109 protein-coding genes, 2 tRNA genes and 2 riboswitches (1 of these 113 only partly in view) are annotated in these 111,822 nt (G+C 71.5%); of the genes, 60 read left to right on the plus strand and 51 right to left on the minus strand.

All coding sequences use genetic code 11. The features are described 5' to 3' along the window. Nucleotides 1–107 precede the first annotated feature (107 nt). From ACR3IO_RS10615 to ACR3IO_RS10675, 13 genes are all read left to right on the plus strand, one after another. Nucleotides 108–929, plus strand: a complete 822-nt coding sequence (locus ACR3IO_RS10615) for an FtsB family cell division protein (RefSeq protein WP_434071180.1) — start codon at nt 108–110, stop codon at nt 927–929. Continuing rightward, complete coding sequence (locus tag ACR3IO_RS10620; protein ID WP_434071181.1) at nt 926–1,456, plus strand: DUF501 domain-containing protein; 531 nt, start codon at nt 926–928, stop codon at nt 1,454–1,456. Before ACR3IO_RS10615 ends, ACR3IO_RS10620 begins: the two co-directional genes overlap by 4 nt. Continuing rightward, complete coding sequence (locus ACR3IO_RS10625) at nt 1,453–2,718, plus strand: S8 family peptidase (RefSeq protein WP_434071182.1); 1,266 nt, start codon at nt 1,453–1,455, stop codon at nt 2,716–2,718. The genes ACR3IO_RS10620 and ACR3IO_RS10625 overlap by 4 nt, the downstream gene beginning before the upstream one ends. A gap of 34 nt (nt 2,719–2,752) precedes the next feature. Continuing rightward, nucleotides 2,753–4,153, plus strand: a complete 1,401-nt coding sequence (locus tag ACR3IO_RS10630) for an NAD(P)/FAD-dependent oxidoreductase (protein ID WP_434071183.1) — start codon at nt 2,753–2,755, stop codon at nt 4,151–4,153. Nucleotides 4,154–4,322: 169 nt separating this feature from the next. Beyond that, nucleotides 4,323–5,168: a DUF1684 domain-containing protein gene (locus ACR3IO_RS10635; protein WP_434071184.1), complete on the plus strand. Its 846-nt coding sequence runs from the start codon at nt 4,323–4,325 to the stop codon at nt 5,166–5,168. Nucleotides 5,169–5,172: 4 nt separating this feature from the next. Next, nucleotides 5,173–6,291: an FAD-dependent oxidoreductase gene (locus tag ACR3IO_RS10640; protein ID WP_434071185.1), complete on the plus strand. Its 1,119-nt coding sequence runs from the start codon at nt 5,173–5,175 to the stop codon at nt 6,289–6,291. Nucleotides 6,292–6,337: 46 nt separating this feature from the next. Further along, a complete protein-coding gene (locus ACR3IO_RS10645; protein WP_434071186.1) occupies nt 6,338–6,856 on the plus strand; it encodes a GNAT family N-acetyltransferase in 519 nt (172 codons plus the stop codon). A 290-nt stretch (nt 6,857–7,146) separates the two neighbouring features. Further along, the gene (locus ACR3IO_RS10650) at nt 7,147–7,734 is read left to right on the plus strand and encodes a GNAT family N-acetyltransferase (protein WP_434071187.1); all 588 of its coding nucleotides are present in this window, start codon (nt 7,147–7,149) and stop codon (nt 7,732–7,734) included. After that, on the plus strand, nt 7,731–8,855 hold the full coding sequence (locus ACR3IO_RS10655; protein WP_434071188.1) for an amino acid ABC transporter permease: 1,125 nt from the start codon (nt 7,731–7,733) through the stop codon (nt 8,853–8,855). The genes ACR3IO_RS10650 and ACR3IO_RS10655 overlap by 4 nt, the downstream gene beginning before the upstream one ends. Further along, a complete protein-coding gene (locus ACR3IO_RS10660; protein ID WP_434071189.1) occupies nt 8,852–9,667 on the plus strand; it encodes an amino acid ABC transporter ATP-binding protein in 816 nt (271 codons plus the stop codon). Before ACR3IO_RS10655 ends, ACR3IO_RS10660 begins: the two co-directional genes overlap by 4 nt. Before the next feature lie 110 nt (nt 9,668–9,777). Next, a complete protein-coding gene (locus ACR3IO_RS10665; protein WP_434071190.1) occupies nt 9,778–10,800 on the plus strand; it encodes an ABC transporter substrate-binding protein in 1,023 nt (340 codons plus the stop codon). A 157-nt stretch (nt 10,801–10,957) separates the two neighbouring features. Further along, nucleotides 10,958–11,215, plus strand: a complete 258-nt coding sequence (locus tag ACR3IO_RS10670) for a hypothetical protein (protein WP_434071191.1) — start codon at nt 10,958–10,960, stop codon at nt 11,213–11,215. A gap of 7 nt (nt 11,216–11,222) precedes the next feature. Beyond that, a tRNA-Met gene (locus ACR3IO_RS10675) sits at nt 11,223–11,296 on the plus strand. Nucleotides 11,297–11,333: 37 nt separating this feature from the next. Here the strand turns inward: ACR3IO_RS10675 and ACR3IO_RS10680 are convergent. The 8 genes from ACR3IO_RS10680 to ACR3IO_RS10715 all read right to left on the minus strand — a co-directional run bounded on the left by ACR3IO_RS10680 (nt 11,334) and on the right by ACR3IO_RS10715 (nt 21,326). Next, the gene (locus tag ACR3IO_RS10680; protein ID WP_434071192.1) at nt 11,334–12,509 is read right to left on the minus strand and encodes a GNAT family N-acetyltransferase; all 1,176 of its coding nucleotides are present in this window, start codon (nt 12,507–12,509) and stop codon (nt 11,334–11,336) included. Then, a complete protein-coding gene (locus ACR3IO_RS10685) occupies nt 12,509–13,669 on the minus strand; it encodes an LLM class flavin-dependent oxidoreductase (RefSeq protein WP_434071193.1) in 1,161 nt (386 codons plus the stop codon). The genes ACR3IO_RS10680 and ACR3IO_RS10685 overlap by 1 nt, the downstream gene beginning before the upstream one ends. A 3-nt stretch (nt 13,670–13,672) precedes the next feature. Further along, complete coding sequence (locus ACR3IO_RS10690) at nt 13,673–14,554, minus strand: DUF1684 domain-containing protein (RefSeq protein ID WP_434071194.1); 882 nt, start codon at nt 14,552–14,554, stop codon at nt 13,673–13,675. A 97-nt stretch (nt 14,555–14,651) separates the two neighbouring features. Next, entirely contained in the window at nt 14,652–16,046 is a 1,395-nt protein-coding gene (locus ACR3IO_RS10695) for an MFS transporter (RefSeq protein ID WP_434071195.1), read from the minus strand. 10 nt (nt 16,047–16,056) lie between these two features. Next, nucleotides 16,057–17,439: an amidohydrolase gene (locus tag ACR3IO_RS10700; RefSeq protein WP_434071196.1), complete on the minus strand. Its 1,383-nt coding sequence runs from the start codon at nt 17,437–17,439 to the stop codon at nt 16,057–16,059. Continuing rightward, the gene (locus ACR3IO_RS10705) at nt 17,436–18,725 is read right to left on the minus strand and encodes an LLM class flavin-dependent oxidoreductase (protein ID WP_434071197.1); all 1,290 of its coding nucleotides are present in this window, start codon (nt 18,723–18,725) and stop codon (nt 17,436–17,438) included. Before ACR3IO_RS10705 ends, ACR3IO_RS10700 begins: the two co-directional genes overlap by 4 nt. Then, nucleotides 18,715–20,112 (minus strand): NtaA/DmoA family FMN-dependent monooxygenase, encoded by a 1,398-nt coding sequence (locus ACR3IO_RS10710; protein ID WP_434071198.1) that lies wholly within the window; start codon nt 20,110–20,112, stop codon nt 18,715–18,717. Before ACR3IO_RS10710 ends, ACR3IO_RS10705 begins: the two co-directional genes overlap by 11 nt. Beyond that, nucleotides 20,112–21,326 (minus strand): LLM class flavin-dependent oxidoreductase, encoded by a 1,215-nt coding sequence (locus ACR3IO_RS10715; protein ID WP_434071199.1) that lies wholly within the window; start codon nt 21,324–21,326, stop codon nt 20,112–20,114. Before ACR3IO_RS10715 ends, ACR3IO_RS10710 begins: the two co-directional genes overlap by 1 nt. 243 nt (nt 21,327–21,569) lie before the next feature. On the opposite strand from ACR3IO_RS10715, the gene ACR3IO_RS10720 reads away from it, so the two are divergent. The 8 genes from ACR3IO_RS10720 (at nt 21,570) to ACR3IO_RS10755 (ending at nt 29,541) form a co-directional block, all read left to right on the plus strand. Then, nucleotides 21,570–22,673 carry an LLM class flavin-dependent oxidoreductase gene (locus ACR3IO_RS10720; protein ID WP_434071200.1) on the plus strand — a complete coding sequence of 368 codons (1,104 nt, stop codon included), beginning with the start codon at nt 21,570–21,572 and terminating at the stop codon, nt 22,671–22,673. Beyond that, nucleotides 22,673–23,668 carry an ABC transporter permease gene (locus tag ACR3IO_RS10725; protein ID WP_434071201.1) on the plus strand — a complete coding sequence of 332 codons (996 nt, stop codon included), beginning with the start codon at nt 22,673–22,675 and terminating at the stop codon, nt 23,666–23,668. The genes ACR3IO_RS10720 and ACR3IO_RS10725 overlap by 1 nt, the downstream gene beginning before the upstream one ends. Continuing rightward, on the plus strand, nt 23,665–24,612 hold the full coding sequence (locus ACR3IO_RS10730) for an ABC transporter permease (protein WP_434071202.1): 948 nt from the start codon (nt 23,665–23,667) through the stop codon (nt 24,610–24,612). Before ACR3IO_RS10725 ends, ACR3IO_RS10730 begins: the two co-directional genes overlap by 4 nt. After that, the gene (locus ACR3IO_RS10735; protein WP_434071203.1) at nt 24,609–26,309 is read left to right on the plus strand and encodes a dipeptide ABC transporter ATP-binding protein; all 1,701 of its coding nucleotides are present in this window, start codon (nt 24,609–24,611) and stop codon (nt 26,307–26,309) included. Before ACR3IO_RS10730 ends, ACR3IO_RS10735 begins: the two co-directional genes overlap by 4 nt. 122 nt (nt 26,310–26,431) lie before the next feature. Next, nucleotides 26,432–28,051: an ABC transporter substrate-binding protein gene (locus tag ACR3IO_RS10740; RefSeq protein WP_434071204.1), complete on the plus strand. Its 1,620-nt coding sequence runs from the start codon at nt 26,432–26,434 to the stop codon at nt 28,049–28,051. A 247-nt stretch (nt 28,052–28,298) separates the two neighbouring features. Continuing rightward, nucleotides 28,299–28,892, plus strand: a complete 594-nt coding sequence (gene msuE / locus ACR3IO_RS10745) for an FMN reductase (RefSeq protein ID WP_434071205.1) — start codon at nt 28,299–28,301, stop codon at nt 28,890–28,892. 76 nt (nt 28,893–28,968) lie between these two features. Continuing rightward, nucleotides 28,969–29,042: transfer RNA gene (locus tag ACR3IO_RS10750), tRNA-Leu, on the plus strand. Nucleotides 29,043–29,160: 118 nt separating this feature from the next. Then, a complete protein-coding gene (locus ACR3IO_RS10755; protein WP_434071206.1) occupies nt 29,161–29,541 on the plus strand; it encodes an SHOCT domain-containing protein in 381 nt (126 codons plus the stop codon). Between the two features lie 85 nt (nt 29,542–29,626). Here the strand turns inward: ACR3IO_RS10755 and ACR3IO_RS10760 are convergent, their stop codons facing one another. Then, nucleotides 29,627–30,553: a Ppx/GppA phosphatase family protein gene (locus tag ACR3IO_RS10760; protein ID WP_434071207.1), complete on the minus strand. Its 927-nt coding sequence runs from the start codon at nt 30,551–30,553 to the stop codon at nt 29,627–29,629. 131 nt (nt 30,554–30,684) lie between these two features. Between ACR3IO_RS10760 and ACR3IO_RS10765 the strand changes: the two genes are divergently transcribed. The 4 genes from ACR3IO_RS10765 to ACR3IO_RS10780 are packed head-to-tail and all read left to right on the plus strand — an operon-like array spanning nt 30,685 to nt 35,100. Then, nucleotides 30,685–31,281: a TetR/AcrR family transcriptional regulator gene (locus ACR3IO_RS10765; protein ID WP_434071208.1), complete on the plus strand. Its 597-nt coding sequence runs from the start codon at nt 30,685–30,687 to the stop codon at nt 31,279–31,281. Beyond that, a complete protein-coding gene (locus ACR3IO_RS10770) occupies nt 31,278–32,540 on the plus strand; it encodes an MFS transporter (protein ID WP_434071209.1) in 1,263 nt (420 codons plus the stop codon). Before ACR3IO_RS10765 ends, ACR3IO_RS10770 begins: the two co-directional genes overlap by 4 nt. Beyond that, the gene (locus ACR3IO_RS10775; RefSeq protein WP_434071210.1) at nt 32,540–33,790 is read left to right on the plus strand and encodes an amino acid deaminase/aldolase; all 1,251 of its coding nucleotides are present in this window, start codon (nt 32,540–32,542) and stop codon (nt 33,788–33,790) included. Before ACR3IO_RS10770 ends, ACR3IO_RS10775 begins: the two co-directional genes overlap by 1 nt. Continuing rightward, complete coding sequence (locus ACR3IO_RS10780) at nt 33,787–35,100, plus strand: D-arabinono-1,4-lactone oxidase (RefSeq protein WP_434071211.1); 1,314 nt, start codon at nt 33,787–33,789, stop codon at nt 35,098–35,100. Before ACR3IO_RS10775 ends, ACR3IO_RS10780 begins: the two co-directional genes overlap by 4 nt. Nucleotides 35,101–35,149: 49 nt before the next feature. Here ACR3IO_RS10780 and ACR3IO_RS10785 read toward each other — a convergent pair whose 3' ends face one another. After that, a complete protein-coding gene (locus tag ACR3IO_RS10785; protein WP_434071212.1) occupies nt 35,150–35,884 on the minus strand; it encodes an ABC transporter permease in 735 nt (244 codons plus the stop codon). Then, a complete protein-coding gene (locus ACR3IO_RS10790) occupies nt 35,881–36,720 on the minus strand; it encodes an ABC transporter ATP-binding protein (protein WP_434071557.1) in 840 nt (279 codons plus the stop codon). Before ACR3IO_RS10790 ends, ACR3IO_RS10785 begins: the two co-directional genes overlap by 4 nt. Nucleotides 36,721–36,923: 203 nt before the next feature. On the opposite strand from ACR3IO_RS10790, the gene ACR3IO_RS10795 reads away from it, so the two are divergent. Both ACR3IO_RS10795 and ACR3IO_RS10800 read left to right on the plus strand, forming a co-directional pair. Next, nucleotides 36,924–37,490, plus strand: coding sequence for a LemA family protein (locus ACR3IO_RS10795; protein WP_434071213.1), 567 nt, complete (start codon nt 36,924–36,926; stop codon nt 37,488–37,490). A 9-nt stretch (nt 37,491–37,499) separates the two neighbouring features. After that, entirely contained in the window at nt 37,500–38,375 is an 876-nt protein-coding gene (locus ACR3IO_RS10800; RefSeq protein WP_434071214.1) for a M48 family metalloprotease, read from the plus strand. A 6-nt stretch (nt 38,376–38,381) separates the two neighbouring features. Here ACR3IO_RS10800 and ACR3IO_RS10805 read toward each other — a convergent pair whose 3' ends face one another. Next, complete coding sequence (locus ACR3IO_RS10805) at nt 38,382–39,593, minus strand: winged helix-turn-helix domain-containing protein (protein WP_434071215.1); 1,212 nt, start codon at nt 39,591–39,593, stop codon at nt 38,382–38,384. 76 nt (nt 39,594–39,669) lie between these two features. Between ACR3IO_RS10805 and ACR3IO_RS10810 the strand changes: the two genes are divergently transcribed. Then, complete coding sequence (locus ACR3IO_RS10810; RefSeq protein WP_434071216.1) at nt 39,670–40,899, plus strand: AI-2E family transporter; 1,230 nt, start codon at nt 39,670–39,672, stop codon at nt 40,897–40,899. A 4-nt stretch (nt 40,900–40,903) separates the two neighbouring features. Next, complete coding sequence (ilvA, locus tag ACR3IO_RS10815; protein WP_434071217.1) at nt 40,904–42,142, plus strand: threonine ammonia-lyase; 1,239 nt, start codon at nt 40,904–40,906, stop codon at nt 42,140–42,142. A 72-nt stretch (nt 42,143–42,214) separates the two neighbouring features. Here the strand turns inward: ilvA and greA are convergent, their stop codons facing one another. Then, complete coding sequence (gene greA, locus ACR3IO_RS10820; RefSeq protein WP_434071218.1) at nt 42,215–42,706, minus strand: transcription elongation factor GreA; 492 nt, start codon at nt 42,704–42,706, stop codon at nt 42,215–42,217. Between the two features lie 84 nt (nt 42,707–42,790). Then, the gene (locus tag ACR3IO_RS10825) at nt 42,791–43,201 is read right to left on the minus strand and encodes a DUF4307 domain-containing protein (RefSeq protein ID WP_434071219.1); all 411 of its coding nucleotides are present in this window, start codon (nt 43,199–43,201) and stop codon (nt 42,791–42,793) included. Nucleotides 43,202–43,331: 130 nt separating this feature from the next. Here ACR3IO_RS10825 and ACR3IO_RS10830 point away from each other — a divergent pair, with 130 nt between their 5' ends. Beyond that, complete coding sequence (locus ACR3IO_RS10830) at nt 43,332–43,688, plus strand: hypothetical protein (protein WP_434071220.1); 357 nt, start codon at nt 43,332–43,334, stop codon at nt 43,686–43,688. 33 nt (nt 43,689–43,721) lie between these two features. Here the strand turns inward: ACR3IO_RS10830 and trhA are convergent, their stop codons facing one another. Further along, nucleotides 43,722–44,528 (minus strand): PAQR family membrane homeostasis protein TrhA, encoded by an 807-nt coding sequence (trhA, locus tag ACR3IO_RS10835; protein ID WP_434071221.1) that lies wholly within the window; start codon nt 44,526–44,528, stop codon nt 43,722–43,724. 73 nt (nt 44,529–44,601) lie between these two features. Between trhA and ACR3IO_RS10840 the strand changes: the two genes are divergently transcribed. From ACR3IO_RS10840 to ACR3IO_RS10850, 3 genes are all read left to right on the plus strand, one after another. Continuing rightward, nucleotides 44,602–45,387: an isoprenyl transferase gene (locus ACR3IO_RS10840; protein WP_434071222.1), complete on the plus strand. Its 786-nt coding sequence runs from the start codon at nt 44,602–44,604 to the stop codon at nt 45,385–45,387. A 61-nt stretch (nt 45,388–45,448) separates the two neighbouring features. After that, on the plus strand, nt 45,449–46,567 hold the full coding sequence (locus ACR3IO_RS10845) for an aminotransferase class V-fold PLP-dependent enzyme (protein WP_434071223.1): 1,119 nt from the start codon (nt 45,449–45,451) through the stop codon (nt 46,565–46,567). A gap of 269 nt (nt 46,568–46,836) precedes the next feature. After that, nucleotides 46,837–48,216: a PhoH family protein gene (locus ACR3IO_RS10850; protein ID WP_434071224.1), complete on the plus strand. Its 1,380-nt coding sequence runs from the start codon at nt 46,837–46,839 to the stop codon at nt 48,214–48,216. A gap of 56 nt (nt 48,217–48,272) precedes the next feature. Here the strand turns inward: ACR3IO_RS10850 and ACR3IO_RS10855 are convergent, their stop codons facing one another. The 8 genes from ACR3IO_RS10855 to xseA all read right to left on the minus strand — a co-directional run bounded on the left by ACR3IO_RS10855 (nt 48,273) and on the right by xseA (nt 55,882). Continuing rightward, on the minus strand, nt 48,273–49,253 hold the full coding sequence (locus ACR3IO_RS10855; protein ID WP_434071225.1) for a hypothetical protein: 981 nt from the start codon (nt 49,251–49,253) through the stop codon (nt 48,273–48,275). Nucleotides 49,254–49,494: 241 nt separating this feature from the next. Next, a complete protein-coding gene (locus ACR3IO_RS10860) occupies nt 49,495–50,121 on the minus strand; it encodes an MSMEG_1061 family FMN-dependent PPOX-type flavoprotein (RefSeq protein ID WP_434071226.1) in 627 nt (208 codons plus the stop codon). 150 nt (nt 50,122–50,271) lie between these two features. Continuing rightward, nucleotides 50,272–51,225 carry a 5'/3'-nucleotidase SurE gene (gene surE, locus ACR3IO_RS10865; RefSeq protein WP_434071227.1) on the minus strand — a complete coding sequence of 318 codons (954 nt, stop codon included), beginning with the start codon at nt 51,223–51,225 and terminating at the stop codon, nt 50,272–50,274. A gap of 290 nt (nt 51,226–51,515) precedes the next feature. Continuing rightward, complete coding sequence (locus ACR3IO_RS10870) at nt 51,516–52,931, minus strand: class II fumarate hydratase (protein ID WP_434071558.1); 1,416 nt, start codon at nt 52,929–52,931, stop codon at nt 51,516–51,518. 77 nt (nt 52,932–53,008) lie between these two features. Beyond that, nucleotides 53,009–53,662: a carbonic anhydrase gene (locus tag ACR3IO_RS10875; RefSeq protein WP_434071228.1), complete on the minus strand. Its 654-nt coding sequence runs from the start codon at nt 53,660–53,662 to the stop codon at nt 53,009–53,011. A 48-nt stretch (nt 53,663–53,710) separates the two neighbouring features. Then, nucleotides 53,711–54,352, minus strand: coding sequence for a DUF4245 domain-containing protein (locus ACR3IO_RS10880; protein ID WP_434071229.1), 642 nt, complete (start codon nt 54,350–54,352; stop codon nt 53,711–53,713). After that, on the minus strand, nt 54,352–54,600 hold the full coding sequence (locus tag ACR3IO_RS10885; RefSeq protein ID WP_434071230.1) for an exodeoxyribonuclease VII small subunit: 249 nt from the start codon (nt 54,598–54,600) through the stop codon (nt 54,352–54,354). Before ACR3IO_RS10885 ends, ACR3IO_RS10880 begins: the two co-directional genes overlap by 1 nt. A 1-nt stretch (nt 54,601) precedes the next feature. Further along, nucleotides 54,602–55,882 carry an exodeoxyribonuclease VII large subunit gene (gene xseA / locus ACR3IO_RS10890; RefSeq protein WP_434071231.1) on the minus strand — a complete coding sequence of 427 codons (1,281 nt, stop codon included), beginning with the start codon at nt 55,880–55,882 and terminating at the stop codon, nt 54,602–54,604. Between the two features lie 90 nt (nt 55,883–55,972). Between xseA and ACR3IO_RS10895 the strand changes: the two genes are divergently transcribed. After that, nucleotides 55,973–57,019 (plus strand): 4-hydroxy-3-methylbut-2-enyl diphosphate reductase, encoded by a 1,047-nt coding sequence (locus ACR3IO_RS10895; RefSeq protein ID WP_434071559.1) that lies wholly within the window; start codon nt 55,973–55,975, stop codon nt 57,017–57,019. Between the two features lie 75 nt (nt 57,020–57,094). Here ACR3IO_RS10895 and ACR3IO_RS10900 read toward each other — a convergent pair whose 3' ends face one another. Both ACR3IO_RS10900 and fbaA read right to left on the minus strand, forming a co-directional pair. Continuing rightward, nucleotides 57,095–57,745 carry a DUF6264 family protein gene (locus ACR3IO_RS10900; RefSeq protein WP_434071232.1) on the minus strand — a complete coding sequence of 217 codons (651 nt, stop codon included), beginning with the start codon at nt 57,743–57,745 and terminating at the stop codon, nt 57,095–57,097. An 11-nt stretch (nt 57,746–57,756) separates the two neighbouring features. Then, nucleotides 57,757–58,788, minus strand: coding sequence for a class II fructose-bisphosphate aldolase (gene fbaA, locus ACR3IO_RS10905; RefSeq protein WP_434071233.1), 1,032 nt, complete (start codon nt 58,786–58,788; stop codon nt 57,757–57,759). Nucleotides 58,789–58,898: 110 nt separating this feature from the next. Between fbaA and ACR3IO_RS10910 the strand changes: the two genes are divergently transcribed. The 6 genes from ACR3IO_RS10910 (at nt 58,899) to ACR3IO_RS10935 (ending at nt 63,702) form a co-directional block, all read left to right on the plus strand. Next, complete coding sequence (locus ACR3IO_RS10910; protein WP_434071234.1) at nt 58,899–59,939, plus strand: fructose-bisphosphatase class II; 1,041 nt, start codon at nt 58,899–58,901, stop codon at nt 59,937–59,939. A 148-nt stretch (nt 59,940–60,087) separates the two neighbouring features. Then, nucleotides 60,088–61,089 carry a class II fructose-bisphosphatase gene (gene glpX, locus ACR3IO_RS10915; protein ID WP_434071235.1) on the plus strand — a complete coding sequence of 334 codons (1,002 nt, stop codon included), beginning with the start codon at nt 60,088–60,090 and terminating at the stop codon, nt 61,087–61,089. 46 nt (nt 61,090–61,135) lie between these two features. Continuing rightward, the gene (locus ACR3IO_RS10920) at nt 61,136–62,518 is read left to right on the plus strand and encodes an MFS transporter (protein WP_434071236.1); all 1,383 of its coding nucleotides are present in this window, start codon (nt 61,136–61,138) and stop codon (nt 62,516–62,518) included. A gap of 79 nt (nt 62,519–62,597) precedes the next feature. Next, nucleotides 62,598–62,987 carry a VOC family protein gene (locus ACR3IO_RS10925; RefSeq protein WP_434071237.1) on the plus strand — a complete coding sequence of 130 codons (390 nt, stop codon included), beginning with the start codon at nt 62,598–62,600 and terminating at the stop codon, nt 62,985–62,987. Between the two features lie 37 nt (nt 62,988–63,024). Continuing rightward, nucleotides 63,025–63,336 (plus strand): hypothetical protein, encoded by a 312-nt coding sequence (locus ACR3IO_RS10930; RefSeq protein ID WP_434071238.1) that lies wholly within the window; start codon nt 63,025–63,027, stop codon nt 63,334–63,336. A gap of 12 nt (nt 63,337–63,348) precedes the next feature. Next, the gene (locus tag ACR3IO_RS10935) at nt 63,349–63,702 is read left to right on the plus strand and encodes a hypothetical protein (RefSeq protein ID WP_434071239.1); all 354 of its coding nucleotides are present in this window, start codon (nt 63,349–63,351) and stop codon (nt 63,700–63,702) included. Nucleotides 63,703–63,723: 21 nt separating this feature from the next. Here the strand turns inward: ACR3IO_RS10935 and ACR3IO_RS10940 are convergent, their stop codons facing one another. Further along, entirely contained in the window at nt 63,724–65,193 is a 1,470-nt protein-coding gene (locus ACR3IO_RS10940; RefSeq protein WP_434071240.1) for a DNA recombination protein RmuC, read from the minus strand. 80 nt (nt 65,194–65,273) lie between these two features. Further along, on the minus strand, nt 65,274–65,891 hold the full coding sequence (locus ACR3IO_RS10945) for an exonuclease domain-containing protein (protein WP_434071241.1): 618 nt from the start codon (nt 65,889–65,891) through the stop codon (nt 65,274–65,276). A 66-nt stretch (nt 65,892–65,957) separates the two neighbouring features. Here ACR3IO_RS10945 and ACR3IO_RS10950 point away from each other — a divergent pair, with 66 nt between their 5' ends. After that, nucleotides 65,958–66,740, plus strand: coding sequence for a class I SAM-dependent methyltransferase (locus tag ACR3IO_RS10950; RefSeq protein ID WP_434071242.1), 783 nt, complete (start codon nt 65,958–65,960; stop codon nt 66,738–66,740). Between the two features lie 25 nt (nt 66,741–66,765). Here the strand turns inward: ACR3IO_RS10950 and ACR3IO_RS10955 are convergent, their stop codons facing one another. Next, nucleotides 66,766–68,601, minus strand: coding sequence for a histidine-type phosphatase (locus ACR3IO_RS10955; protein WP_434071243.1), 1,836 nt, complete (start codon nt 68,599–68,601; stop codon nt 66,766–66,768). Nucleotides 68,602–68,787: 186 nt separating this feature from the next. On the opposite strand from ACR3IO_RS10955, the gene ACR3IO_RS10960 reads away from it, so the two are divergent. The 5 genes from ACR3IO_RS10960 to ACR3IO_RS10980 all read left to right on the plus strand — a co-directional run bounded on the left by ACR3IO_RS10960 (nt 68,788) and on the right by ACR3IO_RS10980 (nt 74,186). After that, nucleotides 68,788–70,050, plus strand: coding sequence for a nucleotide disphospho-sugar-binding domain-containing protein (locus ACR3IO_RS10960; RefSeq protein ID WP_434071244.1), 1,263 nt, complete (start codon nt 68,788–68,790; stop codon nt 70,048–70,050). Between the two features lie 83 nt (nt 70,051–70,133). Further along, entirely contained in the window at nt 70,134–71,207 is a 1,074-nt protein-coding gene (gene ychF, locus ACR3IO_RS10965) for a redox-regulated ATPase YchF (RefSeq protein WP_434071245.1), read from the plus strand. A 491-nt stretch (nt 71,208–71,698) separates the two neighbouring features. After that, nucleotides 71,699–72,412, plus strand: coding sequence for a TetR family transcriptional regulator (locus tag ACR3IO_RS10970; protein WP_434071246.1), 714 nt, complete (start codon nt 71,699–71,701; stop codon nt 72,410–72,412). A gap of 39 nt (nt 72,413–72,451) precedes the next feature. Then, nucleotides 72,452–73,393, plus strand: a complete 942-nt coding sequence (locus tag ACR3IO_RS10975) for an ABC transporter ATP-binding protein (protein ID WP_434071247.1) — start codon at nt 72,452–72,454, stop codon at nt 73,391–73,393. Between the two features lie 10 nt (nt 73,394–73,403). Continuing rightward, nucleotides 73,404–74,186, plus strand: coding sequence for an ABC transporter permease subunit (locus ACR3IO_RS10980; protein WP_434071248.1), 783 nt, complete (start codon nt 73,404–73,406; stop codon nt 74,184–74,186). A 67-nt stretch (nt 74,187–74,253) separates the two neighbouring features. Here the strand turns inward: ACR3IO_RS10980 and ACR3IO_RS10985 are convergent, their stop codons facing one another. The 7 genes from ACR3IO_RS10985 to ACR3IO_RS11015 form a co-directional block, all read right to left on the minus strand. Beyond that, on the minus strand, nt 74,254–74,949 hold the full coding sequence (locus tag ACR3IO_RS10985; RefSeq protein WP_434071249.1) for a potassium channel family protein: 696 nt from the start codon (nt 74,947–74,949) through the stop codon (nt 74,254–74,256). Beyond that, nucleotides 74,942–76,309, minus strand: coding sequence for a TrkH family potassium uptake protein (locus ACR3IO_RS10990; RefSeq protein ID WP_434071560.1), 1,368 nt, complete (start codon nt 76,307–76,309; stop codon nt 74,942–74,944). Before ACR3IO_RS10990 ends, ACR3IO_RS10985 begins: the two co-directional genes overlap by 8 nt. Before the next feature lie 50 nt (nt 76,310–76,359). Continuing rightward, nucleotides 76,360–77,118, minus strand: a complete 759-nt coding sequence (locus ACR3IO_RS10995) for an ABC transporter permease (RefSeq protein ID WP_434071250.1) — start codon at nt 77,116–77,118, stop codon at nt 76,360–76,362. Further along, on the minus strand, nt 77,115–77,837 hold the full coding sequence (locus ACR3IO_RS11000) for an ABC transporter ATP-binding protein (protein WP_434071251.1): 723 nt from the start codon (nt 77,835–77,837) through the stop codon (nt 77,115–77,117). Before ACR3IO_RS11000 ends, ACR3IO_RS10995 begins: the two co-directional genes overlap by 4 nt. After that, nucleotides 77,834–79,015, minus strand: a complete 1,182-nt coding sequence (locus ACR3IO_RS11005; RefSeq protein WP_434071252.1) for a Na+/H+ antiporter NhaA — start codon at nt 79,013–79,015, stop codon at nt 77,834–77,836. The genes ACR3IO_RS11000 and ACR3IO_RS11005 overlap by 4 nt, the downstream gene beginning before the upstream one ends. 332 nt (nt 79,016–79,347) lie before the next feature. Further along, a complete protein-coding gene (locus ACR3IO_RS11010) occupies nt 79,348–80,466 on the minus strand; it encodes a hypothetical protein (RefSeq protein WP_434071253.1) in 1,119 nt (372 codons plus the stop codon). Between the two features lie 169 nt (nt 80,467–80,635). After that, entirely contained in the window at nt 80,636–80,893 is a 258-nt protein-coding gene (locus tag ACR3IO_RS11015) for a hypothetical protein (protein ID WP_434071254.1), read from the minus strand. A 135-nt stretch (nt 80,894–81,028) separates the two neighbouring features. On the opposite strand from ACR3IO_RS11015, the gene ACR3IO_RS11020 reads away from it, so the two are divergent. After that, nucleotides 81,029–82,396 (plus strand): vanadium-dependent haloperoxidase, encoded by a 1,368-nt coding sequence (locus ACR3IO_RS11020; RefSeq protein WP_434071255.1) that lies wholly within the window; start codon nt 81,029–81,031, stop codon nt 82,394–82,396. 61 nt (nt 82,397–82,457) lie between these two features. Here the strand turns inward: ACR3IO_RS11020 and ACR3IO_RS11025 are convergent, their stop codons facing one another. Further along, nucleotides 82,458–83,087 carry a hypothetical protein gene (locus tag ACR3IO_RS11025; RefSeq protein WP_434071256.1) on the minus strand — a complete coding sequence of 210 codons (630 nt, stop codon included), beginning with the start codon at nt 83,085–83,087 and terminating at the stop codon, nt 82,458–82,460. 164 nt (nt 83,088–83,251) lie between these two features. After that, a complete protein-coding gene (locus ACR3IO_RS11030) occupies nt 83,252–84,013 on the minus strand; it encodes a patatin-like phospholipase family protein (RefSeq protein ID WP_434071257.1) in 762 nt (253 codons plus the stop codon). A 166-nt stretch (nt 84,014–84,179) separates the two neighbouring features. Here ACR3IO_RS11030 and ACR3IO_RS11035 point away from each other — a divergent pair, with 166 nt between their 5' ends. Together ACR3IO_RS11035 and ACR3IO_RS11040 are read left to right on the plus strand one after the other, a co-directional pair. Next, nucleotides 84,180–84,764, plus strand: a complete 585-nt coding sequence (locus ACR3IO_RS11035) for an RNA polymerase sigma factor (RefSeq protein ID WP_434071258.1) — start codon at nt 84,180–84,182, stop codon at nt 84,762–84,764. A gap of 85 nt (nt 84,765–84,849) precedes the next feature. After that, complete coding sequence (locus ACR3IO_RS11040; protein ID WP_434071259.1) at nt 84,850–86,229, plus strand: hypothetical protein; 1,380 nt, start codon at nt 84,850–84,852, stop codon at nt 86,227–86,229. 15 nt (nt 86,230–86,244) lie between these two features. Here ACR3IO_RS11040 and ACR3IO_RS11045 read toward each other — a convergent pair whose 3' ends face one another. After that, nucleotides 86,245–86,823 carry a 1-acyl-sn-glycerol-3-phosphate acyltransferase gene (locus ACR3IO_RS11045; RefSeq protein WP_434071260.1) on the minus strand — a complete coding sequence of 193 codons (579 nt, stop codon included), beginning with the start codon at nt 86,821–86,823 and terminating at the stop codon, nt 86,245–86,247. 91 nt (nt 86,824–86,914) lie between these two features. Between ACR3IO_RS11045 and ACR3IO_RS11050 the strand changes: the two genes are divergently transcribed. The 3 genes from ACR3IO_RS11050 (at nt 86,915) to ACR3IO_RS11060 (ending at nt 89,703) form a co-directional block, all read left to right on the plus strand. Next, the gene (locus ACR3IO_RS11050) at nt 86,915–87,229 is read left to right on the plus strand and encodes an NIPSNAP family protein (RefSeq protein WP_434071261.1); all 315 of its coding nucleotides are present in this window, start codon (nt 86,915–86,917) and stop codon (nt 87,227–87,229) included. A 108-nt stretch (nt 87,230–87,337) separates the two neighbouring features. Beyond that, complete coding sequence (locus ACR3IO_RS11055) at nt 87,338–89,023, plus strand: ABC-F family ATP-binding cassette domain-containing protein (RefSeq protein ID WP_434071262.1); 1,686 nt, start codon at nt 87,338–87,340, stop codon at nt 89,021–89,023. Between the two features lie 137 nt (nt 89,024–89,160). Then, entirely contained in the window at nt 89,161–89,703 is a 543-nt protein-coding gene (locus ACR3IO_RS11060; RefSeq protein ID WP_434071263.1) for an RBBP9/YdeN family alpha/beta hydrolase, read from the plus strand. 48 nt (nt 89,704–89,751) lie between these two features. Here ACR3IO_RS11060 and ACR3IO_RS11065 read toward each other — a convergent pair whose 3' ends face one another. Further along, on the minus strand, nt 89,752–90,471 hold the full coding sequence (locus ACR3IO_RS11065) for a hypothetical protein (RefSeq protein ID WP_434071264.1): 720 nt from the start codon (nt 90,469–90,471) through the stop codon (nt 89,752–89,754). Nucleotides 90,472–90,566: 95 nt separating this feature from the next. Between ACR3IO_RS11065 and ACR3IO_RS11070 the strand changes: the two genes are divergently transcribed. After that, nucleotides 90,567–91,460, plus strand: coding sequence for a DNA-formamidopyrimidine glycosylase family protein (locus ACR3IO_RS11070; RefSeq protein WP_434071265.1), 894 nt, complete (start codon nt 90,567–90,569; stop codon nt 91,458–91,460). Nucleotides 91,461–91,523: 63 nt separating this feature from the next. On the opposite strand, the gene ACR3IO_RS11075 is transcribed toward ACR3IO_RS11070, so the two are convergent. Beyond that, nucleotides 91,524–91,742 (minus strand): hypothetical protein, encoded by a 219-nt coding sequence (locus tag ACR3IO_RS11075; protein WP_434071266.1) that lies wholly within the window; start codon nt 91,740–91,742, stop codon nt 91,524–91,526. Between the two features lie 52 nt (nt 91,743–91,794). After that, nucleotides 91,795–92,160, minus strand: a complete 366-nt coding sequence (locus tag ACR3IO_RS11080) for a DUF4180 domain-containing protein (protein WP_434071267.1) — start codon at nt 92,158–92,160, stop codon at nt 91,795–91,797. Nucleotides 92,161–92,254: 94 nt separating this feature from the next. On the opposite strand from ACR3IO_RS11080, the gene ACR3IO_RS11085 reads away from it, so the two are divergent. Then, nucleotides 92,255–93,127 carry an Fpg/Nei family DNA glycosylase gene (locus ACR3IO_RS11085; protein ID WP_434071268.1) on the plus strand — a complete coding sequence of 291 codons (873 nt, stop codon included), beginning with the start codon at nt 92,255–92,257 and terminating at the stop codon, nt 93,125–93,127. Nucleotides 93,128–93,176: 49 nt separating this feature from the next. Beyond that, a complete protein-coding gene (locus ACR3IO_RS11090; protein ID WP_434071269.1) occupies nt 93,177–93,764 on the plus strand; it encodes a GNAT family N-acetyltransferase in 588 nt (195 codons plus the stop codon). Between the two features lie 22 nt (nt 93,765–93,786). On the opposite strand, the gene ACR3IO_RS11095 is transcribed toward ACR3IO_RS11090, so the two are convergent. Both ACR3IO_RS11095 and ACR3IO_RS11100 read right to left on the minus strand, forming a co-directional pair. Then, nucleotides 93,787–95,034, minus strand: coding sequence for a phosphotransferase family protein (locus ACR3IO_RS11095; RefSeq protein ID WP_434071270.1), 1,248 nt, complete (start codon nt 95,032–95,034; stop codon nt 93,787–93,789). Nucleotides 95,035–95,043: 9 nt separating this feature from the next. Further along, on the minus strand, nt 95,044–96,921 hold the full coding sequence (locus tag ACR3IO_RS11100; RefSeq protein ID WP_434071271.1) for an anthranilate synthase family protein: 1,878 nt from the start codon (nt 96,919–96,921) through the stop codon (nt 95,044–95,046). A gap of 262 nt (nt 96,922–97,183) precedes the next feature. On the opposite strand from ACR3IO_RS11100, the gene ACR3IO_RS11105 reads away from it, so the two are divergent. Next, on the plus strand, nt 97,184–98,032 hold the full coding sequence (locus ACR3IO_RS11105) for a putative protein N(5)-glutamine methyltransferase (protein WP_434071272.1): 849 nt from the start codon (nt 97,184–97,186) through the stop codon (nt 98,030–98,032). Here ACR3IO_RS11105 and ACR3IO_RS11110 read toward each other — a convergent pair. Further along, nucleotides 97,980–98,630 carry a phosphoribosyltransferase gene (locus ACR3IO_RS11110; RefSeq protein ID WP_434071273.1) on the minus strand — a complete coding sequence of 217 codons (651 nt, stop codon included), beginning with the start codon at nt 98,628–98,630 and terminating at the stop codon, nt 97,980–97,982. The two genes, ACR3IO_RS11105 and ACR3IO_RS11110, sit on opposite strands and share 53 nt — an antisense overlap. A 342-nt stretch (nt 98,631–98,972) precedes the next feature. On the opposite strand from ACR3IO_RS11110, the gene ACR3IO_RS11115 reads away from it, so the two are divergent. Next, nucleotides 98,973–100,811: a VWA domain-containing protein gene (locus tag ACR3IO_RS11115; protein ID WP_434071274.1), complete on the plus strand. Its 1,839-nt coding sequence runs from the start codon at nt 98,973–98,975 to the stop codon at nt 100,809–100,811. Nucleotides 100,812–100,966: 155 nt separating this feature from the next. Here ACR3IO_RS11115 and ACR3IO_RS11120 read toward each other — a convergent pair whose 3' ends face one another. The 7 genes from ACR3IO_RS11120 to ACR3IO_RS11150 all read right to left on the minus strand — a co-directional run bounded on the left by ACR3IO_RS11120 (nt 100,967) and on the right by ACR3IO_RS11150 (nt 108,545). Then, nucleotides 100,967–102,526: an MDR family MFS transporter gene (locus ACR3IO_RS11120; RefSeq protein ID WP_434071275.1), complete on the minus strand. Its 1,560-nt coding sequence runs from the start codon at nt 102,524–102,526 to the stop codon at nt 100,967–100,969. Nucleotides 102,527–102,679: 153 nt separating this feature from the next. After that, nucleotides 102,680–102,829, minus strand: a complete 150-nt coding sequence (locus tag ACR3IO_RS11125; RefSeq protein ID WP_434071276.1) for a hypothetical protein — start codon at nt 102,827–102,829, stop codon at nt 102,680–102,682. Further along, nucleotides 102,826–103,971, minus strand: a complete 1,146-nt coding sequence (locus ACR3IO_RS11130; RefSeq protein ID WP_434071277.1) for a cysteine desulfurase family protein — start codon at nt 103,969–103,971, stop codon at nt 102,826–102,828. The genes ACR3IO_RS11125 and ACR3IO_RS11130 overlap by 4 nt, the downstream gene beginning before the upstream one ends. Continuing rightward, a complete protein-coding gene (gene nadC, locus ACR3IO_RS11135) occupies nt 103,968–104,864 on the minus strand; it encodes a carboxylating nicotinate-nucleotide diphosphorylase (RefSeq protein ID WP_434071278.1) in 897 nt (298 codons plus the stop codon). The genes ACR3IO_RS11130 and nadC overlap by 4 nt, the downstream gene beginning before the upstream one ends. Next, a complete protein-coding gene (gene nadB / locus ACR3IO_RS11140; protein WP_434071279.1) occupies nt 104,861–106,450 on the minus strand; it encodes an L-aspartate oxidase in 1,590 nt (529 codons plus the stop codon). The genes nadC and nadB overlap by 4 nt, the downstream gene beginning before the upstream one ends. A gap of 2 nt (nt 106,451–106,452) precedes the next feature. Then, complete coding sequence (nadA, locus tag ACR3IO_RS11145) at nt 106,453–107,796, minus strand: quinolinate synthase NadA (RefSeq protein WP_434071280.1); 1,344 nt, start codon at nt 107,794–107,796, stop codon at nt 106,453–106,455. Beyond that, nucleotides 107,793–108,545: an NUDIX hydrolase gene (locus tag ACR3IO_RS11150; RefSeq protein WP_434071281.1), complete on the minus strand. Its 753-nt coding sequence runs from the start codon at nt 108,543–108,545 to the stop codon at nt 107,793–107,795. Before ACR3IO_RS11150 ends, nadA begins: the two co-directional genes overlap by 4 nt. A 150-nt stretch (nt 108,546–108,695) precedes the next feature. After that, nucleotides 108,696–108,784: riboswitch (glycine riboswitch) on the plus strand. Further along, nucleotides 108,785–108,883: riboswitch (glycine riboswitch) on the plus strand. Between the two features lie 43 nt (nt 108,884–108,926). Here ACR3IO_RS11150 and glyA point away from each other — a divergent pair. The 3 genes in view from glyA to gcvT are tightly spaced (at most 10 nt apart) and all read left to right on the plus strand, a layout consistent with a single transcriptional unit that may run on beyond the window. After that, nucleotides 108,927–110,237, plus strand: coding sequence for a serine hydroxymethyltransferase (gene glyA, locus ACR3IO_RS11155; RefSeq protein ID WP_434071282.1), 1,311 nt, complete (start codon nt 108,927–108,929; stop codon nt 110,235–110,237). Beyond that, a complete protein-coding gene (locus ACR3IO_RS11160; RefSeq protein WP_434071283.1) occupies nt 110,234–111,646 on the plus strand; it encodes an L-serine ammonia-lyase in 1,413 nt (470 codons plus the stop codon). Before glyA ends, ACR3IO_RS11160 begins: the two co-directional genes overlap by 4 nt. 10 nt (nt 111,647–111,656) lie before the next feature. After that, nucleotides 111,657–111,822, plus strand: the 5' end (the start) of a protein-coding gene (gcvT, locus tag ACR3IO_RS11165; RefSeq protein ID WP_434071284.1) for a glycine cleavage system aminomethyltransferase GcvT. Its footprint extends 1,007 nt past the window's final position; the window shows 166 of its 1,173 coding nt (coding positions 1–166); its start codon is at nt 111,657–111,659; the stop codon falls past the right edge of the window.

Here is a 111,822-nt window from a genome sequence, read left to right on the forward strand (position 1 = left end):
GCCCGGCCGGGCGGGGGGGGGGGGGGCGGGGGGGGGGGGCCGGTGGGCCCGCCCCCGCCGGTTCTCGTTCGGGCAGTGTCTCGTGGGGGGAGAGCAGAGGAGGGGCGATGACCAGGGAATCACCGCGCACACGTCGCCCCGCCGATCCGACCAAGCCGCCGAAGGCGACGACCTCGAAGGCCGGTGCGTCCAAGGCCGGCGGGTCCAAGCCCGGTGCGCCGTCCAAGGCCTCGACGTCGAAGCGAGCGGATGCCGCGAACGGCCCGGCGACCGCCGCCAAGTCGGCGAAGTCGGCCACCACGTCGAAGTCCGCCACGTCGGCGAAGGCCGCCACGGCGAAGTCCGTCAAGTCGGCGACCGCCACGTCGGCGAAGGCCACCACCAAGTCCGCCACGACCGCGAAGCGCGCGACCTCCGCGACCGGCCGCGGATCGGCCCCGGCGAAGTCCGGCGCCGCGAAGCGCGGGGGCTCGGGCGGGCGCCCGCCACGACGTTCCTCGCCGGCCTCGTCGGGGTGGCTCGGCGGCATCCGATTCTCAGGTTTCTCGCTCATCATGATGGGTGTCCTCGTGCTCGCGGTCGTGGTGCTCGCACCGACGATCGCGTCGTTCGCCGAACAGCGGGCGAAGATCGCCGCCCTGCGGGCGGACGTCTCGGCACAGGAATCCGAGGTCCAGCGCCTGCGCGACGAGCGCGAGCGCTGGAACGACGAGACGTTCATCATGACGCAGGCCAGGGAACGGTTGACCTACGTGATGCCGGGCGAGGTGAGCTATCTCGTGATCGACGATCGCGCCGAGGCCGCCAAGACGGATGCCTCGACCGAGGTCTCCGCAGACGTGACCGAAACGAAGGGGGACTGGATGAGCACCATCCTCTCCTCCGTGTTGATCGCGGGCCTCGCGCCCGCCGCTGGAGACGCACCATGAGCCGACCGCCGTTCGAACCCGTGAGCGAGCGCGACATCCGCATCGTGTCCGCGCAGCTCGGCCGGCAGGCGCGCGACGTGGTCGGCATCCCGGCACGGTGCGTGTGCGGTGCGCCGACCGTCGTCGCGACGGCGCCTCGGCTGGCCGACGGCACGCCGTTCCCCACGTTCTACTACCTCTCCCACCCCGCGGCGACGGCGGCGATGAGCTTCCTCGAGGCCGCGCAGCTCATGGTCGAGTGCAACGAGCTGCTCGCCCAGGACGCCGAGGTCGCGGCGCAGTACGCCCGGGCGCACGAGCAGTACCTCGCCGACCGCGAGAGCTTCGGCGTCGTGCCCGAGCTCGCCCGCACCTCCGCCGGCGGCATGCCGACTCGCGTCAAGTGCCTGCACGCCGTCGTCGCGCACTCACTCTCGGCTGGGCCCGGCGTCAACCCGATGGGCGATATCGCCCTCGAGCGCTCGACCTGGACGCCCGAGGTGTGCCAGTGCCCCGACTACGGCGTCGACGGACTCGGCGGCGCGTGACTCCGCGCAGGTCGCTCCCCAAGCTCGTCGCGGCGCTCGCGGTCGGCGTGGTCGTGGCGCTCGCGGGCGCCTCGGCGGCGCATGCCGACACGGTGCGCGACTACCAGTACTGGCTCGCCGACTACGGCTTCACGACCGCCTGGAACACGTCGAAGGGCAAGGGCGTGACGGTCGCCGTCATCGACACCGGTGTCAACGGCAACGTCGCGGAGCTGCGCGGCGTCGTCAAGGGCGGCACGGATGTCTCGGGCCTCGGCTCCGCCGACGGGCAGACGCCGGTCGGCGACGACAACACGCACGGCACGATGGTGGCGTCGCTCCTCGCGGGGCGCGGCACCGGAAGCGGCAACGGGGTCATCGGCGTCGCGCCCGAGGCCGACCTGCTCACGGTGTCGGTCGCGTTCGGCACCGACACGGGCGCGACGAAGTCGAATGACGACCAGATCGCCGAGGCGGTGCGCTGGGCGGTCGACAACGGCGCCGACGTCATCAACATGTCGCTCACGCGGAACACGCCCGACTGGCCCGAGAGCTGGGACGACGCCTTCATGTACGCGTTCGAGCACGACGTGGTGGTCGTGGCCGCGGCGGGCAACCGCGGCAGCGGCACGAGCGAGGTCGGCGCGCCGGCGACGATCCCCGGCGTGCTGGCGGTCGCGGGCGTCGATCGCGACAAGAACGCGAGCTTCGACGCGAGTTCGCAGGGCATCACGCTCGCCGTCGCGGCGCCGAGCGAGGACCTCGTGGGCGTCCAGCCCGACGGGTCCTACGTGGTCTGGGACGGCACGAGCGGCGCGGCGCCGCTCGTCTCGGGGCTCGTGGCGCTCATCCGCTCCGAGTATCCCGAGCTCGATGCCGCGAACGTCATCCAGCGACTCATCGAGACCGCGGATCCGCACGGGCACGAGGTGCCGAGCCCACTCTACGGCTGGGGCATCTTCGATCCCGTCCCGTCGCTGACGGCGACGGTCGAGCCGGTCACGGAGAACCCGCTCGGCAGCCTCGAGGAGTGGATCACGCTGCATCGGCGAGCGGATGCCCCGGTGACCACGGATCCCGCCGAGGAGCAGGAGATCGTGCCGATCGCCGACCCGCCGCCGCCGTTGGACGTCGATGCGCAGACGCTGCTCCCGACCCCGTGGACCCTCGCCTACATCACCCTCCCGCTCTCACTCGTCGCGGGATTTGGTACGCTAGCAGCGCTGTTGGGCATCGGTGCCGCTCGGCATACCAGGCGGACGGCTCGAAAACACGAGCTGTGAGCGCCATCATCAGAAACTGAGGAGTCCATTCACCGTGCCCAAGATTCTCATCGTCGGTGGCGGCTATGCGGGGTTCTACACGGCGTGGAAGCTCGAGAAGTGGCTGCGTGCCGGTGAGGCAGAGGTCACGATCGTCGACCCGCTGCCGTACATGACGTACCAGCCGTTCCTTCCCGAGGTCGCGGCCGGATCGATCGAGCCCCGCCACGCGGTGGTCGCCCAGCGGCGCCACCTCAAGAAGACGAACGTCATCACGGCCAAGGTGTCCGGCATCGACCACGCCTCGAAGACCGCGACGATCACGCCCGAGGTGGGCGAGCCGTGGCAGTTCGAGTACGACGTCGTCGTGGTCACCGGCGGTGCCGTCTCGCGCACGTTCCCGATCCCCGGCATCGCCGACAACGCGATCGGCCTGAAGACCATCGAGGAGGCCGTCGCCATCCGCGACCGCGTCCTCACCAACTTCGACAAGGCGTCCAACCTGCCCCCGGGCCCCGAGCGTGAGCGCCTGCTCACGTTCGTCGTCGTCGGCGGCGGCTTCGCCGGCATCGAGGTGTTCGCCGAACTGCGCTCGTTCGCGAGCTCGCTGCTCGAGTACTACCCGCAGCTCACGTTCGACGAGACGCACTTCCACCTCATCGAGGCGATGGGGCGCATCATGCCCGAGGTCTCCCTCGAGACGAGCCACTGGGTCATCAAGCACCTCGCCCAGCGCGGCGCCGAGATCCACCTCGACACGCAGCTGCAGAGCGCGGTCGACGGACGCATCGAGCTGTCGACCGGCGAGAGCTTCGAGTCCGACCTCATCGTCTGGACCGCCGGCGTCATGGCGAACCCCGCCATCGTGCGCACGAGCGACCTGCCCGTCGAGGAGCGCGGTCGCATCAAGACCCGCGCCGACCTCCGCGTGGGCGATGAAGACGACTTCGTCGCCGACGCATGGGCCGCCGGCGACATCTCGGCCGTGCCCGACCTCACCGGCGGCGGCGTCGGCGGCTACTGCGTGCCGAACGCCCAGCACGCGGTGCGTCAGGGCAAGCTGCTCGCGAAGAACATCGTCGCGGTGCTCCGCGGCGAGGAGCCGAAGCAGTACGTGCACAAGAACCTCGGTGCGGTGGCCGGCCTCGGCGTCGGCTCGGGCGTCTTCCAGTCCGGCAAGCTCGCGATCAAGGGCCTGTTCGCCTGGTTCGCGCACCGTGGCTACCACGGCCTGGCGATGCCGAGCTGGGAGCGTAAGTTCCGGGTGTTCTGGGGCTGGTGGAACAACTTCTTCCTCGGGCGCGACATCGTGTCGCTGAGCGCGCTGCAGCAGCCCCGCGCCGCGTTCGAGGCGTTCGCGGCTCGTCCGAAGCCCCCGGTCGAGGCCGCGCCGGCTCCGATCGAGGCCGCCCCGAAGGCTGCGGGCAAGACGAAGGCACCGGTCGCCGCGAAGTAGGTTCGCGGCTGCACCGACACGACGCGACGTCGCCTTCGGGCGGCGTCGCGTCGTTGCGTTGCACGGTGTGACGTCCCCGCGGCCTCGCACATGACCGTGCGTGGCGATTCGCAACGACACATGACGGCGGCGGCGGCGACATCCGTTCGCATCGCGCAGAGTGGGAGACATGACGAGCATTGACGTACTGGCGGCCGACACCGACACCGACCGCGACCTGTCCGACTTCGCGCACGAGTGGCGCGAATGGCATCGGGGTCATGAGGCGCGGCGAGCGGCTCCGCACGGGTTCCTCGCGGTCACCGGCATCACCTGGCTCACCGAGGCGCCCGTGCGCATCGACGGCATTCCGGGTTCGTGGTCGACCGGCGCCGAGGGGCCGGTGGTCGAGCTCGCCGACGACGAGCACCTGCGCGACGGCGACGCACGCCTCGTCGGCCGCCACGCGTTCGGGCCGATCCCCGAACGCTCGGGACTCACGGTGCAGTCGGGCGAGGTCGTCATCGAGATCGCCCGGCGCGGCGGGCAGGACATCGTCAGGCCGCGGGACCCGGGGCATCCGTACCTCGCCCGCTTCACCGGCACGCCGACCTACGCGCCGACCGAGGCGTGGGCGCGGCACGGGCGCTTCCTCGCCTACGACGCGCCCCGGGAAGTCACCGTGGGATCGGCGGCCGAGGGGCTCCAGCACGTCTACGAGGTGCCCGGCGTCGTCGCGTTCGAGATCGACGGCCAGGTGCACCGCCTGACGGCGTTCAACGGACAGGGGCCGGGGGAGCTGCACGTGCTCTTCACCGACGAGACCAGCGGGGTCACGACGTACGTCGCGACCCGGAGCCTCGACATCGCCGCACCCGATGCCGACGGCGGGGTCGTGCTCGACTTCAACCGCGCGGTCAACCTGCCGTGCGCGTACACCGACCACGCGACGTGCCCGCTGCCTCCCGCGGGCAATCGACTCTCCGTCGCGGTCGAGGCCGGCGAGAAGACCCCGCTCGAGCGCGAGCGGGCCTGAGCTTATGAGCGTCGTCGACACCGACGTCGTCGTGATCGGCGGCGGAGCCATGGGCTCGGCCGCGGCGTGGCAGCTCGCCTCCCGCGGCCGCGAGGTGATGCTCCTCGAACGCTTCGAGCCGGGCCACCGGCACGGCGCCTCGCACGGCTCGTCGCGCAACTTCAACGTCGCCTATGCCGAGCCGGCGCACGTGGCGATGCTCGTCGAGTCGCACGTCGCGTGGCGTGAGCTCGAGGCCGAGACGGGCGTGCCGGTGCTCGACCAGGTGGGGCTGGTGAACCACGGCGGCGACGGCGCGGTCGACGACGAGGTGCACGCCGCACTCGCTGCCGTCGGCGTCCCGGGCGAGTTCCTGCCGCCCGAGGAGGCTCGCCGCCGCTGGCCCGGCATCCGCTTCGAGACGCGTGCGCTGCACCTGCCGACCGCCGGACGCCTGCATGCGGATGCCGCGGTGCGGGCCCTGCAGCAGGCGGCGATCGCCCGCGGCGCGAGCGTCCGCCACCGCACCCCGGTGCGCAGCATCAGCGTGGACGGGCCCGACCGCGTGCGCATCCGCACCGATTCCGAGACGATCACCGCTCGTCGGGTCGTCGTGACGGTCGGCGGTTGGACCTCGAAGCTCCTCGGCGGCCTCGTGCCGCTGCCGCGTCTCGTGGTGACGCAGGAGCAGCCGGCGCACTTCGCCGTGCGCGACGACGGCCTCGCTTGGCCTGGGTTCAACCATCGACCGGGGCCCGGCGACGACTGGTGGTACTCGGGCGTGTACGGCATGCTGACACCCGGCGAGGGCGTCAAGGCCGGATGGCACGGCGTCGGCCCGGTCGTCGACGCCGACCTCCGCGACTACCAGCCCGAGCCGGTGCAGTTCGCGGCGCTCCGGCGCTACGCGAGCGAGTGGCTCCCCGGCGTCGACGCGGAGGTCGCGGTGCCGATCAGCTGCACCTACACGACGACGCCCGACCAGGTGTTCGTGCTCGACTCCTCCGGCCCGATCAGCGTCGGCGCCGGGTTCTCCGGACACGGATTCAAGTTCACCCCGGCGGTCGGGCGCATCCTCGCCGACCTCGTCGACGGCCGGCCCGCGCCGGGCGTCTTCGGCCTGCGCCGGTTCGCCGCCGTCTGACGCGCGGCGCCCGCCCGCGGCATCCCACCATCGAATCGGAGCGTCCATGACCGACACCCGCCCCCAGCCCGTGACCGACGACGACGTCCTCGAACTCGAGCTCGTCGACTGGCACGACCCGCGGGCGGTCGCGCTGCGCGCCGCCATGGACGACGAGGTCGGCGCGCGGTACGCCGTCGACCTCGCCGACCTCGATCCGGCGACGGTGGCCGCGACGTCCGCGGCGCTCGCCATCGACCCGGAGACGATCGCGGCGACCCTCATCGCCTCGGTCGACGGCGTCGCGGTGGGGCATGCGGCGCTGCGACGGCTCGGCGCCGACTGGGAGCTGAAGCGCGTCGTCACGCTGCCCTCGCACCGCGGTCGCGGCATCTCGCGCGCGCTCATCGAGGAGATCGAGCACCTCGTCGTCGAGCGCGGCGGCTCGCGGCTCATCCTGCAGACCGGCAACCGGCAGCCCGAGGCGATCCGGCTGTACGAGTGGCTCGGCTATCGGCCGATCCCGATCTACGAGCCGTACAGCGTGCTGCCGATGTCGCGCTGCTACGCCCGCGACCTCGTCTGAGCCGACCAGCTTCGACTGAACCGACCCCGGTCGGCTGAACCGACCCCGGTGGACTGAACCGACCCCGGTCGACTCATCCCACCCGGTTCGAGGACCCGGGCCGACTGATCCGCGGGCCGCGGACACCGGCCTGCCCGGACCGACCAGCTGCGTCCCCGTGTGTGACGCCGCGGGTCGGTCCGGGGCGCGAGCATGCCCGACGCGAGGCGTCATCCAGCGCTCCGGGATACCCGACTGAACCGATCGGATTACTCGGGATGAAGTAATCGGTCGCCGCGTGAATCGGCGGATTGCCCGCACCGCCGCGGCTCTCTAGCTTCGAGACATCCGCCCGGAGGACCGGGCCGGAAACGACGAGCAGGACGGAGCGAACGATGACCACTGAGGTGAGCGTCCGATTCGTGAGCGTGGACGACGAGTTGGCCGAGCCGTTGCTCGCGGACCTCGAACGCGAGTACGACGGACGGTACGGCGACTTCTTCGGGGAGCCGGCGAGCACCGAGCTCCGCCGGTATCCCGCGAGCGACTTCGCGGCGCCGCACGGCGCGTTCCTCGTGCTCGTCGTCGACGGCCGGCCGATCGCGGGCGGGGCGTTCCGCCGGTTCGACGAGCACACCGCGGAGCTCAAGCGCGTGTGGACCCATCCCGAGCACCGTTCCCAGGGGCTGGGGCGCCGCGTCGTCGCCGAGCTCGAGCGCGCCGCGCAGGAGCGCGGGTACCGCGACGTCACGCTCACCACGGGGCCGCGCCAGCCCGAAGCCGTCGCGCTCTACCTCGCGAGCGGCTACGTGCCGCGCTTCGACCCGTCGCGCCCGGCCGACGAGATCGGCATCCACGGGTTCGACAAGCACCTCGCCGCCGCGGACGTGCTCGCATGAGCGCGGTCCTGGGCGCGCACGCCACCGAGGCGGATGCCGCGGGCACGACCTCCGCGGCGGGCGCCGGCGGGTCCGCGGGGTCGGGTCATGACGCATCGGGGGCATCCGGGTCCGGCACGGGCTCCGGACACGGCCATGTCGACGCCGGCCTCCGGGTCGTCCCGGTCCGGCACTGGGGCCGATGGATCGCCTCCGCCGTCGTGGTCTTCATCGTGCTGCAGCTGCTCTGGTCGCTCGCGTCGAATCCGAAGTGGGAGTGGGACGTCTTCGCCGAGTACTTCTTCGCGCCGTCGGTCGTCAACGGCCTCGTGCTCACGCTCTGGCTGACGGTGGTCGCCGGCGTCGCCGGCTTCGTGCTCGGGGCGGTGCTCGCCGTGTTCCGGCTCTCGAAGTCGCCCCTGCTGAACGCCGCGGCCTGGTGGTACGTGTGGTTCTTCCGGTCGGTGCCGCTCGTCGTGCAGATCCTCGTCTGGTACAACCTCGGCTACCTGTATCCCACGATCGGACTCGGTACGCCGTTCACCACCGACTTCTGGATCGTCGAGTACCCGACGACCATCATGATCAGCGCCTTCGCGGCGGCGGCGATCGGCCTCTCGCTGCACCAGGCGGCGTACTCGGCCGAGATCATCCGCGCCGGCATCCTCTCGGTCGACCAGGGGCAGCTCGAGGCGGCCGGGGCGCTGGGCCTGCCCCGCCGCATCCGCTTCTTCAGGATCACCCTCCCGCAGGCGGCGCGGGCCATCGTGCCGAACGCGTTCAACGAGATCATCGGGCTCGTGAAGGGCACCTCCGTGGTGTTCATCGTGGCGCTGCCCGAGCTCTTCTACACGGTGCAGGTCATCTACAACCGCAATACGCGGGTCATCCCGCTGCTGCTGGTCGCCGTGGTCTGGTACGCGCTGATCACCACGATCCTCTCGATCGCGCAGTTCTACGTCGAGCGGCGGTACGCCCGCGGCACCGTCCGCGAACTCCCCCCGACGCCCGTGCAGCGCGCTCGTGCGTGGGTCGGGACGCAGTGGCGACGACTCGGCGACCAGCCGCCCGAGCGCGATGCCGGCCCGGCACCCGATCGCGAACCCCAGCCCGCCACGACGCGCACCGGAGGTGCCGCATGACGCTCACCCCGTCCTTCGACCTGCAGCAGGTCGCCACCCGCCGCCCGGCGACCGTGGGCCGCGTGGAGATCACGGACGTCTCGAAGGCGTACGGCGCGAATCAGGTGCTCCGCGATGTCTCGCTCACGGTCGAACCCGGCCAGGTCGTCGCCCTCATCGGTCCGTCGGGATCCGGCAAGTCGACGCTGCTGCGCACCATCAACCACCTCGAGACGGTCGACCGCGGGTCGATCACGGTCGACGGCCAGTACATCGGCTACGAGCGCAAGGGCGACACGCTCCACGAGTTGCGCGAGGCCGAGATCCTGCGCCGGCGCACCCAGGTGGGACTGGTCTTCCAGAACTTCAACCTCTTCCCGCACCTGACCGCGATCGAGAACATCATCGAGGCGCCCATCGCGCTCCGCCGCCAGGACAAGGCGCAGGCGCGCTCGCTCGCCGAGGCGCTGCTGGCCAGGGTGGGACTGGCCGACAAGGCCGACCACTACCCGCGCCAGCTGTCCGGAGGACAGCAGCAGCGCGTTGCGATCGCGAGGGCGCTCGCCCTGTCGCCGAAGGTGCTGCTCTTCGACGAGCCCACGAGCGCACTCGACCCCGAACTCGTCGGCGAGGTGCTCGACGTGATCCGCGGCCTCGCGCGCGACGGGACGACGCTCATCATCGTGACGCACGAGATCGGCTTCGCCCGCGAGGTCGCCGACCGGGTCGTCTTCCTCGACCGCGGCGAGATCCTCGAGGTGGGCACCCCCGCCGAGGTGCTGCGCCGGCCGCGGCATCCGCGAACCAAAGACTTCCTCGCGAAGGTGCTCTGACCGGGCACACGAGCGAGCAAGAACCCGGCGCGGCATCTGCGGTGCCGCGCCGGGTGAATCCGAAACCTTTCCCGGCACTCGGACGGGATCAACACTAGGAGAGTCCTCTCATGGCAATCAACAAGAAGCAGGTCGGGGTGATCGTCGCGGGCGTCGCGGCGGTGGCCCTCATCGGCGGCGGCATCGTCTGGGCCGTCGGCGCCGGAAACTCGGCCGCGGCCGACGACGATGCGAAGGGAAGCACCGAGGAGCAGGTGGCGGCGGCGACGCAGTTCGACCTCACCTCGCAGAACGCGGCCGATCGGCCGAGCATCGAACCGGTGCAGGCCGCGGTCGACGCGCTCGACGCGAGCGGGTTCACCCCCATCCAGGCGGGCAAGCTGACCGTCGCGGTCTCGCCCTACGCGGCACCGCTCGGCGTGCTCGCGTCCGACGACGACACGACCATCATCGGCTCGGAGGCGGACTTCGGCGCGCTCATCGCCGACGGCCTCGGGCTGGAGTACAACCCCGTGGCGGTCAACTGGGCCGACTGGCCGCTCGGCATCCAGTCGGGCAAGTACGACCTCATCGCCTCGAACGTGACCGTGACCGAGGAGCGCAAGGAGCTCTACGACTTCGCGAGCTACCGCCAGGACCTGCTCGGCTTCTACGTGCAGGCCGACAGCGAGATCGACTCGATCACGGGCTCCGAGGACATCACCGGCCTGAAGATCGTCGTCGGGTCGGGCACCAACCAGGAGAAGATCCTGCTCGCCTGGAACGAGGAGCTCGAAGGGGCCGGCGAGACGCCGGCGGAGCTCGTCTACTACGACGACCAGGCCGCTGCGGACCTCGCGCTCTCGTCCGGCCGGGTCGACGCCAGCTTCGGCCCCAACGCCACCGCGGCGTACCGTGCGGCCACGACCGGTGAGACGAAGCTCGTCGGCACGGTCAACGGCGGATGGCCCGAGACCGCGCCGATCGCGGCGGGCACGGCCAAGGGCAACGGCCTCATCGAGCCCGTGCAGCTCGTGCTCCAGTCGATCATCGACGACGGCACCTACGACGAGGTCCTCGAGCGGTGGGCGCTCACGACGGAGGCCATCGACGCCTCCGAGATCAACCCGCCCGGGCTGCCGAAGTCCGAGTAGCACGCGAACGACGGATGCCGCGTGGCGCGTGGCCGCGCGGCATCCGCTCCCTCCCGACCTCGGCCGAGGTCGACCGGTCGAGGTCGTGGTCGGTCGGGTCGGTCGGATCGGTCGAGTCGGTCGGGTCGAGGTCGGAATCGGACGGAAGGCGGCGCACATGGGCGAGCGACACTGGCTGATGCTCGGGGCGAGCGGATACACCGCGTCGTTCATGCTGCCGGCCGCGGAACTCGTGCTGGCCCGCGAGGCCCGCGAGTCCGGCGAGGCCGCGAGCGTCGCACGGCGCTCCCCGACGCCGGGGCACCGCGCCTGCGAGGGCGCATCGGGTCGCTGCGATGCTGGATGCGACCGGCTCAGCGGGCGTCGCATCGACCGGGCCTTCACGCGAATCATCGCCGGCTACCGGCCGGGCTGAACAACATCGCGGCGTACCCAAGTGGTCAAAGGGAGCGGACTCATAGCCCGCCATTCGCAGGTTCGAATCCTGCCGTCGCGTCGGAATCGCCGCCGCACCTGCCGGAGAGGCCGGTCGGTCAGGCGGCGATCGTGCCTGTCGCGCGCGGCACGTCGATCGTGAACGCGAACAGGCGGATGCGCCGGTCGCCGTCGACGATGTCGTGCTCGCGCTCGCCCAGGCGGCTGAAGCCGAGGCGGCCGTAGAGCCGGTGCGCCCCGGTCATCTGCTCGCCGCTGTTCATCACGACGCGGTCGAGTCCGCGCAGGCGCGCGAGTTCGATCACCAGGCGCGTGAGCGCCTCGCCGACACCGCGTCCGCGCGCGGGCGGATCGACGGCGAGGAGGCGGAAGTCGAGTTCGCCCGGCTGGGCGAGCGGCGAGATCGTGCCGCCGCGTCGAGGCGTGGCGACGCTGCCGAGCAGCTCGCCCGTCGTGCGATCGGCGGCGACCCACACCTGGTGGTCGCGGGCACGCGGGGCGACCTCGGCGATCGAGGCGCGGTACCCGTCGGAGAGGTCGTACGCGATCTCGTAGGCGCGCAGCGACAGCGCTGCGACGGCGTCGAGCTCGTCGTCGCGGACGAGCCTGATCACGAGGTCGTCGCGATCGCGCAGCGGCAGGCGGTAGTCGACGTGGTCGATGCGGGTGTCGGATGCCGCGGCATCGGCGTCGGCGTCGGCCGCCGGCTCCCGATCGGCGCCGGCCGGCGTGAACCGCTCGTAGCCGAGCCGTTCGTAGAGTCGCTGCGCGGGGAGGTTCAGCGTGCCGGTGTCGAGCACGACGGCGGGAGCACCCCACGTGAGCGCCTCCTCGTGCGCGGCGAGGGCGAGCGCCTCGCCGATGCCGCGACCGCGGGCCTCGGGTGCGACGCCCAGCAGGCGCAGTTCGGCCTCCTCGCCGACGGCGAGCCGCGACTGGGCCGAGCCGGCGTGCAGCAGGCTCACGGTGCCGAGGATGCGACCGGGGAGCCGTTCGAGCAGGCGGCCGGCGGCGGCATCCGCTCGGCCGCGGCCCGCGGCGCCCGCGAGGTCGAGGTCTCGCACGAGATCGGGATCGGGGTCGTGCTCGAGGGCGATGAGCACGGCACCGGCCGCCGCTCGTTCGGCGACCGCGTCCACGAGCGCGCGCCGCTCGGCCGAGACGGGCAGGTGCCCGTACGGTCCCGCTGCGAACGCACGATCGGTGAGCGCGGCCACGGCCGCGTACTCGTCGGGTCGCGCGGCTCGGATCGTGAACGCGGTCGCCTCGCCCATCAGGCGGCTGCCGGTTCGAGCACGCCCACCGTCGAGGCGGCGTCGGTGGATTCGACGCTCGCCGCGGCATCCGCCTCTGAACCGCCCGCGAAGGCGGGACGAGCCGCGTACGGGTCGCCCTCGCCCCAGAGGGTCGTCGGGAACTCGCGCCGCAGCACCGGGAACACCTCGGAGGCCAGGCGGTCGAGCTGCTCGTGCTGCTGCTCGACGGGCAGCGTCGTGGGCAGGCTCACCGACTGCAGGTCGTGACCGAACGTCTCGTGGAACCGGCCGATCTTGTCGATGACCTGCTGGGGGCTGCCGACGAGCGCCGGTCCCTCGGCGATCGCGTGATCGATGTCGCGGAACGGCGTGTTGTTGCCGGGGACGTTGGTCGCCGCCACCAGGGCGTCGTAGACGGGGCCGTAGAGCTCCTTGGCCTGCTGCGTCGTGTCGGCGATGTAGAGCGAGCCCGAGCCCGCGCCGACGTAGGCGTAGCGGGCGTCGTGTCCGTGCCTGGCGTATTCGTCGCGGTAGTGGCGCACGAGGACCGCGTAGTTCCGGAGCGGCTGGATCGCATTGGCGCTGAACAGCGGGTCGCCCCACTTCGCCGCGAGGGCGGCCGAGGCGAGGGTGGTCGCCGAGCCGTGCCACACCCGCGGGGCGCCCGCGAACGGCCGGGGGAGGGTCGTCGTCGCGTGCTGCGCACGCGTGTACGGCGTCGCCGCCCACTCGACGTCGGTCTCGCGCCAGAGGCGGCGCAACAGCGCGTACTTGTCGGCGAGGAGTTCCCACTGGTCGTCGATCTCGAGCCCGAAGAGCGGGAACTGCGCGGCCTCGTTGCCCTTGCCGATGGTCAGCTCGAGCCGGCCGCGCGAGAGCTGGTCGATCGTCGCGTAGTCCTCGGCGACGCGCACCGGATCGAGCACCGAGAGCACGGTGACGCCCGTGTGCAGGCGGATGCGCGAGGTGGTCGCCGCGATCGCGCCGAGCAGCACCGTCGGCGAGGACGACAGGAAGTGCCCGGCGTGGCGCTCGCCGACCGAGAACGCGTCGAATCCGAGGCGCTCGGCGCGCCGGGCCGACTCGACGGTCTGGTCGAGTCGCTCCGCGGCGCTCACGAGTCGCCCGGTGACGGGGTTCTCGACGTGGGGGACGATGTCGAGCAGCTGGAACCGCATGGTTCAGGCCTCCTGTCGTGCGAGCGGGGTCTTCTCGCCGGCCTCGATGCCGACCGGCAGGCGGTTGCCGGCGGGCGGCAGCGGGCAGGTCGCGTAGTCGGTGTACGCGCACGGCAGGTTGACCGCGCGGTTGAAGTCGAGCAGCACCGTGCCGTCGTCAGTGGGAGCGTCGATCGCGAGGCTGCGGTTGGCGGCGTACGTCGTGAGCCCGCTCGTGGCATCCGTGAACAGCACGAAGAGGCTGCCGGGCTCCTTGCCGTTGAACGCGATGAGGCGGAACGTCTCGCCGCGCAGCACGAACTCGACCTCGCCCGGCGCCTCGTAGACGTGCTGCAGGCCCTCGACCGCGGCGTCGACCGTGACCGCGCGCGGCGCGTCGAACGGCACGAAGCGGCCGTGGGCGAGCCAGCGCGGGTTCGGCAGGTACGTGGGCGTGCCCGAATACGCCACCAGGAACGGGAACGCCGGGTCGCGCGGGCGCACGATGTCGTTGCCGCCGCGGCGCGCGACCTCGATCGCGAGCTCGCCCGAACGGAGCGTGACACCGCCTCGCTCGGGGATCGGTCCGAACTCGTGACGGCCGGCGAGTGCGACGCCGTCGAGCTCGAGCACGTCGCCCTCGTCGAGTTCGACGACCGGTCCGGCATCGCCCGTCGACCAGCGGCCCGGCGCGCCGTCGAGGCGCTGCGGCTCGGCGCCGAGCCAGTGCAGGCCGGTGACGGCGAGGAAGCCGTGCGCGCTCGCACGGGCGGCCTCGTGGGCACGGTGCCACTCCTCCCACTCGCGGGCGAAGGCGGCGCGGTCGAGGGGTGCGGCGGGGGCCGCGGAGGAGGCCGCGGAGGGCGTCGCGGCGGCGGTGTTCGTGGAGGTCAGCGTGTCGGTCATGTGGGAATGCTAGGCAGGTCTCAAGGGGGTTCCGGAGGTCGTGACGGCAGGTTTCGTGCGGGCGTCACGGGGCGTAACGGCGGGGCTCGTGCGACGCTCATCGGACGTGCACGGCGCTGCGATCGAGCGCCGAGATGGCGACCGCGGCGGCCGAGAGCGCGGCGAACACGGCGGCGGCCGTCGCGAAGCCCGCCGCGGGCGTCGCGCCCCCGAGGAACAGCCCGATCCCGACGGCGAGGCACACGGCGCCGGCGAGGCGCTGCGCCAGCGCCAGCACGCCCGCACCTACGCCCGCGGCATCCGCCGGCGCGTGCTCGAGGGTGAGCGTCTGGTTCGACGGGATGGCGAGTCCCGAGAGCACCCCGTGCACCGTTCCGACGCCGACGAGGGCGAGCAGCACGAGCAGCGGAGCACCGGTGGCCACGAGCGTCGCCTCGACGGCCAGCGCGACCGCCCCGGCCGCGAGCACGAACGTGATGCCGCGGCGACCGAACCTGGTCGCGATGCGCCAGCTCTGCATGCTGCCGACCGCCATGCCGAGCGCGCGCGGGGCGAGCAGGAGCGCGGCCGTCAGGGCGGGCATCCCGAGGCCGTCGATGAGGTACAGCGTCGAGACGATTCCGAGCCCGAGCCCCGCGCCGAAGGTGAGCGTCGCGACCCCGGTTCCGAACATGAAGCCGTGCGATCGCAGCAGCGCCGGATCGAGCACGGGCGACCCGCGACGGCGGGCGACCCGGCGCTCCCATGCCGCGAAGGCGAGGCCGGCGATCGCGGCGACCACGAGCCAGAGGGCCCCGCCGGGCACCCCGGCGGTGACCGGCAGCATGAGCGCGAGGATCGCCGCCATGAGGAGGGCGAGGCCCACCAGGTCGAAGCCCTGCCGACGGCCCGATCGCGGAACCGCCGGCAGCACGGCGAGGCCGGCCACGAGCAGCGCGAGGGCGACGGGCACCGAGAGCAGGACCACGAGCCGCCAGCCCAGGCCGGGCGCGGTCGCGGCGAGGATCCAACCGGCGAGGGGTGGGGAGAGGAGTCCCGCGATCGAGGCCGACACCGTGTAGGCGCCGATCGCCTTCGCCCGGGCGGGCCCCGTGAACAGGTCCTGGAAGTAGCCGAGCACCTGCGGGTTCACGAGACCCGCGCCGAGGCCCTGCACGAGTCGCCCGACGATCGCGACGTTCGCGTCGGCCGCCGCCGCGGCGAGGATCCCGCCGACTGCGAAGAGCAGCAGTCCGACGAGGTAGGGCACCCGCCGGCCGAACACGTCGCCGAGGCGCCCGCCCGGCAGCAGGGCCGCCCCGAATGCGAGCGAGTACCCGGCGACGAGCCATTGCACCTGCCCGGCGTCGGCGCCGAGGTCGTCGCGGAGCCCCGGCACGGCGAACGAGAACGCGGCCTGGTCGATGATCGTCACGAAGCCCGTCGACACGCCGAGGGCGAGCACGCGCCCGGAGGTGCGATCCCGGCCGGTCGCGGATGCCGCGGGCCTCACGTGGTGGCGCTCACTCGAACGTGCGCTCGACGTCGACCGGGCCGCCCGCCGCCGCGAAGTCGTCGCGAACCGCGGCCAGCAGGTCGGCGTCGGCCAGGACGTCGGCGACGGTCGCCGCGAGGCCGTACGCGGCATCCGTCACCGCCTCGAGCGATGCAGGGGAGCCCGCGTACTCGGCGAACTCGCGCGTGTGCAGCGCGATCTCGGGCGGTGCGATCGCGATGACCGGATGGATGCCGGGCAGCCGCTGGCTGATGTTGCCGAAGTCGGTCGAGGCGGCCTGGGCGCCGGGCGCGTCCGCGGCGCGCAGCACGCGGCGGCCCCGCTCGGCCTGCGCGAGCGCCCAGCGGGCGGCGAGCGGGCCGTTGTGGCGGATCGGCAGGCTGAACGGCTGCGGATCCCAGGCGATCTCGACGCCGGTGCCGGTCGCGAGCGCGATGCCGTGCGCGATGTCGTCGACGCGCGCCGACAGCTCTCGCAGCGTCGCGGTCTCGTGCGAGCGCACGTAGTACTCGAGCTCGGCGCGCTCGGGCACGACGTTCGGCCTGGCACCGCCGTCGATCACGACGCCGTGGATGCGGTCGCCCGGCGGCAGGTGCTGTCGCAGCAGGCCGACCGCCTGGTAGTTGAGGACCGCGGCGTCGAGCGCGTTGCGGCCCTGGAACGGAGCGGCCGCGGCGTGTGCGGCGACCCCGTGGTAGACGATGCGCACGATGCGGCGGCCGATGAAGACGGGGTCGGCGAGGTCGGCGCCGAACGGGTGGGCCATGACCGCGATGTCGACGTCGTCGAAGGCGCCGGCACGTGCGAGCAGCTCCTTGCCGTTGCCGCCCTCCTCGGCGGGGGTGCCGATGAGCAGCACCCGGCCCGGCACGGCGGAGGCGTCCTGCCGCCGCGCCTCGGCCAGTGCGAGGAACGCGCCGACGGCGGATGCGGCGATGAGGTTGTGTCCGCACGCATGGCCCACGCCCGGCAGGGCGTCGTACTCGGCGAGCACGGCGATGGTCGGGCCGCTCTGCGCTCCGGGAGCGCCGGACGCGTCCGCCGGCAGCTCGGCGACGAGCGCGGTCGGCAGTCCGAACACCCCGAGTTCCGAGCGGATGCCGCGGGCCGCGAGCGTGTCGGCGACGGCTTCAGCGCTCTTCGCCTCTGCGAAGGCTGGTTCGGCGAGCGCGAACAGGTGCGCGGAGAGGGCGCCCAGCGCGGGCGCCACGTCGTCGACCGCCGCGGCGAGGATGGCGCGTACCGAGCGGGACGCCCCGTCGTGCGGCGAGGAGATGGGCGACGCGTCGCCCGCGAGGCGTTCGGCCTCGCGGGCGACGGCGTCCAGGTGCAGGGTGCTCGGCGTCGTGGGCCGGGCACCGATCCGCACGTCGTGCGTCGCGGCCGTCACGCTCCGACCGCGGCGCCCGCGAGCTCGGACCCGGCGCGCTCGGCGACCCGATCCTCGCCCACGGCCGGTGACGCCGCGTGCCAGGCCTCGGCGAGCAGCCGGTACGACGCGACGCGCGCCTCGTGGTCGTGCGTGATCGTCGTGACGAGCAGCTCGTCGGCGCCCGTCGCGCGCTGGAGCGTCTCGAGCTGCGCGACGACGCTCGCGGGCGAGCCGACGAATCGGGTGTCGAGGCGATCCTGCACGGCGTCGAGTGCGGCGCTCGAGAGCTCGGCGTCGGGCGTGGCCTGCTCCGGGCTCGGATAGGGCACGGCGCCCTGACCCTCGCGGATCGAGAGCACCCACTCCGCGTAGCCGCTCGCGAGACGGCGGGCCTCGGCATCCGTCGGCGCGACGACCACGTCGACCGAGACGATCGTGTGCGGTCGCTCGAGCTCGGTCGAGGGGCGGAAGTGCTCGCGGTACTCCGCGACGGCCGCGAGCACGCCGCTCGGGGCGACGTGGTAGTTCGCGCCGAAGCGCAGGCCCAGCCGCCCCGCGAGGCGCGCGCTCTCGCCAGCGCTCGATCCGTGCACCCAGAGCTCGACGGGGTTGCCGGTCGCGGGCTGCGCGTCCACGGTCACGCCGCCGGGCCGGCTGTCGTCGGCGTAGCGCACGGGACCCGCGAAGAAGTCGCGCAGCGCGTCCACGTCGTCGGCGAATCGGCCGGCGTCGCCGACCGTGCGTCCGAGGAGCCTGGCCTGCAGCCCGAATCGGGCACGGTCGAAGCGGAACGGACGCTGCGGCGGCACCACGAGCCCGTCGATCACCTCGTTGGCCGCGGGCGGAGCCGGGTCGGCGTCGGGAGCGGCCGGGGCCGGGTCGGCGTCGGGAGCGGCCGGGGCCGCGGGTGCGCTCTCGCCCGCGGCATCCGCCTTCGCCGGCGGGAGCCCGCTGCGGCCGAGGCCGAGGTCGACCCGGCCCGGCCAGAGCGCCGCGACCGTGCCGAAGGCCTCGGCGACCTGCAGCGGCTCGTAGTTGCCGAGGATCGTCGCCGCGGTGCCCACGCGGATGCGGTCGGTCGAGGCCGCGAGAATGCCGAGGAACGTGTGCGGCGCGGCGCCCGCGACGCCCGGATTCAGGTGGTGCTCGGCGAGCCAGTAGCGTGCGTAGCCGAACGACTCGGCCCGGCGGGCGAGGTCGATCGAGCGGCGCAGGGCCTCGCCGGCGTTCGAGCCCTCGGCGATCGGAACGAGGTCGAGCACCGCGAGCGGCACGCGGCGGTCGGCCTGCGACTCAGCCGACACGACGCACCTCCTCGGCGACGCGGGCGCCGGGCTCGGGCAGCTCGAGGTTCTGCCGCAGCGTCGCGCCCGGCTCGTACTCGGTGCGGTACACGCCCCGGTCCTGCAGTTCGGGCACGACGCGGTCGACGAACGCGTCGAGGCCGTGCGGCGAGGTCGTGCCGACGACGACGAAGCCGTCGGTCGCGCGCTCCTGCACGTAGCGGTCGAGTTCGGCGGCGATGTGCGACGGCGTTCCGATGAACGACTGGCGACCGGCCACCTTGATGACGAGCTCGCGGATCGAGAGCCCCTCGGCCTCGGACTGCGCCCGCCAGGCCCGTGCGATCTGCACGGCGTTCGGGAAGCGCGGCGCCCAGCCCTTCGTGATCGCGCCCGCGACCGTGTCGGCCGGGCCCTCGCCCGGATCGAAGGCGGGCAGCGGACCCTCGGCGTCGTACCCCGAGAGGTCGGTGCCCCAGAGCTGCTCGAGCGCCGTGATCGCATTGCGGGGCGTGACCTGGGCGAGCGAGATCGCGCGGGCGACCTCCTCGGCCTCGGCCTGCGTGTCGCCGATCGCGAACGTGACGGCGGGCAGGATCTTCAGGGAGTCCTCGGTGCGACCCCAGCCGGCGAGTCGGCCCTTGACGTCGGCGTAGAACGTGCGCGCCTCCTCGAAGGCGCTGTGCCGGGAGAAGATCACCTCGGCGTGCTCGGACGCGAAGTCGCGACCGTCGGCCGAATCGCCGGCCTGCACGATCACGGGGTAGCGCTGGGGGCTGGCCGGCGTCGTGAAGCGGCCGCGCACGTCGAACTGGGCACCGCGGTGCGCGAAGGCGCCGGCATCGGCGGCGTCCTCGGCGAGGAACCGCCCCGAGGCCCGGTCGGCCGCGATCGCGTCGGCCGACCAGCTGTCCCAGAGCTCCTTCGCGAGGCTGACGAACTCGTTCGCGCGGTGGTAGCGGTCGGCGTGGTCGAGGTATCCGCCGCGACGGAAGTTCGCCCCGTGGAACGCGTCGGAGCTCGTCACGACGTTCCATCCGGCGCGCCCGTCGGAGAGGTGGTCGAGCGTCGAGAGCTGGCGCGCGAGCTCGTACGGCTCGTTGAAGGTCGCGTTCAGCGTGCCCACGAGGCCGACGTGCTCGGTGACGGCGGCGAGGGCCGCGAGCACGGCGAGCGTGTTCGGCCGGCCGACGACGTCGAGTTCGTGCAGCTGCCCCTTGTGCTCGCGCAGGCGCAGGCCCTCGGCGAGGAACAGGAAGTCGAAGCGGCCGCGCTCGGCCGTGCGGGCGAAGTGCTCGAACGCCGTGAAGTCGACCTGGCTGCGATGCAGCGGGTCGGCCCAGAGCGTCGTGCTGTTCACGCCCGGGAAGTGGGCGGCCAGGTGCACCTGGCGCTTGGTCTCGGCCATCAGGCGGCCTCCTCGTTCGTTCGTGCGGCAGCGGTGGCGGCGGCGATGTATCGGTTCTCGGGCAGCTCGAAGCCGAGCCGCTCGCGCAGGGTGGTGCCCGCGGCATCCGAGCTGCCGAGCTTCGGCAGCACCCAGTCGGCGAGCTGCTCGAGGTCGCGCGGCAGGCGGGCCGGTCGGATGCGCACGCCGTCGTAGCCGAGCGCGGTCCAGGCGTCGATGCGCTCGAGCAGCTGCTCGGGCGTTCCGGCGAAGACGAGGGCGTCGGATGCCACGGGCGATCCGTTCTGCTCGTCGAGCCGTTCCAGGGCGGCGCGCGCGCCGGCCGGCGTCGACTCGAGCACGACGAGCACCTCGGCGAGCACCGAGAGCGGTCGGCCGGTGCGGCCCGTGCGCGCCTCGGCGTCGCGCACCTCGGCGAGGATCGAGGTCGACTGCGCGTCGTCGTGCGGGGTGACGAACACGAGGTCGGCGCTCGTGGCGGCGAGCTCGTAGGGGATGGTCTGGTGGGCGAGCACCGCGACGAGCGGCTGGCCCTGCGGCGAGCGCGGCACGATCGAGGCCCCCTTCACCGAGAAGTGCTCGCCCTCGAACTCGGCGCCGTGGATCTTCTCGCGATCGATGAAGCGACCCGTCGCGGCATCCTGGATGATCGCGTCGTCCTCCCAGCTGTCCCAGAGGCGCCGGACGACCTCGACGACCTCGCGCGCCTCGTCGAACCCCGCACGGATCTGCTCGGAGTCGCCGGCGAGCAGCGCCTCCACGTCGACGGTCGGCACGGTGCGACGGCCGAAGTGGGCGGCCTCGTACGGCGACCCGGAGAGCTGCGGGCGCCAGCCGGCCCGGCCGCGGCTCGCGAAGTCGAGCGTCTGCAGCCCGGTCGCGACGTGGAACGGCTCGGTGTGCGTCGTCGTCACGGTCGGCACGAGGCCGATGCGGCTCGTCACCGGGGCGACGAACGAGGCGATGAGCAGGGCGTCGAGGCGTCCGCGCACCTGGTCGGTGCGGTCGTCGGCCGACCAGAGCGTCGAGGTCTGCAGTCCGAGCGCATCCTCGATGGTGACGAGGTCGACGTCGGCGCGCTCGGCGGTCTGCACGAGGTCGCGCCAGTAACGGCGGCTGAACAGCTCGGCCGGTCGGGCCGACGGGTCGCGCCAGGCGGCGGGGTGCCATCCGGCCCCGTCGAGGGCGACGGCGATGGTGGTCGTTCGTGTCATGTCGACCACGATCGGGGCGGCGGACGGGGCTCGCAAGGTCGGCCGTCACGGATGCGAACTCTTCGCAACACGCCTTCACCTGAGGACTTGCGACGTCGTCTCGCGCAGGTCACACGTCGTCGCAATCGCAACACGCGTTCACTCATGGTCACGCGGCGTGACGCGGTTTGCCCGTGGCATCCGATGGCGGGGACAGTGTGGCCGAGTCGCCGACGCGAATGTCCGAGACCACAGGGGAGATGCATGACTTCGATCACCGATACCGACCGCGCCGCACGGGCGGAGGTCGGGCCGGCCGTGCTGCAGGGTGCGCAGGCGGATGAGCAGCCGGGGCTGTCCAGCCTCGCGTTCCTGACGCCGGGCAACTACGACGACGACCGCCCGGGCGTCGGCCTCGAGGAGACGCTGCTGCTGTTCGAGGCAGGGGAGCGCCTGGGCTTCGACGGCGCCTGGGTGCGCCAGCGGCACCTCGAGCACGGGGTCTCGTCGGCGGCGGTGTTCCTCGCGGCGGCCTCGCAGCGCACCTCGCGCATCGCCCTCGGCACCGGCGTGATCCCGATCGGGTACGAGAGCCCGTTCCGCCTCGCGGAGGACCTCTCGACCGCCGACGTGCTGTCGGGCGGCCGCCTGCAGGTCGGGCTGAGCGCCGGACGGCCGCCGCACGTCGAGCTCATCGGCGATCGCGTGTTCGACGGCGACTGGAGCGACCAGGACTTCTCGCACGCCCGCATCGAGCGACTGCTCGGCAACCTCTCTGGCGACTTCGTCGGCGACGCCGACACGCGCATCCACTCGCCCGGCAACGTGCAGCGGCCGCGCCTGCAGCCCTACAGCCCCGGCCTGCGCGACCGCGTCTGGTACGGCGGCGGATCGCTCCGTTCGGCGGAGTGGGCGGGCGCGCAGGGCCTCGGCCTGCTCACGGGCAACATCGTGTCGGGCGAGACGAGCGACGACTTCGCGACCGCCCAGGTCGCCGTGCTCGAGCGGTACCGCCGCGCGTTCCGAGGTGCGGGTGCGCCCAGGATCGCGCTCGGCCGCGTCGTCGTGCCGACCGACGGCGCGGACCGGAGCACGAGGGCCAGGTACGAGGAGTACCGGGCGAGCCGGGTCGAGCGCACGCTCGCGCCGCACGGCGAGCGTCGTACGCTGTTCGCGCGCGACCTGGTCGGAAGCTCCGACGAGATCGTCGAGCAGCTCCTCGCGGACCCGGCCGTCGCGCGGGTCACCGACCTGCGCCTGGAACTGCCGTACGAGTTCTCGGGTGACGACTACGTGCAGATCCTGCACGACGTCGCGACGCGCGTGGCCCCGGCCCTCGGGTGGGCACCCGATCGGGGTGCGGCCTGATGGCGAGGTACCTCGGCGGCCGGCTGCTGCAGGCCGTCGGCGTGCTCTGGGCCGCGTACACGGTCGCGTTCCTCGTGCTGTACGTGCTGCCCGGCGACCCGGTCTCGCTGCTCGCCGGCGTCGATGCGAACGACATCACCCCGGCGCAGCTCGACGCGCTGCGTTCCCGCTTCGGCCTGGACCGGCCGCTCATCGTGCAGTACCTCGACCACCTGGTCGCCGTGCTCCACGGCGACCTCGGCCGGTCGATCGTGACCGGGCTGCCCGTCAGCCGCGTGCTCGCCGAGGCGATCCCGCCGACCCTCGCGATCGCGGGCGCCGGCCTCGTGCTCGCGATCATCTTCGGCGCAGGCCTCGCGATCGCCGCCAACTTCACGCGTCGTCGTTGGCTCGCCAACGTGCTGCTCGGGATGCCGCCGCTCGGCGTCGCCATCCCGTCGTTCTGGTTCGGGCTGCTGCTGATCCAGTGGTTCTCGTTCGGGCTGCCGATCTTCCCGGCCGTCGGGGACGCCGGGTTCGCCTCGATCGTGCTGCCGGCGATCACCCTGGCCGTGCCGACGGGGGCGATGATCGCGCAACTGCTCTCGAACAGCGTCGGGGCGACCCTCACCGAGCCGTACATCGACACCGCACGCGCGAAGGGGGCCGACCGTGCCCGGGTGCACCTCGGCCACGCGCTGAAGAACGCGGCCCTGCCCGCGCTCACGATCACAGGCCTCATCGTGGGCGGCCTGCTCTCGGGCACCGTCGTGACCGAGACGGTCTTCTCGCGACCCGGACTCGGCCGCGTCACGGCGAGCGCCGTCGCGCAGCAGGACGTGCCCGTGGTGCTGGGCGTGGTCCTCTTCGCGGCCGCCGCGTTCGTCGTGTCCAACCTCGTGGTCGACCTCGTGTACCCGCTGCTCGACCCTCGCATCCTCGGCCCCGGAAGCGGCCGGCGCGCCCGCACGCGCCCGCAGCCGTCGGAGCCTCTCGAAGAACGGGTGACCGCATGACCGAGACCACCGTCCTCGCGCCCGAGCCGCGCGAGCAGTCCGAGGACGTCTTCGCCGCCACGGCGGACGCCCGCTTCGGCGACGCCGTGCGCGCCAGGTCGGCGGATGCCGCGCTCGCGGCCGCCGGTCGCGCCCGCTGGGTCCTGGCCCGGCCGACGCTCGTGCTGGCGATCGCCTGGTCGGCGCTCGTCGTGCTGGCCGCGGTGGCGCCGTCGCTCCTCCCCCCTGGCGACCCGCTCGTGGGCGTGCCGGCCGAGCGGCTGCAGGCGCCCTCGCCCGCGCACTGGTTCGGCACCGACCAGCTCGGTCGCGACCTCTACACGCGCGTCGTGCACGGCACCGCGCTCTCGCTGCAGGGCGCGGTGATCGCGGTCGTGGTGGGGCTCGTCGTGGGCTCGCTCCTCGGGCTCATCGCCGGCTTCGTCGGGCGGTGGGTCGACGCGGGCGTCATGCGCTTCGCCGACGTCCTGCTCGCCATCCCGTCGCTGCTCCTCTCGCTCGCGATCATCACCGCGCTCGGGTTCGGCACCGTCAACGTGGCCGTCGCGGTCGGCGTCGCGAGCATCGCCTCGGTCTCCCGCGTGATGCGCTCCGAGGTGCTGCGCGTGCGCACCTCGGTCTACGTCGACGCCGCTCGAGCCTCGGGCGACGGATGGTCCCGCGTGCTGTTCCGGCACGTGCTGCCGAACTCCGCGGGCCCCGTGCTCGTGCTCGCGACCCTCGAGTTCGCGGCCGCGATCCTCGCGGTCTCCTCGCTCAGCTTCCTCGGGTACGGCGCGCCGCCCCCGGCTCCGGAGTGGGGCGCCCTCGTCGCCGGCGGCCGGGACTTCCTCCGCGTCGCGTGGTGGCTGACGACCATGCCGGGCCTCGTGATCGCGGCCACCGTGCTCGCGGCGAACCGCATCTCCCGAGCACTCGACATCGAACGGAGACGAGCCAGATGAGCCTCACGACCGAAGCCCGGACCGCGCCGCACCGCAACGCCGACGACGCGGTCCCGCCCCTCCTCGAGGTCGACGGGCTCGCGATCCGCTACCGCGTCGCCGGCGGGGTCATCGACGGCGTCCGGGCGGCCTCGCTCGTGGTCGGTGCCGGGGAGACCGTGGCCATCGTCGGCGAGTCCGGCTCGGGCAAGTCGACCACGGCGCATGCGATCCTGCGACTGCTGCCGTCGTCGGCCTCGATCGCCGGCGGGTCGGTGCGCTTCCGCGGCCGAGACCTCGCGCGGGTCTCCGAGGCCGAGCTGCGCGGTATCCGCGGTCGTGAGATCGCCTTCGTTCCGCAGGATCCGACCGTCAGCCTGAACCCGGTGCAGCGCATCGGCACGCAGGTCGCGGAGGTGCTCCGCATCCACGGGCTCGCGGATCGCCGCAACGCCCGAGCCCGCGCGGTCGCCGCGCTCGCGGAGGCCGGCCTGCCCGACCCCGAGGTGCGCGCCGAGCAGTATCCGCACGAGCTCTCGGGCGGCATGCGCCAGCGCGTGCTCATCGCGATGGCGATCATCGCCCGCCCGGCGCTCATCATCGCCGACGAGCCGACGAGCGCGCTCGACGTCACCGTGCAGCGGCAGATCCTCGACCGCATCGACCTGCTGAAGCGCGAGACCGGCACGAGCGTGCTGCTCATCACGCACGATCTCGGCGTCGCGGCCGATCGCGCCGATCGCATCGTCGTGATGTCCCAGGGCGAGGTCGTCGAGACGGGCACGCCGGCCGAGGTGCTCGGCGCGCCGCAGCATCCGTACACGCGGGCGCTCATCGCCGCCGCCCCGAGCCTCGACGACCCGCGGGCGGTCTCGCAGGCCGTCTCGCAGACCGGTCGAGCGGATGTCGCCGGCGACGCCGAGGCGACGCCCGTCCTCCGACTCGTCGACCTCGTGAAGGAGTTCGCGGTTCCGCGCGCCGCAGGCGGGGGAGTCGCCCGCGCCGTCGACGGGGTGAGCCTCGAGCTCGCACGAGGGCGGACCCTCGCCGTCGTGGGCGAATCGGGGTCGGGCAAGTCGACGACCGCGCGACTCGCGCTGCGCCTGACCGATCCGACCGCCGGCCGCATCGAGTTCGGGGGCGTGGACATCACGGGACTCCGCGGACGGGAGCTCCGCGAGTTCCGCCGGAACGCGCAGCTCGTGCACCAGAACCCCTACGCGTCCCTGAACCCGCGGCTCACCGTGGGCGAGATCATCGCCGACCCGCTCGAGGCGTTCCGCATCGGCACGCGCGCGTCGCGGAGCGCCCGAGTCGCGGAGCTCCTCGACGTGGTCGCGCTGCCCCGCACGGCGGCCGGACGCAAGGCGGCCGAGCTCTCGGGCGGGCAGCGCCAGCGCGTCGCGATCGCGCGCGCCCTCGCGATCTCGCCGGACCTGCTCGTGCTCGACGAACCGGTCTCCGCGCTGGACGTGTCCATCCAGGACCAGATCCTCACCCTGCTCGTGGACATCCAGCGCGAACTCGGCCCGAGCTACCTGTTCATCTCGCACGACCTCGCCGTGGTGCGACGCATCGCCCACGACGTGGCCGTCATGCGCGAGGGCCGCGTGATCGAGCAGGGCGGCATCGATGCGGTGTTCACCGCACCGCGCGAGGCCTACACGCGCGCCCTGCTCGACGCGATCCCCGGTCGGGGGGTCGCCGCCTCGCACTGACGAGCGAGCCGTCCGCGCGGCATCCGCGACCCCGACCGAGCCACCGAACCACCGAACCGAACCGACCGACCGACCGAACCACCGAACCACCGACCGACCGAATCGAACCACGGAGCACACACATGTCCAGAACACCCCGCAGCACCGCCCTGGCGGCCCTGATCGCAGCCTCGAGCCTCGCGCTCGTCGGCTGCGCGGGCGCGACCGGCGCAGCCGCACCGTCCGAGACCGAGATCGCCGAGGGCGGCGACCTCGTCTTCGCGATCGGCAACGACCCGATCTCGCTGAACCCCTCGGGCACCGGCTCGGGCAACGACACCCTCTACGTCACCCGCCAGCTCGTCGACTCCCTCCTCTACCAGGACCCCGCGAACGGCCGGCTCGAACCGTGGCTCGCGACCGAGTGGTCGAGCAATGCGGATGCCACGGTGTTCTCGTTCGAGCTGCGCGACGACGTGACCTTCTCCGACGGGACCCCGTTCACCTCGGCCGAGGTCAAGGCGACGTTCGACGACATCGTCGCCGCCGGCGCCGAGAGCTCGGCGATCACCGCCCTCGTCGGCTACGACGAGACCGTCGCCGTCGACGACGACACGGTCGAGGTGCACTTCAGCACGCCCAACGCGGCGTTCCCGAGCTCCGCGGCGACCGTCGGGCTCGGCATCGTCGGGGCCGCGACCCTCGACACCCCGTACGCGGAGCGCGCCGACGGCGCCGCGGTCATCGGCACCGGGCCGTTCACGCTCGCCGAGTACACGAAGGACGTCCAGACCGTGCTCGAGCGCCGGGACGACTACGCGTGGGCGCCGTCGCAGCTCGGCAACGACGGAGCAGCCCACCTCGACTCGGTGACCTTCCAGGTCGTGCCCGAGGCGGGCGTGCGCACCGGCAGCCTGACGTCCGGGCAGGTCGACGCCATCGGCGGGGTGCAGCCGATCGACGTCGAGACGATCGAGGCGAGCGGGCTCGGGATCGTGTCCCGCGCGAACCCCGGCGCGACCTTCGGCGTGTACTTCAACGAGGCGCGTCCGATCGTCGGCGACCTCGACGTGCGCGAGGCGATCGCCCACGCCATCGACCCCAAGGAGGTGCGCGACACGGCCCTGAACGACCTCTTCGCGGTCGCGACCGGTCCGCTCGCCGCGACCACGCCCGGGTACGTCGACCTGTCGGGTTCGATCGGGTTCGACCCCGAGGCATCCGCGACGCTCCTCGACGACGCCGGCTGGAAGGAGGGTGCCGACGGCATCCGTGCGAAGGACGGCACCCGACTCTCGCTGCGCCTCGCGTGGATCACGAACTTCGGCCCGAACCAGACGTCCCTCGAGCTGATCCAGCAGCAGCTGAAGGCGGTCGGCATCGAGGTCGAGCTCGTCGGCGGTTCGGTGCCCGAGTTCCTGAAGCTGCAGGAGAGCGGCGACTTCGACCTCTCCTGGCAGAACCTCTCACGTGCCGACGGCGACGTGCTGCGGGTGACGTACTCGAGCACGGCGACCGATCGCCTGCACCTGGACGACCCCGAACTCGAGGCCCTGCTGCAGGAGCAGCTGACGCTGCCCGACGTCGATGCCCGCGATGCCGTACTGGCCGACGCGCAGGAGCGGATCCTCTCGCAGTTCCACGAGGTCCCGGTGCACGAGCTGACGTCGATCCTCGGCACGGGGACCGGGGTGCATGACGTGACGCTCGGCGCCGACTCGCGACTGGACTCGCTCGTCGCCGCGTGGAAGGCCGCCGAGTAGTCGCAGGGGCTCCAGCGCGTCCCGGGCGACGCCCGGCCGAACGCCCGATCCCGCGGAGGATTCCGCCGGGGTCGGGCGTTCCGTGCGCCCGCGACCTTGCCGAGGGAGCCGTCATGCGACGACGCATGCGCTCGCAGCACGCCCTCCTCGTGACCTTGCACGACCCTCTGTGAAGGCCTGTTGCACTCGTTTACCGCGCGCGTCGGGCCGGGTTCCCGACCGAAAAGATCGGGATTAGCGTCGCAGCATGCCTACCGTCACCATCGTCGCCGTTTCCGGAAGCCTGCACGCGCCCTCGAAGACCACGGTCCTCGCCAAGGAGATCCTCGAGGGCTTCGCCGCCGCGCTCCAGCCGACCCCGGGGAGTGAGATCGAGGTTGAGACCCACCTCATCGAGCTCTCCGAGATCGGCCCCGAGTTCGGCGGCGTGCTGAACCGGAGCGCACTTCCGCCGACCGCCGAGGCGGCGCTTCGCCAGATCGAGTCGGCGACGCTGCTCATCGTCGCGAGCCCCGTCTACCGGGCCTCGTTCACCGGCCTGTTCAAGCACGTCTTCGACTTCGTCGGGCAGTACGCCCTGATCGACAAGCCCGTGCTCCTCGCCGCGACCGGCGGCAGCGACCGGCACTCGCTCATCCTCGAGCACCAGTTCCGACCGCTGTTCTCGTTCTTCCAGGCGCTGACCCTGCCGATCGGCGTGTACGCCAGCGACACCGACTTCCTGGACTACCGGGTCGATTCGCCCGAGCTGCGCTCGCGCATCGACCAGGCGATCTCCCGCGGCGTGCCCGTGGTCCGCAGCTCGGTGCTGCCGGTCTCGGAGTACGTCGGCACCTGGTGACGGATGCCGCGGCGCGGGCCCGATCGGGGCGCGCGCCGCGAAGTAGGGTGGACGCGGCAGCGCATCGCGGTGCCGCGCTCCCGTAGCCCAATCGGCAGAGGCAGGCGACTTAAACTCGCCTCAGTCTGGGTTCGAATCCCAGCGGGAGCACCGCTCCACGACAGGCCGCGTTTCGGTCGGCGGAAATTCCCCGCATTCCGGATGCCGCGCGCTATGGTTCGGGTGAGCACCGGCGTTGGATCGGGGCCATCGGAGTGAAAGGCATGTCATGAACATCTGGGAATTCTTCGTGTGGCTCTTCTGGGTCTATGTCCTGTTCGCGTGCATCTGGATCTTCATCTCGGTGTTCATCGACATCTTCCGCGACCACACGCTGAGCGGGTGGGGCAAGGCCCTGTGGGTGATCTTCCTCGTCTTCCTGCCGTTCCTCGCCGCGTTCATCTACCTGATCGCCCGCGGACGCGGCATGGGGGAGCGCAACGCCGCGAAGATCCAGCAGGCGCAGGCCGAGAGCGCGGACTACATCCGCACCGTCGCCGCGGCGCCGGTCTCGCCCACGGCTGAGATCGAGAAGGCCAAGGGCCTGCTCGACTCGGGCGCGATCACGCAGGCCGAGTACGACGCGCTGAAGGCCAAGGCCCTCCAGTAAGACGATCGCGCCGAGCTCGCACGACGAGCGCGTCGGCACGGCGCACGGAACGAGCGCCCCTCCTCATCGAGGAGGGGCGCTCGTTTCACGTCAGCCGGTCGAGTCGGCGCAGGATGAGGCCCTCCCGGAGCGCCCACGGCGAGACCTCGAGCTCCGGCACGTCGAACGCGCGCATCGCCTCCGAGAGCACGACGGCGCCGGCGACGATCTGGAACGTGCGATCGGCCGTGATGCCGGGAAGGGCCGGCCGTGCGTCGGCGGGGATGCGCGCGAGTCGCGGGATCCAGTCGTCCAACCCCTTGCGACGCAGGATGCTGCGCTCGCCGGAGCCGACGCCCTCCTCGGTCCACCCCGCGAGGCGGGCGAGCGAGCGGATCGTCTTGGACGACCCGACGACGTGGTCGGGGGAGGGCAGGTGGCCGAACTCGTCGACCGCCGCCTTCAGCACCTCGGCCGCGTGCTCGCGCAGGCGCTGCACGTCCGCGGGCGCGGGCGGGTCGTCGGGGAGGAACGCGATGGTCGATCGTCCGGCGCCGAGGGGGAGCGAGCGCGCGACATCCGGGATCTCGTCGATGCCGTTCGCGATCTCGAGCGAGCCGCCGCCGATGTCGAAGAGCAGGATCCGGTCTGCCGACCAGCCGTACCAGCGCCGCACCGCGAGGAACGTGAGCCTGGCCTCGTCGTCGCCGGAGAGCACCTGCAGCTCGACGCCGGTCTCGTCGGCGATGCGGGCGAGCACGTCCTCGCCGTTGGCGGCCTCCCGGATCGCGGAGGTCGCGAACGCGAGCATCTCGTCGATGCCGGCCTCGCGAGCGACGGCAGCGGCGTCGGTGACGGCCGCGAGGATCGCCGCGACGCCGTCGGCGCCGATCGAGCCGTCGGGCTCGAGGTAGCGCATGAGTCGCAGCACGGACTTGTGCGAGGCGGCCGGGATCGGGCGCGCGCCGGGGTGCGCGTCGACCACGATGAGGTGCACGGTGTTGGAACCGACGTCGAGGACTCCGAGGCGCATGGTGCGAGCGTAACGCGCTCGGGGTGTGCTCGAAGCCCCGCTCTGGTGCATACTGTTGCAACTGGGTCACCCGTCCCAGTTCAGTCCCGGCCCCGGCCGGGATGTCGGCAGTGTCGTCGAGAGGAGCCGCCGTGACCCGTATTCCCGCACCCGAGCGTCGTGCCGCGCTCATCGAGGCCGCCCTCCGCGTCATCTCGCGCAACGGGATCGCCCAGGCCACGACCCGCGCGATCGTCGCCGAGGCCGGCATGAGCCTCGCCAGCTTCCACTACGCGTTCGACTCCCGCGACGAGCTCATCGACGAGCTCATCTCGGCCGTCATCGATCACGCCCGGCACGCCGTGATGCCCGACGACCTCGTCGACGGCACGCTCGTCGAGATGCTCGAAGCCGGCATCATCCGCTACTTCGAGCACCTGAAGGCCGACCCCGAGCACGAGCAGGCGATGCTCGAGCTCACCCAGTACGCGCTGCGGTCGCCCGAGCGGCATCCGCTCGCGCGCGCCCAGTACGCGAAGTACGTCGAACTCGCCGAGCAGTCGCTCGTCATCGCCGCCGAGCGATCCGGCAGCGAGTGGCAGGTGCCCGTCGCCCGCGTCGCCCGGGTGCTCGTGGCGTTCACCGACGGACTCACCCTCACCTGGCTCGTCGATCGCGACGACGAGGCCTCCCTGGCGGTCGCGCATGCGTCGGCCGTCGCCCTCTCGAGAATGGCCGAACCCCGATGACGAGCCTGCACCCGAACGCGCCCGCCGCGCTCGCCGAACCGGTCACGAGGGTCTCCGCCCCGTGGATCGGATCCTTCGCGACCGTCTGGTTCGCCATCTGGATGGCCCAGCTCACGCCCGTGCAGCTCCTGCTGCCCGCGCAGATCGACGCCACCCTGCACCCCGAGAACTGGATCGACAGCGTCGTCGCGTTCGGTGTCATCTCGGGCATCGCGGCCGTCGCCACGATCATCGCCTACCCGCTCACGGGCGCCGCCTCCGACCGCACCACGTCGCGGTTCGGCCGACGCCGCCCGTGGATCCTCATCGGCGCTCTCGTGTTCGCCCTCTCGCTCGTGGTGCTCGGCCTGCAGACCGAGATCTGGGCGATCGGCGCCGCATGGGTCGCCGCCTCCGTCGGCTTCTGCATCATGACGGCGGCGCTCACGGCGACGATCTCCGACCAGGTCCCGGTGGGGCAGCGCGGGTTCGTCTCCGGGTGGATGTCGGCGCCGCAGGCGGTGGGCATCATCGTCGGCCTCGTGCTCGTGACCGAGCTGGTCACCGACCAGGCGCTCGGCTACCTCCTGCTCGCGATCACGCTCGTCGTGCTCGCCGTGCCGTTCCTCATGCGGTACGACCAGCCGCTCGCGGCCGCCGAGCGCACGCGCGTCACCGCGAAGGGGGTCCTCGCGAGCCTCTGGATCAGCCCGCGCACGCACCCCGACTTCGGGTGGACCCTGCTCAGCCGCGTGCTCGTCTCGGTCGGCAACGCGCTCGGCACGAGCCTGCTGCTCTACTTCCTCATGTTCGGACTCGGCGACGAGAACGCCGAGGAGGACCTCATCATCCTCACGCTCGTCTACATGGTCTTCGTCATCACCGCCTCCCTCGTCGGCGGGCGGCTCTCCGACCGGCTCGGCCGGCGCAAGTCGTTCGTGTTCGCGGCATCCGCCCTGCAGGCCGTCGCGGCCGTACTGCTCGCGCTCGTGCCCGACCTCACGGTCGCCATCATCGCGGCGGGCATCCTGGGCCTCGGCTACGGCTGCTTCCTCTCGGTCGACCAGGCCCTCGCCACGCAGGTGCTGCCGGATGCCGCGTCGCGAGGCAAGGACCTCGGCATCATGAACATCGCCACCGCCGTGCCGCAGGCGGTCGGCCCGCTGATCGGCGCGGGCGCGGTGGTCCTGACCGGCTCGTTCGCGCTGGTCTTCGTCTTGAGCGCGGTCTGCGCGCTCGCGGGTGCGATCGCGGTCTCGCGAGTTCGGAGTGTGCGCTGATGCTCGACCTCTCTCAGCCCCGGCCGGGCACGGGCATCGTGGATGCCGCGCCCTGGGCGACGCCCGCACGGTACTGGCCGTCGCTCACCGCGGCGACCGCCCACCTCGACGCGCCCGTCGGGGCGCTCCACCTCGGTGCCCTCCGCCACAACGCGGCCGACATGGTCCGGCGGGCGCACGGCAAGCCGATCCGCGTCGCGTCCAAGTCCATCCGGGTGCGCAGCGTCATCGAGGCGCTCCTGCGCATGCCCGGATACCGCGGCGTGCTCGCGTACACGCTCGCCGAGGCGATCTGGCTGGCCGACACGGTCGACGACCTCGTGGTGGGCTACCCGACCGCGGAACGCGGCGGCATCCGCACGCTCGCGACCGACCCGAGGCTCGCGAGCCGCATCACGCTGATGGTCGACTCGATCGCGCAGCTCGACTTCATCGACACGGTCATCGCGCCCTCCGAGCGCGAGCCGATCCGGGTCGCCCTCGAACTGGACGCGTCCTGGAACGCGCCCGTCCTCGGACACCTCGGCGTGCGCCGGTCGCCCGTGTACGAACCGGCCGATGCCGGCGCACTGGCCGCGTACATCGTGAAGCGCCCCGGCTTCCGCCTCGTCGGCATGATGGGCTACGAGGCCCAGATCGCCGGCGTGACGAACCGCCCGGCCGGCAAGCCGGTCGACGGGGCCGTGAACCGCTGGATGCAGTCCCGCTCCATGCCCGAACTCGTCGAGCGGCGCACACGCGCCGTCGCGGCCGTGCGCGAGCACGCCGACCTCGAGTTCGTGAACGGCGGCGGCACCGGCTCGCTCGAGGTCACGTCGGCCGATGCCTCGGTCACCGAGGTCGCGGCGGGTTCCGGGCTCTTCGGCGGGCACCTGTTCGACGGCTACGGCCACTTCACCCCCGCGCCCGCCGCGGCCTTCGCCATGGACGTCGTGCGCCGGCCGAGCGAACGCCACGCCACGATCCTCGGCGGCGGATGGGTCGCCTCCGGCCCGCCCGCGCCCGACCGGCTGCCGCGCATCGTCTGGCCCGAGGGGCTCTCGATGCTGCCGCGCGAGGCCGCGGGCGAAGTGCAGACCCCCGTCGGCGGGGCGGCCGCGGCGCGCCTCCGCGTCGGCGACCGCGTCTGGTTCCGCCACACGAAGTCGGGCGAGCTCTCCGAGCACCTGAACGTGTTCCATCTCGTCGACGACGGCCGCATCGTCGACGAGCTCCCGACCTACCGCGGTGAGGGAAAGGTGTTCCTGTGACGGCGAGCGGAGCGATCTGGCGCAACTGGGGCCGCACCGAGCAGGTGCGGCCGCTGCGTGTCGAGCGGCCGGCCTCGGCCGGGGCGGTGCAGCGCGCCGTCGCGGCGGCGGCGGCATCCGGCCTCCGCATCAAGCCGGTCGGGGCCGGGCACAGCTTCACGGGCATCGCGGTCGCCCCCGGCGTGCAGCTGGACCTCGGCGACCTCTCCGGCGTGATCGACGCGGATGTCGCGACCGGGCGGGTCACCCTCGCGGCCGGCACCCGGCTGCACGCGCTGCCCGACCTGCTCGCGCCCTACGGCCTCGCGCTGGCGAACATGGGCGACATCGACCGGCAGTCGATCGCCGGGGCGACCTCGACCGGCACGCACGGCACGGGACTCGGCTTCGGCGGGTTGGCCACGCAGATCGTGGCGGCGAAGCTCGTGACCGGCACCGGAGAGCTCATCGAGGTGAGCGAGACGAGTCGCCCCGACCTGCTGCCCGCGGTTCGCCTCGGGCTCGGCGCCCTCGGCGTGCTCGTCGAGGTGACCCTCCAGCTCGTGCCGCGATTCGTGCTGCAGGCGGTCGAGCGCGTCGAACCGCTCGAGGCCGTGCTGCAGCAGTGGATGGCGCGCGTGGCCGGCGCCGACCACTTCGAGTTCTACTGGTTCCCGCACACCGGCACCGCGCTGACGAAGACGAACACCCGGCTTCCGGCGGATGCCCCGCGCAACCCGCTCGGCGCGGTCTCCCGCTGGATCGACGACGAGCTCCTCGCGAACGGCGCGTACCGGGCCATCTGCGCGCTCGGCACGGTCGCGCCGAAGACGACGCCGTTCTTCGCCCGGCAGGTCGACCGGCTCACGGGCGACCGCGAGTTCACGGACTTCTCGCCGAAGGTGTTCGTCACCAACCGCACCGTGCGGTTCCGCGAGATGGAGTACGCGATCCCGCTCGAGCAGGTGCCGGCCGCGTTCCGCGAGGTCTGCGACCTCATCGATCGCAAGGGCTGGAAGATCAGCTTCCCGATCGAGGTGCGCGCCGCGGCATCCGACGAGAACTGGCTCTCGACGGCGTACGGCCGCGACACGGGGTACATCGCGGTGCACCGCTACTTCCGCGAGGACCCGACCGAGTACTTCGCGGCGGTCGAGGCGATCATGCGCGCGCACGGCGGCCGCCCGCACTGGGGCAAGATGCACACGCAGACGGATGCCGGGCTGCGCGAGGCGTACCCGCGATTCGACGAGTTCCTGGCGGTGCGCGACGAGCTCGACCCCGAGCGCCGGTTCCAGAACCCGTACCTGGAGCGCGTGCTCGGCGCCTGACCCGTGGCCCGTCCCGGTCCGCGGGGCGGGGCGTCGACGGAGGTCGGAGTCAGGGGGTGCGGCGCCTGAGGGTGATCGCGCCGAGGACGATCGAGCCGACGATCCACGCGACGATGACGAGCAGCTTCGCGACGATCCACTCGGCGCTCTCGGAGTCGGCAGCCACGGCCTGCAGGGCGTCGATCGCGAAGCTGAGCGGCAGCCACTCGCTGATCGTCTCGAGCACGGCGGGCAGCATCTCGCGCGGGATGAAGATGCCGCACAGGAGGATCTGCGGCAGCACGAGCAGCGGCATGAACTGCACGACCTGGAACTCGGTGCGTGCGAACGCGCTCGCGAGCAGGCCGAGCGCGGTGCCGAGCAGCGCGTCGGCGACGGCCACGGCGAACAGCAGCCAGATCGAGCCGGTGATCTCCAGCCCGCAGACCCAGATCGCGAACGAGACGGCGATCGCGGTCTGCGCCAACGCGAGCAGGCCGAACGCGAGCGCGTAGCCGAGCAGGAAGTCGCCCCGGCCCATGGGCATCGAGAGCAGCCGCTCGAGCGTGCCGCTGCGACGCTCGCGGAGCGTCGAGATGCTCGTCACGAGGAACATGACGATGAACGGGAACAGCGCGATCATGGCCGGGCCGATGTCGTCGAAGACGTCGGTGTCGGAGAAGATCCAGGCGACGAGTCCGATGAGCAGGCTCGGCACGATGAGCAGCAGCGCGATCGTGCGCGGGTCGTGGCGGATCTGCGCGAGGACACGACCCGCGGTCGCGAACGTGCGGCCGAGGTTCATCGGGAGGCCTCCGATCCCGTTCCGGGATCCCCGTCGGGCTCGCCGGCGGGTTCGGCGGCGCCGTCGGGCTCGGCCTCCCTCGACCGGAGGTCGGGTCGGCCGTGCTCGATGAGGCGCAGGAACGCGGTCTCGATGTCCTCGATGCCGGTGAACGCCTGGAGGCCGGCCACGGTGTCGTCGGCGAGCAGTGCCCCGTCACGCATGAGGAGCAGGCGGTCGCAGCGCTTGGCCTCGTCCATGACGTGGCTGGAGACGAGCAGCGTCACCCCGTCGTCGGCGAGGCTGCGGAAGAGGTCCCACAGCTCCACCCGGAGCACGGGGTCGAGGCCCACGGTCGGCTCGTCGAGCACGAGCACCTCCGGGGCGCCGAGGAGCGCCGCCGCGAGCGAGACGCGCCCGCGCTGCCCGCCCGAGAGCGACCCGACGAGCCGGTCGGCGATCGGAGTGAGCTCGGTGCGGTCGATCACGCGGTCGACGTCGGATGCCGGTGCGCCGAGCACCCGACGGAAGTACGCGATGTTCTGCCGCACCGTGAGGTCGTCGTAGACGCTGGCCTGCTGGGTCATGTAGGCGACGCGGTTGCGGAGCTGGGCCGTTCCGGCGGGCAGGCCCAGCACCTCGATCGTGCCCGACTGCACCACCTGCACGCCCACGATCGCCCGCATGAGCGTGGTCTTGCCGCTGCCGCTCGGGCCGAGCAGTCCGACGATCGCGCCCTTCGGCACGGCGAGCGAGAGGCCGTCGAGCACCTGCGTCGACCCGCGCCGCACATGCAGGTCCTCGACGATGACGGCCGCGCCCGAGGCATCCGGAGCGCTCGGAGGCTCCGACGGAATGACGGGCTGGGGATCGCTCGCGCGGTGCCGCGCGGGCGTGTGCTCGTCCGATCCGCTTCGATCTGCCACGACCCAGAGCATACGCCGGGAGTGCGCCGCTCGGATGCTCCGAGTCTCATGGGAACCGAGGGGGAGTTCCCAGCCGATCGATAGGATGTGAGGGCACCCACAGTCCCCCCGCAAGAGCGCTAGGAGTCCGCGCCATGGAATGGCTCATCCCCGTCATCGTCGTCGTCGCGCTCGTCTTGATCGTCGGCATCTACCTGTGGGCCACCTACAACTCCCTCGTCACGCTCAACGTCCGCGTCGACGAGGCCTGGAGCGACATCACGGTGCAGCTCAAGCGTCGTGCCGACCTCATCCCGAACCTCATCGACACGGTCAAGGGCTACGCCGCCCACGAGAAGTCCGTGTTCGAATCGGTCACGCGCGCCCGCGCCGAGACGCTGCAGGCCCAGGGGCCGGCCGACGCCTCCGCCGCCGAGAACCACATGCAGCAGGCCCTGAAGTCGATCTTCGCGGTCGCCGAGGCCTACCCGCAGCTGCAGGCGAGCCAGAACTTCCTCCAGCTGCAGTCCGAGCTCGTCGACACCGAAGACAAGATCCAGGCCTCGCGCCGGTTCTACAACGGCGGCGTGCGCGAGCTCAACACCAAGATCAAGGTCTTCCCGAACACGCTGTTCGTGCGGGGCCTCGGCTTCCATGAGCGCGACTTCTTCGAGGTCACCGAGCCGGCTGCCATCGCGGAGCCGCCGCGCGTCCAGTTCTAAGAGGCGTCGTTGTACCGAGCGATCGCCAAGAACAAGCGCAACACCGTCTTCATCATCGTCTTCTTCCTCGCCATCGTCGGCGGGCTCGGGTGGCTCGCGGCCGCGATCTACCAAGACGTGACGATCGTCGTCGTGACGGTGGTCATCGCGACCGCGTACGCCGGCTTCCAGTACTTCACGGCCGACCGCCAGGCCATCTCGATGGCCGGGGCCGTCGAGATCCGCAGCAAGGCCGAGCATCCGAGGCTCTGGCGCACGGTCGAGAACCTCTCGATCGCCACCGGAACCCCGATGCCGAAGGTCTACATCGTGTCCGACCCGGCGCCGAACGCGTTCGCGACCGGCCGCGACCCCGAGCACGCGGTCGTCGCGGCGACCACCGGCCTCCTCGAGATCATGGACGACGCCGAGCTCGAGGGCGTCATGGCGCACGAGCTCGGGCACGTGCGCAACTACGACATCCGGCTGTCGATGATCGTCTTCGGACTCGTCGTCGCGGTCGGCTTCATCTCCGACATGTTCGTGCGCATGGCGTTCTTCGGCCGCAACAACAACAACGGCAACCCGATCATGATGGTCGTCGGCCTGGTGGCGATGCTCATCGCGCCGCTCGTCGCGAGCCTCGTGCAGCTCGCCGTCTCGCGGCAGCGCGAGTACCTCGCCGACGCGACCGGCGCCATGACGACGCGGCACCCCGACGCGCTCGCGAGCGCACTGCTGAAGCTCGAGACCTACGGGCAGCCGATGAAGCGGCAGAACTCGTCGATGGCGCACCTCTGGATCGCCGATCCGCTGAAGCCCGGTGTCATCGATCGGCTCTTCGCCACGCACCCGCCCATCGCCGAACGCGTGAAGCGGCTCGAGCAGATGGGCGGCTCCTTCTAGGAGCCGTCAGGGCGCCGTCGCGAGTTCGGCTCGCAGCGCGTGCGCGAGGTCGCCGCGCTCGGCGACCACGATGTCGTCGAGGCCCTGCCACGAGGCCGCCCGGCGGAGCACCGGGGCGAGCCGCGCCGCCGTCTCGCGCGGAGCCGCCGCCTCGCTCCAGGCCGACTGCACGCGGAGCACCCCGGCCTTGCGGTCGCTCTTCAGGTCGACCCGGCCCACCACGTCGTCGTCGAGCAGGACCGGCAGCGAGTAGTAGCCGAACACGCGCTGCGGCTCGGGCGTGTAGATCTCGATGCGGTAGTGGAAGTCGAACATGCGCTCGGCCCGCGGCCGGAACCAGACGACCGGATCGAACGGCGAGAGCAGCGTCGCCGCCTCGATGCGCCTCGGACGCCGTGCGTCGCGATGCACCCAGGCGGGAGCCGGCCGGGTGCCGCTTCGCCAGCCCGGCACCTCGACGGGGATCAGGACGCCCGCGTCTTCGAGGTCGCGCACGGCGTCGCGCACCTGTGCGCGCTTCATGCGCCAGTAGTCGGCGAGGTCGGCCTCGGTCGCGATGCCGAGGGCGGATGCCGCGCGCTCGACGAGCACGCGGATGGACTCGGACTCGTCGGGGGCGGTGCCGAGCAGTTCGGACGCCAGCGCCTGCTCGGGCAGGGCGTACACGCGCTCGAACCGGCGTCGTTCGACGCAGACGACCTCGCCGACGCGGAACATCCACTCCAGCGTGCGCTTCACGGTCGACCAGCCCCACCACGGACCACGGCGCACGTTCGCGTCGTGCTCGATCTCGCTCGCGCGCATCGGGCCGTTCGCCTCGAGCTCGGCCTTCAGCCAGTCGGCGAGCTGCCGGTTCTCGGTGAGCCAGCCGCCCCAGGCGTCGCCGCGCGCGCGGTACTCGCCGCGACGGAACTCGAACAACGGCCACATCTCCCGCGGGACGAATGCGGCCTCGTGCGCCCAGTACTCCAGCGTGCGGCCTCGGCGGCCGGTGGTGACGCGGTCGAGCAGCGCCCGGTCGTACTCGCCGAGACGACTGAACACGGGCAGGTAGTGACTGCGCTCGAAGACGTTGACGGAATCGATCTGCAGGAGCCCGAGACGATCGAGCACGCCCGAGACCTGCCGGACGCCCGGAGACGGCGGGACGGGGCGCCCGAAGCCCTGGGCGCCGAGGGCGATGCGACGGGCGAGCTGCGGACTGACGGTATCGGCCATGGTCCTCGAACACTATCGGCGGCCACCGACAAGATCGCATGCCGGTCGGCGCATGCCCCGCGCCTAGACTGGAGCGATGGGCCAGGGTCGGGGCAGGTTCGTCGGCAGGAGACGCGCGGTCGAGCGCGCGCCCCAGCAGCAGTCCGCGCCGCAGCCCCGCGTGCAGCAGCCGGTCGACGTCCGGAGCTCGATCCCGTACGGCATGCGACTCGCCGCGGCGTGGTCCTGGCGCCTGCTGCTCGTGGGCGGAGTCGTGGCCGCCGCCATCTTCCTGATCGTGCAGCTGCGCTACATCGTCATCCCGCTGCTCGTCGCCGTGCTCATCGCCGCCCTCCTGGTGCCCTTCTCGAGCCTGCTGCAGCGCCATCACTGGCCGAAGTGGCTGGCGATCACGGCCGCCATGCTGAGCGCGCTCACCGTGGTCGGCGGCCTGCTGACCCTCGGCATCTGGCAGATCGTGCGCGGCTCCGACGAGCTCGCGGCGCAGTCCGTGCTGGCCTGGAACGACTTCCGCACGTGGCTCCTCGAGGGGCCGTTCCACCTGAGCGCCGAGCAGCTGAACGACGTGGTCGACCAGATCGTCGCGGCCGTGCAGTCCGACAGCGGCATCCTCGTCAGCGGCGCGCTGTCGGTCGGTTCCACGCTCGGCCACTTCTTCGCCGGCACGCTGCTGGCGCTCTTCGCCACGCTCTTCATCCTGATCGACGGTCGCGGCATCTGGGGCTGGATCGTGCGGGTGTTCCCGCGGCGCGCCCGTGCCGCGGTCGACGGCGCCGGATTCGCCGGCTGGATGACGCTGCAGAACTTCGTGAAGGTCCAGATCCTCGTCGCGACGATCGATGCGATCGGCATCGGGCTCGGCGCGTTCCTCCTGCAGGTGCCGCTCGCGGTGCCGATCGCCATCCTCGTCTTCCTCGGCTCGTTCATCCCCATCGTCGGCGCCGTCGTCACGGGTGCGCTCGCGGTGTTCGTGGCGCTCGTCTTCAACGGCTTCTGGCCCGCCGTGATCATGCTGGGCGTGGTGCTGCTCGTCCAGCAGGTCGAGGGCCACGTCCTGCAGCCGCTCATCATGGGCACCGCGGTCAAGGTGCACCCGCTCGGCGTCGTGCTCGCCGTCGCCGCGGGCTCCTTCCTCGCCGGCATCCCCGGTGCGCTCTTCGCCGTGCCGATCGCCGCCGTGCTGAACGTCATGATCACGTTCGTCGCCGGCGGAACCTGGAAGCAGTCCGCCGGTCCACCGGTCGTCCCGAGCTCGCCGCTCTGGCGCACCGTGCCGCAACGCCCCGGCTACCAACGAGGAGAATGAACGCGTGATCAGCACCATCCCCGGACCCGCCCTCGCCGACTTCGAGCGTGCGCGCGAGATCGTCCAGGCCGTCGCACGCCACACGCCGATGGAGACCTCGCGGTACCTCGCCGAGGCCGTCGGCGCGCCCGTGCACCTCAAGTGCGAGAACCTCCAGCGCACCGGGTCGTACAAGCTCCGCGGCGCCTACAACCGGCTCGCGGCGCTGAGCGCCGAGGAGCGCGAGCGCGGCGTCGTCGCGGCATCCGCCGGCAACCATGCGCAGGGCGTCGCGTACGCCGCTCGCCAGCTCGGCATCCGCGCGACGATCTTCATGCCCGTCGGGGTCGCGCTGCCCAAGCTCGACGCGACCCGCGCCTATGGCGCCGACGTCGTGCTGCAGGGCGACTCGATCGGCGAGACGCTCGAGGCCGCCCAGGCCTTCTCGACCGAGACGGGTGCGGTGATCATCCCGCCGTTCGACCACGCCGACGTCATCGCCGGGCAGGGTACGCTCGGCCTCGAGATCCTCGAAGACGTGCCGGATGCCGCGACGATCGTCGTGCCCATCGGCGGCGGCGGCCTCGCCGCGGGCGTCGCGAGCGCGGTGAAGCAGCAGGCCGCACTCCTCGGGCGCACCGTGCGCGTCATCGGCGTGCAGGCGGTCAACGCCTCGCCCTACGTGCCGTCGCTCGCGGCCGGCCGACCCGTGCAGGTGCCCGTCGTGCCGACGATCGCCGACGGCATCGCCGTCTACCGCCCGGGCGACCTCACGTTCGAGGTGATCCGTGCCGCCGTCGACGAGGTGATCACGGTCAGCGACGACGACATCGCGCGGGCGCTGCTCGTGCTCCTCGAGCGGGCGAAGCTCGTGGTCGAGCCCGCGGGCGCGGTCTCGGTCGCGGCGATCCTCAGCGGCGAGATCCAGTCCGACGGGCCGATCGTGGCGCTGCTGTCGGGCGGCAACATCGATCCGCTGCTCATGCAGCGGGTCATCGCGCACGGACTCGCGGCATCCGACCGGTACCTCACGCTCGAGATCGGCCTGCCCGACCGACCCGGCCAGCTCGCCCGCATCGCGGAACTGCTGGCCGAGGCCAACGCGAACGTCATCGAGGTCATGCACACGAGGCACGGGTCGGGCCTGCAGATCTCCGAGGTCGCGCTGCGGCTCTCGGTCGAGACGCGCGGACCGTCGCATCGCGCGCTGGTCGTCGACGTGCTGCGTCGCGCCGGCTACGAACCCCGCATCATCGCGGAGTAGGCATCGGCCCGGTGCGACGCCGGGTCGAGTGCGGCGCGCCGCCGGTCGGATGACCGGCGGCGCGCCGGTCGCTCACTGGCCGGCCCAGGTCTCCACGCCGGTGACCTCGACCGCGATCTCGCGGCCGTTGGGGGCGGTGTAGCTCGTCTTGTCGCCGACCTTCAGGCCGAGGATCGCGGCGCCGAGGGGGCTCTGCGTGCTCCACACGTCGAGTTCGGAGTCTCCTGCGATCTCGCGGCTGCCGATGAGGAAGGTCTCCTCGTCGCCCGCGATGACCGCGGTGATGACCGTGCCGGCCTCGACGACGCCGGTGGATTCGGGGGCGTCGGCGACCTCCGCCGTGCGGAGGAGCTCCTTCAGCTGACGGATGCGGGCCTCGATCTTGCCCTGCTCGTCCTTGGCGGCGTGGTATCCGCCGTTCTCCTTCAGATCGCCCTCTTCACGAGCGGACTCGATGCGCTTGGCGATCTCCTCTCGACCCGTGGTCGAGAGCTGCTCGAGCTCGCCGGCGAGCCGGTCGTACGCTTCCTGCGTGAGCCAGGTGACGGTGGCGTCCTGCGCCATGGTGCCCTCCTGCGGGTGACGCGCTTCGAGAACGCGTCCATATAGACGTGACGCCCCGACGACTGTCGAGGCGAATGACCCATGTTAGGTGAGCCAGCAGCTCGAAATCAAACCCGTCGCGGCATCGCGTGCGGTGCGGACGGTCTCGGTGAGACTGCGGAGGTTGAGGTCGGATGCCGGGATCTCGATCACCTTCCAGCCGACGACGGTGAAGTCGTCGTCGAGCGCCTTGATCGTGCAGGCCGTGGTCTCGCCCGCCGGGACGGAGAGGGTCCAGGTGACCTCGACGTTGCGCTCGTCGTTGTTCACGACGTGCCCGGTGTCGGTGGCCTGAACGCTGGCCTGCTGGCCGTCGAGCCCGGCCCAGACGACCCACGCGACGAGGACCGCGGCGAACGCGACGCCCGCGATCACGAGCATGACCAGGTCGCGCGTGCGTCGCTTGCGCGTGCGGCCGTATCGCGCGGCGAGGCGGTCGGCTTCGGGGGCGGGCACTCGGATTCCTCCTGAGTCGGATCGTCTAGGATTGCAGTTCAAGCCTAACCCGCACCGTGACGCCGAAATTCGCGGTGAGAGAGAGTCCGATGCGCTCCGTGTCCGTCAGTTCCATCCGCCGGTCGAGCCTGTGAGCGTCGCGACGACCCTGCTCTCCGCACCGCTCGCGATCAGCCCGCTCGTGCGCGCGGCCGACGAGGAATTCGACCCGAACACGGTCACCCCGGGAGTGTGGGGCTTCGTCATCACCTTCGGCATCATGATCGCGGTGACGCTGCTCGTCATCGACATGACGCGGCGCATCCGGCGCACGAACTACCGCGCCGAGGTGCGCGAGGAACTCGCACGCGAGATGGCCGAGACCGAGGCCGAGCGCGCCGCGGCCGACCTGCCGTCTCCGGCGTCGACGGATGCCGCCGACGCGGCCGCCGACGAGCCCACGACCGGGCCCGCGGCATCCGACGACGACGACCGCAACTCCCGCTGACCTGCGGGACCACGCCGCGCACGCGGCATCCGATCAGCCCAGGTGGTACGCGGGCGCCATCGCGATGATGAGCGTCGCCGTCCAGTGGCACATGAACGCGAGCACCGTGCAGGTGTGGAAGATCTCGTGGAAGCCGAACCGGCCGGGCCACGGGTTCGGCTTCTTCAGCGCGTAGGCGACGGCGCCGACCGAGTAGAGCAGGCCGCCGACCACGATCAGCACCATCATCGCGACGCTCACGGCGAGGAGGTCGCCGAGGTACATGACCGCGGCCCATCCGAGCAGCAGGTAGAGCGCGACGTAGAGCCATCGCGGCGCGTGGATCCAGAACACGCGGAAGCCGATGCCGATGAGGGCGCCGCCCCAGACGATGCCGAGCAGCAGCCAGCCCTTCTCGGGCGGCAGCGCGAGGATCGCGAGCGGCGTGTACGTGCCGGCGATGAGCAGGAAGATGTTCGCGTGGTCGATGCGCTTCAGGAGGAGCTTCGTGCGCGGCTTCCAGTCGAAGCGGTGGTACAGCGCCGAGTTGCCGAACAACAGCATCGAGCTGAGGGTGAAGACGGCGGAGGCCCACTTCGCGGGCGCGCCCTCGGCGAGCACGATGAGCACGATGCCGGCGATGATCGTGACCGGGAACGTGCCGGCGTGGATCCAGCCGCGCCAGGTGGGCTTGACGTCCTCGGCTGGGTGGCTGATCTCGTCGTCGAGCAGCGGGATGTTCGGAAGGTCGGGCCCGTGGTCGTCACGCGAGATGAAGGTGTCCGAGGGATCCTGCGGGGCGACGGGCTCGGTCAGCTCGTGCGCGAGATCTTCGGAATCGCGGTGGCGCTCGGGGGTCATTGTCACAGCGTAGAGCCAGGACGGTCACGACCGGCTGTGAGTGTCCGCGCCCGTGGCGCGGTAGTGTAGCGGCGTGCAATCCAGCGATCAGACCCTCGGTCGCGGCATCCTCTACCGGCTGTACGAGCGTCGGCTGCGACGCGGACTCGAGCCCGCCACGCTGCCCCGGCATGTCGCGATGATCATCGACGGCAACCGTCGCTGGGCCAAGCAGCTCGGCTACGACTCGGCCGCCCACGGGCACCGCGCGGGCGCGGCGAAGATGCGCGAGTTCCTCGAGTGGTGCGACGACCTCGGCATCGAGGTCGTGACGCTCTACCTGCTCTCGAGCGACAACCTCGGCAATCGCGCTCCAGAGGAGCTCTCGGCGCTCATCGAGATCATCGCCGACCTCGCCGAGGAGCTCTCGCACTACCGCGACTGGCGCGTGCAGCACGTCGGATCCGACGCCGGCCTTCCCGCGCCGCTCGTGGCCGCACTCGACGCGGCCGAGCTGCGCACCGCCGACAAGCGCGGCCTGCACGTCAACCTCGCCGTCGGGTACGGCGGTCGCAAGGAGATCACCGACGCGATGCGCTCGATCGTCGCGGCCCACCACGCCGAGGGCGGCAGCCTCGACGACCTCGCCGAACGGCTCACCCCCGACCTCATCGGCGAGCACCTCTACACGGGCGGCCAGCCCGACCCCGACCTCGTGATCCGCACGTCGGGCGAGCAGCGGCTCAGCGACTTCATGCTCTGGCAGGCCGCGCACAGCGAGTTCTACTTCGTCGAGGCGCTCGGTCCCGACCTCCGGCAGGTGGACTTCCTGCGGGCGATCCGCGACTACTCGCGCAGGCATCGGCGCTTCGGCGGCTGAGATCCGAAACCCATCGGGGTGCACGGGTCTGCCAAGATAGCGCTCGGAGAAGGAGGAGCGAATGGGCATCGACGCATTCGTCAACGGGTTCCGCGAGGAACCCGGCTACCTCGACTACGGCCGATTCGGTCCGCTGTCGCAGGTCGCGGCAGAGGAGGGCAACGCCCTCACGCACGTCCTCGAGCGCGCACGGCACGGCAGCTCCGGCGTCTTCGCCGAGCAGGACGCGCGGGTTCGCGAGGCGGCATCCGCCCTCACCGGCTTCCCCGCGGAGCAGATCGTCTTCACGCCGAACACGACGAGCGGCCTCATGCACGCGATGTTCGGCCTCACGGGCAGCGTGCTGCTCTCGCCCGACGAGTTCCCGAGCGTGCCGATCGCCGCGGTGCGCGCCCAGGAGGCGCTGCACACCGTGCAGCCCGTGTGGCTCGAGACCGACCACGGCAAGGTCACGCCCGGGCAGATCCGCGACCAGATCGAATCCGGCGTCGTCGCCGTGGCCGTCAGCCTCGTCGACTCGCGCACGGGATACCTCGCCGACATCGAGGGCATCCGCCAGGTCATCGGCGACCGACTGCTCATCGTCGACGCCATCCAGGGGTTCGGTGTCGTCGACGCCCCCTACCAGGCCGCCGACGTGGTCGTCACGGGCGGCCAGAAGTGGTGCCGGTCGGGCTGGGGCACCGGGTTCATGGCCCTGTCCGAACGCGCGATCGACCGCCTCACGCCCGTGTTCTCGGGCTACTCGGCGACCGAGGAGGCCGAGCCGTGGGGGTTCGTCCCGCCGCCCGCGCCGGGCGCCAAGGCGTTCCGCGTCACGAACCCCGACCCCATCGCCCAGGCCCGGTTCGCCGCCGCCATGGAGGAGCTCGCCGAGGTCGGCGTTCCGGCCGTGAACGCGGTCGTCGCCGAGAACGTCAGCCGCATCATCGACCTCGCCGACGAGTTCGCCTTCGCCGTGGCCTCCTCGCGCAACGAGCACGAACGCGCGGGCATCGTGGTCATCGAGCCGCCCGAGGACCAGGTGACGCTGCTCACCGCGTCGCTGCACAACCACGGCGTCACCGCCACGACACGTCTCGGCCAGGTGCGACTCAGCGCCCATGCCGCGACCGGCGCCGAGACGTTCGACATGCTCCGGTCGGCGTTCATCTCGTTCGGCACGGTCGCGACCTACTGACGCGACGTACTGACACGACGTACTGACGCCGCGGCGCGGCATCCGATCGGGTGCGGCATCCGCGCGCCCTGGGTGTTCACCCGCGTCGAATGTGAACACTGCGTGTCGTCGTGCGCGTCGCCGCGTGTCGGTCGACCGGAAATCGCGGCGCGGTCGTAGCGTCACTCACATCGGGCAAGGTGCCCGAACGAGTCGGCTCGTGAAGCGCTCGTAGGAGGACTCCCGGCCGGCGCGAGAGCCGAGCGGAAACGCTCGGGGCAGGAGCGGTCGTGGCCTCAACCGAAACCTCCAAGTCCTTCGCGAACCCCACCGGGCGCAAGTCGCGACCGGATGCAGAATCACCCCGCGGTGCCGCGCAGAGCGAACGCACGTACGTGCTCGACACCTCGGTGCTGCTGTCGGATCCGAAGGCGCTGTTCAGGTTCGCCGAGCACTCGGTCGTGCTGCCGGTGGTCGTCATCACGGAACTCGAGGCCAAGCGGAACGACCCCGAGATCGGCTACTTCGCCCGCCAGGCGCTGCGGATCCTCGACGAGTTGCGCATCGAGCACGAACGACTGGACTTCCCGATCCCGGTCGGCGACGGCGGATCGCTGCGCGTCGAGCTGAACCACTCCAGCATGTCCGTGCTGCCGAGCGGCCTGCAACTGAACGACAACGACACGCGCATCCTCGCGTGCGCCGCGAACCTCGCGAACGACGGCATCGCGGTCACCGTGGTCTCCAAGGACCTGCCGCTTCGCGTGAAGGCCGCCTCGATCGGCCTCGACGCCCAGGAGTACCGCGCCGAGCTCGCGCTCGACTCGGGCTGGACCGGCATGGGCGAGCTCACCCTCGGCTCCAACGACATGGCCAGCCTGTACGAGCACGAGGTGCTGACGATCCCCGCGGTGGCGGACGTTCCCGTCAACACCGGGCTCGTCATCCACTCCGATCGCGGCTCCGCCCTGGCGCGAGTCGTGGGGGAGCGGGAGGTCAGGCTCGTGCGCGGCGATCGCGACGTCTTCGGGCTGCACGGCCGCTCGGCCGAGCAGCGCCTCGCGATCGACCTGCTGCTCGACCCCGAGATCGGCATCCTGTCCCTCGGCGGACGCGCGGGCACTGGAAAGTCCGCGCTCGCCCTGTGCGCCGGGCTCGAGGCGGTGCTCGAGCGCCAGCAGCACAAGAAGATCATGGTGTTCCGGCCGCTGTACGCCGTCGGCGGGCAGGAGCTCGGCTACCTCCCCGGTGACCAGGGCGAGAAGATGAATCCCTGGGGCCAGGCGGTGTTCGACACGCTCGGGTCGGTCGTCTCCGACAACGTCCTCGACGAGGTGGTCGAGCGCGGCATCCTCGAGGTGCTGCCGCTCACCCACATCCGCGGCCGTTCGCTGCACGACTCGTTCGTGATCGTCGACGAGGCGCAGTCGCTCGAACGCAACGTGCTGCTGACCGTGCTCTCGCGCATCGGCCAGAACTCCCGGGTCGTGCTCACCCACGACGTCGCGCAGCGCGACAACCTGCGCGTGGGACGTCACGACGGCGTCGCATCCGTCATCGAGACGCTGAAGGGGCATCCGCTGTTCGCGCACATCACGCTGACCCGCTCGGAGCGCTCGGCCATCGCGGCGCTCGTCTCGGAGATGCTCGACGGCGCCGAGCTCACCTGATCCGGGCTGCGGGGGCGGGTTGGAGGCCCGTCCTCGCACGCGAGGTCGTCAGGTCGTCAGCTCGTCGGCACGAGCGATGCGACGATCGCCGTGGCGAACGGCGCGAGAAGTCCGAGCGCCGTGATCGGGCGGCGAAGGAGCGGGGCGTCGAGGCCGAGCCGGGCGGCGATTCGGTCGGCGGCCGTGACCTGCGCTTCGCTGGGTATCCCCGACAGCGGCTCGGGCAGCGACTTCGAGATCACCATGAGGCCGATCCTGCGCCATTCGATCGCGAGCGGGGCAACGATGGCGACGACCACGAGCGCGAAGAACGCACCGTACGCGAGGACGTAGGAGGGGGGAAACGTCTCAGGCGGACGGTTGGCATCGAGTTCGACGATTCGCAGCGTGCCGGTGTTCAACACGAGTGTCGAGAGGATCAACCCGAGGGCGAGTGAGGGTCCCTCGATGCCGCGCCAGACGTCCTGCATACGGTGCGCGAAGCGATTCAGGCTCTCGCCGTCGACCTGGCGCGGATCGAATTCGTCCGCTGGTTCGGGCGCACGGGATCGATCTGCGGCGGCCCCAACAGCCCGCAACTCCTCGTGCGTGATCCAGACGAGCATGACCCACGGTGCTCCGGCGGCCCAACCGAACGCGGTCAGCACGGCGATGATCACCCTGAATGCCGTCGGAACCCACCACTCCTCGGGCGACTGCCTCATGGACGTCGTCACCCAGATCAGGAGCCCGGATGCCGCAACGGCGAGCGCGGCGTAGATCAGAATCGACCGGAGCCACCACGGCCGCCCGCGACGCAGGCGTTCTGGTTCGCCGTGAACGCGCCGCAGTCCACTGAGGAACACCACAAGCCAGATGACGAACGAGATGGTCGCGGTGGCCGCCCAAAGTGGAAACCCATCCGGAATATGGGTATCGGCGCCCGACCACACGCCGAGCCCCCACAGCGTCGCATACGTGAGAACCGCGACGACCGCGATGAGCAATGACTCCAATGCCGGGCTCAACCGGCGCATGCTCGCCCCAGCGTTGCTCATCGACCCCTCCCTCGATGCGCGACGACGCGCTCGAGATCCCCGGAGCGGCGTCCTCTCGCACGCTACACCCGGGGCGCCGCCGCAAAAAGGCCTCGCGGCGCGGATTCAGGCCGACGCTCGGGGATCAGGACGGATGTCGCGCATCCGTCCTGATCCGGTGCCGATCGCCTGAGTCCGGGCGTGGATGGGGGTCGCGGATGTCGGAGGGAGCCGTGGCGCCGACTGGTGCCGCGGCAGGTCGTCAGCCGTAGATCTTCTCGGCGTACGACGGGCCGTAGTACTCCTCGAGCTCGTCGACCGAGGTGTCGGGTCGTTCGAGGGCGTGCGCGATGACTGCGCGGCGAGGCGCGGCATCCGGGTTCCAGTCGTCGGGCTGCCAGGTCTTCGAGCGGAGGAACGCCTTCGAGCAGTGGAAGAAGACCTCCTCGACCGCGACCTCCACCACGACGCTCGGGATGTGGCCGCGCACACGCATGCGGTCGGCATACGGCACGTCGCGGAGCAGGCGTGCTCGCCCGTTCACGCGCAGGGTGTCACCGCGACCCGGGATCACGAAGATCAATCCGACGTGCGGGTTCTCGAGCAGGTTGTGGAATCCGTCGGCCCGACGATTGCCCGGCCGTTCGGGAATCGCGATCGTGCGGTCGTCGAGCGCGATGGCGAAGCCCGCCGGGTCGCCCTTCGGTGAGACGTCCTGCGCGCCCGAGGCATCCGCCGTGGCGATGAAGCAGAGCGGGGATGCCGCGAGCCACTGCCGGTCGATGTCGTGCAGGTGATCGCGCGCCTTGTCGCGGGCGGCGGGCAGCGGGCGGCCGACGATCTGCTCGAGTTCGGCCGCGGTCGTGACGGGGGTGCCTCCGTGATCCATGTCTTCAACCTACGCCCGTCGATGTGCGGCGCACCGCACCGGGCATCCGCACGGTTCCCGGGGCGGGAAGGGCGGTTCCACCGTGGCGTGCGAGGACCCGTCCGGCGTTCCAGGAACGGCGGACGGGTCCGGTGCCGGCGGTGAGCGGGATCAGCGAAGGGCCGAGACCAGTTGCTTCAGCAGGCCGCCGTTGGGAACCGCGTCGTAGGAGCCCGTGATCGGCGTGATGGCGATGTCGTCGGACGCGAGCGCGGTCGTGTCCGCGTTCTTCACGGTCTCGACGGCATCGACGTTCACGCCGACTGCGATGCTCGAGGTGCCGCCGACCTGTGGCAGGACACCGGTGCCGGTGACGTCGAGGAAGCCCTTGCCCGTGCTCGTGAGGGCGACGCCCGGCGTGCCGCCGTCGTCGACGATCGGGTAGTTGACGTTCAGGCCGATGCCGTTCGGCAGAATCGGGCCCGCGCCGGTCAGCCGGTCGAGCTGTGCGACGAGTCGGACCACGAAGGCGGCGGTCTCGGCGAACGGACCGCCGGTCGCGCCGACCTCGGTGCTGACGGCGATGGCGGGGATGCCCTCGTTGAGGGCGGTCACGGCCGCGCCGATCGTGCCGGAGTGCACGGTCGCGGCGCCGATGTTCTGCCCCACGTTGGTGCCGGAGATGACGAGGTCGGGGGCGCCGTCGGCGAACGCGGTCGCGAGGCCGAGCTCGACCGAATCCGCCGGGCTGCCCGCGAGTGCGTACTTGCCCGCCTCGGGCTGGGTGACCTGGAGGGATCCGCCGAAGGTCGCGCGGGCGCCGACGCCGCTCTGGTTGGTCGCCGGGGCGAACATGGTGACGTCGTGGCCCGCGGCGACGAGCGCGTCGTAGACCGCGGTGATGCCCGGCGCGTTCCAGCCGTCGTCGTTCGTGAGGAGGATGCGCAACGGCTGGGTTGCCGGCGCCTTGGACGTCGAACGCTCGGACGCGACGGCGGATGCGGCAGCGACCGGAGCTCCGGTCGCCGGTGCGGCCGACGCGGGGGCGGCCGTGGCGCCGGCGGCGGCCGCGGCGATCAGCAGGGTGGCGGCGATGCGGGTGCCGCGGGGCAGGCTCGGGATCATGCGAAGTCCTTCTCGTCCAGGTGCGTGGCGGATGCCGTGGCCACCTTGTCGAGCAGGGGTGAACCGGACACCGTGGTCCGGTGGACGAGCGGTTGCGGGGGAATGAACGACCCGCTCCGTGCGCGCTCGCCGCACGCGTGCGAGCCGGGCCGGTGGCGGGCACGCATGACGTCGGCCGGGCGCGGCCGGGCACGCATGGTGCCGGCGCGCGCTCTGCCGGGGACGCCGAACGCCCGCCACGAGCGAGCGTGACGGGCGTTCGGACGGCGTGCGCGCGAGGCGCTGCAGCGCTACTTCGCCTGCGGCGGACGGGTCATCGAGAGCAGGTCGAGGGCCGAGTCGAGCTGCTCCTCGGTGAGCTCGCCGCGCTCGACGTAGCCGAGCTCGATGACGGCCTCGCGCACCGTGACGCCCTGCTTGACCGAGTGCTTCGCGATCTTGGCCGCGGCCTCGTAGCCGATGAGCTTGTTGAGCGGCGTCACGATGGACGGCGACATGCCCGCGAGCGCGGTGACCCGGTCGAGGTTGGCCTCGAGCCCGTCGACCGTCTTGTCGGCGAGGACGCGCGACGCGTTGGTGAGCAGGCGGATCGACTCCAGCAGCGCGGTGCCCATGACCGGGATCTGCACGTTGAGCTCGAACGAACCGGATGCGCCGGCCCAGGCGACCGTGGCGTCGTTGCCGATGACGCGCGCGGCGACCATGAGCACCGCCTCGGGGATGACGGGGTTGACCTTGCCGGGCATGATCGACGAGCCGGGCTGCAGGTCGGGGATGAAGATCTCGCCGAGGCCGGTGTTCGGGCCGGAGCCCATCCAGCGCAGGTCGTTGCAGATCTTCGTGAGGCTCACGGCGATGGTGCGCAGCGCACCGGACGCGTCGACGAGGCCGTCGCGGTTGGCCTGCGCCTCGAAGTGGTCGGCGGCCTCAGTGATGGGCAGCTCGGTCTCGCGCTGGAGGAGCTCGATGACCAGCTGCGGGAACCCGGCGGGCGTGTTGATGCCCGTGCCGACGGCGGTGCCTCCGAGCGGCACCTCGGCGACGCGGGGGAGCGCGGTGCGAACGCGCTCGATGCCGAGGCGGACCTGGCGCGCGTAGCCGCCGAACTCCTGGCCGAGCGTGACGGGGGTCGCGTCCATCAGGTGCGTGCGGCCGGCCTTGACGACCTCCGCCCACGCCTCGGCCTTCGCCTCAAGGGCGACGGCGAGGTGGTCGAGCGCGGGGATGAGCTCGTCGATGAGCGCGGCCGTGACGGCGATGTGCACGGAGGTCGGGAACACGTCGTTCGAGGACTGCGAGGCGTTGACGTGGTCGTTCGGGTGCACCTCGCGGCCGAGCTTCGCCGTGGCGACGGTCGCGAGGACCTCGTTCATGTTCATGTTCGAGGACGTGCCCGAGCCGGTCTGGTAGGTGTCGACCGGGAAGTGCTCGACGAATCCGTGGCGCCCCGCGATGACCTCGTCGGCCGCCTCGACGATCGCGTTCGCGACGTCCTGGTCGAGCACGCCGAGCTGCGCGTTGGCCTGTGCGGCCGCCTTCTTGATGCGTGCGAGCGAGGCGACCTGGGCGGGCTCGAGGCCTTTGCCCGAGATCGGGAAGTTCTCGACGGCGCGCTGGGTCTGCGCGCGGTAGAGGGCGGACGCGGGCACCCGCACCTCGCCCATCGTGTCGTGTTCGATGCGGTAGTCGGCGGTGTTGTCCACCAGGTGTCCTTCCGGTTCGCGTGCCCGTGTGTCTCGTGCGGCGGGCGGGGTGATGTGGGGGCGGATGCCTCGGGCTGCCGTCAGATCCGGCCGATGACGACGTCGGTGTCGACCAGTCCCTGGGAGAGGCGGTAGTTCGCGCCCACGATGGCCAGCGTACCCGCTGCGATCGCGTCGCTGATCATCTCGGATTCCTCGAGGAGCCTCGACACGGTGGCCCGCAGGTGCTCGCGGCCGACGTAGGCGGCGTCGACCTTCGCACCGTCGACGGGCGCGTTCGGGTCGCCGCCGGCGACGCGCCGGACCGAGGGCACGATGCTCGCCACGAGCCCGGCGATGTGCGCGGGCAGGGGCTCGGCGTCGGCGGTCTGCGACGTGATCGCGGCCTGGACGGCACCGCAGGCGTCGTGGCCGAGCACGACGATGAGCGGCACGTGCAGCACGCCGACCGCGTACTCGAGGGAGCCGACGACCGACGAAGAGATGACCTGCCCTGCGTTGCGCACGACGAACGCGTCGCCGAGGCCGACGTCGAAGATGATCTCGGCGGACAGGCGCGAGTCGCTGCAGCCGAAGATCGCCACGAGCGGTCGCTGGCCCTCGCTGAGCGAGGCGCGTCGCTCGACGTCCTGCCGTGGATGTTGGGGCTCGCCCTCGACGAAGCGCACATTGCCGCGGCGGAGCTCCCGCCAGGTCTCGGCCGGGGTGGTGGGGCGAGCGGAGGGTTCGGTCACGGCGGCTCCTCGTGGTGGTGGCTCGGGGGGATCAGATGCTGCGGCGGATCACTGCTGCGCTTCGATGGCGGGCGTCAGCGCCGCGGCCATCGTGGCGAACTCGGCGTCGGTGGCGGTGCCGATGAGGACGAAGGTCGTGCCGCCAGATTCGGTGGTGAGCCCGTATCGGGCGTTGCCGACGTCGTCGGACGAGTCGCGGTTGTCGTAGACCGTCCAGTCGACGCCGGCGATCTGGACCGTGCCGGTCGCGAGCGTGCGGGCGAGCAGTTCTGCGGCCCACGTGGGGTTCGCGTCGAGGCCCTGGTACACGCCGAGGTACTCGTTGTCGGGGGTGACGTAGCCGGCGTACCAGGCCGTGACCCCGTCGGTCTCACTGCGCCGCAGCTCGGCCGCGTTCGCGTTCCAGCCCTCGGGCAGGTCGGGGACGGCCAGCATCTCGCCGGTGGCGACCTGGGCCTGCTCGGCCACCTCGGCCACGTCGACGTCGCGGTCGATCGCGTCGTTGCTGCGCGGCACGGCGAGCACGATGACGAGCACGACCGCGAGGCTCGCGATCAACGCGTATACGAGGTTGCGCGTGGTCTGGCGCTCGCGGTGGTTGCGCGAGTTCGTCGCCTTGCGGGCGGCGGTCTCCTCGGGGGTCTCGGGGCGCCCGAGCTCGGCGACGACGGCCGGCGGCTTGGTCGCCATCAGCGCACCTCGTCGGATGCCGCGACGGCGCCGTTCGCGGTCGCGCGGGCGGCGTCGAGCCGGGCCTTCGCGCCGACCAGCCACTCCTCGCAGCGGGCGGCCAGCGCCTCGCCGCGCTCCCACAGCGCGAGCGAGTGCTCGAGCGTCGCGGAACCCTGCTCGAGTTCGGAGACGACCTGGACGAGTTCGTCGCGCGCCTGCTCGTAGCTCAGCTCGGAGACATCCGTGGTGGGGGGCATGGGCGCCATTCTATTCGGCGGGGCTGACAGGCTCGTCGCGGTCGAGGGAGCCCTCGGGGGCATGGGGCGTGCTGCCGGCTTCGAGCGCGCCGTGCGAGCGCGCGCCGATCGTGCCGTCGGAGAGCGTCACGACGAGCTCAGCGCCTTCGGGCGCTCCCTGCGGGCCGCGCACGACCCGCCCGTCGCCGCCCTGAACGATCGCGTAGCCGCGGTCGAGCGTCGCCTGCGGGGAGAGCGCGCGGAGGTGTCCGCGCAGCTCGCCGATGCGCGAGGTCTGGCGTTCGACGTGCCGTTCGACCAGTTCGGAGCCGCGTGCGACCCACCGGGTCAGCTCCTCGGCACGGCGGTCGACGATCCACGATCCGTCGGCGAGCACCGGTCGCATGCGCAGGTGCCCGATGCGGTCGCGCTCGCGCGTGAGGATGGAGGCCAGCCGCATGCCGAGGCGGGCCCGCACGGAGTCGACCCGCGCGAGTTCTTCGGTGACGTCGGGGATGACGCGCTTCGCGGCGTCGGTCGGGGTGGACGCCCTGAGGTCGGCGACGTCGTCGAGCAGCGGGCGGTCGGCCTCGTGCCCGATCGCCGAGACGATCGGCGTGGTCGCCTCGGCCGCGGCGCGCACCACGCGCTCGTCGCTGAACCCGAGCAGGTTCTGGAAGTCGCCGCCGCCGCGGGCGATGATGATGACCTCGACCTCGGGGTCGGCATCGAGCTGCCGGATGGCCCTGGCGACCTCGGTCGGCGTGCGATCGCCCTGCACCGTGGCGTACTCGATGCGGAACTCCACCGCCGGCCAGCGAAGCCGGGCATTGCGCAGGACGTCCTTCTCGGCGTCGCTGTCGCGGCCGGTGACGAGGCCGACCACGCCCGGCAGGAACGGCAGCGGTCGCTTGCGCGAGAGCTCGAAGAGCCCCTCGGCCGCGAGCTGCCGGCGCAGCTTCTCGAGCCGCTCGAGCAGGTCGCCGAGCCCGACGTGCTTCATGTCGAAGACCTGCATCGACAGGGAGCCGCCCTTGACCCACCAGCTCGGCTTCACGAGCAGCACCGCGTGATCGCCCTGCTTGAACTGCTCGGAGAGCTTCGCGCGCACCGAGGACCACATGGTGAACGAGATGGTCGCGTCGGCCTCGAGGTCCTTCAGCTTGCCGTACACGTTGCCGCCCGAGACGCCCCACTGGGTGATCTCGCCCTCGACCCAGACCATGCCGAGGCGGTCGATCCACTCCTTGAGCTTGCCCGAGAGGGTGGAGACCGGCCAGGGCGCGTCTCGCGTGGGCGCGGCATCCGTCATGGGTCCTCCTCGGGGTCGGTCGGCGGGCGTGCAGCCCGCCCCGCGTAGGATGTGATGGTGACGACCACCACCCCTAAAATCGGCCTCGGCATGCCTCGCGTGCCCGGCCTGCGCGGCCGGCTCAAGGATATCCCCGTCCCCGGACACAAGCGCGTGCTGCTCGCAGCCCCCCGCGGCTACTGCGCGGGCGTCGACCGAGCGGTGATCGCCGTCGAGAAGGCGCTCGAGCACTACGGCGCCCCGGTGTACGTGCGCAAGCAGATCGTGCACAACATCCACGTCGTGACCGAGCTCGAGGCCAAGGGCGCGATCTTCGTCGAGGAGGTCGACGAGGTGCCCTCGGGCGCCCACATCGTGTTCAGCGCGCACGGCGTCTCCCCGGCGGTCGTGCACGCGGCATCCGATCGCGGACTGCACGCCATCGACGCGACCTGCCCGCTCGTGACCAAGGTGCACCGCGAGGCCGTGCGCTTCGCGCGCGACGACTTCGAGATCCTGCTCATCGGCCACGAGGGCCATGAAGAGGTCGAGGGCACCGCCGGCGAGGCGCCCGACCACGTCACGATCGTGAACAGTCCCGACGACGTGCCGAACATCGACGTGCGCGACCCCGACAAGGTCGTGTGGCTCTCGCAGACGACGCTGTCGGTCGACGAGACCATGGAGACCGTGCGGCGCCTGCGCGAGCGGTTCCCGAACCTGGCCGATCCGCCCAGCGACGACATCTGCTACGCCACCCAGAACCGCCAGGTCGCGATCAAGAAGGTCGCGCAGGACGCCGACCTCGTGATCGTCGTGGGATCGGCGAACTCCTCGAACAGCGTGCGCCTCGTCGAGGTCGCCCTCGAGTACGGCGCCAAGGCCGCCTACCGCGTCGACTACGCCAGCGAGGTGAAGCAGGAGTGGCTCGACGGCGTCGAGACCGTCGGCGTGACGAGTGGGGCATCCGTTCCCGAGGAACTCGTGCACGAACTGCTCGAGGCGCTCGCCGACGCCGGGTACGGCGAGGTCAGCGAGGTGAAGACCGCCGAGGAGGACCTGATGTTCTCGCTCCCGAAGGAGCTGCGGCGCGACCTCGCCGGCAACCGCGAGGAGCGGGCGCTCGGCGGCCGCACCCGCACCGAAGCCCGGCCGTAACACGTCGGATGCAGAGAACGCCCCGCCGCGAGGCGGGGCGTTCTGCGTTCGCGCACGGCGCGGTGCGGCTGGCCGCTACGCGCCGGTGGTGCTGAGCGAGGTCAGGAAGTCGGGGTCGCTCGCGAAGACGAGCATGCCGACGACGGAGACCACGAAGAACGCCACGACGCCGGCGACGAGCGGGATCCACCAGGCGATGCGCCCCGCGCGGAGGCGGGCGCGCGACCAGAGCAGGGCGCCGACCCACGCCAGCACCTGCACCGCGATGCCGACGGCGATGATCGCCGGCACCGCGGGCCCCGGCGTGAACGAGGTCGGTCCGTCGATGCCGAGCATCGAGGAGGACAGCTTCGCGGACTCGAGGGCGGTCGCCGGCAACTGCCAGAGCGTCAGGCAGTTGTAGACGACGCCGAAGACGCCGAACACGAGCAGCGCGATGGTCCAGAGACGGTCGGTCGGGTGCGCGACGCCGGAAGCCGGCGCGGTCTGCACGCCGGTGCCGGTCGAGGCGTCCGGCGCACCGGCCGAGGCCCGGGACGCGCCGGCGAGGGTCGCGTCGGCCGCGGCATCCGGTGTCGGAGCGGGTGCGACCGGCGGCTGCCAGGTCCATCCCTCGGGCGCGTACTCGCCGTACTGCGGACGAGGCCGCTCGTCACGCGGGGGAGTCGGCGCGGGCGAATCCTGCCCGGCGGCTCCGGTCGGTCGAGCGGCCTCGTCGTTCGTCATGCGGTTGCGCCCTACGCCGAGATCGAGTTGCCGGCGGAGCCGAGCTGACGGGTCGACTCGACCACGCGGGCGGCCATGGCCGTCTCGGCGACCTTGCCCCACGCGCGCGGGTCGTACTGCTTCTTGTTGCCGACGCCGCCGTCGACCTTCAGCACGCCGTCGTAGTTCTTGAACATGTAGTCGGCGATGGCCCGCGTGTACGCGTACTGCGTGTCGGTGTCGATGTTCATCTTCACGACGCCGTTGGCCACGGCCTCGGCGATCTCGGCGTCGGTCGAGCCCGAGCCGCCGTGGAAGACGAGGTCGAGCGGCTTCGGGCCGGTGCCGTACTTGGCGGCGAGGCCGTCCTGGATGTCCTTGAGGAGCGACGGGCGCAGCTTCACGTTGCCGGGAGCGTAGACGCCGTGCACGTTGCCGAACGTGAGCGCGGCCATGTAGCGGCCCTGCTCGCCGAGGCCGAGCGCCTCGACGGTGGAGATCGCGTCGTCGAGGGTCGTGTAGAGCGCCTCGTTGGAGCCCTCGTGCTTCACGCCGTCCTCTTCGCCGCCGACGACGCCGATCTCGACCTCGAGGATCGCGTTGATCGCCTTCATGCGGGGCAGGATCTCCTTCGCGATCTCGAGGTTCTCGTCGAGCGGCACGGCCGAGCCGTCCCACATGTGCGACTGGAAGATCGGGTTGCCGCCGGCCTTGACGGCCTCTTCGGACGCCGCGAGCAGCGGGAAGACGAAGTCCTCGAGTGCCGGCTTCGGGCAGTGGTCGGTGTGGAGCGCGACCGTGACGGGGTAGCTCTTCGCGATCTCGTGCGCTGCGGCGGCGAACGCGAGGGCGCCGGTGGCGCGGGCCTTGACCGTGTGGCCGGCGAAGTAGTCGGCGCCGCCGGTGGTGACCTGGATGATGCCGTCGGAGCCGGCCTCGGTGAGGCCCTGCAGCACCGCGTTGAGGGTCTGCGTCGACGAGACGTTGAACGCCGGGAAGGCGAACGCCTTCGCCTTGGCGGTGTCGAGCATCTGTGCGTACTGCTCGGGGGTGGCGATGGGCATGGCGCTCCTTCGGAAGGCAACAGGATTCCTCCGAAGTCTACCGAGGTTGCGAGGAGTGCTCACGTGCGTTGCGCGAGCAGCGGATGCCGCGACTGGGCGAAGATGGGTCCGTGCTCCCGACCCCAGCCGAAGAGCCTCCTGTCGCCGCATCCGACGAGCCGCGTTCGGCGCCCGCAGCGGATGCCGCGCAGTGGGCCCTCGACGAAGGCCTGCGACGTGCGCTCGCCGTGGCCGTCCGCGCCGCGGCCGATGCGGCCCGTCCGCTCGTCGGATGCGGCGACGGCGACGCGGTGGACGCGGCGGCGGTCGAAGCGCTCCGCACGGCCCTCGCGGGCGCGCCCGCCGACATCCGCGTCGTCTCGGGCGAGGGCGAGAAGGACGACGCCCCGATGCTCCACCCCGGCGAGCGGTTCGGCACGGGCGCCGGCCCGGCGCTCGACCTCGTGGTCGACCCGGTCGACGGCACCCGACTCGCCGCTTCCGGTCGCGCGGGGGCGATGGCGATCCTCGCGGTCGCGCCGCGCGGGTCGTTCGCCGACCTCGGGCCCGCGTTCTACCTCGACAAGCTCGTGCACGCGGCGCCCGCGTCCGGTGCGGATGCAGGCCTGGGGCTCGACCTCCCGGTCGCCGAGAACCTGGCACGACTCGCCGCCGCGCACGGGCGCCCGGTCTCCTCGCTCCGCGTCGCCGTGCAGACCCGCCCGCGCAATGCGGCCGTCGCCGAGGCCGTGACCGCCGCGGGCGCGCAGGTGCACGGCTTCGAGCACGGCGACATCGAGCGCGTCGTGCACGCGGTCTCGACGAACGGCGGGCTCGACCTGCTCCTCGGCATCGGCGGTGCGCCCGAGGGGCTGCTCGAGGCCGCGATCGTGCGCGCGCACGGCGGGATCATGCGCGCGCGCTTCGCGCCGCAGTCCGATGCCGAGAGCCTGCGGATCGCCGACTTCCTCGCGTCGGACCGTGCGTCGTCCGTCGGCGCGGGGCTCGCGACGGCGACGGGTCTCGGCCTGCACGACCTGTGCGCGGCATCCGCCCTCGTGGTCATCGCACCCGTGACGCCGTGCGCAGTTGCTCCTGCCCGTGCGCCGTCCGTGATCGTCGACGACGCCGGCCGGCCCGACCTCGTGACCGCAGGCTTGACCGCAGGTTAAGAATCGCCGTTCTTTCTGCGCTAGTCGTCCCGGATTTCGACAGCATCGCAAACGCCCTCCCTAGGCTGGACGCGAGCGCGGACGGAGCCGACGGCCCGACCGGGGCCGCGCAGGCCAGTCGCACCGACGCACGGAGGATCACTCGAGGATGACGAACAACGACGCCGAGAGCCTGTACCGCCACCCCGACCGCAACATCGCCCTCGAACTCGTGCGAGCGACCGAGGCCGCCGCGATCCGTTCGTATCCGTGGATCGGCAAGGGCGACAAGCTCGGCGCCGACGGCGCCGCGGTCGACGCGATGCGCGCGTTCCTCGGCACGGTGAACTTCGACGGCGTCGTCGTGATCGGCGAGGGCGAGAAGGATGCCGCGCCCATGCTCTTCAACGGCGAGCGGGTCGGCACCGGCCGCGGGCCCGCCTGCGACATCGCGGTCGACCCGATCGACGGCACGTCGCTCACCGCCGCCGGGCGCCACAACGCGCTTTCGGTCATCGCCGTCGCCGACCGCGGCACGATGCTCGATGCCTCCACGGTCTTCTACATGGACAAGATCGTGACGGATGCCTCGGGCATCGGCGTCGTCGACATCCGCCGGCCGATCGGCGAGAACCTGCGCGCGCTCGCCGCGGCGAAGGGCAAGGACGTGAGCGAGCTGCGGGTCGCGGTGCTGAACCGCGAGCGGCACGAGCAGCTCATCGCCGACATCCGCGAGGCCGGCGCCGGCACCCGCCTGATGAGCGACGGCGATGTCGCCGGCGGCATCAACGCGGCCCGCTACGAGTCGCGCATCGACATGTGCGTCGGTATCGGCGGCAGCCCCGAGGGCATCACCACGGCGTGCGCGATCAAGGCGCTCGGCGGGTTCATGCAGGGCGTGCTCGCCCCGAAGGACGACGCCGAGCGTGCCCGCGGCGAGGCGGCCGGCCTCGACTGCGACCGGGTCTACGAGCTCGACGACCTCGTGCGCGGCGACAACACCTTCTTCGTGGCCACCGGCGTGACCGACGGCGAGCTCCTCGAGGGCGTCCGCAAGAAGGGTCCGATCGTGCGCACCGAGTCGATCGTGCTGCGCGGCAAGTCGGGCACGATCCGGCGCATCGTGGCCGATCACCTCGTCGAGAAATGGCTGGTCGACGCCGACCGGTGACCGTCGATCGATCGCGGGCGTCGGCGGGTCGGCCGACAATGGGACGGTGACCGACCGCCAGAGACTGCCGCGCGCCCTTCGGCCGTTCGGCGTCGCCCAGTACCGGCTGCTCGCGCTCGCCCTCGCGGCGTCGCTGCTGTCGGCCGGCGCCTGGCTGGTCGCCGCCGTCTGGCAGGTCGTCGAGCTCGGCGGAACCCCGATCGACCTCTCGCTCGTCGCGGTCGGATCGAGCCTCGGCCTCGTGCTCGCGGTGCTCATCGGCGGCGTCGCGGCCGACCGCATCCCGCAGCGGCGCATCCTCATCACGGTCGAGATCGTGCGGGGTGCGGCGTTCGCCGTCGCGGCGGTGCTCGCCGCGACGGGTGTCATCGAGGTGTGGCACATCGCGGCGATCTCGTTCGTCCTCGGCCTGGCCGACGGGTTCTTCTACCCGGCCTACTCGGCCTGGCTGCCCGCGCTCCTGCCCGGCTCGCAGCTGCTCGCCGCGAACGGCATCGAGGGCGTGCTGCGTCCAGCCGTCATGCAGGCGGCGGGCCCCGCGCTCGCGAGCGCGTTCATCGCCCTTCAGGGGCCGTGGCTGGCGTTCGCCGCGGTCGCCGGCATGCAGGTCGTCGCCGTCGTGGTGCTGGCGGTGATGCGCGAGACGCCGGTGCGGCGCGACCCGAAGGAGGTCGTGCGGCACCCCGTGCGGCAGTCCTTCATCGACCTGCGCGACGGGTTCGCCTACCTCGTGCGCACCAAGTGGCTGCTCGCCACCCTGGTCTTCTCGATCGTCCTCGTGTTCATCATCATGGGGCCGATCGAGGTCTTGCTGCCGTTCGCCGTGAAGGACCAGACCGGCGGCGGCGCCGGGGCGTTCGCGCTCGCGCTCGCCGCGTTCGGCGTCGGCGGTGCGGTCGGGTCGCTCACGGTGGCGTCGTTCCGCCTGCCGCGGCGCTACCTCACGCTCATGATCCTCGCGTGGGGTGTCGGATGCCTCCCGCTCGCGATCATCGGCTACACCTCGCAGCTCTGGGTCATGGTCATCGCGCTGTTCCTCGTCGGAGCGCTCTTCGACGGCGCGCAAGTCGTGTGGGGAACCCTGCTGCAGCGCCGCGTGCCGCCGTCGATGCTCGGACGCGTGTCGAGTCTCGACTTCTTCGTGTCGCTCGCGCTCATGCCCGTGTCGATGGCCGTCGCAGGCCCCGTCGGCGAGGCGATCGGGCTTGCACCCGCGTTCCTCCTCGCCGGACTCGTGCCGCCGTTCATCGCGTTCGCGACCCTCGCCATCGCCCGGCTCGGAAAGGACGAGCTCGCCCACCCGCTCGACTCCGCGCCGCCGACCGACGCGGTGGGCGTGGTCACCGGGGCGGAGGCCGCGGCCGGGTTCGCGTCGCCGTCGGACGAGAGCCACCCGCCGGCCTCGGACGACGGGGCGCTCCGCGACTGACCGTCCGGCTGCCTCACCCTCGACGTGGACCGCCGAGTGTGCCATGGTGGGCGCGAACACCGCGAACAAGGGGGATCCGATGGTGGATATCAGTGATGCGTTCCCGGGCTTCAGCGTGCACGACGTCGACGCGGCCCGGGCGTTCTACGGCGAGGTGCTCGGGCTGGCCGTCGAGGAGTCGATGGGCGGGCTGCGGCTGACGCTCCCGTCGGGCCAGGGCGTCTTCGTGTATCCGAAGGACGATCACGAACCCGCGTCGTTCACGATCCTGAACTTCGAGGTCGCCGATCTCGAGGGCACGGTCGACGACCTCAATGCCGCCGGCGTCATCACGAAGATCTACACCGACCCGCACTCGTTCGGCACCGACGAGCGGGGTATCGCGTGGGGGTCGAAGACCGGTCAGGGGCCGGACATCTGCTGGTTCCGCGATCCTTCGGGCAATGTGCTCAGCCTGATCGCGCAGTGACGCTCCGGCGCGCCCCGGGAGCTGGTAGACCCGAGGCATGTTGGGGCAATCGCTGAATGCGCCGTGGGCGTCGAGCAGCGGCGTGTACACGCACACGTGGACGTTCCAGGTCTCGCATCCGGGACGCACGATCGTCGAGGTGGCGCTCACCTCGGTCAACAGCGTCGATGACGACGACGGCACGTTCGCCCGGTTCGGCGTCTCGCAGATCGTGAGTGACAGCGGGGTCGAGAACTTCGGCGACGACGGCCCGCCGGTCGTCGCCCGCGACGGCGTCACGAGCGTGAGCGTGCGGATGTTCGTGGTCAACTCGTTCGCGCGCGGGCGCGTCGCCCGGAACTTCTGGTGAGGGGGCCGTTCGATGATCGACGAGACGGCGAGCAGTGAGAAGGTCGAGACGAGACAGCGGGTGAGCGTGCTTTACGACCCCGAGACGGGGCGGGCGGTGCGCGGCCACACCTTCGTCGGCGTGGACGACGAGCTGTCGGCGCCGGACGGCCGGGAGGCGCGCGAACGCGTGTTGCGCGAGGACGCCGGCGTAGACCGGGCCTCGGCGCGGCTGCGGTTCGCCGACGCCGACGCCGACCTGCGCATCGAGGCGCCGGCCGAGCTCGAGGTGGTCGATGACGTCGTCACGGCCCGGCCGGTGCGCATCGTGCGACGCCGGGTGGATCCGGAGATCCTCCGCACGCTGCCGCCGCTGCGGCGGGACTGAGCGTTCAGGTCGGACGCGACGTCAGATCGACCGGATCTCGGGGTCGATGTCGGCGGCGAAGCTCGCGTCGTCGGAGCCGAGGTCGAACTCGGCGTCGATGACCGACGATTCGGGCGATGCGTCGGAGGCGCCCACCTCGATGGCCGCCGTCTCGGTCGTGGCCGCCGAGGTGAATTCGTAGGCCGTCAGCTCGCGCGGGCTCTCTTCGATGCCTTCGAGCTGTGCGAGCACCTTGGTCTCGTCGAGCGCCTTGAGCTTGCGGGCGGTCGGCATGACCCGGGTCTCGAGCGAGCCGACGAACGCGTTGTAGTCCTTCACGGTGCGCTCGATGGTGCGGCCGAGCTTCTCGATCTGGCCCGCCGTGACCGACAGGCGCGCGTAGAGCTCGCGGCTGAGGTCGAAGAGCGTCTTGGCCTCCTTGGTCAGGACGTCTTGCTGCCAGCTGAAGGCGACCGTCTTCAGCACCGACCAGAGCGTGACGGGGGAGGCGAGCGCGACGCGCTTGGAGAACGCGTAGTCGAGCAGGGCGGGGTCGGTCTCGAGGGCGCTCGAGACGAGCGACTCGCTCGGGATGAACGCGATGACCATCTCGGGCGAGGCGCCGAGCCCCGCCCAGTAGGTCTTGCCGCCGAGCGCGGTGATGTGGTCGCGTACGGCCTTGACGTGCTGCTTCATGAGCGCATCGCGGCGAGCCGCCTCGGCGCCCGTCGCCGTGAGCGGGATCTGGCTGGCCTCGAGGTAGGCGTTGAAGGGCACCTTGGCGTCGACGGCGATGTTCTTGCCGCCGGGCAGGTGGATGACCATGTCGGGGCGGCCGGCGCCCGCGTCGGTGGTGATGGAGTGCTGGGTGTCGAAGTCGACGCGCTCGAGCAGGCCCGCCGCCTCGACGACGCTCCTGAGCTGCGTCTCGCCCCAGACGCCGCGCGTGCTGTTGGAGCGGAGCGCCGAGGCGAGCGTCTCGGCCGTGGAGCGCAGGCGCTCCTCGTTCTCGGCGGCGATCTTCAGCTGCTGGCTCAACTCGCCGTGCTGCTGGTGCCGCTGGGTCTCGAGCTCGGTGACCTTCGCCTGCATCTCGGTGATCGTCTGCTTGACCGGGGCCAGCGCCTGCAGCACCTTGCTGTCGGCCGCCTCACGGGCCTCGCGCTGCTGCTGCTCGGACCGCTGGCGCTCGACGATCTCGCGGTACTGCGTGCGCGCCGACTCGATCTGCTCGCGCAGGCCCACGGTCGTGGCCTGTACGGCCGCGAGTTCGGCCTGCAGCTGCGCCTGCGCCTGCTGCTCCTCGGCACGGATGCGCGCCTGCTCGGCGGCGCCGCCCGCCTGCAGTGCCGAGATCTCGGCCTGGTGCCGGGCCTCGACGAGTGCGGGGTCTTCGACCGCCGGCGCGTCGACGGTGGCCTCGGCCGCGCGCTTGGACGCGAGGAACCAGGTGGCCAGCGCACCGAGTGCGATGCCGACGACGAGGCCGATGACGAGCAGCAGGATCTCCATGCCGCCAAGTGTGGCAGGGGCCGCCGACATCGCGGGCGAGAGCCGTCGGCGTGGGCGCGACGGGCGTGGGGGAGGCGGCGCTACTGGAGCGCCATCGGGCCGTGCGTCGCCGCACGGGTCGCCGCGGCGACCCGGCCGACCGTGCCGAACGACACGCGCGTGACGTGCGCGAGCCGGTCGAGGTCGTCGGCCTCGTGACGTCGGGCCGCGTGCACGATGATCGCCGCGCACGCCTCGGCGTCGGCGAGGGCGTCGTGGTGGGAGAAGCCCTCGAAGCCCGCGGCCATGGCCGCGACCGGCAGGCGGTACGACTCGAGGTGATAGGTCTTGCGCGCGACCTGCAGGCTGCAGAGCGAGCGATGGTTCGGCACGTCGGCGCCGACGGCCTCGCTGGTCTTCTCGATGACCCGCATGTCGAAGCCGGCGTTGTGCGCCACGAGCACGTCGTCGCCCGCGAACGCGCGGAACTCGGGCAGCAGGTCGGCCCACCCCGGTGCCTGCGCGACCATGTCGCGCGTGATGCCGTGCACGCGCACGTTCCACTCCGAGAACTCGTCGTGCGGGAATGGTGGGCGGATGAAGCGGTGCAGCCGGTCGACGACGATGCCGCCCCGCACCTTCACCAGTCCGATCGAACAGGCCGACGCACTCGACGGGTTGGCGGTCTCGAAGTCGATCGCGGTGAAGTCCACTGGCACGTCAGCATCGTGCCATGCACCGCCGACGGTTGACGGATGCCTCGCCGCAGGCGTGGAATGGGCGCCATGACCGAGACGACCGACCCCGCACCGCCCCTCGGCGATCCGGCTGCGCCGACGACGGTCGCGGCGGCGAGATCGTTCGGCGCGGCGGCATCCGTCTATCACCGGGCCCGGCCCGGCTACCCGGCCCAGGCCGTCTCGTGGCTCGTGGGCGAGGCGGTCGAGGTGCTCGACCTCGGTGCCGGCACGGGAAAGCTCACCGAGGCGCTCGTCGCGCTCGACCGCGACGTGATCGCCGTCGATCCGGTCGAGGAGATGCTCGACGAGCTGGAGCTCGCGGTGCCGGGCGTGCCGCGCATCCTCGGCACGGCCGAGGACATCCCGCTCGAGGACGACTCGTTCGACGCGGTCGTCGCGGGCCAGGCGTGGCACTGGTTCGAGCCGCATCGCGCGCTGCCCGAGATCGCGCGAGTGCTGAGGCCGGGCGGCGTGCTCGGCCTGGTCTGGAACAGCCGCGACCTCCGCGCCGACTGGCTGCGCGACGCCGGCGAGATCATGCACGAACGCCATGACGCGAGCGCGACGTTCGAGGCGTACGTGACGATCGGGCCGCCGTTCGGCGAGGTCGAGGAGCACACGGTCGAGTGGACCGAGCGGATGTCGCGCGAGCGGTTCCTCGAACTGGTCCGATCGCGCAGCACCTTCATCACCGCATCGCCCACCGAGCAGGAGGCGACGATCGGCGCGCTCGAGACGTTGCTCGACACCCATCCCGACGTCGCGGGCGCCGTGGAGCTCGAGGTGCCCTACCTCACGCGCTGCTTCCGCGCGCGGCTCGAGGGGTGAGCCGCGCGCGGACGCGTGGGCTGCGCTAGCCGCGCTGGGCTCGTCGCACCCGGCGGGCGATGACGGATGCCGCGGCGCCGGTCGCGACGAGCAGCAGGGCCGCCGTGGCCGCCCCGGTCTCCACGCCCGTCTCGGCGAGCTGCGGGCCCGCGGCGGCGGATGCGTCGGACGCGGCGGCGGCCGGGTCATCGGCGATGAGGGGACTCTCGGCCGTCGCGACATCCGCGAGGCAGCGCTTCAGCTCGGTCGTCTTGACCCAGGCCGAGCCCTCGGCGACCGGCGTGCAGCCTTCGGCGAAGGCGATCTCTCGCTCGTCGGAGAGCATGCGGACGAGCGGGGTGTACGCGGCGCCGGTCGCGGGATCGATGCCCGCGCGCGCGACGACGTCCCACTGCACGTTCGCCGCCATCGGCGTCACCTGGGCGCCGCGCCACGGGTTGCCCGCGTAGTCGTAGACGTCCGCGGCGCTCGCGGGCGAGGCGACGTCTGGCGCAGCCACGGTCGAGCCCGGCAGGCGCAGCAGGGCCGCGAACGGGATGATCGTCTCGGCGTGCGCGAACCGGAAGGTCGCCGCCACGTCGCCGCCCGCGGCACGCGCGTCGATCATCGCGAAGAAGTCGTCGAGGAGCGGCTTCGCGATGCGGTACGTCTCGTCGTGGCCCGCGAGGCTCGGGCCCTTCTCGTAGAAGTCCTCGGAATCGAGCAGGTACGCGAACCACTCGGCATCCGCCTCGTGCCCGACGAAGTACGCGTCGAAGTCGAACTCGTGCGGCGCGACGTTCTCCTCCTGCATGTCGACGGCGATGATGTAGAGGTTGTAGAGCGTCATGGCCGCGTCGACGGGGCTCTCGATCGACTTCTCGGGATCGCCGCACGCGTCGGGGTCGGCGGCCGGGTCGGCGCCCGGCGCGCAGGTCACGGCGCCCGTCTCGGTGCCGTCGGCGGTGTTGAACCAGGTGTGCGCGTCGTCGGCGCCGATCTGGGCGATGAACTCGGGCGTGAAGATGCCCGACAGGAGCTCGTCGGCGACCTCGACCGAGCGGGGCAGTTCCTCGATGAAGTCCGTCGCGGCGGCGATCGTGCCGCCGTCGCCGGTCTGCTCCTCGAGGTAGGCCTCGTACGCCTCGGCGACCTCGCGCTCGGGCGAGCCCTCGGCCTTGTCGGTTCCGTCGGGGTTCTCGACCTTGTGGAAGTACAGGCGCTCGGGGTGCGCGACGAGCGGCTCGTCGAGCGCGGGCACGGCGCCGCCGGCGGTGGCCGCGGCATCCGCGAAGCCGAGCAGGAAGTTCTCGCCCGACTCGGTGGCCCGCGCCTCGCCCGAGGTCTCCGCGACGATGCGGTCTCCTGCGGCAGACGCCTCGGCGAACAGGGTCGCGTTGCGCTCGTAGGCGCGAGCGCCGATGCCCTGGTGCTGCGTCGCGCCCTGGCCCGTGAGCATGCCGTAGCCGTTCTCGACGTTCGCGGCCGTGATCGCGTCGAGGTTCGCGATGAAGTCCGTGCCGATCTCGGGCGTGAGGAATCCGCCCTCGGCTGCGGCGGTCTCGGCCAGCCGGTGCAGCAGCGCGTCGTACTTGTAGCCCGAGAGGCCGCGCGACCCGTGCCGCGCGACCGACTCGGTCGCGATCGTCGCGTAGCCGGCCGGTGCGGGCGAGTACGCCTCGAGGTCGGCGGGCTCGGGCGCGATGTAGGGCTGCTTGCTGCTGTAGAACCCGTCGGGCACGGGTGAGTCGGATGTCTCGGCGGCGACGGCCGGGCCCGCGAGCGCGACCGCGGCGAGGGCGCCGAGGGTGCCTGCCGCGAGCGCCAGGCGCGCGGCGCCCGCGGCTCCGAGTCGACGGCGGGTGGGGAGCTGGCGAATCATGGGACCTCCGTGCGTAGGGGTGCGGGCCCCGACGATCGGGCCTCGTCAGGAGTACCGGCGGCGGGTGAACGGAATCCGACGATCGGGTGACCCGTCGGGGTCGAATCGGCCGGCGGCCGGGAATCCGTTCGAGCGCCGATCGGGATTTCGCTTGACCGGCGCCCGGCACGGGAGGATTCTTCAGGCATGAGGTACCTGCTCGCCGTCTGGGACGGCGGGGGAGCGACCCCGCCGAACCTCGGTATCGCGCGCCTGCTCGTCGACCACGGTCACGAGGTCGTCGTCTACGGCGATCCGACGCTCGCAGATGCGATCGCCGTCACCGGGGCGACCCATCGAACCTGGCCGACCGCGCCCCAGCGCAGGTCGACGGCGCTCGAGGACGACCTGCTCAAGGACTGGGAGTGCCGCACGCAGTTCGGCGCGCTCAACCGGGTGCGCGAGCGCCTGATGACCGGGCCGGCCGCCCGCTACGCCGCGGACGTCGTGGCTGCGCTCGACGCCGAGCCGTTCGACGCGGTACTCGCCGACGGCCTGCTCCTCGGCGCGCTCATCGGCGCGGAGGCGCGCGGCATCCCGACCGCGGTGCTCGTCGGGAGCGTATACCTGCAGCCCTCGCGCGTGCGCCCGCCGTTCGGCCTCGGGCTCGCGCCCGCGCACAACGCGCTGGGCCGGGCGCGCGACCGCGCGGCGTACGCGCTCATGACGGCAGCCGCCCGTGCCGGGATGGGCCCGGTCAACGCGGCCCGTGCCGAGCACGGCCTCGCGCCGGTCCGCAACCCCGGCGAGCAGTGGGATCACGCCGACCGCGTGCTCGTGCTCACCGGCTCGGCATTCGACGACCCGCCGCCGGATGCGCCGAACGTGCGGTACGTCGGACCCGTGCTCGAGGACATCCCGGTCGAGGGGGCGCTGGAACTGCCGCCGGGTGACGCCCCGCTCGTCGTCGTCGGACTCTCGAGTTCGTTCATGCGGCAGGCCGACCTGCTCACGAGGATCTCCCGTGCGCTCGCGACCCTCCCGGTGCGCGCCGTCATCACCACCGGGCCCGCGATCGACCCGGCGGACATCCCGGCCGCGTCGAACGTCGTCGTGGTCCGCTCGGCCGCGCACGGCGAGCTGATCCCGCGGGCCGCGGTCGTGATCACCCACGCCGGGCACGGCACGCTCATCAAGGCGCTCGCCGCAGGGGTGCCGGTGCTCTGCCTCCCGCTCGGCCGCGACCAGCCCGAGAACGCGGCCCGCGCCGCCCGCCACGGTGCCGCCATCGTGCTGCCGGCGAAGTCGGATGCCTCCGCCATCGCGACGGCGGTGTTCGACCTGTTGCTCGAGCCCTCCTATCGCGACGCGGCCGCGGCGCTGGGCGAGCGCATCCGGGCCGAGGCCGAATCGGGCGCGCTCCTCGCCGAGCTCGAGGGACTGCCCGCGGTCGGGCGTCGCGCGGGCTGACGGCGACAGCCGCGTCGGTCCGGCAGGCGCGGCATCCGCTTCGGATGAGGCCGGAGGCCGACGCACCGGTACGATAGACCCCCGTGGCTCTCACTATCGGCATCGTCGGCCTGCCCAACGTCGGCAAGTCCACCCTCTTCAACGCCCTCACCAAGAACCAGGTGCTCGCGGCGAACTACCCGTTCGCGACGATCGAGCCCAACGTGGGGGTCGTGAACCTGCCCGATCCGCGCCTCGAGACGCTCGCCGGCATCTTCGGCTCGGAGCGCATCCTGCCCGCCGCGGTGTCGTTCGTCGACATCGCCGGCATCGTGCGCGGCGCCTCCGAGGGCGAGGGCCTCGGCAACAAGTTCCTCGCGAACATCCGCGAGGCCGACGCGATCGCGCAGGTCGTGCGCGGCTTCGAAGACGCCGACGTCGTGCACGTCGAGGGCACCGTCGACCCGAAGTCCGACATGGAGACCATCAACACCGAGCTGATCCTCGCCGACCTCGAGACCCTCGAACGCGCCATCCCGCGCTTCGAGAAGGAGATCAAGGGCAAGAAGCTCGACCCCTCGGTGCTCGAGGCCGCGAAGGCGGCGCAAGACGTGTTGCAGCGCGGAACGCCGCTGTCCGCGGCATCCGTCGACTTGGCGCCCGTCAAGGAACTCGGCCTGCTCACCGCGAAGCCCTTCATCTACGTCTTCAATGTCGACGAGACGGTGCTGACGGATGACGCGAAGAAGGCCGAGCTCGCGGCGCTCGTCGCCCCCGCCGAGGCCGTGTTCCTCGACGCGAAGATCGAGTCCGAGCTCATCGACCTCGACCCCGCGGATGCCGCGGAACTGCTGGCCTCGACCGGCCAGGAGGAGTCCGGCCTCGACCAGCTCGCCCGCATCGGCTTCGACACCCTCGGGTTGCAGACCTACCTCACGGCGGGCCCCAAGGAGTCGCGCGCATGGACGATCCACAAGGGCGACAAGGCCCCCCAGGCCGCCGGCGTGATCCACACCGACTTCGAGCGCGGCTTCATCAAGGCCGAGGTCATCTCGTTCGCCGACCTCGTCGAGACCGGCTCGGTCGCCGAGGCGCGCGCCAAGGGCAAGGCCCGCATGGAGGGCAAGGACTACGTCATGCAGGACGGCGACGTGGTGGAGTTCCGCTTCAACGTGTGACGCGCGGCCAACTCCCGTGACTTTTCGGGGCTGGTGGTGGTCCTCATGAATGACGAGTCCGCAAAGAGTCCGCGGGAGTTTTTACGGAGGCCAACGCGGCGCGCAGTAGTCCGCCCGCCGCGGCGCGCGTCTTGTCCTCGGCCGTGGGCCACAGACGCGCGTAGGTCTGGAGCCGCCACCAATGGCCGACGGTGTTCTGGTGCGGCGGCATCCCGGAAGGCGCGGGGAAGAGCCACTGCTCCGACCCGTAAACTCCGATCTCCTCGAAGTGACGGCTGAGCATCTGAAGTAGCTCATCCGCAAGGAACACCGTCCGCTCGGGACCGTATATCGGTGCTGAGATCCCGACATTTCCACCGGGTGCGCGTTGGACCTGCCGAACTACGCGGAGTTGGCGCAGAGGAAACTCGACGTCCGCCGCCTTCACCGCCACCCCGATCGGGTCTAGGCGGATGGACCTTATGCCTTGCCGGGTTGCTGAACGTTCGTTTATGATACTGAACGTGCGTTTAGCCGATGGGGATCTGACGGCAAAGGCGCGTATTCGTGATGCGGCTTTGCACCTCTTCGGGCGCGAGGGATATGCGGCCACCTCCGTGCGTGCAGTCGCGACGCTCGCTGGGGTCAGCCCTGCGCTGGTGGTGCACCATTTCGACTCGAAGGATGGGCTGCGCTTGGCCTGCGATGAGTACGTGGTCAGTCAGTTCCTCGGGCGGAAGGACGAGCTCGCGAGCGGTGACTCGGCGATGGCAATCCAACGCTGGCTCGCGGATGTCGACACCTATCGTCCATTGATCGATTACACGTCACGCATGCTCACGTCGAGCAGCCCCGCAGCAGATGAACTCTTCGACGCACTCCAGGCGGGGACGGCGGCGATGATCGATGAGCAGGTCGCGGCAGGGATCATGCGTGACCCGGCCGATCGTTCGGTGACAGCGCTGTATCTGACCTTGTACGGGGTGGTGCCGCTGGTGATGCATCATCAGATCACACGTGCCCTCGGAGTAGAGCAACTCAGCGCGGAAGGGATCCGTCGCTCGACGGTGCCGATCCTCGACCTGTACACGCACGGCCTCTACACGGACGATCGTTTCCTCGTCGCCGCGCAGGAGGCACTCGCGCGAACGAGTGGCCCTCGCTCCGATAAGGGCGAGAACGACCCGAATCAGGACCCGGATCCGCCGCACGGTGCCGGTTCTTGATCATTCGGAGACTTCTCTTCCTTGAAAGGAGCATGGGCGATGACCCCTGCCATCGAAACACTCGGTTTGAAGAAACGGTACGGATCGCACGAGGCGATTCACGACCTCAACATTGCAGTGGAGCCTGGAACTGTGTTCGGGCTGATCGGCCCGAACGGCGCTGGGAAGACGACCACACTACGGACGCTGCTCGACATCATTCGGCCGTCGTCGGGTCAGGCACGGGTACTGGGGCAGGATCCGCGGATCGGTGGTGCAACGCTTCGGCGCCGGATCGGTTACGTGCCGGGTGAGCTGCGTTTGGAGGGGCGCATCCGCGGCCGAAATCTCCTGCGACATTATGCGGAGATCAGCGGCACCGTCGCGCCAGGCGTGATCGAGGGTCTCGCCGATCGGCTCGGGCTGGATCTGAATCGACAGGTGCGGACACTGTCCAAGGGCAACAAGCAGAAGCTCGGCCTCATCCAAGCGTTCATGCACCGCCCGGAACTGCTCGTGCTGGATGAGCCGACGAGCGGGTTGGATCCGCTGGTGCAGCGGGAGTTCCTCGAGATGGTGCGCGAGGCCCGCTCGGCCGGGCAGACGGTGCTGTTGAGTTCGCATGTGCTGAGCGAGATCCAGCAGACCGCGGACCACGTCGCCGTACTCAACGAGGGCCGGATCGTCGCGGAAGGCGCCGTCGCCTCGCTACGCCTTGGCCGGGTTCGGCGTGTCAGGGTGAGCCTTGATCGGGCTGATCCCGATGCTGTTCGCGATGAGCTCGCGACCATCCCGGGCCTTCGAGATGTGGTGATCACCGGTGAGGGCGTTGCACGGGTGACTGCGACGCTCGACGGGGACATAGACCCGCTCGTGAAGCTCTTCGCTCGGCATGAGGTCAGTGATCTCGTCGTGGAGGAGCCCGACCTCGAGGAGTCCGTCCTGCAGCTCTACGGTGGTTCCTCGAGCACCGGCCATGGCGCGGGGGTGCACCGTGGTTAGGGCGCTTCCGGTGTTCCGTCGTTCGATCGGCGACTCCTGGCGATCGTTGGTCGGGTGGAGTCTCGGTGCTGCTGCAGCCCTGTTCCTGTATCTCCCGCTGTTCCCGAGCATCGGCGGCAAAGGGGAGATGCAGCAGATGATCGACAGCATGCCCGAAGAGTTGGTGAAGACGCTCGGCTACGAGCAGATCGCCTCTGGCCCCGGATACGCGCAGAGCACGTTCTACGGGTTGATCGGGTTCTTACTCCTCGTCATCGCGGCCACTTCCTGGGGTTCGTCCGCGATCGCCGGCGCAGAGGAATCCGGCAAGCTGGAGCTCACGCTCGCCCATGGCGTCGGACGCAGCCAGTACGCCCTCGAATCGGCGCTCTCCGTGCTGGTGCGGCTTGCGTGGCTGGGACTGCTGGCGGGCGGCATCGTGCTTGTGCTGAACGAGCCGTCCGAGCTCGGCATCGACCCGCCGAATGTGTTCGGTGTGTCGGCGGCTCTGGTGGGGTTGGCGTTCGTGTCCGGCACGATCGCGCTCTTGGTCGGTGCCGCGACGGGCCGGCGCGTCCTCGCGACCGCTGCGGGCGCCGGGGTCGCGGTGATCGGCTACGTGTTCAACGCGATCGCCAACCAGGTCGAGGACGCCGAATGGTTGCGCGCGTTGTCGCCGTACTCATGGGCGTACCGCGAGCTTCCGCTGATCGACGGCACGGACTGGGCGGGCCTCGGGCTGCTGTGGGGCCTCGGCGCCGTGTTCGTCGTCGCCGCGACGCTGGCCCTCCGCCAGCGCGACATCACCGGCTGAGAGCCGCGATGGGGGTGCGGCACTCGGTCGCACCCCATCGCCAGGCCCCCATGACATCCGTGGCAGTTCACGCGAGTTGGGCGAAGTCCTCGGCGTTCGATGTCGGGCCGACGATGAGGATCTTGTCGCCCGGCCCGAGCATGGTGTCGGCATCGGCATTCTGCCAGGCGCTTTCGGGGCGTTGGAACGCGGCGATCGTCACGCCGTAGGTCTTCCGGATGCCGGTATCACCCAGACGTACGCCATGCAGGCGTGCGGGGGCAGCAGTCTTCACCAAGGCGTAACCGCGGTCGATCTCGAGGAAGTCCATCGCGGCACCGCGGACGAGATGTGCAACCCGTTTGCCCATGTCCTTCTCGGGGTAGATGACGTGGTGCACGCCGAGCTGTTCGAGGATGAGGCCGTGCCGGTCGTCGACGGCTTTGGCCCAGATCTGCGGGATCTTCATACTCAGAAGCGCCGAGCACGTGAGGATCGAGGCTTGGATATCGCTGCCGATGGCGACGACGACACGATCGAACTCGTTCACGGCCAGCTGGCGGAGAGCTTCCTCTTTCGTGGAGTCCGCACGCACGACCTGTGTCAATTGACTGTTGAGGCTCTGCACGATGTCTTCGTTGGCGTCGATGCCGAGGACTTCGGTGCCACCCGCCATGAGCTCCACCGCGAGCGAGTTCCCGAAACGGCCCAGGCCGATGACGGCGACGGAATTCGCCTCGGCGATGCGGCGGGCAGTGTCGCCGAAACGCGTGAACCTAACCAATGGCGGGCCTCTCTTTCGGAAGTTCGTACAGGATACGGCGCTGTCGGAGAGCGATCGCAGAACCGAGCGTGAGCGGTCCGAGCCGGCCGAGGAACATCAGCACCGTGAGGATCAGCTCTGCAGCTGGCGGTAGTGCGCCGGTGATCCCGGTGGACAGGCCCACCGTCCCGAACGCTGAGACGGCTTCGAAGAGGACCCGGTCCAGATCCAGGCCGGTGATCAGCATCAGGGCGATCGTTGCCGTGAACACGGCGCCCACTGCGAGGAGGACGACGGTGATCGCCTGTCGGTGCACGGCTCGGGAGAGGCGTTTGCCGAAGATGTTGACGGCTCCTTCGCCGCGGAGTTCGGTGAGCATGATGAAGAAGAGCACGGCGAAGGTGGTGACCTTGATGCCGCCCGCGGTTCCGGCCGGGCCGCCGCCGATGAACATCAGCACGTCCATGCCGATCCAGGTCTCCTCGCGCATCGCGCCGATGTCGACCGAATTGAATCCCGCGGTCCGGGTCTGCACCGACTGGAAGAACCCGGCGAGGAGCCGCCCGGCCGGATCAAGGCTGCCGAGCGTGTCGAGGTTGTCCCACTCGAGGAGGGTGATGTAGGCGGTGCCGGCGATCAGCAGCACGACGGTTCCCCAGAGCACCAGTTTCGTGTTCATCGACCAGTGCAACGGCCGTGCGAATTCCCTCCGGAGCTGCATGATGACCGGGAAGCCGAGGCCGCCCAGGATGATGGCGGCAGCGATCGGAAGGCAGATGAACGGGTCGTCGACGAAGCCCATGAGGTTGTCGGTGTAGAGCGCGAAGCCGGCGTTGTTGAACGAGGACACGGCGTGGAACATCGCATGCCAGCTCGCCGCGCCGAGGTCGTACCCGTAGCCGAACAGGAAACGGGGTAGCAGAAGCATGAACACGGCGGCTTCGATGAAGAATGAGATCAGCACGATGCCACGGACGAGGCCGCGCACGTCGTCGAAGCCGACGGCTTTCGCCTCGGCGGCCGCGTTCATTCTCGAGCGCACGGAGAGTCGCCGTGCCAGGGCCAGGCCGATGAGTGAGGCGAAGATCATGATCCCGAGCCCGCCGAGCTGAATGAGCGCCAGGATCACCACCTGTCCGAAGGGACTCCAGAAGGTGGCGGTGTCGACGACGGTCAGGCCTGTCACGCAGACGGCCGATGTGGCGGTGAACAGCGCATCGATGGGGTCGGCCCACGCACCCGACGAGGTCGACATCGGAAGCATCAACACGAGCGCGCCGATCACGATGGCCGTCGCGAAGCCCAGGACGACGGCTTGTGCGGGGTGCAAGGCGACCTGCAACCGACGCGATCGGCGGCGCCACACCGCGCCCCGTTGCATGCCCACAGAAGGACTCTACCCACCCCCGGGCGCGACGCCGGGGGAACCGGTCAACGGTCGAGTTCGAGACGGGACCACGCACGGGTCGTGGCCAGCCAGCACACCGCCGGGATGATGAGGGAGAGCAGAAGCTGCACGGGGCTGACGGGTTCGAGTCGCATCGCCCAGATGGCAGGGGCGGCGAGCGGCATCCACCCGCCGATGCCGGCAACGACTCCGACCTGGGCGATCACGACGATCCCGATCGTGGTGGCGATTCCAGGCAGGAGCCCCCGCCCGAGTGTGGTTGCCCACGCGGCTGGGACCGCGAGGAGTGCCGTGAAGACGGTGAGCACGAAGAGTTGGCCGAGGAGACCGGCCGCTGCAGCGTCGGGTCCGTAGCCCAGGATGAGGCCGAGCATGCCGAAGGTGAGCGTCAGGGCGGCCGCGGTGAGGATCGCCCAGCCGAGGTAGATGCTCAGTTTCGCTGAGGCGATCGTGCTGCGGCGCACGGGGAGCGCGAAGAGGCTGGTGATGGTGCCGTCGAGGAACTCCCGGCCGAAGATCCAGCTCACCGCGATACCGAACGCGGCAAGGCCCCCGGCGGACGTGACCTGCATGACGATGTTCGCCAGCAGCGGCCAACCGGTTGCGTCGGCGAGGGGACCGAGCTTGGCGAGGATCTCTTCCCTACCGATGCGCGCGGCGAATATGAGGGCGCCGGCGAGGACGGAGATGCCGGCGATCAGCAGCACTGTTACCGAACGGAACACCCGCGAAGCGGCGGCCTTTCGCAACTCTGTTGCCAGGGCGATCTGGAGGTTGTTCATCGTCGGCCCTCATCGTCGGCATGGACAGCGTGGAAGAAGGCGCGCTCGAGGTCGGGGGTTCGCGGGTCGAGGGTGCCGATGAGTCGCCCGTGATTCATCACCGTGATCCGATCGGCGATTCGGGCGACCTCGTCGAGGTGGTGGCTGGAGACGAGAATCCCCGCTCCCGCGTCACGTCGGCGGAGAATCGCTTCGCGGAGCAGGATCACACCTGCGGGGTCGAGCGAGCTCGAGGGTTCGTCGAGCACGATCAGCTCAGGATGATGCTGGAGGGCGGCAGCCAGGCCGAGTCGTTGCCGGTTGCCCTGCGAGAGACGGCGCGACAGCACGTGTGCGTACGCGCCGAGCTCGAGCTCGCTGATCGCCTGGTCGACCGTCGCGGGGATCTGGTGGCGGTCGACCAGGCGAAGCTGAGCGGCCATGGTGAGGTTCGCCCGGACGCTCAACTCGGGGTAGGCGAACGGGGTCTCGATCAGATGACCGACACGAGCCCAACGCTCAGCTGGCAGCCCGCCGAGGGCGACTCCGCCTATCGATATGCCGCCGTGGTCCGGGCGAAGCATGCCGAGGAGGAGACGCATCAGGGTGGTCTTGCCAGCGCCGTTGAGACCGACGAGCGCATGGACCTGCCCGGGATCGACGACCAACCCGACGTCCTCGACAGCGTGTGTGGGGCCGAACCTGCGGCACAGCCCGTGTGCTGCCAGCCGAGCGGTCATGCAAGGTCCCTTCGGGCGGTGACGTGTTCGCGGAGGCGGCGCAGTCGACGGAAGTAGCGGGCTTGCCAGCTCACCAGTATCGACGCGGTGATGATCGATATCGTCGAACCGAGGAGGACGGCGAGCGTGCCCTCGTCAGCAATTTCGGGCGCGGCGTGGAACGCGAGCTCGTTCATGAGCAGCGAGACGGTGAAGCCGATGCCGCCAAGCGCGCCCGCGGTCACGAGTCCACCGAACGTGAGAAGCGGCGGGTGCCCGCTTCGATCAAGCCGGTCGGCCAACCATCCCCCGGCTACGATGCCCAGCAGCTTCCCGATCGGCAGAGCGAGGGTAATTCCCCAGAACGGTGCCGCGAAGTCGCGGATACCGAGGTGCGGGATGACCACGAGCGCGGCGGAGAAAGCGAACAGCGGCAGGATGAACCCGTTCGTGACCGGCTCGAGCGCATGCCGGACGGAAGCCGCGGGCGGGCGGTGCATCGCCAAGCCGAGCGCGACCCCCGCGATAGTCGGGTGTACACCGGAGGCAAGGACGAACCCCCACACGACGAGGCCGACCAGGATCATCGCGGCCCCGATGGGCGCTCGCTTGCGGCCGTCGAGGTGGCGGCTCAGCAGGGCGAAGACCGCGACGCCGATCGCGGCGCAGAGCAGCGCGAGAATATCGGGATCGTCGGTGAAGAGCACGGCGATGAAGGCGATACCGACGATGTCGTCGAGAATCGCCAGGGCGAGAAGGAACACTCGGAGGCGTCCGGGCAGACCGTGCCCGAACACGGCGAGGATGCCAAGAGCGAAAGCGATATCGGTCGCGGTCGGGACAGGCCACCCCGATTCGTATCCGGAGCCGGTCGTGACCGCGAGGTATATCGCGATCGGCAGGACCACGCCGCCCGCGGCGGCGATCGCAGGTTTGGCCGCCTTGGCCAGCGTGTTCAGTTGCCCATCGGCGAGCTCGTGCTTGAGTTCGATTGCGGCGACGAAGAAGAACACTGCCAGCAGCCCGTCGCTTACCCAGTGCCCGGTCGACAAGTAGAGCGGGGTTCCCGGGATACCGACGTGCAAGTCTTGGACAGCGAAGAGAGCCGGCCCAACCGGAGAGTTGGCGAGGACCAAGGCAAGTATCGCCGCCATGAGGAGGGCGACCGCGGCAGCACGCGGTGAGCGAAGAATGGACACGGGCCACCAATCCGGTCAGCGAAGCTTCGAGAGCGACCGACTAGTCGCCCGCCGACCAGACTTCCCGGCGCGCCAACATCAGTCTATCGACGGATGATCACCCTCTGACAGGAGACGTTCTGAGTGTCGTGGTGCCGCCGTCGTGGGCGATCTATCAACCGAGGAGCGAATTCGCCGCTCCCGAAAGTCGATCCATAGCTGCGACCGCTGACGTCGTTCAGCGGATGGTTCTGTCCGGTGGGAACAGCTCGAGGAGGATCGCCGGGATGCGGACGCTGCGAAGTTGATCACGGTCTGCGCCTAGCCAGTGAACGAATGAGAGTTCCCGCGGCTCAGGGCGTCGGAGCGGCGATCTGTGCTCGGGCAGTGGCGACCGCGCGATGCTGGTCCTCATTCGTCATATAGACATGATCGGGAATCAGTCCCAGCCTGACAAGGTGTCGCTGGATGACATCTTGATCAAGTGCCTCGTCGCTGGAGTCATCAAGCGTGCTCATCCAGCCCCTCCAGATGTGTTTCTCCGTGTCGTCGACCGATGGAACTTGGAAGTCCTGAGCGGCTTGCCCGAACGATGCCATCGCCGTGGTCTTTGCGGTGATCTCGGCGTCGAAGGAAGCGACACTCAGTTCCCAGTTGGCCAAGGTGGAAACCATATTCAGCGTCTCATCCCAAGTCATATCGCCGCCTCGTCCGTCGATGTGCGCCTGGACCTGTGCGATGCAGTACTCGGCGTTTCCAAGCTCCAACCCGAACTTTGGCGCTGTCGCAGCAACCGCTCGTGCTGCTTGTTCGGCGGCGGCAACTCGCTGCCAGCCCTCGGCTTCGGCATCTCGTCGACCTGCCGTGGGCCCGGGCACCGATGGTCGACCTACTGCAGAAGCTGTGAGACCTCCCACCACGCTGCTGGCAGCGTTCGAGCCGATATTGAACGCCCAGAACGCCCCCGTCGTCATACTTGCTGCAGCAGCGGCCGGGAAGACCGCAGCGGCCCCAGCACTAATCAGCACTGCCGCTAACGTGCCGATCACGATGCCTTCGACGAGATTCTGGCTTGCTGCGGCCTCGTTCCCCTCCGCCAGCTTGGTGCTGTGTCGATCCCATGCCGCGCCCCACCGCGTCGCGAAAGTGGTTCGCTTCTCGCGGTAGGAACCTATAGCTGCGTCGGCGGTGCCGTTGTAAACCGCGATGTTCGCGAGCCTGGCTGTGGTGCTCGCCCGGATGTGCTCAGCCCTGGCTAGGGCAGTACCCGCCAAGGCCGGCGCCGGCGGGCGAGCCGCGCCATCGTCCCTCTGTGCCACGATCGCTGGCGCTATGGCGTTGGCGACCGCCCGGTTCCCTGCCCAACGTTGTAGACCGAGGATCGGCTGAAGACCCGTGGCGTCCTTCGGAACTCGCTGAGCAGGGGTTGGTTTGGCCTGATCGACGTCGGTCCTTGCGAGGTGCAGATCCATGCTCACCTACTTCGCTCTGCGTCCAGTATCGGGAGACCGCGAGTCCACCGGACGACCGAAGGTGCAACCGATCGTGCAATTGCTGCCTCCCGCATCACCCGTCGACCCGTGGCCGTACAAACCGCCAACCGCTAAACAGTCGCCCAGTCCATGACGGATGGGTGAGTGGTCAGAGGGGATCCGAGGCGCTGCCTCCCTCGCCGGGTGCGGCGAAACGGAATCGGAAGTCGTGCAGATATTCACTGGCTGCTGCCGGGTCAGCGAGTGCTCGTCGGGTCACAGCCTTCCGCCAGTCGCTCCAGCGCGCGGGGTCGGAGTCCAATGATCCCTGAAACAGGATCAGGCCGTCATCCGGGTTGCTCTCGAGGGCGATGTACTGCTCCGTCATGAAGTACGCGGTCCGGAAGCCCTCTTCGAGGCTCAGCACGTGTAGCGCTGCGAGGGTGCGTCCAGATTGATTCTGGACAGGAACACGCTTTCATGCTATAGACATCGTCGCGGTTTGGTGGGACCCTCGGAGGTAGCCCGGGCGCCTGACTCATCGCAACATGTTGGGGGCATCATGACCCGTCGTCGATCCATCAGCCTCATGGCCGCAGCGCTCGTCGCTTCGGCCACGTTCGGTGCGTACGGCATCACCGCCGCACCGTCTTCCGCATCGGCCGCACCCCCGGTCGCAGCGGACGCCACCGAGATCACCCACTGGAACGCGGTCGCGGCGTCGACGCTCGCCGCCGTCCCCGGGCCGAACGGTGGTGCACCCCCCGCCTTCCAGATCAACATGGGCATGACCCAGGGTGCCGTGTACGACGCGGTCAATGCGATCGGTCCCAAGCAGTATCGGCCGTATCTCCTCGACCGGCGTTTCGGGGCGAAGGCCTCGACGGACGCTGCGGTGGCGACCGCCGCCTACGACGTGCTCTCCGCGATCGTCTCGAGCGCGCCGGAACGTGCGCCGTTCCTGAACCGCGATGCACTCCTCGACACGCTCGACGCCGAGTACGACGACTCGCTCGGGGCGATCGACAACGGCCAGTTCAAGAACCAGGGCATTTCCGCAGGGCACGCCGCCGCCGACGCGATGCTCGCGGCGAGGGCGGATGACGGGCGGTTCGGTCCGTCGCAGTGGGTGCCCGATGGTTCGGCCGGTCACTGGACGCCGCTCCTGAATGCTGCGGGGATGCCGCTCCTCGACCCGACTCCGTGGGTGGGCGGCGTCGAGCCGTTCTTCATCGAGAGCGCCTCGCAGTTCCGCACCGTGCCACCGCTCGAACTCGACAGCGACGCGTACGCCGAGGAGCTCGCCGAGGTTCAGGAACTGGGTCGAGCCGTGGGGTCCACGCGTTCGGATGACGAGACCTACATCGCGAAGTGGTGGCAGAGCGCCCCGATCCTGAGCTGGAACGAGGTCTCACGACAGCTCATCGAGCGGAACGACCTGAACGCCGCCGACAGCGCGAGGCTCCTGGCGCTGCAGAACCTGAGCGGCGCCGATGCGGCGATCAACTGCTGGAACGACAAGTACTACTACGATTTCTGGCGGCCGTGGAACGCGATCCCGCGGGCGGATGAGGACGGCAACGCCGACACCGTCGCCGAGCCGGGCTGGACGGCCTTGATCACCGCGCCGTACCCCGAGCACCCGTCGGGGCACAACTGCCTCGACACCGCCCACGTCACCATCCTGCGCATGTACTTCGGTGACGTGATCGAGGGCGGCTTCCAGATCACGAGCGCGTCCGGCCTGCTCGCTCCGACCGAGCAGAAGGTGCGCACGTTCGACACGTTCTCGCAGCCGCTCGCCGAACTCATCGACGCTCGCATCTGGGCGGGCCTGCACTTCCGCCATGCGGACGTCCAGGGCCAGCAGCTCGGCGTGAACGTCGCCGAGTACGGGGCCGAGCACTACCTCGGGGCGGTCGGTCGCTGAACCGGACGCTCCCGCACCGCGAGGCGGTGCGGGAGCGTCCGTGAACGGGGCGTCCGCGTCGTCAGCGCTCGGTTCCGTCCGAGGTGCGAGGAGCGGGAGCGGGCGGCGTCTCGGCGCCGGCCGTGGTCGTTCCCGTCGGTCGTCCGTCCTGGTCGACGGGCGTTGCGGCCTCGGCGGACCGAGTGGCGGACCGACCGTCGTCGAAGACGGGGGCCACGTGACTGCCGGCCCGACGAGGCTGGACCGTCTCGGTCTCGGTCTCGGCAGCGGGCGCGGCGGGCGCGGATGTCGCGGTCCGGTCGCCGTCGGCGACGTCGGGATCGACATCCGCCGCCTTCTGCGCCTGGCGGTCGGCCTCCTGCTGGAGGCCGGCGGCGCGCTCGTTGCGTTCGGCGCCCTCGCGGGCCAGCTGCTCGGCCTCCAGACGGGCGCGCTCTGCGTCGGCCTCGGCCTGTGCGGCGCTCGACTGTGCGGCGAGGCGGTCGGCCTCGGCCTGCGAGGCGGCCGCAGCCTGTTCGCGGGCGTCGCGCGCGGTCGCATCCGCCTTCTCACGCAGCTCCGCTGCGTGCCGGCGGTCGGCCTCGACCTTCGCCTCTGCGCGACGCCGTGACGTGCCGACCACGGCGATGACGACGATGATCGCGATCACGACGATCCCGACGATGATCCAGATCCAGATGCTCGAATCCATGGCGTGTTCCACCTTTCCGGGTTGCCGCCATTCAACGCGTCGCGTCACCCGGCGGCCAAGGGGTTGTGCCGCGCGGGCGTTTCTGCCACGGTCACGCCTGGGCGCCGAGCGAATGAACGCCGAGGGGGTGGATGTGTCGAGCACGCGAGGACGCGCGTGCGACCTCAGACGGCCAGATCCGCGCGGTCGCCGCGCCGGTCAGCTGCGTCCAGTGCGGTGATCGCCGCCCGGCGGCCTTCCGCGATGAGTCGGGACGCATCGGACATGGTCCACTGGGCCATGCCCTCCATCTCGGGCTGGATGAGCACGACCGAGGGGTCGTTCGCCAACTCCTGCGTGCGGCTGACCGTGCGCATCATGCGCACGTTCTCCCATTTCGCGTGCAGCCGCACCACGATCACGCGGGACGCGCCGAGTTCGCGGGTGGCGGTGACGGGCACGTTGTCGACCATGCCGCCGTCGGCCAGCAGGGCGCCGTCGCGGCGCACCGGCGGGAGCAGGCCGGGCACGGCGATCGACGACCGGAGCGCCACGCTCAGGGGGCCGCGGTCGATCGTCACGGCGCGACGCGTCCGGAGGTCGGTGGCCACGGCGCCGAACCTGCGCGGAAGGTCCTCGATGAGCGGATCGCTGCCGAACGCACGACGGACCGCCTCGTCCATCGCTCGCGCGTCGAGCAGCCCCCAGCGCGGAGTGAACGACCAGCGTGCGATCGCGCGCCACCGGAACGAGAGGGCGACCCGCTCGATCTCCTGCGGCTCGAACCCGGCCGCGTACGCGGCGGCGACCATCGCGCCCGAACTGGTGCCGGCGACGATCCCCGGGCGGATGCCCCGCTCCTCGAGCACCTGCAGCACGCCGACGTGCGCGGCGCCGAACGCAGCCCCGCCACTGAGTGTGAGGCCCAGCGTCTGGTCGTCTGCCATGCGTCCCCTCCCGGTGGCTCGCTCGCGAATCTATCGTGACCGCGTGGGATGGCTCTGGGTGCCGGCAGTGAGGTTCCTGAATGCGACCCGAAGCGACCCTCCGGGAGGTCGTCGGAATTCCGCTCGGGGCGTGCAAGACTCGCGTCAGACGCGACACAGGCAGGGTGTGAGGATCGCCAGCACCGACGCCGCCGCCGACATGACCGAGGGGATGGCGATGCCCGACGACGCCGACGCCGAGCCCGCCGCCCCGGCGACCGACGACGAGGTCGCCTGGTTCACCGACGCCGTGCGCGAGTACTCGACCCCGCTCGTGCGCTACTTCGCCCGTCGCGGGCCGCGCCAGGACGCCGAGGACCTCGCCGCAGAGGTGTTCGCCACCGCATGGCGGCGTCGTGCCGACGTTCCCCGCGAGGCGGTGCTGCCGTGGCTCTACCGCACGGCGGGCTTCACGCTCGCGAACCACCGGCGCAAGCAGGTCGACCTGCCCGTGGAGGACGTGCCCGAGCGCGGCGCGGTCCGAGTCGCGGAGGACCCCGAACTGAGCGCGCTGTTCGACGACGAGGTGCGGGGGGCGCTCGCGAGCGTCGGCGAGCGCGACCGGCGCATCCTGCTGCTGCACGCCTGGGAGGGCCTCGACGGCGAGGAGCTCGCGACGGTGCTCGGCATCTCCCGATCAGGGGCGGATGCTGCGCTCTCGCGCGCCCGCAAGCGGCTCCGCGACGCGTGGGGCGAGCGGCTGTCGTTCTAGGCGCCGCTGCAAGATCCGGACCCGCTGCGACACATCCTCCAGTGAACGCGAACTCCAGCACCGCGCACTCCGGAGGGTGATCCCCATGAACGACGACCACGAGCTCGATCCCGAGGCGCGGCTGCGCGCCGCAGACCCCGCCGCCGGCGTCGAGCCCCGCGAGGGATTCGTCGACGAGGTCGTCGCCGCGGCGACGGGCGGGGCGACCGCGGCCGACGCATCCGCGGCATCCGGAGCCGGCACCCCGCAGGTGACCGACCTCGCCGCCGAGCGTGCACGCCGCCGCCGGCGCTGGATCCCGATCGCCGCGGTCGCGGCATCCATCGTCGTCTTCGGTGGGGCGGGGTACGCCGTGGGGTCCGCGAACGGCGGTTCGACGAACCTCGCGGATGCCGCGGCGCCGCCGATCTCGCTGCAGGGCACGTCGAACGGCGCGGTGCCCGAGCAGGATGCCGCGCAGTCCGGCGCCGGCGCCGCCGAGTCGCAGAAGCTCGCGGGCGACATGATGTACCCCTACGGTTCGGGCCGCAACGCGTTCCAGTCCTCGGGGCTCGCCACGACGACCGGCACCGCGGCCGGATACGGCTACGACGCCCCATCCGCGTCGAACCCCGAGACGGTCGCGGCGCTCGCGACGGCGCTCGGGGTCGAGGGCACGCCCGAACTGAAGGACGGCTCGTGGGTCGTCGGGCCGCAGGACGGCTCGGCGGAGAGCCTCACCGTCGGCCTCGACGGCATGCTGAGCTTCTCGTACTACGACCCGAGCATCGACCCGTGGTCCTGCCCCACGACCGACGGCGGTGACGGCGCCGACGGCTCCGAGGGCGGGGGCGAGATCGACCCGGGCGTCGTCGAGCCATGCGAGCCGACCGGGACGCCCCCGAGCGAGGACGTCGCGATCGACGCACTCCGCGCGGTCATCACGTCGGCCGGCCGGGACGCCGACGCGTTCGAGTACACGTCCGAGACCTGGGAGGGTTCGGTGACCCGCACCGCGCAGGCGTGGCCCGTCGTCGACGGCCAGCGACTCGACCAGGCCTGGAGCGTCGAGGTCTCGGAGGAGGGCCTGCTGAGCGCATCCGGAGCCCTCGCCGAGCTCGTGCCGCTCGGCGACTACGAGATCGTGAGCGAGCAGACGGCGTTCGAGCGGCTGTCCGATCCGCGGTTCGGTGCCCAGATGACGACCCTGCCGATCGCGTACCGGGCGGATGCCCCCGCCGAGGCGACGACCGAGTGGGTGCCGCCGACCGAGCCCCCGGCGGCTCCGGCGGCGGGGACGTCCGTGTCCTGGCCGGTGAACGACGTCGAGATCGTGAGTGCCCGACTCGGCCTGGCGAGCCAGTGGCAGGCCGACGGCAGCGTGATCGTCGTCCCGGCCTACGAGTTGACGGATGCCGCGGGCGGAACGTGGTCGGTCATCGCGGTCGCCGAGTCGATGCTCGACTTCGCCACGCCCGTCGAGTGAGCGGCCGGGCCGGGGTCAGACGCCCGCGGCAGGCTCGTCCGTGAGGCGCGGCTCCGTGCGGAACTCCGGACGGAACCCCGCCTTGTCGGCGTAGAAGGCGCGGATGCGGTCCATGTCCGAGCCCACCTCGCCGGTGAGGTCGATCGTCGGGCCGAGGCCCGCGGTCATGGTCGTTCGGTCGACGTACCCGAGGGTGAGCGGCATGCCGGCCTCCCGGGCGATGCGGTAGAAGCCCGACTTCCAGGTCGTGTTCGCGCCGCGCGTGCCGTCGGGCGTGACCACCAGGCCGAACACCTCGCCGCCGCGGATGCGCGCGACGACCTCGCCGACGACGCGACTCGGATCCGCTCGGTCGACCGGGATGCCGCCGAGCCCGCGCATGATCGGTCCGCGCCAACCGGTGAACAGGCTCTTCTTGCCGAGCCAGCGGAACTCGATGCCGAGTCGCCATGCGATCGCGAGCATGAGCACGAAGTCCCAGTTCGAGGTGTGCGGTGCGCCGATGAGCACCGTGGGGCGATCGGGCGCCGGCTCGCTGGAGAGGGTCCATCGACTGCAGGCCCAGTAGACGCGGGACAGCAGTCGTCGGAGCATCCGGCCAACGTATGGGATCGCATATGACCCGGCGGGCATGCGCCCGCTTCGCGGTGTCGCGAGGCGTCGGGGATACGGCAGGATTGGTCGGATGAGCAACCCTGTCACCGTGCACCTGCGCTATGAGATCGACGCCGACAAGATCGAGGAGTTCCGCGACTACGGGCAGCGCTGGATCCGCCTCGTGAACCGGCTCGGCGGCACGCACCACGGCTACTTCCTGCCGAGCGAGGGCGACAGTGACGAGGCGTTCGCGCTCTTCACCTTCCCGTCGCTGGCCGACTACGAGCAGTACCGACTCGCCGCCGTCGACGACCCCGAGTGCGTCGAGGCGTACCGGTTCGCCGTCGAGACGAAGTGCATCCGCCGCTACGAGCGTCGGTTCCTCTCTCCCCAGTTCGCGTAGGCGCGACCGGCCGTGACGGATTCGACGACCGTCCGCGGCGGCTCCTGAGGGCCATGACGACCGGATGCCGCGGCTGAGCTCCCAGCCGGCGCTGGCTAGGGTTGACCGGTGACTGCAACACTCGTGGCCCAGGGCCTCGCGGGCGGATACGCCCACCGCACCCTGTTCGAAGACCTCGACCTCACGGTCGCGCCCGGCGACGTCATCGGCGTCGTCGGCGCGAACGGGGCGGGCAAGTCGACCCTGCTCGGCATCCTCGGCGGGGCGATCCCCGCGCTGGCCGGCACCGTGGCGCTCGCGCCGTCCGACGCCTTCGTCGGGTGGCTGCCGCAGGAGCACGAACGCGTCGAGGGCGAGACGATCGCCCAGTACGTCGCACGCCGCACGGGGTGCGCCGAGGCAACCGCCCGCATGGATGCCGCGGCCGCGATGCTCGCGATGACCGATCTCCCCGACGGCGTCGACGCCGGCGAGGAGTACTCGGTCGCGCTCGAGCGCTGGCTCGCATCGGGCGCCGCCGACCTCGACGAGCGGCTGCCGGCCGTGCTCGCGGAGCTCGGGCTCGCCGTGGGAACGGTGGGAGCTGCCGCCGACGGGGCGGCGATCACCCCCGACTCGCTCATGACCGGGCTCTCTGGAGGCCAGGCCGCGCGGGTCGGCCTCGCGGCGCTCATCTGTTCGCGCTTCGACATCGTGCTGCTCGACGAGCCGACGAACGACCTCGACCTCGACGGGCTCGCCCGCCTCGAGGCGTTCGTCGCCGGCCTCCGCGGCGGCGTCGTGCTCGTCAGCCACGACCGCGAGTTCCTCGCGCGCACGGTGACGAAGGTGCTCGAGCTCGACCTCGCCCAGCACTCGAACCGCGTCTACGGCGGCGGGTACGACGCCTACCTCGAGGAACGCGAGACGGTGCGCCGTCATGCCCGCGATGACTACGAGGAGTTCGCGTCGAAGAAGTCAGACCTCGTCTCCCGCGCCCGCGTGCAGCGCGAGTGGTCGAGCCAGGGCGTGCGCAACGCGATGAAGAAGTCGCCCGACAACGACAAGATCCGCCGCAAGGCCGCGTCGGAGTCGAGCGAGAAGCAGGCGCAGAAGGTGCGCCAGATGGAGAGCCGCATCGCCCGCCTCGACGAGGTCGAGGAGCCCCGCAAGGAGTGGAAGCTCGAGTTCACGATCGGCCAGGCGCCGAGGTCGTCGGCGGTCGTCGCGACGCTCGCCGCGGCATCCGTCACCAGGGGCGACTTCACCCTCGGGCCGGTGTCGCTGCAGGTCTCGGGCGGCGACCGCATCGGCATCACCGGGCCGAACGGCGCCGGCAAGTCGACGCTGCTCGGCCTGCTGCTCGGGCGCATCGAGCCCGATGCCGGGCGGGCGAGCCTCGGCTCGTCGGTCGCGATCGGCGAGATCGACCAGGCGCGGTCGCAGCTCGCGGGAGCCCAGCCGCTCGCCGACGCGTTCGAGGCGCTCGTGCCCGAGCTGAGCTCCGGCGAGGTGCGCACGCTGCTCGCCAAGTTCGGGCTCAGGGCCGACCACGTGCTGCGCCCCGTCGACGCCCTCTCGCCGGGGGAGCGCACCCGCGCCGGCATGGCCCTGCTGCAGGCGCGCGGCGTCAACGTGCTCGTGCTCGACGAGCCCACGAACCACCTCGACCTGGCCGCCATCGAGCAGCTCGAGGAGGCGCTCGAGGGCTACGAGGGCACGCTGCTGCTCGTCACGCACGACCGGCGCATGCTCGAGCACGTCACGCTCGACCGGCGCTGGCACGTCGAGGGCGGTCACGTCACCGAGGCGTGAACGCACGCGTCGTGGACGCGCTGGGCCCGTGGCCTCCGCTCGTCGCCACAGGTGATCGACCGCAACGTCAGGAAATCTGCGGTCACTGGCAGTCACACGCGCTGCACGGCCCGGCCGGCGTTTGGCACCATGAGGGCATGACGCATCTCATCCTCCCCGGAATCGGGGGTTCCGGGCCCGATCACTGGCAGACGCAGTGGGAGCGCATCCTGCCCGCGAGCGTGCGCATCGCGCCCTCGTCGTGGGACCGACCGCGTCTCGACGACTGGCTCGCCGCCGTCGACCGGGCGAGCGTCGAGGCCGGCCCCGACACCGTGATCGTCGCGCACAGCATGGGATGCCTCGTCGCGGGCGAATGGCTCGCCCGCAATCCGGGCCGGGCCTCCGCCGTGCTGCTCGTGGCCCCGCCCGACCCCGACGGCGAGCGGTACCCCGACGAGGCGTCCGAGTTCGCCCGCATCGGGCGGCATCCGCTCGGGCTGCCCTCGCTCGTCATCGCCAGCGACGACGACCCCTACGGCAGCGTCGCGTACGCGGCGGGGCTCGCCGAGGTCTGGGGCGCCCGGTTCACGTCGGTCGGCGCCCACGGGCACCTCAACGCGACGAGCGGACTCGGCACGTGGCCCGAGGGGCTGCAACTCCTCGACGAGCTCGTCGGGGCGAGTCGACCGGTCGGCTGAACCGTCGCGGTGGTCGGCCGGCTCGTGCGCACCCAGGAGAATGGTCGCTCAGCTCATCGTGTCGAGGCACGCGACCTGCTCGACCCAGCCGTAGCCGTAGTCGTCGTTTCCGAAGACGACCGGCGTCTCCTCGGAGGCGAGGACGTGCTCGATCTCGATGGTCGCCTCTTCGTCGCCGGGCCAGGCCTCGGCGTCGTTGCTGTAGGCGACGGTCACCTCGAGGGTGCCGCAGTCGGCCTCGGTGAACAGGGCGGTCTGCCAGCAGCCGCTGGCGTACCCGTCGGAGCAGAGGTCGTCGTAGCGGTTGTCGGTGTAGTACTCGAGCGCGGCCGGGAAGTCGAACTGCGTCTCGCCGGACTGGTACCGCTCGACCGTGGTGCTGTCGGCCTGCTGCTGCACGGAGCCGACGGTCGTCGACACCAGCCTCACGGCGCCGATCGACGCGAACGTGATGAAGGCGACGATCGCGAGCGTGCCGACCGCGATGCCCGAGATGGCGAGCCACCCGAGGCGACGCCGGGTGGGCGCTGCCGGCGCGACGGGCGCACCGACGGCCCCGGCGCCGGCGCTCGCCTGCTGGAGCAGCACGGCACGCGCGAACGCGAGCGTTCGAGCCCACGCCTCGGCCTGCTCCCGCTGCGCTGGATCGGTGTATCGCGAGGGGAGCCGCGCCCACGACTCCGCGGCGTAGGCGCGCTCGACGAGCTCGAGGGTGATCGGGGCATCGGGGAAGATGCGCAGCACCTGCCGCGCGGAGTTCGGGTCCACAGCGCGATCGTAGTGGTGGCCGTCGACTGGGGCCAGCCCACGCCGCGACGGGGTGCTCCCTTCGGGATGTCGGCCGGCTGTGCGAGGCTGGACGCATGCCGGAATCACCGGAGGTGCAGGCCCTCGCCGATGAGCTCGACGCGCGCATGCGCGGCCACGAGATCACCGCCGTCGATGTCGTCGAGTTCCGCATCGGCAAGACCAGGTCGCGCCCGCCCGAGTCCCTCGTCGGCCAGCACGTCGTCGACGTGGCCCGTCACGGCAAGCTGCTCGACATCGGGTTCGGTGACGGCGATCGCCTCGTCGTCTCCCTCGGACGGCACGGCTGGGCACGATGGGCGGGCGCCGACACCGCGACGGATGCCGCGGCCGACGCCCAGGCGACCACCGGCGATGACGCGGCGGCGGTCTCCGAGCCCCCGCCTCCCACGCTCGCCACACTCGTCTTCGACGACGGCACGGCGGTCGAACTGACGGATGCCGGCAACTGGGTGTCGCTCGGCGTCTGGGTCGTCGACGACCCGACCGAGGTGCCGGCGGTGTCCAAGCTCGGTCCCGATCCGGCGGCCGCCGACTTCTCTCGCGCGCAGTTCGACCGGGCGTTCGCTGGCCGTCGCAAGCAGGTCAAGGCGGTGCTGCAGGAGCAGGAGTCGCTGGCCGGCATCGGCAACGCGTACTCCGACGAGATCCTCCACGCGGCGAAGATCTCGCCGGTCGTGCACGCGGCCGCACTCGGCGACGACGAGCTCGACCGACTGTTCGACGCGACCGTCGGCGTCGTCTCGAGCGCGATCGCAGCACGGCACGGCATCCCGATCGATCGGCTGAAGGCGACCAAGGTCGCGGCCATGCGCGCGCACGGACGCTCCGGCGAGCCCTGCCCGGTGTGCGCCGACACGATCCGGGACTTCTCGTTCGCGAGCACGACCGCGCAGTACTGCCCGACGTGTCAGACGGGCGGCGAGCTGCTGCCGCTCAAGCCCGCCTGACGAGCGGGCTCGTCGCGCCGACGCGTCGGCGGACGAGCGGGACCGGTGGAGGCGAGGAGCCGCTCACGCCGGGATGGGCGTCGCGCGACCACCGAGCACGCGGCTGATCGCCTCGGGAGCCGCGGTGAACCGACCCGGCCGGCCCTCGGACGTGAGGTACTGCACGCGGATGCCGCGGCCGATGCGGGTCACCTTCGTGACCTCGTAGACGTGACCGGCGACGTTCACGAGGGTGTCGCCCACCTCCAGGTGGCGGGCCTGCCGCAGTTCGATCGTCTTCATAGTGAGACGATCTCACCAACCACCGACATTCGAGTCGGAGCCGACGGTGGGCTCAGCCGAGCGCGTCCAGCCGCTTCGCGAGCTCCTCGTCGTCGCGGACGAACCACACGTGGTCGCCGCGATTGGACTCCCGGACGTAGTCGCGCAGGGCGTCGCTCTCGGCCACGTACTCGCCGAGGTCGCCGACGATCGCGAGGCGGATGCGGTAGTTCACGAGCTTCTGCGTGAAGGCGCCCGCGAGCCCGGTGGAGAGATCGAAGAAGGCTGGGTCGAACCGGTCGACCGGGACCGCCGCGGTCTTCGCGGCGTGCGACCAGACGCTGCCGATGAGGTCGATCGCATCGTCCTCGCTCGAGATCGGCTCGCCCTCGGCCGGAAAGGGGTACACCTCGACGTGGTCGCGCTGGTCATTGCCCATGGGTCGACCCTAATCGCGGCCACGGCGGCGAGGAAGACGTCGTCGGGCCCGAGCCGTGCTCGCGCGTGCCGGTGGGCAGTGGCACGATGAAGGGGTGCCCGAGCTGCCGGAGGTCGATGCGCTCGCCGCGTTCCTCCGCGAGCGGGCGGTCGGGCACGCGATCACGTCGGCCGCGGTCGCGGCGATCTCGGCCCTGAAGACCTTCGATCCGCCGCTCAGCGCCCTCACGGGCGGCACCATCGCTGCCGTCGCGCGCCACGGCAAGTTCGTCGACCTGCAGGTCGACGCAGGCGGAGCCTCGCTGCACCTCGTATTCCATCTCGCGCGTGCGGGGTGGCTGCGATGGTTCGAGGAGGTGCCCAAGACCGTCCTCAAGCCCGGCAAGGGCCCGATCGCGCTGCGCGTGAAGCTCGACGACGGCGCGGGCTTCGACCTCACCGAGGCCGGCACGAAGAAGTCGCTCGCGGTGTACGTCGTCCGCGATCCGCGGGAGGTGCCCGGCATCGCGCGTCTCGGGCCCGATCCGACGGCCCCCGACTTCACGCTCGCCGACTTCCAGGCGGTGCTCGACGGGCGCCGCACCCGCATCAAGGGCGTGCTCCGCGACCAGTCGGTCTTCGCGGGCATCGGCAACGCCTACTCCGACGAGATCCTGCACGAGGCGCGGATGTCGCCGTACGCGCTGGCGGCGACGCTCACGCCCGAGCAGGTCGCCACGCTCTTCACGGCGCTGCGCGAGACCCTCGCCGAGGCCGTGCAGACGGCATCCGGGCGCCCGCCCGCCGACCTCAAGGACGCGAAGCGTCGCGGCATGCAGGTGCACGGCCGCACCGGGCAGGCGTGCCCCGTCTGCGGAGACACCGTGCGCGAGGTGCGGTTCGCCGACTCGACCTTCCAGTACTGCCCGACATGCCAGACGGGCGGCAAGCCGCTCGCCGATCGCGTGCTCTCCCGCCTGCTCAAGTAGCGGAGCCGGCACCCTCGGCGTGTCGGAGGTCGCTGCGAGACTGGAGTCGATGAACGACGAGTACTTCACCGACCGCGTCCTGCTCACCCCGCTCACCCTCGACCACGTCGACGAGCTGCACCGGGTCTACGGAGACCCCCGCACCTGGCAGCACCTGCCATCGGGGCGTCACGCCGATCGCGGGCAGTCCGCGCAGGCGATCGAGCGTGCGGCGCAGAGCCGGCGAGAGCACGGTTTCGGCATGAACGCCGTTCGGCTTCGCGAGCCCGTCGGCGAACTCGCTCCTGGCGGATTCGTCGGCTCCGCCGGCGCGAACATGCTGCCGTTCGGCGCGTGGAACCTCGGCTACCGGTTCGCGCCCGAGGCGTGGGGTCACGGGCTCGCGCTCGAGGCCGCCCGGCTCTCGCTCGCCGCCGCGACGGAGGCGGCTCCCGACGCTCCGGTCACCGCGCGCGTGCTCGCGAACAATCCCGCGTCGATCCGCGTGCTCGAGCGGCTCGGACTCGACCTCGCATGGCGCGGCACGTCGTCGGACGAACCGGCCGACGCCCACGACACCACCCACCTCGAACGGCTCGTCTTCACCGATCGCGCCCTCGACGACGACCTGCTCGAGGCCGTCATCGCCCTCGGCTGACCCGAGGCCGTTCGAGAAGCGGTCAGCGGTCGGCGAGCTCGGCCGTTCGCGCCAGCCATGGTGCCGGATCATCCCGGTGGTACACGTGTTCGTCGGGCTCGATGCGCTCGAGGAAGCCGTGGTAGATGGTCGCCTGCCGGAGTGCGGCGATCGGGGCGAGCAGCTGCATGGCCTCCGCGGCATCCGAGCCCGGAATCGCTGCCGACCAGGCGCTGGTCCAGTGCTCGCGCGCGCTCGCGGCATCCGGGGCCGACAGTCGCGTCGTGAACGCGGCCTCGTCGAGGAGCGGATGCCCGATGCCGGAGTCGCCCCAGTCGAGCAACGTCAGGTCGAGCCCGGTGCCGCGCACGTTGCCGGAGTGGAAGTCGCCGTGCACGAGCGTGTCGGGCAGTCCGCACGCCGCGAGCCGGCTCGCGCGCTCGTCGAGGCCGCCGAGCAGGTTCGCGACCGCGGTCCGTTCGGCCGGCGACAGCTGCTCGGCGAAGGCGTCGAACGTTCGCGCCCCCGCTGCGGCGATCGCGGGCAGCCGCCAGTCGGGCAGCCCGAGTCCGAGGAGGTCGGCGACCCCGTCGGGTGCGTCGACCGAGTCGAGTTGGATGCCGACGAGCAGGTCGATCATCGCCGCCCGCTGCGCATCCGTCGCGTCGTAGAGGTCCTCGCCCGGGATCTCGGCGAGCAGCACGACATCGGCGCCGCGCGCGAGGAGGCGCGGCACGGCGTGTCCCGACATCCGCTCGATGATCGCGCCCTCGTGCGCGAAGAACGGCGGCACCTGCTTGAGCCAGACCGCGCCGCGATCGGTCGGGAGCAGCCAGACGCTCGACAGGTTCCACGTGCGCACCTGTGCGGCGGGCGCGGTCATCGTGATGCCGAGGGCGTCGAGTCGGGTGGCGGCCCACGCCAGTGCGCGTGCCGGGCCGCCGGGTTCGGCCCACGGCATCCGCCAGGGCTCGGCGTCGAGTGCCGCCTCGGGAGACGCATCCGCCCCACGATCGGTGGCGGCCCGCCCGAACGCTGCGGCGTCGGCCGGCGCGGCGGCGACCTCCGCGAGGTACCGCACCAGGTCGGGCTCGCCGTCGGCGCGTGGCCGGATCGTGCGGAGCCGCAGCACCGTCACATCGAGCCCGAGCACCTCGCGTGCCGCCGTCACGACCGGCCAGGCGAACTGCGGCCACGGTTCGCCCACCGAGAATCGCCGCGTGGTGCCGAGCGGCGACCCGTTCGGCAGGCACAGCTCCAGCTCGACCTCGCGCGAGCGCCCGTCACCCATCCCCGAAGGCTAGGGCACGAGCGCGTTCGGTGTCAGCACGCCGTTCACGAGGCGCTCGAGCAGTGCGAGACCGTCGGGCGAGGTCACCGACTCGAGGTGGCCCTGCACCGACGCCACGCCGCGTCCCCGAAGTGCGTGCACCACGCCGGTCGCGGCATCCGAGGCCACCTCGAGATCGAGCCGCGGGGTCGTCGACCCGTCGGGGCCGAGCGCCGAGAACGTGTTGTAGAAGCCGATCGCCGCGGTCTCGCCGAACACCTCGACCGGGATCTGCACGCCCTGCCGCGGCGTCGGCAGCGGTTCGAGCGCCAGGCCTGCGAGGTCGGCGAGCACCTGGTGGCTGAGGCAGACCGCCAGCAGCGGACGTCCGGAGTCGAGTCGGGCGGCGACGAGGTCGCGCATGCGGGCGATGCGCGGGTCGTCGCGGTCGCGCGGGTCGCCGGGGCCGGGGCCGAACACCACGAGGTCCTCGGATGCCGCGTCGGGGGCCTCGTGCCACGGCACCAGTCGCACGTCGAGGCCGAGGTGGTGCAGCTGGTGGGCGAGCATCGTCGTGAAGTCGTCGTTGGCGTCGATCACGAGCGCCGACGTGCCGCGGCGCTCGTGCGCGTGCTGCGGTGCACGCCAGAACGCGGCGAGGTGGTCGTTGCGCTCGGCGAGGAGCGACGCGTGGCGGTCGTCGTCGACGGGCGCCGATGCGGCGCCGCCTGCCGAGGCGCGGGGGAGTGCGCCGAGCGCCGTGAGCATGCCCGCGGCCTTCGCGCGCGTCTCGGCGACCTCGCCGACCGGGTCGGAGTGCCGCACGAGCGTCGCCCCGACGGGCACGCCGACCCGGCCGTCGCGCACGTACGCGGTACGGATGAGGATGGGCGCGTCGACGTCGTAGCCGCGCTCCGTCGGCGTGAAGCGGGCGAACACGCCCGCGTAGTACCCGCGGGGCGTCGACTCGCGGCGGGCGATGACCGCGCACGCGTTGCCCATGGGCGATCCGGTCACGGTCGGTGCGAACATCGTGCGGCGGAGCACCTCGCGGGGGTCGAGGTCGGAGCGCCCCTCGAGCAGGTACTCGGTGTGCGTCAGCCGCGACATCCGCTTCAGGAAGGGGCCGCGGATCCGACCGCCGTCGGGGCAGACCGCGCTCATCATCTTGAGCTCCTCGTCGACGACCATGACGAGCTCCTCGCGCTCCTTGACGTCGTGCAGGAACGCGTGCAGCCGGTCGTCGACGGATGCGGCCGCGGCATCCGCGTCGGTGAGCACGTCGTGGCGGAACGTGCCGCTGATCGGGTTCATCGAGACGAGCCCGTCGATCGAGGACACGTGCCGCTCGGGCGTCGCGCCGACCGCCGCGAGCCCCGGCGTGTGCACCGCGAAGGTCCAGAACGCCCCCTGCTCGTGCTCGAGCAGTGCCCGCAACCAGCCGAGTACGGCGACGGGCGCCGCGACCGCGGTGGAGCCGACGAACTCGCGCCGGATCACGAAGTTGGCCCCCTCGCCGCGTCCGATCTCCTCGTCGATGACCCGTCGCACGAGCTCGGCGTAGTCCTCGTCGCTGACGTCGACGTCGAGGTCGTCGACGACGACCGGATGCCGGGGCAGCACCTCGATCGCGTCGGGAACCGGGACCTGCTCGCGCTCGCGCACCACGAGGCACCGGATGGGCGCACCGTCGTCGTGCGCGTCGAAGCCGCGTTCGCGCACCTGGCGGAACGGCACGAGCGCGAGCACCTCGGCGCCGTCGAGCGGGATGTCGGCGAGCAGGTCGACGTCGACGACGTCGCCGACGAGCACATCGAGCACGGGTTCGCGCTCGCGCCGGATGACGGCGAACGGCGGCGCGTCGGCGCCCGCCGCGAGCAGCGAGGTGAGCAGCGGTGCAGTGGTCATGCGGGTCTCCGGGGTCTTCTGGCCCTCGGGCCGGAACGCTCCGCAGATGCAGAAAACGACCGCCCTCGGGCGGTCGTCGTACGTCGAAACGTGGAGTCCGCCTAGGAGGCGGGCCACCAGCAGCAGGTCGACGCGGTCATGCCGACGACTCTAGGGCATCATCCCGGTTCTCGCATCACGCGATCGTCACACGCGTTCGTCGCACGCGTTCGTCGCACGCGTCCGCGACGCACGGACGGCATCCGCGACTAGCATTCGGGTGATGCATGCACCCGAACCCGACGCCGGCCTCGTCGCACGCCTCCGGGCCGCGGGCTGCGTCTTCGCCGAAGAGGAGGCGTCGCTGCTCGAGGCGGCCGTCGCCGAGTCGCAGCCGGCGGATGCCGCGACGGACCTCGAGCACCTCGTCGCCCGGCGGGTCGCCGGGGAGCCGCTCGAGCAGCTCCTCGGCTGGGCGGAGTTCGGCGGACGCCGCATCCTGCTCGAGCCCGGCGTCTTCGTGCCGCGCCGGCGCACCGAACTGCTGGCCAAGGCGGCGACGGAGCTCGCCCGCGCCGTCGCGGCATCCGGTCGCGTTCCCGTCGTCGTCGACCTCTGCTGCGGTGCGGGCGCCATCGGCGCGGTCGTCGCGGATGCCGCGGGGCCGGTCGACCTCGTCGCCGCCGACGTCGATCCTGCCGCCGTGCTCGCCGCGCGCCGCAACCTCGAACCGCGGGGCGCTCGCGTGTTCGAGGGCGACCTCTTCGCAGCGCTGCCCGGCGACCTGATGGGAGGCGTCGACGTGCTCGCCGTGAACGCGCCCTACGTGCCGACGGCCGAGATCGCGATGATGCCGCCCGAGGCGCGCGACCACGAGGCCCGCATCGCGCTCGACGGCGGTGGCGACGGGCTCGACGTGCATCGCCGGGTCGCGGCATCCGCGGCCCGCTGGCTCGCTCCGGGCGGGTGCCTGCTGATCGAGACCAGCCGGGGGCAGTCCGGCACGACCCTGTCGCTCGTCGAGGCCGGCGGGCTGCTCGGGCGCATCGAGGTCGACGACGAGCGCGGCGGCACGATCGTCATCGGTGCGCGCGCAGGATCTGCTGCACCTCGGCATCCGACGTCTGCCTGAAGTCGACGTAGTGCTGCCCGACCGCCATGAAGAACGGCGGGACCATTAGGCACACCACCGCGTCGATCCCTGGGGATGCCGCGAGCTCGGCGACGGCGTCGGCCGCGCCGACCGGCACGGCCAGCACCACGGATGCCGCGCCCGACGCCCGTGCCACGGCGCAGGCGACCCTGGCGGTCGCGCCCGTGGCGACGCCGTCGTCGACGACGATCGCCGTGCGCCCCGTCAGGTCGAGGGGGGCGGTTCCGCCCCGGAATCGCGCGATGCGGGAGTCGAGTTCCGCCCGCTCGCGGCGCTCGACGGCGGCGAGGTCGTGGCTGGACACGCCCCCGAAGCGCACGACGTCGTCGTTCACGACCCGTGCGCCGCGCTCGCCGATCGCCCCCATCGCCACCTCGGGATGGCGGGGGAGGCCGAGCTTGCGCACGACGAGCACGTCCAACGGGGCACCGAGCACGGTCGCCACCTCGGCGGCGACGGGAACCCCTCCGCGGGGCAGGCCGAGCACGACCGGGTCGACCCCGGCGCCGCGCTCGAGGAGCGCCTGCGCGAGGCGTCGGCCGGTATCGCGGCGGTCCTCGAACGGTCGTTGCTGCATCGCGATTCCTGCCTACCGCCACCGCGGTCGCGCGTCAACGGAGGGTTCCGTGGCGGAGTCCGATGCGATACGTTCGTAAGGAGTCTTACCCATACCGATGGCGTGCCGACCTCGAGGTCGGATGGAGGAGCACCGCACCACGACGCATCCGTGGCCCGTCGACCGGCCATGTGTCGCTTCCGCACAAGTGGAAGCGTCCGTTTTCGCTGCCCGGCGTGGGTAACCTACACTGATCGAATCCATTCCCCGTACCCGGGGGAACCCGATCCTTTCCCCGTACCAAGGGGGAACCCGAACTGAAGGATTCGACGGTGCCCTCTCGCCGTCGGGCTTGGAGTGTCCGTGGGGCGTCACAGCACCGCGCCGGCGAAGAAGCCGAGGCGCGGCCTCATTCTGTCCATCGTCGGCGCCGTCGCGGTCGTCGGCCTCGTGGCATCCGGCGTGTACCTCTGGGTCGGCGGACACCTCGACCCCTCGAACGCGGCGGCCGACGGCGCCTGCGCCGAGGCGCAGCCACTGAGGATCGTGGCCGATTCCACCATCGCGCCCGTGCTCTCCGACATCGCCGCCGACTTCGACGCGGCCAACGACGGCTGTGTGGTCACCGACGTCACCGCGCAGGACTCGGCCGACACCGCGGCCGTGCTCGCGGCCGGGGGGCTCGACGCCGACGCCTGGGTGCCGCAGTCCGCCGCCTGGGTCGACCGTGCAGCCGCCACCGCGGCCTCGCTCGGGCGCTCGAGCCCCGATGCGGTGGTCGGCGAGCCGATCGCCGCGACGCCCGTCGTGTTCGCGACGACCGCCGAGGACGCGGCCGCGGTCGCGAGCGAGCCGGTCACCTGGCAGCGCGTGCTCGACGGGTCGCTCCCCGCGATCCTGCCCGACCCCGAGGCCTCGGCTGCGAGCCTCGCGAGCCTCGTCGCCCTCGGTGCGCATGCGCCGGCGGAGGACCCCCGTCCGCTCGCCTCTGCGATGATCGGACTCGGAAAGTCGATCCCCGACTCCACGAGCGCCGCGTTCGGTTCGCTCGCCTCGCAGGCGCAGCCCAGCGTGGTCGTCACCACCGAGGCGCAGGTCGCCGAGTACAACTCCGATGAGCCGTCCCTGGCGCTCACCGCCGGGTACCCGAACGACGGCACGGTCCTGCTCGACTACCCGCTCGTGAGCGTCGGTGACGCGGCGACCGAGGCGGCGGCCGCGACCGAGGATCCCGACACCGAGGATCCCGAGACCGAGGACCCCGCAGCCACGGAGGAGCCGACCGCGATGGGCGGCGAGGTCGAGACCGCATCGTACTCCGCCTCGAAGCAGGCCGAATCGAGCGACGCCGCAACGGATACCGCCGCCGAGGCGCCCTCGGCCCGCGCGAAGTACCTCGCGGCGTTCGCAGAGGCCGCCGCCGCGGCGACCGACCGGCTGAACGCCGCCGGGTTCCGCGCGGCCGACGGCAGCGGCACGATCGACATCGCGGGCATCGCGCCCGAGGGGCCCGCATCGCAGGCGCTGCCGCTCGACTCGGCCACGCAGTTGACGATGCTCCGCACGTGGGGCGTGCTCACGCTCCGTGCCCGCTACCTCGCGGTGGTCGACGTGTCGGGCTCCATGGAGGAGCCTGCCGGCAACGGCCTGCGTCGCATCGACATCTTCCAGCAGGCGGCCCAGGCCGCCGTCTCCAGGTTCTCGGGCGAGGTCGACCTCGGCGTCTGGGCCTTCTCGACCCTGCGCAACGGCGACCTCGACTACGAGGAGCTCGCGTCCATCTCGGCGCTCGGCGATGCGGCGCATGCGCAGCAGATCGGCGCGATCATCCAGTCGCTGCCCGCTCGCCTGGGCGGCGCGACCGGCCTCTACGACACGGTGCTCGCGGCCGTGCAGCGGGTTCGCGAGGGGTACGACCCCGAGAAGGTCAACGCGGTGCTGCTCATCACCGACGGGAAGAACGAGGACGAGAACGGCATCGACCTCGACACGCTGCTCGCCGAGCTCGCCAAGGCCGACGATGGCACGAAACCGGTTCCGGTGATCATGATCGGCTTCGGTCCCGACACCGACCTCGTCGCGATGCAGAAGATCGCCGAGGTCACGAAGGGCGGCGCGTACTCGGCGACGAAGCCCGAAGACCTCGGAACCGTGCTCGTCGACGCGATCTCGCAGCGCAGCTGCCGCCCGAACTGCGGCTGATCGGCGCGGGGGAGACCCTCGAACCGAACCGACGAACCGACGAACCGCCGAACCGCCGAACCGACGAACCGAAGAACCGAAGAGGCCCGCCGGGCGCTGATGCGCCGGGCGGGCCTGTTTCGTATGGCGCCTCGGGTGACGTTCGACCCGCGCGCTCAGTGCGCGAAGACGGGCCCGTCTTCGCTCTCGACCGGGCGGCGCACGAAGAACGCGCCGACGATCGAGGTGAGCGACAGGATCGCGCCGATGAGGAACGCCGCGTGGATGCCCGACGCCTGTGCGGCCTCGGCCGAGGCCGCGGTCGGTGCGGCCGCGAGCGTGCCGGCGGTCATGACCGTGACGAAGAGCGCGGTTCCGGCGGCGCCCGCGACCTGCTGCACGGTGCCGATCACCGCGGAGCCGTGCGAGTACAGGTCGGGCTTGACCGACCCGAGCGCCGTCGTGAACAGCGGCGTGAACATGAACGCGAGTCCGGCCGAGAGTGCGACGTGCGCCGCCAGGACCATCCACGGGGAGGTCGTCTCCGAGACCATCGTGAGCGACCAGAGCACGGCGCTGACCAGGATCGCGCCGGGCACGAGCAGCGGACGGGGTCCGAACCGGTCGTAGAGACGGCCGACGAGGGGGCCGAGCAGGCCCATGACGAGTCCGCCGGGCAGCAGGAGCAGCCCGGTGGCGAGCGGCTCGAGGTGCAGCACGTTCTGCAGGTAGATCGGCAGGAGGATGATCGTGCCGAAGAGGGACGCCATCATCACGATCATGAGCGCCACCGAGATCGCGAAGTTGCCCGAGAGGAACGTGCGCAGGTCGAGCAGGGCGCGGTCGCGCCGCTGCAGCATGAGCTGGCGCAGCACGAAGGTGAGGATGCCGGCCGCGCCGACGCCGAGCGAGATCCACATCTGGGCGGGGGTCGCGGTGCCCGAGGCCTCGCCGCCGATGAGGCTCAGGCCGTAGACGAGCCCGCCGAAGCCGATCGCCGACAGGACGACCGAGAAGACGTCGAGCGGGAGCTTCTTCGGCTCGGTCACGTTCTCGACGCGTCGGATGCCGATGACGAGCATGACGAGGGCGATCGGCAGCACGAACCAGAACATGAAGCGCCACGACAGGTACGTCAGGATCACGCCGGACAGGGTCGGGCCGATGGCCGGTGCCACCGAGATCACGGTCGAGACGCGCCCCATGAACCGGCCGCGATCGGATGCCGCGACGAGCTCCATGAGCGTCGTCATGAGCAGCGGCATCATGATCGCCGTGCCCGTCGCCTGCACGACGCGCGCGCCGAGGAGGATCTCGAAGCCCGGGGCGAGCGCCGCGAGCAGGGTGCCGGTCGAGAACAGCGTCATGGCCGCGATGAAGAGCTGCCTGGTCGTGAAGCGCTGCAGCAGGAATCCGGTGATCGGGATCACCACGGCCATGGTCAGCATGAACGCGGTGGTCAGCCACTGCGCCTGCGAGATCGTGATGCCGAGGTCGACGACGAGGTGCGGGATCGCCACGCCCATGATCGTCTCGTTGAGGATGACGACGAACGTGGCGGCGAGGAGCAGCCAGATGACTCGCGAGTTGCGGGCGCCGTGCAGCGCCTCGACGTCGCTGTGGGCGTGCTGGCGGGACGACGGGTGGGCGGCGGCGACGCCCTCGCCGGCGGTGCTGCCCGCGGTGCCGCCTGCGAGATCGGGACCTGCGAGGTCGGGAAGGGCGCGTTCGGTCACGGTGCGGTTCCAATCGGCTTCGGTGGTGTGCGCTCCGTTGCGCCCGGATGAAGTCGACAACGAGTCGATGGCGCAGCCCTATTCCCGGATCGGGCGAAGGATTGGAACGTATGGAATTCGGCGGTGTTCCGGGTGGTCGCCGTCAGCCCGGCTCTACGGCGCGGGGGCCGGGCCGTCGATCGGCGACGGGTGGGGGAGGAACTCCTCGAGCAGCGACTCCTCGGGGGCCAGTTCGGCCCGGAGGCGCTCTTCGGCGGCCTCGTCGTACGTGTCTTTGTCCTGGGGCGCGTTCGCGTCGGTCATGGTTCCACGATAGACCGCACGGCCGACACGGCTCGAACCACGGATGCCGCGGCATCCGCGATCTCGTCGTCGGTCGTGGCCGGTCCGAGCGTGAAGCGCACCGCGGTCTGCGCGAGGTCGGGGGAGATGCCGATGGCGGTGAGCACGTGCGACGGCTCGGCGCTGCCCGCGGCGCAGGCGGACCCGCTCGAGCAGGTCACGCCCTGGCGGTCCAGTTCGAGGAGCACCGCCTCGCCGGACGTGCCCGGGAAGACGAACGAGACGGTCGACGCCAGGCGACGCTCGGGGTCGCCCGTGAGGCGCGCCCCGTCGACCCCCGCGAGGATGCGGCCCGTCAGCTCGCGGCCCTGACGGGCGGCCCGCCCCGCGGCATCCAACCGCTCCACGTCGGCGAGGCGCAGCGCCGTGGCGAAGGCGACCGCGCCGGCGACGTTCTCGGTGCCGGAACGGCGTCCGCGCTCCTGCCCGCCGCCGTGCAGCACCGGCTCGAGGCCGACGCGTCCGCGGGCGATGAGCGCCCCGGTGCCCTTCGGTGCGCCGACCTTGTGGCCGGCGAGCGACATCGCGTCGACGCCGAGGCGAGCCAGGTCAAGGTCGAGATGGCCGGCGGCCTGCACGGCGTCGGTGTGCATGAGCGCCCCGGCCTCGTGCGCGATCGAAGCGAGTTCGGCGACGGGCTGGACGGTGCCGATCTCGTTGTTCACGAGCTGCACCGAAACGAGTGCGGTGTCGGGCGTGATCACGGCCTCGAGCGCCTCGGGTCGCACGACGCCGCCGGCGTCGACGGCGACCTCGACCACCGTGAAGCCGTGCAGCCGGGCCAGGTACTCCGCCGACTCGAGCACCGCCTCGTGCTCGATGGGCGAGACGACGATGCGCCGACCGCGGGGCCGGGCGAGCGCGATGCCCTTGATCGCGAGGTTGTCGGCCTCGGTGCCGCCGCTCGTGAACACGACCTCGCCGGGGCGGCATCCGACCACCGCGGCCACCTCGGCGCGCGCCCACGCCAGCGCACGCGCCGCCTCGTCGCCCAGCTCGTGACGGCTCGACGGGTTGCCGAACGATCCCGTGAGGTACGGCCACATCGCCTCGATCGCCTCGCGGCGGACGGGCGTGGTGGCCGCGTGGTCGAGGTAGATCACGGATGCCCCTGGCCCGCCGGCCCGCCGGCCGGCTCTCCCAGCGCGATGTCGACGTCGAGCCCGAGGTCGAGCGCACGGGCCGAATGGGTGAGCGCGCCGACCGAGATCACGTCGACCCCGGTCGCGGCGATCGCGGCGACCGTGTCGAGGTTCACGCCGCCCGAGGCCTCGACGACGGCGCGGCCGTCGATGCGGCGCACGCCCTCGCGCAGGTCGTCGGTCGCGAAGTTGTCGAGCATGATCGTGTCGACGCCGCCGGCGAGCACGGCGTCGAGCTGGTCGAGTCGGTCGATCTCGACCTCGAGGTGGGCGGTGTGCGGCATCCGCTCGCGCGCGTCGCGCAGCGCGGAGGCGAGGTCGACGCCGCCCGCGGTGAGCACCGCGAGGTGGTTGTCCTTCGCCATGATCGCGTCGGAGAGGGACCGCCGGTGGTTGCGCCCGCCGCCGTCGCGCACGGCCTGCCGCTCGAGGCTGCGGAGTCCGGGGGTCGTCTTGCGCGTATCGACGATGCGGGCACGCGTGCCGGCGACGGCTGCGACGTACGCCGCCGTCAGCGTCGCGACCCCCGACATGCGCTGCAGCAGGTTGAGCGCGACGCGCTCGCCGGTCAGGATGCCGCGTGCCGGGCCGTGCACGCGGGCGAGCACCTCGCCGGCGGCGAACCGGTCGCCGTCGGCGGCGAGGCGTTCGACCGCGATCGACGGATCGACGATGCGGAAGGCCGCGGCGAACACCTCGACGCCGCTGAGCACGCCCGCTTCCCGTGCGACGAGCGCGGCCGTGGCCGTGGCATCCGCCGGGATGAGCGTCTCGGACGTGAGGTCGCCCCACGGGGCGTCCTCGTCGAGGGCGGCCGTCACGATGCGATCGATCTCGCGGTGGTCGGTGCTCATGCTGCCTCCTCGGCATCGGCGATCTGGTGCACGCCCGCAACGTCGTGATGCCGGCGGCCCGCTGCGGGCCTCGTCGACGTTCGTGCGCGGTCGGTCGCGGCATCCGCTCGGAAGTGGGCGCCGACGCTCTCGGTCCTGGCTGCCGCGGCGGCGACCGTGAGGCGTGCGAGGTCGAGCAGGTTGCGGTCCTCCGCGGTACGGCGGTCGTGCGGCTCGGGCGCCCGCCACGCGTCGAGCACGGCGGATGCCGCGGCGAGTCCGCCGGCCGTGCGCTCGAGGCCGACGTGCTGCCACATGAGGGCCTGCAGCGCCGCCCGGTCGACGGGGGCGCCCGCGTGCGTCTCCGGATTGCCGGATGCCTCGTGCGGCGCGCCGACCGGAGGGGCGCCGGCGGGTCGTGCCGAGTGTCCGGCCTCGGGGAGGGCCCGCACCGCCCGGTCGGCGAACACGGCCGCCTCGAGCAGCGAGTTGGAGGCCAGGCGGTTCGCGCCGTGCACGCCCGTGCGCGCGGTCTCGCCCACGGCGAAGAGCCCGGGCAGGCTCGTGCGCCCGTCGAGGTCGGTGACCACGCCGCCCATGGCGTAGTGCGCGGCGGGCGTCACCGGCACGGGCTCGGCCGCCCAGTCGAACCCGGCGTCGCGGCAGGCCGCGCCGAGTCCGGGGAAGCGCCGGTCGAGGAACGCCCGCCCGAGCGCCGTGGCGTCGAGGGTCACGGGCACGCCGTCCTGCTCGAGGCTGCGACGCCAGACGGCGCGGGCGACGACGTCGCGCGGCGCGAGCTCGGCCCGCGGGTCGAGGTCGGCCATGAACCGGTGCCCCTCGGCGTCGCGGAGCACGGCGCCCTCGCCGCGCACCGCCTCCGAGATGAGCGGGGTGCCGGGCGCGGCGAGCGCCGTCGGGTGGAACTGCACGAACTCGAGGTCGGCCACCTCGGCCCCGGCCCGCCAGGCCGCGGCGACGCCGTCGCCGGTCGCGACGTCGGGGTTCGTGGTGTGGCAGAAGAGCTGCCCGGCGCCCCCGGTCGCGAGCACGACCGCGTCGGCGGTCGCCTCGAACAGGTCGCCGGATGCCGAGAGCAGCCGTGCGCCCGTCACGCGGCCGCCGTCGGGGCCGGCCGTGACGAGCAGGTCGACGAGCATCGTGTGCTCGTGGATGCGGACGGCCCGACGGCGCACCGTCGCGACGAGCGCGTGCTCGATCGCGGCGCCCGTCGCGTCGCCGCCGGCGTGCAGGATGCGGGCGCGCGAGTGCGCGGCCTCGAGTCCGCGCTCGAGGCCGGAGTCGCCGTGGTCGAACGCGACGCCGAAGCGGATCAGGTCGCGCACGCGCGCCGGACCCTCGTCGCAGAGCACGCGCACCGAGGCGGGGTCGCCGAGCCCGGCGCCGGCCTCGATCGTGTCGGCGAAGTGCCGCTCGGCCGAGTCGTCGGGGAACAGGGCCGCGGCGATGCCGCCCTGCGCGTGGCGCGTGTTGCCGTCGGCGAGCTCGGTCTTGGTGACGAGCTCGACCTCGTGGCCGGCGTCGGCCGCGCGGACCGCGGTCCAGAGACCGCCGATGCCGCCGCCCACCACGAGCACGCGGGCCATGCTCAGGCCTCCGCGGGCACCGCGACGGGAGCGGCGGGCGGCTTGGCCGCGAGCATCCGCTCGAGCGCGACGCGCGCCGGCTCGGCCACGTCGCCCGGCACCGTGATGCGGTTGACGACGCGCCCCGCGACGAGCTCCTCGAGCACCCACGCGAGGTAGCCGGGGTGGATGCGGTACATCGTCGAGCAGGGGCAGACGACCGGGTCGAGGCAGAAGATCTCGTGCTGCGGGTACTCGGCCGCGAGGCGCTGCACGAGGTTGATCTCGGTGCCGATCGCGAAGGTCGAACCCGCGGGGGCGGCCTGGATGGCCTTCACGATGAAGTCCGTCGAGCCCGCGGCATCCGCTGCGTCGACGACCGGCATCGGGCACTCGGGGTGCACGATGACCTGCACGCCGGGGTGGTCGATGCGCGCCTGGGCGATCTGGTCGACCGTGAAGCGGCGGTGCACCGAGCAGAACCCGTGCCACAGGATGACGCGGGCGTCGGCGAGGTCGTCGGCCGAGTTGCCGCCGAGGGCCTTGCGCGGGTTCCACATCGGCATCTGCTCGATGGGGACGCCCATGGCCTTGGCGGTGTTGCGACCGAGGTGCTGGTCGGGGAAGAAGAGCACCCGCTGCCCGCGCTCGAACGCCCACTCGAGCACGGTCTTCGCGTTCGAGGAGGTGCAGACGATGCCGCCGTTGCGCCCGACGAAGCCCTTGAGCGCGGCCGACGAGTTCATGTAGGTGACCGGGATGACCGGCACGCGACCGTCGGCGTCGGTCGCCGTGAGGTCGCCGTAGACGTCCTCGAGGTCGGCCCAGCAGGCCTCGACCGACTCCTCGTCGGCCATGTCGGCCATCGAGCAGCCCGCGGCGAGGTTCGGCAGGATCACGGCCTGGTCGGGCGTGGAGAGCAGGTCGGCGGTCTCGGCCATGAAGTGCACGCCGCAGAAGACGATGGCCTCGGCATCCGGACGTGTGAGCGCCGCGTTCGCGAGCTGGAACGAGTCGCCCACGAAGTCGGCGTGCTCGATGACCTCGTCGCGCTGGTAGAAGTGGCCGAGCACGACGACGCGCTCGCCGAGGGTCGCCTTGGCCGCGCGGACGCGGTCGTGCAGCTCGGCGTCGGTCGCGGTGCGGTACGACTCGGGCAGGGCGCCCTGCCGGGGCGACCCGGTCGGGATCACGTCGCCCATCGACGAGCCGGGCCCGTACGCGACGGGGCCCGCGTCGAACTCCCACGGCCCCTTGGCGAGGTCGGGGGAGCAGGTGCTGCCCGATGCGGTGCCCGCCTGGATGAGCTGGATCGAACGGTCGACGGATGCTGCGAGCCGGACGTCGCTGGGCTGGACCATCGTCATGGGTGTCTCCTCGGGTGCGGGGCGATCGGGATGCGGAAGGCGCCCTGGATGCCCGCCTCGGCGGGATCTGCGGGGCGGTAGAGCTTGGGCGGGCGATGCGGCGTGCCGGTGCGCACCTCGCCGGTCTCGACGAGGGCGCCGGACGCCTCGACCGTGCGGCGGAAGTTCGCCGGGTCGAGCGGGCGCCGCATGACGGTCTCGTAGACCTCGCGGAGCTCGGCGAGCGTGAAGGTCTCGTCGAGGAACGCGTGCGCGATCTGCGAGTAGCCGAGCTTCGTGCGCAGGCGCCCGAGCGCGTAGGCGACGATCTCGGTGTGGTCGAACGCGAGCTCTGGCAGGTCGTCGGCGTCGAACCAGCGCACGTTCGGGTCCTCGATGGCCCCGCTCGTCTCTTCAGGACGCACGAGCGCCCAGTAGACGACGGAGACGACGCGCTCGTCGGGGGAGCGGTCGGGGGCGCCGAACGTGTAGAGCTGCTCGAGGTAGCGCGGCGTGACGCCGGTGGTCTCCTCGAGCGTGCGCGCGGCCGCGCCCTCGAGGCTCTCGGCGGCGCCGAGCCAGCCGCCCGGCAACGCCCAGCGCCCCTCGCCGGGCTCGCGGAGGCGCCGAACGAGCGGGATCCACAGCGAGCGGTCGGCGGGCTGCTCGGCCTGCGCCGGGGCTTCGCCGGTGACGACACCGGGCTCGCGGGCGAAGATCACGGTCGACACGGCGAGGCGCGCTTCGGCGAGCTCGATCGTGCGAGGCATCCGGCGCTCCCTTCGTGTCGCAATGACTCTAAGTACGCGATCATCTTACAGTCAGGTTGACACGAAGCGAAATCGCGGATGTCGCAGCGCGACGCACGCGCGTCGGCGCGCATCGTGCCGGTAGGATCGAACCCACAACTGAACGACCGATCACTCGCCACGGGAGAAGCCGTCATCACGGCTGCCGTAGGAGCAACCCCTCCCGGGAATCTCTCAGGCCCCTGTACCGTGGCGGCAGGTCACTCTGGAAAGCGGCGCCTCGGCGCCCGCCGACGGGGCAAGCGCAGCCGGAGACGGCGACGTGGAAACTCTCAGGCCCATATGACAGAGCGGGAGGAACTCGACGCATCCGACGACGGATGCACCGGAAGGAGTTCCAGCATGTCCCGAACCGACCCCACCGAGGTGCTCACCGCCTCGCTGGCCGAGCTCGACCCCGAGGTCGCGGCCGCCATCGACCTCGAGCTCGCCCGCCAGCGCACCGGCCTCGAGATGATCGCCTCCGAGAACTTCGCCCCGCTCGCCGTCATGGAGGCGCAGGGCTCCGTGCTCACGAACAAGTACGCCGAGGGCTACCCCGGCCGGCGCTACTACGGCGGATGCGAGCACGTCGACGTCATCGAGACGCTCGCGATCGAGCGGGCGAAGCAGGTCTTCGGCGCCGAGTTCGCGAACGTGCAGCCGCACTCCGGCGCGCAGGCGAACGCCGCGGCCATGCACGCGCTCATCACGCCCGGCGACACGATCCTCGGTCTCGACCTCGCGCACGGCGGACACCTCACGCACGGCATGCGACTGAACTTCTCGGGCCGCCTCTACCAGGTGGTGCCGTACCACCGGGCCGCCGAGACCGAGGAGATCGACCTCGACGAGGTGCGCCGCCTCGCGCTCGAGCACCGACCGGCGCTCATCATCGCCGGATGGTCGGCCTACACCCGAACCCTCGACTTCGCGGCGTTCCGTGCGATCGCCGACGAGGTCGGCGCCTTCCTCATGGTCGACATGTCGCACTTCGCCGGCCTCGTCGCCGCGGGGCTGCACCCCTCGCCCGTGCCGCACGCGCACGTGACCACGACGACCACGCACAAGACGCTCGGCGGCCCGCGCGGCGGGCTCATCCTCAGCATGGATCCCGAGATCGCGAAGAAGCTGAACTCGGCGGTCTTCCCGGGCCAGCAGGGCGGCCCGCTCGAGCACGTGATCGCCGGCAAGGCCGTGGCCCTCAAGATCGCGGCCACCGAGGGCTTCCGCGACCGCCAGGAGCGCACGCTCGAGGGCGCGCGCCTGCTCGCCGCCCGACTCGCCGAACCCGACTGCGCCGCGGCCGGCATCCGCGTCGTCGGCGGTGGCACGGACGTGCACCTCGTGCTCGTCGACCTGCGCGAGAGCGACCTCGACGGCCGCTCCGCCGAGGATCGCCTGCACCGCATCGGCATCACCGTGAACCGCAACGCCGTTCCCGACGACCCCCGCCCGCCGATGGTCACGAGCGGCCTGCGCATCGGCACGCCGGCGCTCGCGTCGCGCGGGTTCGACGCGGTCGCGTTCGCGGAGGTCGCCGATGTCATCGCCGGCGTCCTGACGGCGGCCGACGACGCCGACCTCGACGGGTTCGCCCGACGCGTCGACGCGCTCGTGGCCGAGCATCCGCTCTACGCCGACGGCGCGCGCACCCTCGCGGAGGTCTCGTGACCGCCCCGGCGGCGACGCGCACGACCGAGGTCGTCGGGGTGTTCGACCTGTTCAAGATCGGCATCGGCCCGTCGAGCTCGCACACCGTCGGCCCGATGCACGCCGCGGCCGACTACGTCGCCCGGCTCGGATCGGCCGCCGCCGACGTCGCACGCCTGGACGTCGAGCTCTACGGCTCGCTCGCGGCCACCGGCCGCGGGCACGGGACGTTCACCGCGGTGCTCCTCGGCCTCGAGGGGCGACGGCCCGACGCCATCTCGAGCGCGGAGGTCGAACGCCGCACCGCCGAGATCGCGCAGTCGGGCCGCATCCGGCTCGCCGGCGTGGTGGAGCTCCCGTACGGCGTCGACGACCTCGTGCTCTCGCCGCGGACCGTGCTGCCGAGGCACAGCAACGCGGTGCGCTTCGCGGCGTTCGACGCCGACGGGGGAGTCCTCGACGAGGCGACGTACTACTCGATCGGCGGCGGCTTCATCGTGCGCGACGGCGACGGCGACGGCGACGTCCGGGGCCGTGTCGAGTCGGCACCGGTCCCGCATCCGTACGCGAACGCCGACGACCTCCTCCGGCGCTGCGCGATCGAGGGCCTCTCCATCGCGGAGCTGGCCATGCGCAACGAGACGGCCGCGACCGGCGAGGACGAGGTCCGGGCCGGCATCCTGCGCATCCGCGACGCCATGCTCGAGTGCGTGGCGACCGGCATCCGCCGCGACGGCGTGCTGCCCGGCGGGCTCTCGGTGCGCCGACGCGCCCCCGAGTGGCACGCCCGGCTGCTCCGCGAGGACCCCGACCGCAGCCCCGAGTTCGCGCAGGAGTGGGTGAACCTCGTGGCGCTCGCCGTGAACGAGGAGAACGCCGCCGGCGGTCGCGTGGTCACCGCGCCCACGAACGGCGCCGCGGGCATCGTGCCCGCCGTGCTGCACTACGCCACGATGTACAGCCCGCGGGCGCGAGCCGGCGCCGACCTCGACGACCTCGCGGTGGAGTTCCTCCTGACCGCCGCGGCGATCGGCGGCATCGTGAAGCGCGGCGCCTCGATCTCGGGCGCCGAGGTCGGATGCCAGGGCGAGGTCGGGTCGGCGTCGTCGATGGCCGCCGGCGCGCTCGCGGCCATCCTCGGCGGAACGCCCGAGCAGGTCGAGAACGCCGCCGAGATCGCGATGGAGCACAATCTCGGCCTCACCTGCGACCCCGTCGGGGGCCTCGTGCAGATCCCGTGCATCGAACGCAACGCGATCGCCGCCGGAAAGGCCATCAATGCGGCCAAGATGGCGATGTGGGGAGATGGGACGCATCGCGTCTCGTTCGACCAGGTCATCGAGACCATGCGCCAGACCGGTCGCGACATGAGCGACAAGTACAAGGAGACCGCGACCGGAGGGCTCGCGGTCAATGTGGTGGAATGTTGAGGAGGACCGAATGAGCGACACGGTACAGACAGGCGCATCGGCGGGGCGGCGGAGTCCGCTCCACGAGGTGCACGCGGCGCTCGGCGCCTCGTTCACCGACTTCGCCGGGTGGGAGATGCCCGTGCGGTACGCCTCCGACCTGGTCGAGCACCACGCGGTGCGCACCAAGGCGGGCC

The sequence above is a fragment of the Agromyces sp. Marseille-Q5079 genome (assembly GCF_051016555.1).
Classification (GTDB): domain Bacteria; phylum Actinomycetota; class Actinomycetes; order Actinomycetales; family Microbacteriaceae; genus Agromyces.

Coding starts and splice junctions, on each gene's coding strand:
- ACR3IO_RS10615 (WP_434071180.1), top strand. CDS start 108: ATGACCAGGGAATCACCGCGCACACGTCGCCCCGCCGATCCGACCAAG.
- ACR3IO_RS10620 (WP_434071181.1), top strand. CDS start 926: ATGAGCCGACCGCCGTTCGAACCCGTGAGCGAGCGCGACATCCGCATC.
- ACR3IO_RS10635 (WP_434071184.1), top strand. CDS start 4,323: ATGACGAGCATTGACGTACTGGCGGCCGACACCGACACCGACCGCGAC.
- ACR3IO_RS10640 (WP_434071185.1), top strand. CDS start 5,173: ATGAGCGTCGTCGACACCGACGTCGTCGTGATCGGCGGCGGAGCCATG.
- ACR3IO_RS10645 (WP_434071186.1), top strand. CDS start 6,338: ATGACCGACACCCGCCCCCAGCCCGTGACCGACGACGACGTCCTCGAA.
- ACR3IO_RS10655 (WP_434071188.1), top strand. CDS start 7,731: ATGAGCGCGGTCCTGGGCGCGCACGCCACCGAGGCGGATGCCGCGGGC.
- ACR3IO_RS10660 (WP_434071189.1), top strand. CDS start 8,852: ATGACGCTCACCCCGTCCTTCGACCTGCAGCAGGTCGCCACCCGCCGC.
- ACR3IO_RS10665 (WP_434071190.1), top strand. CDS start 9,778: ATGGCAATCAACAAGAAGCAGGTCGGGGTGATCGTCGCGGGCGTCGCG.
- ACR3IO_RS10670 (WP_434071191.1), top strand. CDS start 10,958: ATGGGCGAGCGACACTGGCTGATGCTCGGGGCGAGCGGATACACCGCG.
- ACR3IO_RS10680 (WP_434071192.1), bottom strand. CDS start 12,509: ATGGGCGAGGCGACCGCGTTCACGATCCGAGCCGCGCGACCCGACGAG.
- ACR3IO_RS10685 (WP_434071193.1), bottom strand. CDS start 13,669: ATGCGGTTCCAGCTGCTCGACATCGTCCCCCACGTCGAGAACCCCGTC.
- ACR3IO_RS10690 (WP_434071194.1), bottom strand. CDS start 14,554: ATGACCGACACGCTGACCTCCACGAACACCGCCGCCGCGACGCCCTCC.
- ACR3IO_RS10710 (WP_434071198.1), bottom strand. CDS start 20,112: ATGGCCGAGACCAAGCGCCAGGTGCACCTGGCCGCCCACTTCCCGGGC.
- ACR3IO_RS10715 (WP_434071199.1), bottom strand. CDS start 21,326: ATGACACGAACGACCACCATCGCCGTCGCCCTCGACGGGGCCGGATGG.
- ACR3IO_RS10720 (WP_434071200.1), top strand. CDS start 21,570: ATGACTTCGATCACCGATACCGACCGCGCCGCACGGGCGGAGGTCGGG.
- ACR3IO_RS10725 (WP_434071201.1), top strand. CDS start 22,673: ATGGCGAGGTACCTCGGCGGCCGGCTGCTGCAGGCCGTCGGCGTGCTC.
- ACR3IO_RS10730 (WP_434071202.1), top strand. CDS start 23,665: ATGACCGAGACCACCGTCCTCGCGCCCGAGCCGCGCGAGCAGTCCGAG.
- ACR3IO_RS10735 (WP_434071203.1), top strand. CDS start 24,609: ATGAGCCTCACGACCGAAGCCCGGACCGCGCCGCACCGCAACGCCGAC.
- ACR3IO_RS10740 (WP_434071204.1), top strand. CDS start 26,432: ATGTCCAGAACACCCCGCAGCACCGCCCTGGCGGCCCTGATCGCAGCC.
- msuE (WP_434071205.1), top strand. CDS start 28,299: ATGCCTACCGTCACCATCGTCGCCGTTTCCGGAAGCCTGCACGCGCCC.
- ACR3IO_RS10755 (WP_434071206.1), top strand. CDS start 29,161: ATGAACATCTGGGAATTCTTCGTGTGGCTCTTCTGGGTCTATGTCCTG.
- ACR3IO_RS10760 (WP_434071207.1), bottom strand. CDS start 30,553: ATGCGCCTCGGAGTCCTCGACGTCGGTTCCAACACCGTGCACCTCATC.
- ACR3IO_RS10770 (WP_434071209.1), top strand. CDS start 31,278: ATGACGAGCCTGCACCCGAACGCGCCCGCCGCGCTCGCCGAACCGGTC.
- ACR3IO_RS10775 (WP_434071210.1), top strand. CDS start 32,540: ATGCTCGACCTCTCTCAGCCCCGGCCGGGCACGGGCATCGTGGATGCC.
- ACR3IO_RS10785 (WP_434071212.1), bottom strand. CDS start 35,884: ATGAACCTCGGCCGCACGTTCGCGACCGCGGGTCGTGTCCTCGCGCAG.
- ACR3IO_RS10795 (WP_434071213.1), top strand. CDS start 36,924: ATGGAATGGCTCATCCCCGTCATCGTCGTCGTCGCGCTCGTCTTGATC.
- ACR3IO_RS10805 (WP_434071215.1), bottom strand. CDS start 39,593: ATGGCCGATACCGTCAGTCCGCAGCTCGCCCGTCGCATCGCCCTCGGC.
- ACR3IO_RS10810 (WP_434071216.1), top strand. CDS start 39,670: ATGGGCCAGGGTCGGGGCAGGTTCGTCGGCAGGAGACGCGCGGTCGAG.
- greA (WP_434071218.1), bottom strand. CDS start 42,706: ATGGCGCAGGACGCCACCGTCACCTGGCTCACGCAGGAAGCGTACGAC.
- trhA (WP_434071221.1), bottom strand. CDS start 44,528: ATGACCCCCGAGCGCCACCGCGATTCCGAAGATCTCGCGCACGAGCTG.
- ACR3IO_RS10845 (WP_434071223.1), top strand. CDS start 45,449: ATGGGCATCGACGCATTCGTCAACGGGTTCCGCGAGGAACCCGGCTAC.
- ACR3IO_RS10855 (WP_434071225.1), bottom strand. CDS start 49,253: ATGAGCAACGCTGGGGCGAGCATGCGCCGGTTGAGCCCGGCATTGGAG.
- ACR3IO_RS10860 (WP_434071226.1), bottom strand. CDS start 50,121: ATGGATCACGGAGGCACCCCCGTCACGACCGCGGCCGAACTCGAGCAG.
- surE (WP_434071227.1), bottom strand. CDS start 51,225: ATGATCCCGAGCCTGCCCCGCGGCACCCGCATCGCCGCCACCCTGCTG.
- ACR3IO_RS10880 (WP_434071229.1), bottom strand. CDS start 54,352: ATGGCGACCAAGCCGCCGGCCGTCGTCGCCGAGCTCGGGCGCCCCGAG.
- ACR3IO_RS10885 (WP_434071230.1), bottom strand. CDS start 54,600: ATGGCGCCCATGCCCCCCACCACGGATGTCTCCGAGCTGAGCTACGAG.
- xseA (WP_434071231.1), bottom strand. CDS start 55,882: ATGACGGATGCCGCGCCCACGCGAGACGCGCCCTGGCCGGTCTCCACC.
- ACR3IO_RS10895 (WP_434071559.1), top strand. CDS start 55,973: ATGCCTCGCGTGCCCGGCCTGCGCGGCCGGCTCAAGGATATCCCCGTC.
- ACR3IO_RS10900 (WP_434071232.1), bottom strand. CDS start 57,745: ATGACGAACGACGAGGCCGCTCGACCGACCGGAGCCGCCGGGCAGGAT.
- fbaA (WP_434071233.1), bottom strand. CDS start 58,788: ATGCCCATCGCCACCCCCGAGCAGTACGCACAGATGCTCGACACCGCC.
- glpX (WP_434071235.1), top strand. CDS start 60,088: ATGACGAACAACGACGCCGAGAGCCTGTACCGCCACCCCGACCGCAAC.
- ACR3IO_RS10925 (WP_434071237.1), top strand. CDS start 62,598: ATGGTGGATATCAGTGATGCGTTCCCGGGCTTCAGCGTGCACGACGTC.
- ACR3IO_RS10930 (WP_434071238.1), top strand. CDS start 63,025: ATGTTGGGGCAATCGCTGAATGCGCCGTGGGCGTCGAGCAGCGGCGTG.
- ACR3IO_RS10935 (WP_434071239.1), top strand. CDS start 63,349: ATGATCGACGAGACGGCGAGCAGTGAGAAGGTCGAGACGAGACAGCGG.
- ACR3IO_RS10940 (WP_434071240.1), bottom strand. CDS start 65,193: ATGGAGATCCTGCTGCTCGTCATCGGCCTCGTCGTCGGCATCGCACTC.
- ACR3IO_RS10950 (WP_434071242.1), top strand. CDS start 65,958: ATGACCGAGACGACCGACCCCGCACCGCCCCTCGGCGATCCGGCTGCG.
- ACR3IO_RS10955 (WP_434071243.1), bottom strand. CDS start 68,601: ATGATTCGCCAGCTCCCCACCCGCCGTCGACTCGGAGCCGCGGGCGCC.
- ACR3IO_RS10960 (WP_434071244.1), top strand. CDS start 68,788: ATGAGGTACCTGCTCGCCGTCTGGGACGGCGGGGGAGCGACCCCGCCG.
- ACR3IO_RS10970 (WP_434071246.1), top strand. CDS start 71,699: ATGATACTGAACGTGCGTTTAGCCGATGGGGATCTGACGGCAAAGGCG.
- ACR3IO_RS10975 (WP_434071247.1), top strand. CDS start 72,452: ATGACCCCTGCCATCGAAACACTCGGTTTGAAGAAACGGTACGGATCG.
- ACR3IO_RS10990 (WP_434071560.1), bottom strand. CDS start 76,309: ATGCAACGGGGCGCGGTGTGGCGCCGCCGATCGCGTCGGTTGCAGGTC.
- ACR3IO_RS10995 (WP_434071250.1), bottom strand. CDS start 77,118: ATGAACAACCTCCAGATCGCCCTGGCAACAGAGTTGCGAAAGGCCGCC.
- ACR3IO_RS11000 (WP_434071251.1), bottom strand. CDS start 77,837: ATGACCGCTCGGCTGGCAGCACACGGGCTGTGCCGCAGGTTCGGCCCC.
- ACR3IO_RS11010 (WP_434071253.1), bottom strand. CDS start 80,466: ATGGATCTGCACCTCGCAAGGACCGACGTCGATCAGGCCAAACCAACC.
- ACR3IO_RS11020 (WP_434071255.1), top strand. CDS start 81,029: ATGACCCGTCGTCGATCCATCAGCCTCATGGCCGCAGCGCTCGTCGCT.
- ACR3IO_RS11025 (WP_434071256.1), bottom strand. CDS start 83,087: ATGGATTCGAGCATCTGGATCTGGATCATCGTCGGGATCGTCGTGATC.
- ACR3IO_RS11030 (WP_434071257.1), bottom strand. CDS start 84,013: ATGGCAGACGACCAGACGCTGGGCCTCACACTCAGTGGCGGGGCTGCG.
- ACR3IO_RS11040 (WP_434071259.1), top strand. CDS start 84,850: ATGAACGACGACCACGAGCTCGATCCCGAGGCGCGGCTGCGCGCCGCA.
- ACR3IO_RS11045 (WP_434071260.1), bottom strand. CDS start 86,823: ATGCTCCGACGACTGCTGTCCCGCGTCTACTGGGCCTGCAGTCGATGG.
- ACR3IO_RS11050 (WP_434071261.1), top strand. CDS start 86,915: ATGAGCAACCCTGTCACCGTGCACCTGCGCTATGAGATCGACGCCGAC.
- ACR3IO_RS11060 (WP_434071263.1), top strand. CDS start 89,161: ATGACGCATCTCATCCTCCCCGGAATCGGGGGTTCCGGGCCCGATCAC.
- ACR3IO_RS11070 (WP_434071265.1), top strand. CDS start 90,567: ATGCCGGAATCACCGGAGGTGCAGGCCCTCGCCGATGAGCTCGACGCG.
- ACR3IO_RS11075 (WP_434071266.1), bottom strand. CDS start 91,742: ATGAAGACGATCGAACTGCGGCAGGCCCGCCACCTGGAGGTGGGCGAC.
- ACR3IO_RS11080 (WP_434071267.1), bottom strand. CDS start 92,160: ATGGGCAATGACCAGCGCGACCACGTCGAGGTGTACCCCTTTCCGGCC.
- ACR3IO_RS11090 (WP_434071269.1), top strand. CDS start 93,177: ATGAACGACGAGTACTTCACCGACCGCGTCCTGCTCACCCCGCTCACC.
- ACR3IO_RS11095 (WP_434071270.1), bottom strand. CDS start 95,034: ATGGGTGACGGGCGCTCGCGCGAGGTCGAGCTGGAGCTGTGCCTGCCG.
- ACR3IO_RS11100 (WP_434071271.1), bottom strand. CDS start 96,921: ATGACCACTGCACCGCTGCTCACCTCGCTGCTCGCGGCGGGCGCCGAC.
- ACR3IO_RS11105 (WP_434071272.1), top strand. CDS start 97,184: ATGCATGCACCCGAACCCGACGCCGGCCTCGTCGCACGCCTCCGGGCC.
- ACR3IO_RS11110 (WP_434071273.1), bottom strand. CDS start 98,630: ATGCAGCAACGACCGTTCGAGGACCGCCGCGATACCGGCCGACGCCTC.
- ACR3IO_RS11125 (WP_434071276.1), bottom strand. CDS start 102,829: ATGACCGACGCGAACGCGCCCCAGGACAAAGACACGTACGACGAGGCC.
- nadC (WP_434071278.1), bottom strand. CDS start 104,864: ATGAGCACCGACCACCGCGAGATCGATCGCATCGTGACGGCCGCCCTC.
- nadB (WP_434071279.1), bottom strand. CDS start 106,450: ATGGCCCGCGTGCTCGTGGTGGGCGGCGGCATCGGCGGTCTCTGGACC.
- nadA (WP_434071280.1), bottom strand. CDS start 107,796: ATGACGATGGTCCAGCCCAGCGACGTCCGGCTCGCAGCATCCGTCGAC.
- ACR3IO_RS11150 (WP_434071281.1), bottom strand. CDS start 108,545: ATGCCTCGCACGATCGAGCTCGCCGAAGCGCGCCTCGCCGTGTCGACC.
- glyA (WP_434071282.1), top strand. CDS start 108,927: ATGTCCCGAACCGACCCCACCGAGGTGCTCACCGCCTCGCTGGCCGAG.